Source organism: Sphingomonas sp. (genome assembly GCF_017304615.1).
Lineage (GTDB): Bacteria > Pseudomonadota > Alphaproteobacteria > Sphingomonadales > Sphingomonadaceae > Sphingomonas.
The window spans coordinates 337791-438574 of record NZ_JAFKLZ010000003.1 but is presented as its reverse complement, the minus strand read 5'-3'; the positions used below and the strand labels follow the sequence as shown (position 1 = coordinate 438574).

The 100784-nt window shown below is 65.5% G+C and carries 107 protein-coding genes and 1 rRNA gene (1 of these 108 only partly in view); 41 read left to right on the top strand and 67 right to left on the bottom strand.

The features are described from left to right. Window positions 1-402 (bottom strand): 16S ribosomal RNA (locus tag J0J06_RS14855); the annotation flags it as partial. A gap of 479 nt (window positions 403-881) precedes the next feature. Between J0J06_RS14855 and J0J06_RS14850 the strand changes: the two genes are divergently transcribed. Further along, complete coding sequence (locus tag J0J06_RS14850) at window positions 882-2354, top strand: lipopolysaccharide biosynthesis protein (protein WP_294043354.1); 1473 nt, start codon at window positions 882-884, stop codon at window positions 2352-2354. Here the strand turns inward: J0J06_RS14850 and J0J06_RS14845 are convergent. Next, a complete protein-coding gene (locus tag J0J06_RS14845; RefSeq protein ID WP_294043352.1) occupies window positions 2351-2779 on the bottom strand; it encodes a CBS domain-containing protein in 429 nt (142 codons plus the stop codon). The genes J0J06_RS14850 and J0J06_RS14845 overlap by 4 nt on opposite strands. Before the next feature lie 60 nt (window positions 2780-2839). On the opposite strand from J0J06_RS14845, the gene J0J06_RS14840 reads away from it, so the two are divergent. Then, complete coding sequence (locus J0J06_RS14840) at window positions 2840-3118, top strand: hypothetical protein (RefSeq protein WP_294043350.1); 279 nt, start codon at window positions 2840-2842, stop codon at window positions 3116-3118. Beyond that, window positions 3087-3530 carry a hypothetical protein gene (locus J0J06_RS14835; protein ID WP_294043348.1) on the top strand — a complete coding sequence of 148 codons (444 nt, stop codon included), beginning with the start codon at window positions 3087-3089 and terminating at the stop codon, window positions 3528-3530. The genes J0J06_RS14840 and J0J06_RS14835 overlap by 32 nt, the downstream gene beginning before the upstream one ends. Window positions 3531-3868: 338 nt before the next feature. Here J0J06_RS14835 and J0J06_RS14830 read toward each other — a convergent pair whose 3' ends face one another. The 4 genes from J0J06_RS14830 to hisS form a co-directional block, all read right to left on the bottom strand. Beyond that, window positions 3869-4642 carry a DUF4167 domain-containing protein gene (locus tag J0J06_RS14830; protein ID WP_294043399.1) on the bottom strand — a complete coding sequence of 258 codons (774 nt, stop codon included), beginning with the start codon at window positions 4640-4642 and terminating at the stop codon, window positions 3869-3871. Window positions 4643-4918: 276 nt separating this feature from the next. Continuing rightward, window positions 4919-5743 carry a peptide chain release factor N(5)-glutamine methyltransferase gene (gene prmC, locus J0J06_RS14825; RefSeq protein WP_294043346.1) on the bottom strand — a complete coding sequence of 275 codons (825 nt, stop codon included), beginning with the start codon at window positions 5741-5743 and terminating at the stop codon, window positions 4919-4921. Further along, window positions 5733-6815, bottom strand: coding sequence for a peptide chain release factor 1 (gene prfA / locus J0J06_RS14820; RefSeq protein WP_294043344.1), 1083 nt, complete (start codon window positions 6813-6815; stop codon window positions 5733-5735). Before prfA ends, prmC begins: the two co-directional genes overlap by 11 nt. Continuing rightward, window positions 6812-8137: a histidine--tRNA ligase gene (hisS, locus tag J0J06_RS14815; protein ID WP_294043342.1), complete on the bottom strand. Its 1326-nt coding sequence runs from the start codon at window positions 8135-8137 to the stop codon at window positions 6812-6814. Before hisS ends, prfA begins: the two co-directional genes overlap by 4 nt. Window positions 8138-8187: 50 nt before the next feature. Between hisS and J0J06_RS14810 the strand changes: the two genes are divergently transcribed. The 4 genes from J0J06_RS14810 (at window position 8188) to J0J06_RS14795 (ending at window position 12319) form a co-directional block, all read left to right on the top strand. After that, the gene (locus tag J0J06_RS14810) at window positions 8188-8832 is read left to right on the top strand and encodes a DUF1345 domain-containing protein (RefSeq protein WP_294043340.1); all 645 of its coding nucleotides are present in this window, start codon (window positions 8188-8190) and stop codon (window positions 8830-8832) included. Between the two features lie 69 nt (window positions 8833-8901). Further along, on the top strand, window positions 8902-10818 hold the full coding sequence (locus J0J06_RS14805) for a peptidase M61 (protein WP_294043338.1): 1917 nt from the start codon (window positions 8902-8904) through the stop codon (window positions 10816-10818). Window positions 10819-10866: 48 nt separating this feature from the next. After that, window positions 10867-11406: an inorganic diphosphatase gene (gene ppa / locus J0J06_RS14800; protein ID WP_294043336.1), complete on the top strand. Its 540-nt coding sequence runs from the start codon at window positions 10867-10869 to the stop codon at window positions 11404-11406. A gap of 73 nt (window positions 11407-11479) precedes the next feature. Then, complete coding sequence (locus J0J06_RS14795) at window positions 11480-12319, top strand: hypothetical protein (RefSeq protein WP_294043334.1); 840 nt, start codon at window positions 11480-11482, stop codon at window positions 12317-12319. Here the strand turns inward: J0J06_RS14795 and J0J06_RS14790 are convergent, their stop codons facing one another. The 6 genes from J0J06_RS14790 to ispG form a co-directional block, all read right to left on the bottom strand. Further along, window positions 12320-12676, bottom strand: a complete 357-nt coding sequence (locus J0J06_RS14790; RefSeq protein WP_294043332.1) for a TfoX/Sxy family protein — start codon at window positions 12674-12676, stop codon at window positions 12320-12322. After that, on the bottom strand, window positions 12676-13158 hold the full coding sequence (locus J0J06_RS14785; protein ID WP_294043330.1) for a GNAT family N-acetyltransferase: 483 nt from the start codon (window positions 13156-13158) through the stop codon (window positions 12676-12678). The genes J0J06_RS14790 and J0J06_RS14785 overlap by 1 nt, the downstream gene beginning before the upstream one ends. Next, a complete protein-coding gene (locus J0J06_RS14780; protein WP_294043328.1) occupies window positions 13155-14048 on the bottom strand; it encodes a DMT family transporter in 894 nt (297 codons plus the stop codon). Before J0J06_RS14780 ends, J0J06_RS14785 begins: the two co-directional genes overlap by 4 nt. An 87-nt stretch (window positions 14049-14135) precedes the next feature. Continuing rightward, window positions 14136-14615 (bottom strand): TIGR02281 family clan AA aspartic protease, encoded by a 480-nt coding sequence (locus tag J0J06_RS14775; protein WP_294043326.1) that lies wholly within the window; start codon window positions 14613-14615, stop codon window positions 14136-14138. Between the two features lie 60 nt (window positions 14616-14675). Continuing rightward, entirely contained in the window at window positions 14676-14918 is a 243-nt protein-coding gene (locus tag J0J06_RS14770; protein ID WP_294043324.1) for a hypothetical protein, read from the bottom strand. Then, the gene (gene ispG / locus J0J06_RS14765; protein ID WP_294043322.1) at window positions 14915-16030 is read right to left on the bottom strand and encodes a flavodoxin-dependent (E)-4-hydroxy-3-methylbut-2-enyl-diphosphate synthase; all 1116 of its coding nucleotides are present in this window, start codon (window positions 16028-16030) and stop codon (window positions 14915-14917) included. The genes J0J06_RS14770 and ispG overlap by 4 nt, the downstream gene beginning before the upstream one ends. A gap of 90 nt (window positions 16031-16120) precedes the next feature. On the opposite strand from ispG, the gene J0J06_RS14760 reads away from it, so the two are divergent. The 5 genes from J0J06_RS14760 (at window position 16121) to J0J06_RS14740 (ending at window position 21043) form a co-directional block, all read left to right on the top strand. Beyond that, window positions 16121-17308 carry an acyltransferase family protein gene (locus tag J0J06_RS14760; RefSeq protein ID WP_294043320.1) on the top strand — a complete coding sequence of 396 codons (1188 nt, stop codon included), beginning with the start codon at window positions 16121-16123 and terminating at the stop codon, window positions 17306-17308. 27 nt (window positions 17309-17335) lie between these two features. After that, window positions 17336-18565 (top strand): acyltransferase, encoded by a 1230-nt coding sequence (locus tag J0J06_RS14755; RefSeq protein WP_366931230.1) that lies wholly within the window; start codon window positions 17336-17338, stop codon window positions 18563-18565. Continuing rightward, the gene (locus J0J06_RS14750; RefSeq protein WP_294043318.1) at window positions 18486-19418 is read left to right on the top strand and encodes an isoaspartyl peptidase/L-asparaginase family protein; all 933 of its coding nucleotides are present in this window, start codon (window positions 18486-18488) and stop codon (window positions 19416-19418) included. Before J0J06_RS14755 ends, J0J06_RS14750 begins: the two co-directional genes overlap by 80 nt. Window positions 19419-19450: 32 nt before the next feature. Continuing rightward, a complete protein-coding gene (locus J0J06_RS14745; protein WP_294043316.1) occupies window positions 19451-20311 on the top strand; it encodes a S1/P1 nuclease in 861 nt (286 codons plus the stop codon). Window positions 20312-20395: 84 nt separating this feature from the next. Beyond that, window positions 20396-21043: a hypothetical protein gene (locus tag J0J06_RS14740; protein WP_294043314.1), complete on the top strand. Its 648-nt coding sequence runs from the start codon at window positions 20396-20398 to the stop codon at window positions 21041-21043. A 6-nt stretch (window positions 21044-21049) separates the two neighbouring features. Here J0J06_RS14740 and J0J06_RS14735 read toward each other — a convergent pair whose 3' ends face one another. From J0J06_RS14735 to ybgC, 10 genes are all read right to left on the bottom strand, one after another. Beyond that, window positions 21050-21301 carry a hypothetical protein gene (locus J0J06_RS14735; protein ID WP_294043312.1) on the bottom strand — a complete coding sequence of 84 codons (252 nt, stop codon included), beginning with the start codon at window positions 21299-21301 and terminating at the stop codon, window positions 21050-21052. Then, window positions 21298-22230, bottom strand: a complete 933-nt coding sequence (locus J0J06_RS14730) for an alpha/beta hydrolase (protein WP_294043310.1) — start codon at window positions 22228-22230, stop codon at window positions 21298-21300. The genes J0J06_RS14735 and J0J06_RS14730 overlap by 4 nt, the downstream gene beginning before the upstream one ends. After that, window positions 22227-22436 (bottom strand): toxin-antitoxin system HicB family antitoxin, encoded by a 210-nt coding sequence (locus J0J06_RS14725; RefSeq protein WP_294043307.1) that lies wholly within the window; start codon window positions 22434-22436, stop codon window positions 22227-22229. Before J0J06_RS14725 ends, J0J06_RS14730 begins: the two co-directional genes overlap by 4 nt. An 8-nt stretch (window positions 22437-22444) precedes the next feature. Beyond that, on the bottom strand, window positions 22445-23359 hold the full coding sequence (locus tag J0J06_RS14720; RefSeq protein WP_294043305.1) for an SPFH domain-containing protein: 915 nt from the start codon (window positions 23357-23359) through the stop codon (window positions 22445-22447). A 121-nt stretch (window positions 23360-23480) separates the two neighbouring features. Then, window positions 23481-23993 carry a peptidoglycan-associated lipoprotein Pal gene (pal, locus tag J0J06_RS14715; protein WP_294043303.1) on the bottom strand — a complete coding sequence of 171 codons (513 nt, stop codon included), beginning with the start codon at window positions 23991-23993 and terminating at the stop codon, window positions 23481-23483. 32 nt (window positions 23994-24025) lie between these two features. Continuing rightward, complete coding sequence (gene tolB, locus J0J06_RS14710; RefSeq protein ID WP_294043300.1) at window positions 24026-25381, bottom strand: Tol-Pal system beta propeller repeat protein TolB; 1356 nt, start codon at window positions 25379-25381, stop codon at window positions 24026-24028. Between the two features lie 5 nt (window positions 25382-25386). Beyond that, entirely contained in the window at window positions 25387-26283 is an 897-nt protein-coding gene (locus J0J06_RS14705; protein ID WP_294043298.1) for a cell envelope biogenesis protein TolA, read from the bottom strand. Then, complete coding sequence (gene tolR / locus J0J06_RS14700; protein WP_294043296.1) at window positions 26280-26720, bottom strand: protein TolR; 441 nt, start codon at window positions 26718-26720, stop codon at window positions 26280-26282. Before tolR ends, J0J06_RS14705 begins: the two co-directional genes overlap by 4 nt. A gap of 1 nt (window position 26721) precedes the next feature. Continuing rightward, on the bottom strand, window positions 26722-27414 hold the full coding sequence (gene tolQ, locus J0J06_RS14695; protein ID WP_294043294.1) for a protein TolQ: 693 nt from the start codon (window positions 27412-27414) through the stop codon (window positions 26722-26724). Window positions 27415-27421: 7 nt separating this feature from the next. Continuing rightward, window positions 27422-27880, bottom strand: coding sequence for a tol-pal system-associated acyl-CoA thioesterase (ybgC, locus tag J0J06_RS14690; RefSeq protein WP_294043292.1), 459 nt, complete (start codon window positions 27878-27880; stop codon window positions 27422-27424). Window positions 27881-27993: 113 nt separating this feature from the next. On the opposite strand from ybgC, the gene J0J06_RS14685 reads away from it, so the two are divergent. After that, window positions 27994-28440: a hypothetical protein gene (locus tag J0J06_RS14685; RefSeq protein ID WP_294043290.1), complete on the top strand. Its 447-nt coding sequence runs from the start codon at window positions 27994-27996 to the stop codon at window positions 28438-28440. Further along, a complete protein-coding gene (locus tag J0J06_RS14680) occupies window positions 28433-28639 on the top strand; it encodes a helix-turn-helix transcriptional regulator (protein WP_294043288.1) in 207 nt (68 codons plus the stop codon). Before J0J06_RS14685 ends, J0J06_RS14680 begins: the two co-directional genes overlap by 8 nt. Here the strand turns inward: J0J06_RS14680 and ruvB are convergent. From ruvB to J0J06_RS14630, 10 genes are all read right to left on the bottom strand, one after another. After that, window positions 28628-29650, bottom strand: a complete 1023-nt coding sequence (gene ruvB / locus J0J06_RS14675; protein ID WP_294043286.1) for a Holliday junction branch migration DNA helicase RuvB — start codon at window positions 29648-29650, stop codon at window positions 28628-28630. The genes J0J06_RS14680 and ruvB overlap by 12 nt on opposite strands. Then, entirely contained in the window at window positions 29647-30027 is a 381-nt protein-coding gene (locus J0J06_RS14670; protein WP_294043284.1) for a GFA family protein, read from the bottom strand. The genes ruvB and J0J06_RS14670 overlap by 4 nt, the downstream gene beginning before the upstream one ends. Window positions 30028-30125: 98 nt before the next feature. Further along, complete coding sequence (locus tag J0J06_RS14665; RefSeq protein ID WP_294043282.1) at window positions 30126-30905, bottom strand: choice-of-anchor A family protein; 780 nt, start codon at window positions 30903-30905, stop codon at window positions 30126-30128. Window positions 30906-31042: 137 nt separating this feature from the next. After that, entirely contained in the window at window positions 31043-31639 is a 597-nt protein-coding gene (ruvA, locus tag J0J06_RS14660) for a Holliday junction branch migration protein RuvA (protein WP_294043280.1), read from the bottom strand. A 43-nt stretch (window positions 31640-31682) separates the two neighbouring features. After that, window positions 31683-32168, bottom strand: coding sequence for a crossover junction endodeoxyribonuclease RuvC (gene ruvC / locus J0J06_RS14655; protein ID WP_294043395.1), 486 nt, complete (start codon window positions 32166-32168; stop codon window positions 31683-31685). Beyond that, the gene (locus tag J0J06_RS14650; protein WP_294043278.1) at window positions 32165-32908 is read right to left on the bottom strand and encodes a YebC/PmpR family DNA-binding transcriptional regulator; all 744 of its coding nucleotides are present in this window, start codon (window positions 32906-32908) and stop codon (window positions 32165-32167) included. The genes ruvC and J0J06_RS14650 overlap by 4 nt, the downstream gene beginning before the upstream one ends. Before the next feature lie 118 nt (window positions 32909-33026). Beyond that, entirely contained in the window at window positions 33027-34205 is a 1179-nt protein-coding gene (locus J0J06_RS14645; protein WP_294043276.1) for an aminoacetone oxidase family FAD-binding enzyme, read from the bottom strand. Further along, window positions 34202-34747 (bottom strand): DUF1003 domain-containing protein, encoded by a 546-nt coding sequence (locus J0J06_RS14640; RefSeq protein WP_294043274.1) that lies wholly within the window; start codon window positions 34745-34747, stop codon window positions 34202-34204. The genes J0J06_RS14645 and J0J06_RS14640 overlap by 4 nt, the downstream gene beginning before the upstream one ends. A gap of 40 nt (window positions 34748-34787) precedes the next feature. Next, window positions 34788-35027 carry a DUF2312 domain-containing protein gene (locus J0J06_RS14635; RefSeq protein WP_294043272.1) on the bottom strand — a complete coding sequence of 80 codons (240 nt, stop codon included), beginning with the start codon at window positions 35025-35027 and terminating at the stop codon, window positions 34788-34790. Window positions 35028-35087: 60 nt separating this feature from the next. Next, window positions 35088-35378, bottom strand: a complete 291-nt coding sequence (locus J0J06_RS14630; protein ID WP_294043270.1) for a DUF1244 domain-containing protein — start codon at window positions 35376-35378, stop codon at window positions 35088-35090. Between the two features lie 69 nt (window positions 35379-35447). Between J0J06_RS14630 and pyk the strand changes: the two genes are divergently transcribed. Then, window positions 35448-36902, top strand: coding sequence for a pyruvate kinase (gene pyk / locus J0J06_RS14625; protein WP_294043268.1), 1455 nt, complete (start codon window positions 35448-35450; stop codon window positions 36900-36902). On the opposite strand, the gene J0J06_RS14620 is transcribed toward pyk, so the two are convergent. Next, entirely contained in the window at window positions 36899-37513 is a 615-nt protein-coding gene (locus tag J0J06_RS14620; protein ID WP_294043266.1) for an HAD family phosphatase, read from the bottom strand. The genes pyk and J0J06_RS14620 overlap by 4 nt on opposite strands. Before the next feature lie 5 nt (window positions 37514-37518). Continuing rightward, window positions 37519-37644, bottom strand: a complete 126-nt coding sequence (gene ykgO / locus J0J06_RS14615; RefSeq protein WP_003046794.1) for a type B 50S ribosomal protein L36 — start codon at window positions 37642-37644, stop codon at window positions 37519-37521. Between the two features lie 157 nt (window positions 37645-37801). Between ykgO and J0J06_RS14610 the strand changes: the two genes are divergently transcribed. Then, window positions 37802-38392 carry a DUF4136 domain-containing protein gene (locus tag J0J06_RS14610; protein WP_294043264.1) on the top strand — a complete coding sequence of 197 codons (591 nt, stop codon included), beginning with the start codon at window positions 37802-37804 and terminating at the stop codon, window positions 38390-38392. Next, a complete protein-coding gene (locus tag J0J06_RS14605) occupies window positions 38389-39507 on the top strand; it encodes a M14-type cytosolic carboxypeptidase (protein ID WP_294043262.1) in 1119 nt (372 codons plus the stop codon). The genes J0J06_RS14610 and J0J06_RS14605 overlap by 4 nt, the downstream gene beginning before the upstream one ends. Window positions 39508-39528: 21 nt before the next feature. Here the strand turns inward: J0J06_RS14605 and J0J06_RS14600 are convergent, their stop codons facing one another. Then, a complete protein-coding gene (locus tag J0J06_RS14600; RefSeq protein ID WP_294043260.1) occupies window positions 39529-40260 on the bottom strand; it encodes a dienelactone hydrolase family protein in 732 nt (243 codons plus the stop codon). 128 nt (window positions 40261-40388) lie between these two features. On the opposite strand from J0J06_RS14600, the gene gpmA reads away from it, so the two are divergent. Together gpmA and J0J06_RS14590 are read left to right on the top strand one after the other, a co-directional pair. Next, window positions 40389-41075, top strand: a complete 687-nt coding sequence (gene gpmA / locus J0J06_RS14595; RefSeq protein WP_294043258.1) for a 2,3-diphosphoglycerate-dependent phosphoglycerate mutase — start codon at window positions 40389-40391, stop codon at window positions 41073-41075. Between the two features lie 62 nt (window positions 41076-41137). Continuing rightward, window positions 41138-41410: a DUF4242 domain-containing protein gene (locus J0J06_RS14590; RefSeq protein WP_294043256.1), complete on the top strand. Its 273-nt coding sequence runs from the start codon at window positions 41138-41140 to the stop codon at window positions 41408-41410. Window positions 41411-41414: 4 nt separating this feature from the next. Here the strand turns inward: J0J06_RS14590 and J0J06_RS14585 are convergent, their stop codons facing one another. Continuing rightward, window positions 41415-42377 carry an alpha/beta hydrolase gene (locus J0J06_RS14585; protein WP_294043254.1) on the bottom strand — a complete coding sequence of 321 codons (963 nt, stop codon included), beginning with the start codon at window positions 42375-42377 and terminating at the stop codon, window positions 41415-41417. Between the two features lie 126 nt (window positions 42378-42503). Between J0J06_RS14585 and J0J06_RS14580 the strand changes: the two genes are divergently transcribed. The 3 genes from J0J06_RS14580 to J0J06_RS14570 are packed head-to-tail and all read left to right on the top strand — an operon-like array spanning window position 42504 to window position 44536. Further along, window positions 42504-42947: a hypothetical protein gene (locus J0J06_RS14580; RefSeq protein ID WP_294043252.1), complete on the top strand. Its 444-nt coding sequence runs from the start codon at window positions 42504-42506 to the stop codon at window positions 42945-42947. A 42-nt stretch (window positions 42948-42989) separates the two neighbouring features. Then, a complete protein-coding gene (gene purE / locus J0J06_RS14575; RefSeq protein ID WP_294043250.1) occupies window positions 42990-43469 on the top strand; it encodes a 5-(carboxyamino)imidazole ribonucleotide mutase in 480 nt (159 codons plus the stop codon). Next, the gene (locus J0J06_RS14570) at window positions 43466-44536 is read left to right on the top strand and encodes a 5-(carboxyamino)imidazole ribonucleotide synthase (RefSeq protein ID WP_294043249.1); all 1071 of its coding nucleotides are present in this window, start codon (window positions 43466-43468) and stop codon (window positions 44534-44536) included. Before purE ends, J0J06_RS14570 begins: the two co-directional genes overlap by 4 nt. Window positions 44537-44596: 60 nt before the next feature. Here the strand turns inward: J0J06_RS14570 and J0J06_RS14565 are convergent, their stop codons facing one another. Both J0J06_RS14565 and J0J06_RS14560 read right to left on the bottom strand, forming a co-directional pair. After that, window positions 44597-44896, bottom strand: coding sequence for a hypothetical protein (locus J0J06_RS14565; RefSeq protein WP_294043248.1), 300 nt, complete (start codon window positions 44894-44896; stop codon window positions 44597-44599). A 20-nt stretch (window positions 44897-44916) separates the two neighbouring features. After that, complete coding sequence (locus J0J06_RS14560) at window positions 44917-47727, bottom strand: pitrilysin family protein (protein ID WP_294043247.1); 2811 nt, start codon at window positions 47725-47727, stop codon at window positions 44917-44919. 153 nt (window positions 47728-47880) lie between these two features. On the opposite strand from J0J06_RS14560, the gene clpB reads away from it, so the two are divergent. Next, window positions 47881-50460: an ATP-dependent chaperone ClpB gene (clpB, locus tag J0J06_RS14555; protein WP_294043246.1), complete on the top strand. Its 2580-nt coding sequence runs from the start codon at window positions 47881-47883 to the stop codon at window positions 50458-50460. Window positions 50461-50565: 105 nt separating this feature from the next. Here the strand turns inward: clpB and J0J06_RS14550 are convergent, their stop codons facing one another. From J0J06_RS14550 to xseA, 5 genes are all read right to left on the bottom strand, one after another. After that, window positions 50566-53646, bottom strand: coding sequence for a TonB-dependent receptor (locus J0J06_RS14550; RefSeq protein ID WP_294043245.1), 3081 nt, complete (start codon window positions 53644-53646; stop codon window positions 50566-50568). Window positions 53647-54155: 509 nt separating this feature from the next. Beyond that, window positions 54156-57212, bottom strand: coding sequence for a TonB-dependent siderophore receptor (locus J0J06_RS14545; protein ID WP_294043244.1), 3057 nt, complete (start codon window positions 57210-57212; stop codon window positions 54156-54158). A gap of 243 nt (window positions 57213-57455) precedes the next feature. Further along, window positions 57456-58367, bottom strand: a complete 912-nt coding sequence (locus tag J0J06_RS14540; RefSeq protein WP_294043243.1) for a M23 family metallopeptidase — start codon at window positions 58365-58367, stop codon at window positions 57456-57458. Next, entirely contained in the window at window positions 58364-58564 is a 201-nt protein-coding gene (locus tag J0J06_RS14535) for a DUF2093 domain-containing protein (RefSeq protein WP_294043242.1), read from the bottom strand. Before J0J06_RS14535 ends, J0J06_RS14540 begins: the two co-directional genes overlap by 4 nt. 15 nt (window positions 58565-58579) lie before the next feature. Then, window positions 58580-59953 (bottom strand): exodeoxyribonuclease VII large subunit, encoded by a 1374-nt coding sequence (xseA, locus tag J0J06_RS14530; RefSeq protein WP_294043241.1) that lies wholly within the window; start codon window positions 59951-59953, stop codon window positions 58580-58582. On the opposite strand from xseA, the gene purD reads away from it, so the two are divergent. The 4 genes from purD to J0J06_RS14510 all read left to right on the top strand — a co-directional run bounded on the left by purD (window position 59952) and on the right by J0J06_RS14510 (window position 64859). Then, the gene (purD, locus tag J0J06_RS14525) at window positions 59952-61214 is read left to right on the top strand and encodes a phosphoribosylamine--glycine ligase (protein ID WP_294043240.1); all 1263 of its coding nucleotides are present in this window, start codon (window positions 59952-59954) and stop codon (window positions 61212-61214) included. The genes xseA and purD overlap by 2 nt on opposite strands. 115 nt (window positions 61215-61329) lie before the next feature. Next, complete coding sequence (locus tag J0J06_RS14520; RefSeq protein ID WP_294043239.1) at window positions 61330-61977, top strand: OmpW family protein; 648 nt, start codon at window positions 61330-61332, stop codon at window positions 61975-61977. Window positions 61978-62256: 279 nt separating this feature from the next. Next, window positions 62257-64056, top strand: a complete 1800-nt coding sequence (locus J0J06_RS14515; protein WP_294043238.1) for a VWA domain-containing protein — start codon at window positions 62257-62259, stop codon at window positions 64054-64056. A gap of 77 nt (window positions 64057-64133) precedes the next feature. Further along, on the top strand, window positions 64134-64859 hold the full coding sequence (locus tag J0J06_RS14510; protein ID WP_294043237.1) for a hypothetical protein: 726 nt from the start codon (window positions 64134-64136) through the stop codon (window positions 64857-64859). On the opposite strand, the gene J0J06_RS14505 is transcribed toward J0J06_RS14510, so the two are convergent. The 3 genes from J0J06_RS14505 to J0J06_RS14495 form a co-directional block, all read right to left on the bottom strand. After that, a complete protein-coding gene (locus tag J0J06_RS14505) occupies window positions 64856-66154 on the bottom strand; it encodes a hemolysin family protein (RefSeq protein ID WP_294043236.1) in 1299 nt (432 codons plus the stop codon). The two genes, J0J06_RS14510 and J0J06_RS14505, sit on opposite strands and share 4 nt — an antisense overlap. A gap of 168 nt (window positions 66155-66322) precedes the next feature. Then, window positions 66323-66751 carry a nucleoside deaminase gene (locus J0J06_RS14500; protein WP_294043235.1) on the bottom strand — a complete coding sequence of 143 codons (429 nt, stop codon included), beginning with the start codon at window positions 66749-66751 and terminating at the stop codon, window positions 66323-66325. A gap of 23 nt (window positions 66752-66774) precedes the next feature. Then, window positions 66775-67017, bottom strand: a complete 243-nt coding sequence (locus J0J06_RS14495; protein WP_294043234.1) for a hypothetical protein — start codon at window positions 67015-67017, stop codon at window positions 66775-66777. Between the two features lie 152 nt (window positions 67018-67169). On the opposite strand from J0J06_RS14495, the gene rpmB reads away from it, so the two are divergent. Continuing rightward, entirely contained in the window at window positions 67170-67463 is a 294-nt protein-coding gene (gene rpmB / locus J0J06_RS14490) for a 50S ribosomal protein L28 (protein ID WP_294043233.1), read from the top strand. Between the two features lie 59 nt (window positions 67464-67522). Here rpmB and J0J06_RS14485 read toward each other — a convergent pair whose 3' ends face one another. Continuing rightward, complete coding sequence (locus tag J0J06_RS14485; RefSeq protein WP_294043232.1) at window positions 67523-68497, bottom strand: esterase-like activity of phytase family protein; 975 nt, start codon at window positions 68495-68497, stop codon at window positions 67523-67525. A gap of 160 nt (window positions 68498-68657) precedes the next feature. Between J0J06_RS14485 and J0J06_RS14480 the strand changes: the two genes are divergently transcribed. The 3 genes from J0J06_RS14480 (at window position 68658) to J0J06_RS14470 (ending at window position 70827) form a co-directional block, all read left to right on the top strand. Further along, complete coding sequence (locus J0J06_RS14480) at window positions 68658-69038, top strand: glycine zipper 2TM domain-containing protein (RefSeq protein WP_294043231.1); 381 nt, start codon at window positions 68658-68660, stop codon at window positions 69036-69038. A 138-nt stretch (window positions 69039-69176) separates the two neighbouring features. Beyond that, window positions 69177-69896 (top strand): TetR/AcrR family transcriptional regulator, encoded by a 720-nt coding sequence (locus J0J06_RS14475; protein ID WP_294043230.1) that lies wholly within the window; start codon window positions 69177-69179, stop codon window positions 69894-69896. 112 nt (window positions 69897-70008) lie between these two features. Next, window positions 70009-70827, top strand: a complete 819-nt coding sequence (locus tag J0J06_RS14470; RefSeq protein ID WP_294043228.1) for an alpha/beta hydrolase — start codon at window positions 70009-70011, stop codon at window positions 70825-70827. Window positions 70828-71086: 259 nt separating this feature from the next. On the opposite strand, the gene phbB is transcribed toward J0J06_RS14470, so the two are convergent. From phbB to J0J06_RS14450, 4 genes are all read right to left on the bottom strand, one after another. Further along, the gene (phbB, locus tag J0J06_RS14465; protein WP_294043226.1) at window positions 71087-71809 is read right to left on the bottom strand and encodes an acetoacetyl-CoA reductase; all 723 of its coding nucleotides are present in this window, start codon (window positions 71807-71809) and stop codon (window positions 71087-71089) included. A gap of 46 nt (window positions 71810-71855) precedes the next feature. Further along, window positions 71856-72863, bottom strand: coding sequence for a ferrochelatase (hemH, locus tag J0J06_RS14460; RefSeq protein ID WP_294043224.1), 1008 nt, complete (start codon window positions 72861-72863; stop codon window positions 71856-71858). After that, window positions 72860-75109, bottom strand: coding sequence for a molybdopterin cofactor-binding domain-containing protein (locus J0J06_RS14455; protein WP_294043222.1), 2250 nt, complete (start codon window positions 75107-75109; stop codon window positions 72860-72862). Before J0J06_RS14455 ends, hemH begins: the two co-directional genes overlap by 4 nt. A 133-nt stretch (window positions 75110-75242) precedes the next feature. Continuing rightward, window positions 75243-76922: a class I adenylate-forming enzyme family protein gene (locus tag J0J06_RS14450; RefSeq protein WP_294043393.1), complete on the bottom strand. Its 1680-nt coding sequence runs from the start codon at window positions 76920-76922 to the stop codon at window positions 75243-75245. Between the two features lie 65 nt (window positions 76923-76987). On the opposite strand from J0J06_RS14450, the gene lgt reads away from it, so the two are divergent. From lgt to pgeF, 4 genes are read left to right on the top strand one after another with little or no spacing between them, the layout of a single operon-like run. Then, window positions 76988-77869 (top strand): prolipoprotein diacylglyceryl transferase, encoded by an 882-nt coding sequence (gene lgt, locus J0J06_RS14445; protein WP_294043220.1) that lies wholly within the window; start codon window positions 76988-76990, stop codon window positions 77867-77869. A gap of 15 nt (window positions 77870-77884) precedes the next feature. Then, window positions 77885-78931: an SAM-dependent methyltransferase gene (locus J0J06_RS14440; protein WP_294043218.1), complete on the top strand. Its 1047-nt coding sequence runs from the start codon at window positions 77885-77887 to the stop codon at window positions 78929-78931. Further along, window positions 78928-79437 carry a GNAT family N-acetyltransferase gene (locus J0J06_RS14435; RefSeq protein ID WP_294043216.1) on the top strand — a complete coding sequence of 170 codons (510 nt, stop codon included), beginning with the start codon at window positions 78928-78930 and terminating at the stop codon, window positions 79435-79437. Before J0J06_RS14440 ends, J0J06_RS14435 begins: the two co-directional genes overlap by 4 nt. After that, the gene (gene pgeF, locus J0J06_RS14430; RefSeq protein WP_294043214.1) at window positions 79434-80198 is read left to right on the top strand and encodes a peptidoglycan editing factor PgeF; all 765 of its coding nucleotides are present in this window, start codon (window positions 79434-79436) and stop codon (window positions 80196-80198) included. The genes J0J06_RS14435 and pgeF overlap by 4 nt, the downstream gene beginning before the upstream one ends. Here pgeF and J0J06_RS14425 read toward each other — a convergent pair. Then, the gene (locus J0J06_RS14425; protein ID WP_294043212.1) at window positions 80195-81202 is read right to left on the bottom strand and encodes a glycosyltransferase family 2 protein; all 1008 of its coding nucleotides are present in this window, start codon (window positions 81200-81202) and stop codon (window positions 80195-80197) included. The two genes, pgeF and J0J06_RS14425, sit on opposite strands and share 4 nt — an antisense overlap. 121 nt (window positions 81203-81323) lie before the next feature. On the opposite strand from J0J06_RS14425, the gene J0J06_RS14420 reads away from it, so the two are divergent. Together J0J06_RS14420 and J0J06_RS14415 are read left to right on the top strand one after the other, a co-directional pair. Then, entirely contained in the window at window positions 81324-82640 is a 1317-nt protein-coding gene (locus tag J0J06_RS14420; protein ID WP_294043210.1) for a cystathionine gamma-synthase family protein, read from the top strand. Window positions 82641-82749: 109 nt separating this feature from the next. Further along, complete coding sequence (locus tag J0J06_RS14415; protein ID WP_294043208.1) at window positions 82750-83325, top strand: T6SS immunity protein Tdi1 domain-containing protein; 576 nt, start codon at window positions 82750-82752, stop codon at window positions 83323-83325. Window positions 83326-83401: 76 nt separating this feature from the next. On the opposite strand, the gene murA is transcribed toward J0J06_RS14415, so the two are convergent. Both murA and J0J06_RS14405 read right to left on the bottom strand, forming a co-directional pair. Next, entirely contained in the window at window positions 83402-84685 is a 1284-nt protein-coding gene (gene murA / locus J0J06_RS14410; RefSeq protein WP_294043206.1) for a UDP-N-acetylglucosamine 1-carboxyvinyltransferase, read from the bottom strand. Between the two features lie 78 nt (window positions 84686-84763). Beyond that, on the bottom strand, window positions 84764-87622 hold the full coding sequence (locus J0J06_RS14405; RefSeq protein ID WP_294043204.1) for a pitrilysin family protein: 2859 nt from the start codon (window positions 87620-87622) through the stop codon (window positions 84764-84766). Window positions 87623-87736: 114 nt separating this feature from the next. Here J0J06_RS14405 and J0J06_RS14400 point away from each other — a divergent pair, with 114 nt between their 5' ends. Then, a complete protein-coding gene (locus tag J0J06_RS14400) occupies window positions 87737-88477 on the top strand; it encodes a hypothetical protein (RefSeq protein WP_294043202.1) in 741 nt (246 codons plus the stop codon). A 169-nt stretch (window positions 88478-88646) separates the two neighbouring features. Here the strand turns inward: J0J06_RS14400 and J0J06_RS14395 are convergent, their stop codons facing one another. From J0J06_RS14395 to J0J06_RS14375, 5 genes are read right to left on the bottom strand one after another with little or no spacing between them, the layout of a single operon-like run. After that, the gene (locus J0J06_RS14395; protein ID WP_294043200.1) at window positions 88647-88844 is read right to left on the bottom strand and encodes a hypothetical protein; all 198 of its coding nucleotides are present in this window, start codon (window positions 88842-88844) and stop codon (window positions 88647-88649) included. Between the two features lie 3 nt (window positions 88845-88847). Beyond that, window positions 88848-89984 carry a tRNA guanosine(34) transglycosylase Tgt gene (gene tgt, locus J0J06_RS14390; RefSeq protein ID WP_294043198.1) on the bottom strand — a complete coding sequence of 379 codons (1137 nt, stop codon included), beginning with the start codon at window positions 89982-89984 and terminating at the stop codon, window positions 88848-88850. After that, complete coding sequence (locus J0J06_RS14385; protein ID WP_294043197.1) at window positions 89981-90805, bottom strand: nucleotidyltransferase domain-containing protein; 825 nt, start codon at window positions 90803-90805, stop codon at window positions 89981-89983. The genes tgt and J0J06_RS14385 overlap by 4 nt, the downstream gene beginning before the upstream one ends. 38 nt (window positions 90806-90843) lie before the next feature. Beyond that, window positions 90844-91479 (bottom strand): HAD hydrolase-like protein, encoded by a 636-nt coding sequence (locus tag J0J06_RS14380; RefSeq protein WP_294043195.1) that lies wholly within the window; start codon window positions 91477-91479, stop codon window positions 90844-90846. Continuing rightward, window positions 91476-91985 carry an EF-hand domain-containing protein gene (locus J0J06_RS14375; protein WP_294043193.1) on the bottom strand — a complete coding sequence of 170 codons (510 nt, stop codon included), beginning with the start codon at window positions 91983-91985 and terminating at the stop codon, window positions 91476-91478. The genes J0J06_RS14380 and J0J06_RS14375 overlap by 4 nt, the downstream gene beginning before the upstream one ends. 265 nt (window positions 91986-92250) lie before the next feature. On the opposite strand from J0J06_RS14375, the gene J0J06_RS14370 reads away from it, so the two are divergent. Continuing rightward, entirely contained in the window at window positions 92251-92898 is a 648-nt protein-coding gene (locus J0J06_RS14370) for a PEPxxWA-CTERM sorting domain-containing protein (protein WP_294043191.1), read from the top strand. A 42-nt stretch (window positions 92899-92940) separates the two neighbouring features. Here J0J06_RS14370 and queA read toward each other — a convergent pair whose 3' ends face one another. The 7 genes from queA to J0J06_RS14335 form a co-directional block, all read right to left on the bottom strand. Next, the gene (queA, locus tag J0J06_RS14365; RefSeq protein WP_294043189.1) at window positions 92941-93966 is read right to left on the bottom strand and encodes a tRNA preQ1(34) S-adenosylmethionine ribosyltransferase-isomerase QueA; all 1026 of its coding nucleotides are present in this window, start codon (window positions 93964-93966) and stop codon (window positions 92941-92943) included. A gap of 22 nt (window positions 93967-93988) precedes the next feature. Beyond that, window positions 93989-94681 carry a peptidylprolyl isomerase gene (locus J0J06_RS14360; protein WP_294043391.1) on the bottom strand — a complete coding sequence of 231 codons (693 nt, stop codon included), beginning with the start codon at window positions 94679-94681 and terminating at the stop codon, window positions 93989-93991. Window positions 94682-94848: 167 nt separating this feature from the next. After that, entirely contained in the window at window positions 94849-95358 is a 510-nt protein-coding gene (coaD, locus tag J0J06_RS14355) for a pantetheine-phosphate adenylyltransferase (protein WP_294043187.1), read from the bottom strand. Next, a complete protein-coding gene (locus J0J06_RS14350; RefSeq protein ID WP_294043185.1) occupies window positions 95355-95747 on the bottom strand; it encodes a hypothetical protein in 393 nt (130 codons plus the stop codon). Before J0J06_RS14350 ends, coaD begins: the two co-directional genes overlap by 4 nt. Then, window positions 95744-96655: a polyprenyl synthetase family protein gene (locus J0J06_RS14345; protein ID WP_294043183.1), complete on the bottom strand. Its 912-nt coding sequence runs from the start codon at window positions 96653-96655 to the stop codon at window positions 95744-95746. Before J0J06_RS14345 ends, J0J06_RS14350 begins: the two co-directional genes overlap by 4 nt. Window positions 96656-96658: 3 nt before the next feature. Then, window positions 96659-96904 carry an exodeoxyribonuclease VII small subunit gene (locus tag J0J06_RS14340; protein WP_294043181.1) on the bottom strand — a complete coding sequence of 82 codons (246 nt, stop codon included), beginning with the start codon at window positions 96902-96904 and terminating at the stop codon, window positions 96659-96661. Between the two features lie 57 nt (window positions 96905-96961). Next, window positions 96962-97219 carry a GlsB/YeaQ/YmgE family stress response membrane protein gene (locus J0J06_RS14335; protein WP_294043179.1) on the bottom strand — a complete coding sequence of 86 codons (258 nt, stop codon included), beginning with the start codon at window positions 97217-97219 and terminating at the stop codon, window positions 96962-96964. Between the two features lie 138 nt (window positions 97220-97357). On the opposite strand from J0J06_RS14335, the gene J0J06_RS14330 reads away from it, so the two are divergent. Next, window positions 97358-98716 (top strand): NAD-dependent succinate-semialdehyde dehydrogenase, encoded by a 1359-nt coding sequence (locus tag J0J06_RS14330; RefSeq protein ID WP_294043177.1) that lies wholly within the window; start codon window positions 97358-97360, stop codon window positions 98714-98716. Window positions 98717-98719: 3 nt separating this feature from the next. Here J0J06_RS14330 and J0J06_RS14325 read toward each other — a convergent pair whose 3' ends face one another. Further along, complete coding sequence (locus J0J06_RS14325) at window positions 98720-100429, bottom strand: hypothetical protein (RefSeq protein ID WP_294043176.1); 1710 nt, start codon at window positions 100427-100429, stop codon at window positions 98720-98722. Between the two features lie 105 nt (window positions 100430-100534). Here J0J06_RS14325 and J0J06_RS14320 point away from each other — a divergent pair, with 105 nt between their 5' ends. Then, window positions 100535-100784, top strand: partial view of an ATP-dependent Clp protease proteolytic subunit gene (locus tag J0J06_RS14320; RefSeq protein ID WP_294043175.1) — the start only. Its footprint extends 320 nt past the window's final position; 250 of the gene's 570 nt are visible here — the first part of the coding sequence; it begins with the start codon at window positions 100535-100537; its stop codon lies off the right edge, out of view.

Sequence of the window (100784 nt, the reverse complement as noted above, 5' to 3'; positions counted from 1 at the left end):
GCTTTACAACCCTAAGGCCTTCATCACTCACGCGGCATTGCTGGATCAGGCTTTCGCCCATTGTCCAATATTCCCCACTGCTGCCTCCCGTAGGAGTCTGGGCCGTGTCTCAGTCCCAGTGTGGCTGATCATCCTCTCAGACCAGCTAAGGATCGTCGCCTTGGTGAGCTTTTACCTCACCAACTAGCTAATCCTACGCGGGCTCATCCCTGGGCGATAAATCTTTGGTCTTACGACATCATTCGGTATTAGCAGTCATTTCTAACTGTTATTCCGAACCCAAGGGCAGATTCCCACGCGTTACGCACCCGTGCGCCACTAAGCCCGAAGGCTTCGTTCGACTTGCATGTGTTAGGCATGCCGCCAGCGTTCATTCTGAGCCATGATCAAACTCTCAAGTTTATGTTCCATCCCAGCGCCGGTGGAATAACCGACGTCAGAACAGGCATTTCAAGGAGCCGGTCTGCACAAAAACGAACACATGTCCGACCGAAGCCGGACAGGCGTTCATATTCCAATTACGTATGGATACGTGAAAAGGACTTGTGAGATCGGCTTGGCTTTTACCGAGCGTCGACGCCTTGAAAACGTCGAACCCGGGGCCGCCGCCCACATGTCCCTTCATCTTGAACTAACAATGTCAAAGAGCGCAAAAGACCGACGCCTTGGCTTACCCTCTTTTTGGAGGGCGACCACTGCGCCGAGATTTTGGTGACCGTAGCAGGCAGACCGTGTGGCCCGTCGCTGCGGTGGAGCTCATCTATGCGGGGCGACCCGGGCCGTCAACGCCTTTTTGCATTTTTATTTCAAACAGCCGCAAAAACCGCGGAAATCCGCGGTTTACGCGATGGTAGCAGGTTGCGGCGTATAGGCTCGGCACGATGGATACCGCCGCAACCCCCTCGAATCAGGGCGCAGAATCACTGACGTCCAAGGTCCGGAGCGCCGTAATCTGGCGCTCGGGTAGCCAGATTCTCGCGCAAATGGTGCAATGGGCGGCCACATTCCTCGTGATTCGGATTCTGTCGCCAGCCGATTACGGGCTGTTCGCGATGACCGGCGTGATTCTGGTCTTCCTCAACATGCTCAACGGCTACGGCCTGGCGAGTGGGCTGATCCAGCAGAAGGAGATCACCCGGCATCAGGTGCGGCAATTGTTCGGCATGCTGATCGCGCTCAACGTCACCCTGGGCGCGGCGCAGCTCCTGCTCGCGCCCGTCGCCGCGGCCTATTACCGCCACCCGGAAGTCGCGAATCTGCTGCGCGTCCAGGCGCTGCTCTATCTGACCACCCCTTTCATTGCGCTCCCCTACGCCTTGCTCAGCCGCGAGATGGATTTTTCGAAGCAGGCGCGAATCAACATCCTCGCCTCGATCGCCAGCGCCAGCGCGGCGTTGGGCGGCGCGCTCGCGGGTTGGGGGGTGTGGACCCTGGTGTTCGCGCCGATGGTGCTGTTCACCGTCCGCGCGGTCGGCATGACGATCGCCGCGCGGTCGCTTGTCTGGCCGAGCTTCGACTTTCGCGGCGCCGGCACGCTCGCGCGCTATGGCGGGGTGATGGCGGCGGGGCAGCTGTTCTGGTTCCTGCAGAGCCAGTGCGACGTTTTCATCGCCGGCCGCCATTTTTCCGCGCACGAACTCGGCATCTACACGACGAGCCTGTTCCTCACACAGATCTTCGTGTCGAAGTTCGTGCCGCCGCTCAACGAAGTCGCCTTCTCCGCCTATGCCCGCATCCAGCATGACGACGAAGCGGTCGCCCGCGCGTTCGTGCGCGCGACGCGAATCATCATGGTCGCCGCCCTGCCTTTCTATCTCGGCCTCGCCGCGACCGCCGAGCCGCTCGTCCTGACGATGCTCGGGCCGAAATGGGTGGAGGCCGCGCCGGTCGTCCACCTGCTCGCCTTCGCGATGCCGTTCATGACGATGCAGGTGCTGTTCTCCCCCGCATGCGACGCGCGCGGCAAGCCCAGCATCGGCATGAAGAACGGCGCTTTCGGCGCGTTCGTGCTGGCAGCGAGCTTCCTGGTCGGCGTGCAGTGGGGGGCGACGGGAATCGCGGCAGCGTGGATCGTGGCGTATCCAATCTATCTCGGCGTCAGCGCGTGGCGCTCGCTGCCGGTGATCGGTGCGCGGTTGCGCGACGTGGCTGCAGCGATCGCCCCGCCCCTGTTCGCTGCGATCGCGATGGCGCTGGTGGTGACGATCGTCGATCGCAGCCTGCCACCCCTGTCGCCCCTCCCCCGCCTCACGATCCTCGCGAGCATCGGCGCTGCGACCTACGGCCTGTGGCTCTTCACCTTCTCGCGCGACGTCATCCGCGAGATCGTCGAACTGATTCGACTGCGCCGCTAGGCGCTCTGGATATAGTCTCGCATCGCCTCGGCATCGGCCTCGATCCGATCGATGCGGTATTTGACCAGGTCGCCGATCGAGACGAACCCGACCAGCGCGCCGCCCTCGACCACCGGCAAGTGCCGGATTCGCCGCCGCGTCATCAGCGTCAGCGCGCCCAGCACCGCTTCGTCGCGCGCCACGGTGATCGCCGGCGCGGTCATTACCTCGCCGACTTGCCGGTCGAGCCCGGCTGCGCCCTGGTCCGCCAGGCAATGGATCACGTCGCGTTCCGAAAAGATTCCCGCGACCGCTCCGTCCTTCAGCACCGGCACCGCGCCGATCCGTCGCTCCGCGAGCAGCTTAACGGCGTCGGCGACCGTGGCGTCGGCGGCGATCGTCGTCACCTCCGCGCCCTTGCCCGACAGGATCGTTGCGATCGTCATGGCTCTCTCCTCACTTGCTTATGGGATTGAGGATTCCACTTTTCGCGCCAAATAGAAAGCATGGAGCAACCGTCCGGCCTCGATGACCCAGACTATGCCGCGTTCGCGTGGAAACGGTATCGCCGGATGCTGTTGTGGATGCTGCTCGCCGCGGCGATCGCGGTCGGCATCGCGCTGTATATACTCGACCAGATTTACGGCCCGCTGAGCTGGGTGGCGATCCTCGCCGCGATCGGCGGGTTCGGCGGCACGATCATGATGGCCGCCGCTTTGATGGGCCTGGCGTTCCTGAGTTCAGGGACGGGGCATGACGAGGATGTCGAGCGGTTCGATCGGTGAGTGGACCGAGCGGTCAGGTCAAACGTCCGCTATTGGGTGGTCAGCTGCCAGTAGGCAACATCGCTCGGACCGTGGCAAAACCAGCGTCACTCTCACCGGCCAGATCAATGGGCCTGCCATCGATCTCCGCGCTCCGCTCGTTCAAAAACTGGCGCGCGGCATTCCGGTCGTCGAACGCCTGAAATGCGAGCAAGGCAATCTGCGTCTGTCGCGCAAGGGCGCCTTCGCCCGGCCGATTGACGACCGATCGTCGGAACCGAAGACGGGTGACATTCTCGCTGCTTTGACCGGTCGCGAGGCGGGTGATGCCACTCATTCAGGCGACCAGACCAAACGGCGAAACAACTTGAAGGTCGTTCTGCAAGACGCGGATACGCTCCGCGTATTCGCGAGCCATGCCACGGTGCGATGAGCGCGCCGAAATGCAGGACGCGCCGTGTGCTCGCATAAGCGAAACTTGATGACGGTGAAGGAGGTAATTCAGATCCATTTTGCCCTCGCAAACTGTAAGCGAGAACATTCCGAACCCAGCCACCGGCGCTTACAAATAACCGTGCCGACGATGCACCGTAAGTAGGTGTGGTGAGCTCAAATTACAATGAAAGCAGATCAACGCGATTTCTCACAAGCGGCGCTCGTCGGCTAGACGAACGACCGCTCATGGGTCGCTAGCCGTCATATCCATCCGCCAAACGAAAAAGGGCGCCGGTTTCCCGACGCCCCCTTTTCTAACACATCAACCGACCGAATTTACTCCGCGGCGTCGACCTCGGCGCTCGGCGTGCGGCGCGGGCGGCCGCGGCGGGGCTTGGGGGCGGGTTCCTCGCCCTCGTCGCCGACGCTGATCCCGAGCGACGGTGGCAGCAAGGCCGCGTCGAAGGTCTCGCCCTCGTTCGCCGCGACCGGCTTGGCCTCGCGGCGCGGACGCAGGCCACGGCGCGGCGCGCGTTCTTCCTCGGCAGGCGCGGCCGCTTCGACGCGGTCGCCCTCGTCGCCGTCATTGGCGGCATAGCCGTTGCCGTTCGCGCGGTTGCCGCGATCCTCACGCGGTTCACGATTGCCACGGTCTTCGCGAGTTTCGCGGTCACCGCGATGGTTACGGTCCCGGTTACGATACTCGCGCTGACCGTCCTGCCCGCTATCATCGCGCGCCCGCTCACGACGCGGCTGTTCGGCGACGTCGGCGACGGCTTCGTTGCCCTCGTCCTCGAAGCCCTCATCCTCGTCGTCGAACGAGTCCTCGCGACCGCGACGCTGGTTCTGGCCCTGATTCTGCTCCTCGAAGCGGCTGCGGCTTTCGGCCAGGACGCGGAAATAGTGATCCGCGAACTGCAGATAATATTCGGCGTTTACGCGGTCGCCCTGGCGCTGCGCATCAGCGGCGAGGGTCTTGTATTTCTCGAGCAACTGGCTGGCATTGCCGCGCGCGCGGTTGTCGATCCGGTTACCCGAATTGGGGTTGCCGGCACCCTGGCGCTGTCCACCCCGGCCGCGACGGCGACCGGCCTGACGATTGTTATTGATCAAAGTCCTGTGGTCCTTGTGTCACAAACCAAACCCGGCCTTGCTCCCATACGGTGCAAACCAATGCATCCCGGAAGGATGCTGCCAACGCGCGCCTTCCGCGCCTGTCAGGACGCGAAGACCTGTCATGGCCACCGGACAAGCGGCCGAAGACGAAGGATTGGGCAATCTACCTATTCCAACGATGTCGTGGATGAGATCGTGTGCCCCTGCGCGCTCAATAGCGGCTACCGGGCGTTCTTCCAAGCGGAAATATGGGGTGCCGGTTGTCCCGCATCAAGGCGTGGCGACAAGGCAACGGTCGCGCCCCGCAAGGTCGTGGCGAAGGGCCACGTTCAGGCCTTCCGCTGACAGCAACGCGGTGACGGCCGCGGCCTGCGTCGCGCCGATCTCGATCGCCGCCATCCCCCCGGGCGCGATCAGTCGCGGGAGTTGCGCGGCGATGATGCCGTAGTCCTCGAGCCCGTCGCTCCCCGCAAATAAGGCGGCGGCGGGTTCGTGGTCACGGACTTCGGCCGGCAACGCTTCATCGGCCGCGATATAAGGCGGGTTGCACAGCACCAGGTCGAAGCGTTCCGCGATCCCGGAGGCCCAATCACCCCGGCGCAACAGGACGCGGTCCGCCATCCCGAGCGCCTCGGCATTCTTGTGCGCGTAGCTCAGCGCCTGTTCCGACCAATCCACCCCGACCCCGCGAGCTTCCGGCCACTCCGCCAGCGCCGCGAGCAGCAACGTCCCCGGTCCGGTGCCAAGGTCGATCACCATTGCGGGCGGGCGCCCGGTGAAATGCGCGACCGCCGCCTCGATCAGCGTTTCGCTATCGGGCCGAGGGATCAATACGCCGGGACCGACGGCAAGCGTGATACTCCAGAAATCGCGCCTGCCCGTGATGTAGGCGACCGGCTCATGCGCAAGACGTCGCTCGATCAGCGCGGCAAAGGTCGCGGGCGCCGGATCGTCCAGGTGACGCAACAGGAGTTGCTCGCGGCCAACGCCCAGCGCATGCGCCATCAACAGTTCGGCATCCAGGCGCGGCGTCTCCGAAAATCCCAGGCGCGTCGCGGCGGCGGCGAGCGCCTGCCGCACCGTCTCAACCCTCAAGGCTCGCCAGCCGCTCGGCCTCGTCCTCCGCGATCAGCGCGCCGATCAACTCGTCCATGTCGCCCTCCAGGATTTCGGGCAGGCGGTGGAGCGTCAGGTTGATGCGGTGGTCGGTCACGCGCCCCTGCGGGAAATTGTACGTCCGGATGCGTTCCGAGCGATCGCCCGACCCGACCATGGACTTGCGCGCGCCCGCCCGTTCGTTGTGCAGCCGCTCACGCTCCGCCTCGTACAGCCGCGTCCGCAACACCTTGAGCGCCTTGGCCTTGTTCTTGTGCTGCGACTTTTCATCCTGCTGGATCACCACCAGCCCCGAGGGAATGTGCACGATCCGCACCGCGCTGTCGGTGGTGTTGACCGACTGCCCGCCCGGCCCCGAAGAGCGGTAGATGTCGATGCGCAAATCCTTGGCTTCGTCGATCTGCACGTCGACTTCCTCGGCTTCGGGCATCACCGCGACGGTCGCGGCGGAGGTGTGGATGCGCCCGCCGCTTTCGGTCGCGGGCACGCGCTGGACGCGGTGCGCGCCGCTTTCGAACTTCAGCTTGGCGAACACGCCCTTGCCCTCGACCAAGGCGACGACTTCCTTATAGCCACCGACATCGGCGGCGGAGGCGGAGATCAATTCGACCCGCCAGCCCTGCGCCTCGGCATAGCGCTGATACATGCGGAACAGATCGCCCGCGAACAGTGCCGCCTCGTCGCCGCCCACCCCGGCGCGGATTTCGAGCATCGCCGCGCGTTCGTCGGCGGCATCGCGCGGGAGCAAGGCAAGCGCGAGGCCTCGCTCGGCCGCGGGGAGCTGCTCGCGGATCTCCTCGATTTCCTCGCGCGCCATCGCCTTCAGGTCACCGTCGGACGCGTCGTCCTCGGCCATGTGGCTGAGCGTCGCGAGTTCGGCGCGCAGCCGCCGCACCTCGCCCGCCGCCTTCGCGACCGGCTCGAGCTCGGCATATTCCTTCGACACCTGGACGAAACGCTCGCCCGACAGGTCACCAGTCGCCATCAGCGCGCCCAGCTCGTCCCGCCGCGCCTCGATCTGCGCGATCCGTTGGGGGGAGATCGAGGTCATTCTTTATGACCGAGCAGCAGGTCGCCGACATAGCTATCGCCGGGTTGAACGACATCGGTGTCCATCACCCACAGCAATGACAGCGGGACATTGCCAATCGAACCCAGAGACGCTTTCGCCTGCTTGCCCTCGACGAGGTTGCGGACCACGATCTTATTCTCTGTAAGCTCGTCATCACCGAGAATCAGAGCGTAGGTGGCACCGGCGTCGTTGGCCTTTGCCAGCCGCCGCTTCATGTTGCCCTTGAACGCCATATCCGTGCTGACGCCCGATCGACGGAGACTCGCGACCACGCCGATCGCGCGCACTTGGGCCGCATCGCCCATCGGAATCACGACAGCTTCGATCTGGCCGACCGCCGGCTCGTCCAGCAACATCGCCAGACGCTCGACCCCGGCCGCCCAGCCGACGCCTGGGGTGTGCGGCCCGCCGAGCGCTTCGATGAGGCCGTCATAACGCCCCCCCGCGAGCACGGTGCCCTGCGCGCCGAGCCGGTCGGTGACGAACTCGAACGCAGTGTGGCGGTAATAATCGAGCCCGCGCACCAGCCGCGCGTTGCGCGTCCATTTCACGCCCGCGGCATCCAGGCCCTTCGTCACCGCCTCGAAGAACGCGCCCGCCTCGCTCGTCAGGTGTGTGTCGATGTCGGGCGCCGCATCCGCGATCGGGCGATCACGCGGGTCCTTGCTGTCGAGGATGCGCATCGGGTTCTTGTTGAGCCGGACCAGGCTGTCCTCGCTCAGCTCGCCGCGATGCTTCTCGAAATGGCTGACCAGCGCCCCGCGCCAAGCGTCGCGCGTCTCCGCATCGCCCAGTGTGTTGAGCTGGAGCGTCACGCCATCCGCGATACCCAGTTCGTTGAGTAACTGGTCCGCAAACGCGAGGAGTTCGACGTCCGCCGCCGGTTCTGCCGCGCCGATCACCTCGGCGTCGATCTGGTGGAACTGGCGATAGCGTCCCTTTTGCGGGCGCTCGTATCGGAACACAGGCCCGCTCGTGACCAGCTTGAGCGGCGCATATTGCTGCCATCCCTCGGTCAGATACGCGCGGCAAATCCCCGCGGTGAATTCCGGCCGCAGCGTGATCGAATCGCCGCCACGATCCTCGAACGAATACATTTCCTTCGACACGACGTCGGTCGTCTCGCCGATCGAGCGCGCGAAGACCTGCGTGTCCTCGAACACCGGCAAGTCGACGCGCTGGAAGGCGTATAGCCGGCGCACCTTTTCGAACGCCTCGAGCACGCGCGCGAAGCGGCGCTGTTCGTCGCCGAAAATGTCCTGCGTTCCGCGGATTCTCTTGGGGGTTTCGATGCGCGCCATATTGGCGGCGCTCTCTAGTAGAGCATGCGGGCCTGCGCTAGCCTCTCGTCATGGCCATGAACCTGGGCAAGCGGATCGCCCCACCGCGCTTCCTGCTGTTCCTCGCGGTCCTGGTGATCGGCCTGATCGTCGCGATCCCGCCGCTCGGCTGGGGACGAGGCACGATGGCAGCGTTCGACGTCGCATCTGCCGTGTTCCTGATCGCGATCCTGCCACTGCTGCGCGGCGGCAACGCGAAGTCGATGCGCAAGGCCGCGCAGGACAACGACGCCAACCGCACCGGCCTGCTCGCGATCACCGGCGTCACGATGGTCGTCATCCTGGTGTCGGTCGCCAAGGAATTGCAGGCCAAGGATCAGCACGATCTTTGGTCGGTCGCTTTGGTCGTTGTGACCCTGATCCTCGCCTGGCTGTTCTCGAACATCATCTACGCGCTGCACTACGCGCATCTCTATTATTCGGATTGCGACGGCGACGGAAAGGATACCGGCGGCCTCGACATACCCGATTGCAAGGAGCCCGATTACTGGGACTTCATCTATTTCAGCTTCACGCTGGGCATGACGTTCCAGACCAGCGACATCGAAATCAATTCGCGCCGGATGCGGATGGTGACGCTCGGCCAATGTCTGGCGGCATTCGTCTTCAACCTGGGCATCCTCGCGTTCACCATCAACACCTTGGGCGGCGGCTGAGGGTGGACGCCGGTGTATCGCAGCCGTAGGACAGCGGGTCTGTCGCAACCCGCAAGAGGTTTCCTGCCCATGATCCGCCGCGCCGCGTTCGCTCTCCTTCTCGCCGCCACCGCCACCGTCGCCTATGGCCAGGCAAACAACTCGAAGCCGCAGCCGGTGCCTGTCGTCGACACGATCCCGGCGGCCGCAGACATGCCCTATCCGGGCACCATGACGATCGACATCGACGCGACCGACACCGCGCGCGGCATATACTCGATCAAGCAGACGATCCCCGTCGCCAAGACCGGCGATTTCGTGATCCTGTTCCCCAAATGGGTGCCGGGCGGCCACACGCCGCGCAACGAGATCGAGAAGATGGCGGGCCTGAAAGTCAGCGCCGGCGGCAGGGAGATTCCGTGGACGCGCGATCCGGTCGACGTCTACGCCTTCCACCTCAACATTCCGAAGGGCGTCAAGGCAATCGACGTCCGCTTCCAGTATCTGACCGCGACTCGCGCCGATCAGGGCCGCACCCTCGTCACCCCCAACATGATGAGTCTGCAGCCGATCGTGACCAGTTTCTATCCTGCGGGCTATTTCGTCCGGCAGATTCCGGTGAAGCTGACGGTGAAGTATCCGGAAGGCTGGAGCGCAGCGTCGGCTCTCAACGCCAAGGTAGCCGGATCGACCTACACCTACGAGCCGACCAACTACGAGATCCTGATCGATTCACCGATCGTCGCCGGGCGGTATTACAAGAAATGGGCGCTCAGCGATCGCGTCAACATGAACGTCTTCGCCGACAACCAGAAGGAATTGGACGCCGCGACGCCGGAGATGATCGCGGCCCACAAGCGCATGGTCGATCAGGCGGTGAAACTGTTCGGCGCGCAGCACTACGACCATTACGAATTCCTGGTCTCTATCTCGAACGAGCTGGGCGGGATCGGGCTGGAGCATCACCGGTCTACCGAAATCGGCACGCGGCTCGGCTATTTCACCGACTGGGCGACGAACCCGTCGGCGCGCAACGTCTTCCCGCACGAATACACGCACAGCTGGGACGGCAAGTTCCGCCGCGGCGCGGACTTGTGGACGCCCGATTACCGCTACCCGATGCGCGACAGCCTGCTCTGGGTCTATGAGGGCCAGACGCAATTCTGGGGCTATGTGCTCCAGGCGCGCAGCGGCCTCGTCAGCAAGCAGGACACGCTCGACCAGTACGCGATGATCGCCGCCAACCTCGACAACACGCCGGGGCGCAACTGGCGGCCGATGATCGACACCACCAACAGCCCGATCATGTCCAACCGCAAGCCGATGGGCTGGACCGACTATCAGCGCGGCGAGGAATATTACAACGAAGGCCTGCTGGTGTGGATGGAGGTCGATTCGATCCTGCGCGAGCAGTCGAAGGGGACCAAATCACTCGACGATTTCGCCAAGGCGTTCTTCGGGATCAACGACGGCGACTGGGGCGAAGTGACCTATACGTTCGACGATGTGGTCGCGACGCTCAACAGCATACAGCCCTATGACTGGCGCGGCCTGCTCACCAAGCGGCTGACCGAGACCGGCCAGCCGGCCCCGCTCGGCGGGTTCGAACGCAACGGCTACAAGCTCGTCTATACCGATCAACAGAGCCCCACCGGCCGCCAGGCCGAACGCTCGCGCCGAGTGGCCGATCTCAGTTATTCGCTGGGACTGACCGTGGGCGCCGACGGATCGCTGTCCTCGGTGCGCTGGGGCAGCCCCGCGTTCAACGCCGGATTGACGCTCGGCGACACGATCGTCGCGGTCAACGGCCTCGCCTATAACGACGACCGGCTACGCAACGCGGTGAGCGACGCGAAGGGTTCGACAGCGCCGATCGTGCTGCTGATCAAGGCCGGCGAGGAAGTGAAGAGCATCAGCATCGACTATCACGGGGGCTTGCGCTATCCGCACTTCGTCAAGACCGGCGCCGGAGAAACCGGGCTGGATCGGCTGCTGACCCCGCGCTGACGGGGCGGCCAGGAGAGGATGCCGCAAACATCCTTTTGAGGAAGAAACATGAATATCGACCTGATCCCGGTTGGCGACAACCCGCCGGAAAGCCTGAACGTCATCATCGAAGTGCCGACCGGCGGCGAACCGGTGAAGTATGAATTCGACAAGAAATCGGGCGCGTTATTCGTCGACCGCATCCTCCACACGCCGATGCGTTATCCGGCCAATTACGGCTTCGTGCCGCACACGCTGAGCCCGGACGGCGACCCGCTCGACGCGCTGGTGATCGCGCGCAGCCCGTTCGTTCCCGGCTGCGTGGTGCGCTCGCGGCCGATCGGGGTGCTCAACCTGGAAGACGAAGCGGGCGGCGACGAAAAGCTGATCTGCGTCCCCGTCGACACCACTTTCCCCTATTATTCGGACGTCGGCGAACGCCAGGACCTGCCCTCGATCGTGCTCCAGCAGATCGAGCATTTCTTCACCCACTATAAGGACCTGGAGGCGGAGAAATGGGTGCGCGTCGGCACCTGGGGCGACGCCGCCGACGCCCGGCGGATCGTATTGGAAGCGATCGAACGGGCGAAGGAGGCCAAGGCGGCATGACGGCGCGCGCCGCCTGACGAAGGCGATGGGACGAGTGGATTGCGCGAGCCGCGGTGCCGCGCGATGATACGCCATGCCGCCACACCTCTCCGTCGCCATTACCCCGGTTGTCGCGTTACTCCTCGCGCAGCCGGCGGGCGGCACCTATGAGTTGCGCCTAGAGCGCACCAGCGCCGAAAAGACTGCCGACGACAAGTCAACGAGTTCGTCGTTCGATCGCGATACGGTGCTGGAGCGCGTGGTTGCCGTGCGCGACGACGGTATCGAACTCGAATATGACAACCCCTCCGGATCGACCGACGACGACCGTGCGCGAAACTGGTTGTTGCCCTTCCGTGTGTTCCGTCCGCGCGCGGGGCCGACGCTGCTCCTCAACGCAGACGAACTCGCCTCTCGGGCCGATCCCTGGTTGAAGCGATTTAAGATGACGCGCGCGGCGTGCGGCCAATGGGGCTTTAGCTGGACGGCGTATAAGGTCGATTGCGACCCGCAATCGGCGCTGGCGATCGCCGAACGCTTCGACCTTTGGGGCGATGTCGGTGATGGTGTCCCGTATCGCTATCCGGGCACGCTGGCCGCGTCGCCGCTTCACCGCGTCGCGATAGGACCGGAAGGCTCCCGGTATACGGTGGACCTAGCGATCGACGCCGACGCCTATCGCCGGGAGCGCGCGGATGCCGATGTCGCCATCGGCACGATAATGCGGAAGCCTGTGACGCTGGCGGATGCCTTGCGACAGCGCGCAGCCATGACGGTGGTCGGCACGGTCAAGGTGGCGTTCGACACCGATGCCGCCGGCCGCGTCCGGCGCCGGACCGTAACCACCACGCTCGTGACCCGCGAACCGGGCGAGACCGAGCGGACCACGACTACGGTTGAAACGCTGGACCGCTTGCCCGCCCAAACGAAGTGATCAGCGTTTCTTCTTCGGCTTCTTCGCCGGCGCGCGCCGCCCCGCGTCCAGCCCGATCAGCCCCCAGCGGAGCAGTTCGTCGGGATCGTCATAGACATCGTCGGGCGCGCGGCGATAGTTCATCGACCCGCTCTTGCCGTTCATCTCGAAGGTGAAGCGCTCGCAGCCCGCGTCGTCCCACACCGCATCGCTTTCGGCGTCGGCCTTGAACCACAAGACGTCGTCATGACTGATGATCGCGAAGATCGTGCCGTCGACATACAGCGTCGCTCCGCCCATCATCGCGCGTTTGGTGACCGAGCCGATCGGCTCCATCGCTTCCGCCACCCAGTCGATCAGCCCCTGATCCGCCGCCATCAGCCGCGTCCGGCGAGTCTGGCCAGCGCGTCGCCGCTGACGCGTTGCACGGTCCACTCATCCATCGCCTCGGCGCCGATCGAGCGGTAAAAGCCGATCGCTGGCTCGTTCCAGTCGAGCACCCACCATTCGAACCGCGCGCAATCGCGGTCGAGGCAGATGCCCGCGAGATGCCGGAGCAGCGCCTTGCCCGCCCCCGATCCCCGCGCCTCCGGCGTGACATAGAGATCGTCGAGCCAGATCCCCTTACGCCCCGTCCAGGTCGAAAAGTTGTGGTAGAACACCGCGAATCCGACCGCCGCGCCGTCGACCTCCGCGATCAGCGCCTCGGCCATCGGTTTCTCGCCGAACAGCGCCTCGTGCATCATCGCCTCAGTGGTCACGACCGCATCCGGTTCGCGCTCGTAAGTTGCGAGCTCCTTCGCGAAATGCAGCACGGTCGCAGCATCGCCAGGCTTGGCGGGACGGATCGTCAGCGTCAAAACGCGGCCTCCACATTTTCGACGTCACGCTTGCGCGCGGCGACCAGGCAACCGGCGATAATCATCGCCGTCCCGGTCAGCGTATAGGGCGCGACCGGCTCATGAAAGACCACCCAGCCCCACAAGGCCGCCCAGATGAACCCGGTATATTCGGTCGGCGCCAGATAGTTCGCCTCGCCCCGCGCATAGGCCCAGGCAAGGATCAGCAGCGACACCGTCGCCAGCGCCGCCGCCAGTACGATCGCGGGGGCGTGCCGCATATCGGGCACCGCCGCAAAGAATGGCGCGAAACAGGCGAAGATCACGCCGACGATCACGCTCTGGAAGAACGCCACCTCGCTCGGTCCCGCGACTAGAGCCTGCTGCCGCATCAGCACGATGTTGTAGGCGTAGCACATCGCCGAGAGCAGCACCGCGATCGTGCCGCGAAACTGATCCGGCGACGGCGCGGTCGCGGCCTGGCCGAGCATGATGACGCCGACCCCGCCGAACGCGATCAGCGAGGCGATAACAGCGCGCGGCGGGATTCGCTCCTTGAGCACGAACGCCGCCCCGAACAGCGCCAGCAATGGGGCGATGAAGGCCAGCGCGATCGCCTGCGCCATCGGGATCTTGGCCAGCCCCCAGAAGAAGGTCACCGCCATCACCGCCGACACCGCGCCGCGGATCAAATGGACGCGCATTACCGGCCGCGACGGCCAGCCCTTGCGCGCCGGAAGATAGATCGCGCCGGTAAACACGATCCCCGCCATCGTGCGCCAGAACAGGGTGGTGAACGCGCCGATCTGGAGCGTCAGCACCTTCATCACGGCGTCCATCGACGAGAAGATCGCGATGCCGAGCACCGCGGCCGCGAAGACCAGAGCTTGGGACGGGGCGCGGCGGCTCATCCCGGCGCGATAGCGGGCGGCGATGCGCCCGTCACCCGCTCTCCTCCTTATGGAATCACAAGCTGGGCGAGTGGTCCGATGCCTGGACTATTTGAGGACCATCTTGTCGCCGACGATCGATATATCGACATGGCTGAGGTAGTTTTGGCCAAGCAGCGAGATGCCGAGCCCCTCGAGCACCAGCCCATGGATACCGCTGACTCGCTTGCCGTCGAGCACCACGTCGTTGAGGAACACTTGCTGTCCGCGCACCGCGCCGGACGCGCCACTCCCGACGACGTCGAACTGGCTGGGGTCGAACTTGACACCCGCGCGGCGGGCATCGTCCTGAGTCAAGGCGACGGTGGTCGCGCCGGTATCGACGACGAACTTGATCGGCTCGCCATTGACGTCGGCGACGGTGAAGAAGTGACCGTTATCCTCGCGTTCCAATACCGTCTCGCGCGGCTGATCGGCGGTCGCGACGGCGGCAAGCGCCGGTTGCGGCGCGGCCTTTGGCTTGGCGCCGGGCAGCAACAGGCCGACCAGGATGCCCATCATCGTGACGGCGAGGAGTGCGAATTTCATCGGCGCGCCGTAGCCGGCCACCACTTGCAGCCCGCTTTATCGGGATGCTTAACGCCCCGCTTACTGCTCGTCGTCGTGGCGCGTCAGCGTGCCCACGTCGAGTTCGTCGATTCGCAGCTTCTTGATCCGGGCGTCGCCGATCCACAGCCGCCCGACCGCGACCGCGCCGATCGCAACCGCGCCCGCCGCCAGCACACCCAGCGAGAAGAAGCCGACCGCCAGCGCACCGACGCTTTCGGCCCCCGTCGCCGCCGCGCCGGTCGCGACCGATTTGCGCTTGAGCGTCGGCAGGTCGGCTTTCACGCCGCCTGCGCCTGATCGCTCGCCTCGATCTCCGCCGCCTTGGCTTCGACCAGTTTAACGATGTGCTCGATCATGTCGGCGTCCTGGACATGGTGGTCGGTGACGCCCGACAGATAGACCATGTGCTTGCCATTGCCGCCGCCGGTGATGCCGATATCGGTCTCGCGCGCTTCGCCCGGCCCGTTGACCACGCAACCCAGCACCGAAAGCGACATCGGCGTGCGGATATGCTGGAGCCGTTCTTCCAGCGCCTGGACGGTGCGGATCACGTCGAAGCCCTGCCGCGCGCAGCTCGGGCACGACACGACGCGCACGCCACGATTGCGGATGCCGAGCGCCTTCAGGATCTCGAACCCGACGCGCACCTCGTCCTCGGGCTCGGCCGACAGCGAAACGCGGATCGTGTCGCCGATTCCGTACCAGAGCAGCGAGCCGATCCCGATCGACGACTTGACCGTCCCGCCGACGAACCCGCCCGCCTCGGTAATGCCCAGGTGCAGGGGGCAGTCGACCACTTCGGCGAGTTGCTGGTACGCGGCGACCGCGAGGAACAGGTCGCTCGCCTTCACCGCCACCTTGAATTCGTGGAAGTCGCGATCTTGCAGCAGCTTGATGTGATCAAGCGCGCTTTCGACCAACGCCTCCGGGCACGGCTCGCCATATTTTTCGAGCAGGTCTTTTTCCAGGCTCCCCGCATTGACCCCAATCCGGATCGCGCTGCCATTGGCCTTGGCGGCGTTGACCACTTCGTTCACGCGCTCCGCCGACCCGATATTGCCCGGATTGATGCGCAGGCACGCGGCGCCGGCATCCGCCGCCTCCAGCGCGCGCTTGTAGTGGAAATGGATGTCCGCGACGATCGGCACGCGCGCCGCGCGCACGATCTGACCGAGCGCGGCGGTGCTGTCGGTGTCGGGACACGACACGCGGATTATGTCGACGCCGGCATCCTCGCAACGGCGGATCTGGTCGATCGTCGCGCGGGGGTCGCTGGTTGGCGTGTTGGTCATCGTCTGCACGGTAACGGGCGCGCCACCGCCGACGGGGACGTTGCCGACCATGATCTGGCGGCTCTGACGGCGCGTGATGTCGCGCCAGGGACGGACTGACATAGCCGTGCCTATACGCCTGTCGCGCGTCACCGCCAAGGCAAGCGTCAACGATTTGGTGAGCCGCCCACGCTATTGATCCAGATCAGGATCATGATCAGCCCGACATCCTCCCGCCATTACGGCCTAGACTGGCTGCGCATCGGTGCGTTCGGGCTGCTGATCGTGTACCATGTCGCGATGGTCTTCTCGACCTGGGACTGGGTGATCAAGTCGCCGACGACCTATCCGCAGCTGATCGTTCCGCTCGCGTTGCTGACACCATGGCGGCTACCCCTGCTGTTCGGGGTGTCGGGCTATGCCAGCCGCAAGCTGTTCGACAAATCGGGCGCGCCGGGGCCGTTCGTCGCGTCGCGCAACCGGCGGCTGCTCATTCCCTGGGCGGTCGCGATGGTCGCGCTGATCCCGGCGGAGACGTGGGTGCGCGCGAAGATCGCCGGATATCCCGCCGGGCTGATCCACTATTGGCTGCGCGATTACTGGAACGTGACGCGGACCTATGGCCCGCCCTTTCCGAGTTGGGAACATCTCTGGTTCGTCGCTTATCTCTGGGCCTATACGATGGCGCTTGCCGGGCTGCTCGCGATGCGCAGGTGGAGCGCCGAGCGGTTCACGCTGGCGGGCAATTGGCTGGCGAAGGGAGCGCGGCTGGTCTGGGTACCGGTCGTCGCACTAGCTCTGGCTAAGCTTGCGGTGATGTTCGTGGTCCCCGAAAAACAGGGCCTGTTCACCGACTGGAACGCGCATTTTCTCTATTTCCCGATCTTCCTGTTCGGGTTCGCACTCGGAGGGAAGGGCACCGCACTATGGCCTGCGATCGCGCGGTCCCAACGCGTAGCGATCGTGCTAGCCATCGTATCAGGGCTGATTGTGACCTGGGTCGAACTCGATTATGCCGGGCGCCATATGCCGCCGCACGGCGTCATGATGCTCGATCGCGTGTCGCGCATCGCAATGGCGTGGAGCATGATCCTGATCCTGTTCCAGCTCGCCGATCGACATTTGAATCGCGATAATCGCTGGCGCGCGACGCTCGCGGAGGCGGTATTCCCGCTCTACATCGCGCACCATCCGGCGATCATTTTGCTGGCCTGGCTGACGCTGCCATGGGGCCTCGACCCGTTCGCCGAGTTCGTGTTGCTGCTCCTCGGCACATTCGGATTCTCCATCGGATTCTACGCGATCGGCCGCGAAGTCGCATGGCTGCGCCCGTTGGTCGGCTTAGCGCCGAGGCGGTCTCGGCCCGCGCCGGCCACCGCCATCCCGGCCTCGCAAGCCTAGCTATCCCACCCCGATCCATTACATGCCATGGCGATGGAACGGCATTACGGCATGGACTGGCTGCGCATCGGCGCGTTCGCGGTCCTGATTCTCTATCATACCGCAATGGTGTTCACGCCGTGGGGTTTCCACGTGAAGACCGCGCAGCCAGTGGACGGGCTGGCGGTGGCGATGTTGATCACCAATCCATGGCGGTTGATGCTGCTGTTCGTCGTCTCCGGCTATGCCAGCCGCGCGCTGTTCGCGAAGTCGGGCGGCGTCGGGCGATTCATGACCAGCCGCGCCAGCCGGTTACTGATCCCGCTGCTGTTCGGCGTCGTCGTGATGGTGCCGCCGCAAAGCTGGGTCGAACTGGTGACGCAGCACGGATATACGCGCGACTTCGGTTACTTCCTGCTCCACGATTATTTCGCTTTTGCCGCGATCGACGGCGTCGGACTGCCAACGTGGAACCATCTCTGGTTCGTCGGCTATCTGTTCACTTATACCGCCGCGCTGTCGCTGCTGCTTGTCTTGCCGCGCCCGGCAAGGCTTCAGGCGTGGTTCGACGCAGCGTTCGGTGGATGGCGCGCGCTGTTGATCCCGGCGGTCTATCTGGTCCTCAGCCAGGTCGTGTTCTTCCACCGCTGGAGCGACAGCCAGGATCTGATCCACGACGGCGTCGCGCATCTGGCTTATTTCCCCGCTTTCCTGTTCGGGTTCGGGCTTGCCCGGTCCAAGCCAGTGATGGCCGGGTTGGTGCGATGGTGGAAACCGGCGGCCGCGCTTGCGGTGGCGAGCTATGCGGTCGGCGCGGGGGTCGAACTTACCTATCCCGGCGACCTGTATCCACCGCAATGGCTCGGCGAAATCATGCTCGTCGCGCACCAGTTGCAAAGCTGGTCGGCGGTCGCGGCGCTGATCGGCCTCGCGGAACGCTATCTCAACCGCGATGCCGCCATCCGTCCCATGCTGACCGAAGCGGTGTTTCCCTTCTACCTGATCCATCAAACCGTGATCGTCCTTGGCGAATTCGCGCTGAAACCGCTCGGAATCGGCGCCGCGGCAGAGTTCGCGATCCTCGTCCCGGCGACGGTTGCCGGGTGCTGGGCCTTCTACCTGATCGGGCGCGAGATGAACTGGCTGCGTCCGCTGATCGGATTGCGGCGTCGCCCGGGCGGGGCTACCGCTCGCCGCCATGACCGACCCCTCCCCTCGCTGGTCGATAGTCGTGCACGGCGGCGCCGGCGCGATCGCCCGCAGCCAGACCTCGCCTGAAACCGACACTGCCTTACGCGCCGCACTGAACCGCGCGCTCGAGGCGGGGTCGGGGATATTGTCCCGCAGCGGCTCGTCACTCGACGCAGTCGAATCCGCTGTCCGCGTGCTGGAGGACGACCCCCACTTCAACGCCGGACGCGGCTCGGCCTTTACCTTCGAAGGCAAGACCGAACTCGACGCCGCGATCATGGATGGGAGCGACCTGCGCGCCGGTTCGGTAGCGGGCGTGACCGCAACCAGGAACCCGGTCACGCTCGCCCGCGCGGTGATGGAGAAGAGCGCGCACGTCCTGCTCGGCCGCGAGGGCGCGGACGCGTTCAGCCGCGAACACGGCATCGAGCAGGCTGACCCGGACTGGTTCGCGGTGCCCGAACGCCGCCGCCAGCTCGACGAATTGCTGGCGAATGGCGGCAAGTTCGACGTCGACATGAAATACGGCACGGTCGGCGCGGTCGCGCTTGACCAGGCGGGACATATCGCCGCCGCGACCTCGACCGGCGGCGTCACCGGCAAGCGTTGGGGCCGGATCGGCGATTCGCCGCTGATCGGCGCGGGCACCTATGCCGACGATCGCGGGGCGGCGGTCTCCTGCACCGGGGCGGGCGAATTCTTCATCCGCGAATCGGTCGCGTTCCAGATCAATGCGCGCGTGCGTTTCCTGGGCGAAAGCCTGCAACAGGCTGCCGACACCGTGATGGCCGAGGTGAAGGCGCTGGGCGGCACCGGCGGGGTGATCGTTACCGACGCGCAAGGCCACGCGGCGTGGAGCTTCAACACCGCCAGCCTCTATCGCGGCCGCGCCGGATCGGACGGCGATCGGATCGTCGCACTCTATGACGACGAGGATTGAGCGCCGCGTGACACGGGCGTAGGCGCGAGGCCATGAAGCGCCTCCTCCCCCTCCTCGCCGCGCTGACCGCGCTCGTCGTCGCATCGCCTGCCAGCGCCTATTGGGAATACGGGCATCAGACGATCGCGGAGATCGCCTGGGCCAATATCAAGCCAGTGACACGCACCCGCATTCTCGCGCTGCTGCGCCAGCAGAAACTGCTCGGCACGCCGCAATGCAAGGCGGGGACGATCGACGATGCCGCGGTGTGGGCGGACTGCATCAAGGGCATCAAGGACGCCGATGGCAAGCGCCCCTTCGATTACACCGGCCCCTGGCACTATCAGGACGTCAACATCTGCCAGCCGTTCGATTTGGTCGAACCCTGCAAGGACGGCAATTGCGTGTCGGCGCAGATCGTCCGCGACGCCAAGATCCTGGCCGACCGGCACGCGCCGACGGCTGATCGAGTCCGGGCGCTCGTGTTCCTGATCCACTTCGTCGGCGACCTGCACCAGCCGCTCCATGCGGGCGAAAAGGGCGACAAGGGCGGCAACGACGTGAAGGCCGATTACGGCACCTACACCGCCAGCCGGCTCAATCTGCATTCGATCTGGGACGGCTATCTCGCCGAACGCGCGATCTCGACCGGGCCAAGCCTGGTGCACCGCTATCCCGCCGCCGAGCGCGCACGTATCGCCGCGGGCAGCGTGACCGACTGGAGCCGCGAAAGCTGGCAAGTCGCGCGCGACGCGACCTACGCAACCGCGGTCGGCGGCGATCCATGCGGCCCGACGCCGACTCGGGCGAAGCTCGACAATGCGACGATCGAGCGGCTGGTCCCAACCGTGCGGCTGGAGGTGAAGCGCGGCGGGCTGCGGCTGGCTAAGATGCTCGACCGAGCGCTCGGCTGACACAAAGGTTAACGCGCTTGCCGTTAACCATGACGTCCGCTCTCATTGCCGGTTCCAGCACCCGAGTCGCGAGGAACTCCGGCCATGACCAATGCCGTCGTCTATCACCGCCCCGTCGCATCGTCGTTCGGCGAGCGGTTCGAAGCGACGATGACCAACCGACAGGTGGAGATCGGCTTCGGGTCGAAGCAGTTCCATTTCACCATGCGAAGCAGCCGTTTGCGCCGTTCGTCGCGCCCGATGGGGCATGCCGCCGAAGAGCGTGGCGGTTCGATGTGGTGGCGCGTGATGGGCCTTGTCGGCTGCGCATCGCTGGCGCTCGGCCTGTTGTTCGTTGCTGGCGGCATGCTGAAGGCATCTCCTCCAGCCGTCGACTATGCCGTGGTCATGCCGATCGACGCGAAAGCCATGCGGACCGCGCCGCGGGCCAAGGCGAAAGAACGGCAGATCGTCCGCACCAAAACAATCGCCACGCCAACACCTGCCCCGAATATCGTCGATGACTGGTCGGTCACTCCTGCGTCCGACGTTGAAGGGGTCGGCACGGGCATCGTCAGGCCGGACCCCGATGTCGCGACGCTCCCGACGATCAACGGCGAGCGCGCCGTGGCGGTCTATGGTCCGTCGCGCAGCGTCGACGGCAAGAGCTGCCGCGACGTCAGCGTGTTTGTGCGCGATATGGACGGCAAGGTGAGCGTTTCGCCGACGACCGAGTGCAAGACCGCGCGCTGATCGAGGCTATTCGTCGCCCCAGCGCCATTTCCAGCCGCCACGAGTATGTTGTGCGCTGACCAGGATCAGCGGCACGGTGGCGATCGCGAGGATCGCCACGAACACAGCGATATGGCGCGGCACAAACAGCGCCGCTGCCGCGATGCAGGCCGCGCTGTGGAGACCGATCGCCGCCCAGCCCTGCCACGCGATCGGCCTCCCGGCGCCGTAGCCGAAGCGTTTCGGCGCGAACCAGTCGTTCGGATCGCGCCGGGTCATTTTACGGCTCCCGCGATCGCATCCACCACGCCTGGCGCGATCGGCAGGGTGGGGTTGCCGTAACTGGCCCGGTTACTGGCGCGGTCATTAGCAGGCACGACCTTGAGGACGTGATTGACGCCGGGCAGCAAGACGATCCGCGCCTTGGGCTGCGCGGCCGCGATCACCTTTGCGTCCTCGTCGACCGATACCTGAAGGTCGTTGTCGCCCTGCACGATGATAATCGGGACGCGTGCCGAGGCAGCCAGCCTGGCCGGATCGAACCGGGCCAACTCCACCATATATTTCTGGACGGCCACGGGGAACATCATCGGCAGGGGCGGCGGCAGTGTCGCCGGATCGACCATCTTGCCCGCCTCGACCGCGTCGAGCATCGCCAGCGCCGCGGGCAGGATCGGCGCGTTCGCGGGATTGGCCTTGAACTGCGTACGCATCACCTGAACGATCGGACGGCCGGGGGCCGAAACCAGGATCACGCCACAGATTCCAGTCGCATCCTGCGCCGCCTGAAGCGCGACCAGCCCGCCTTCGCTATGGCCGACGATCCAGGCGCATTTGGCGCCTGCCCGCTTTGCGGCGAACTGTGCCCAGCCGCGTGCGTCGGCGGCGTACCCCTCGATTGTCGCCGCATTGGGATCGGCCACGGCCTTCGCGCTGCCGAACAAGCCACGCTTGTCGACACGGACGTTCGCGACGCCCCGCTCTGCCAGCGCCTCGGCGAGCAACTTGTAGGACTGCGCCTTGACCCCGAGCGGATTGTTGCCGTCGCGGTCGGTCGGCCCCGATCCGGGGATGATCACCACGACGGGTCCGCCGGACTTGCCTTCTGCAGGCTGATAGGTCCCGGCGAGCGGCCCCTGCGGCCCGGGAATTGTCACTTCTTCGCCCGCGGGCGCCGCCAACGCCATCATCATCGCCAGTCCAATCATTCCCGGTGACCTTCCTTCGGCGGCCGTCCGCGCTTGGCGCGCACCGGATCCGCCAGTTTTACCCCGCGCTTGGCCAGCGCCTCGCGCAACAGGCATTCGACCTGGGCATTGACGCTCCTAAGGTCGCTCGCCGCCGCCCGCTCGATCGCGGCGTAAAGGCCGGGATCGAGGCGCAGCGGGAACGCTTTCTTGGGAGGAGCCGCCACCGGATCGCCTACTGGTAGAGCGAACCCGTATTGACGACCGGCTGCGTATCGCGCTCGCCGCACAGCACCACCATCAGGTTGCTGACCATCGCCGCGCGACGCTCGTCGTCGAGTTCGACCACGCCTTTCTTGGATAGCTGGTCGAGCGCCATTTCGACCATTCCCACCGCGCCCTCGACCAACGTCTGACGCGCCGCGACCACGGCCTGCGCCTGTTGCCGGCGGAGCATCGCCCCAGCGATCTCCTGCGCGTAAGCCAGGTGCGTAAAGCCGCATTCGTCGACGGTGATCCCGGCCATCGCCAGTCGCGCGATCAGTTCCTGGCGAAGCTCGGCGCCGACCTGGTCGTGATTGCCGCGCAAGGTCACTTCCTGATGTTCGAAATCGTCATAGGGATAGCGCGACCCGATCGTGCGCACCGCCGCTTCGATCTGGACCATCACGAACGACTTGTAGTCATCGACGTCGAACAAGGCCTGCGCGGTGTCGGTGACGCGCCACACTACCTGCGCCGCGATCTCGATCGGGTTGCCGCGCAGGTCGTTGACCTTGATCTTGTCCGAAATGATGTTGTTGGCGCGAACCGACAACTTCTTCTTGCCGTACCACGGCACGATCCAGCGAAGGCCCGTGATGCGGTCGGTGCCCTTGTAGCTGCCGAACAACGTGATCGCCGCGGCCTGGTTGGGCTGGAGCATGTAAAAACCCGGCATGACGAACGCGAAGGTCAGCGCGCCAAGCAACAGTAGCGGCACGCCGACCGCCGCGTTGGGGTCGATCTGAGTCGCGCCGAACACCGCAACGACGATCGCGATCAGCATCACGAACAGCATCAGATAGCCGCTCGACGTCGATGCCGGCCGCTCCTGCGACAATGTCAGCGCGGCGTGGCGATCGATAGCGGACGAAGCAAGCGTGGCCATGGGGCCCTCCCGTTAATTATGATATCATATTTATATCGAAATAAGGCGAGTCGCAAGCGGAATCGAAAAGGGCGGCAGCGCCGTCGCGCCACCGCCCTCAACCATCTGACCTATCAAGTAATTATTGCAGCACGATCGTCACCGCGCGGCGGTTTTGCGCCCAGCTGGCTTCATCGGAGCCCAGAGCGATCGGGCGTTCCTTGCCGTAGCTGATCGTGGTGATCCGCGCCGGGTTGATGCCCTTCGCCGCGAGATAGTTCTTGGCGGCGTTGGCGCGGCGATCACCCAGCGCGAGATTGTATTCGCGCGTGCCGCGCTCGTCGGCATGGCCCTCGATCGTGATCCGGCGGTCGGACCATTTGAGCAACCACGTCGCTTGGGTGTCGAGGATCGAGCGCGAGGTCGCGTCGATATCGTACATGTCGAGCGCGAAGTGGATCGTGTCGCTCATCACCGAGCGCTGGAAGTCCTGCGCGCTGCCGGGAACGACGGTGTCGCCGGTATTGGCGCCGGCATTGGGATCGACCGGCATCTCGCCGGCGGTCGGTGGCAGGACCTTGGGCCGCTTGCTCGCGCATCCCGCGGTCGCCGCGAGCGCGGCGAGCAGGATCAGCTTCGTGGTGGTAGTGGCCATTGTCGGTTCCTCCTTCTTTGGCTTCATAAACATCAATCGCTGCGGATCGGTCCCCAGCTCGGGTCCGATCCGTCGAACGGGGTGGGCAGGCGGCGCTCATTGACCCCAGTCAGATCGACCGACCACAAATCCGCGACCCCCGATCCCCCCTCGGTCGAGCGGAAGAACATGATGACGCGACCGTTGGGCGCCCAGCTCGGCGCCTCGTCCTGCCAGCCGTCGGTCAGCATCTTCTCGCCGCCGCCGCTGGGCGACATGATCCCGACATGGAAGCCGCCGCCGATCTTGGTGAAGGCGATCAGGTCGCCGCGCGGGCTCCACGCCGGCGTCGCATAGCGGCCGTTCCCGAAGCTGATCCGCTGCTGGTTCGACCCGTCCGCGTTCATCACGTAGAGCTGCTGCGCGCCGGAGCGGTCGCTCTCGAACACGATCTTCGACCCGTCGGGCGAATAGCTGCCGCCGGTGTCGATCCCCGGCGACGTGGTCAGCCGCTGCCACTGCCCGCCGCCCGATGGAATGCGGTAGAGGTCGGTATTGCCGTTCTGCGCCATCGAAAACAGAATCCAGCGCCCATCCGGCGAAAAGCGCGGCGCGAACGCCAGGCTGACATCCGTCACAAGCTTGGTCTGACGGCCCGACGCGATGTCGTAGACATAGATCGTCGGCTTCTTGTCGAGATACGACAGATACGCGATCCGTGTCTGGTCACGCGACAGGGTCGGGGTCAGCACGATCGTCTGGCCGTTGGTCAGGAAGCGGCCGTTAAACCCGTCCTGATCCATCAGCGCGAGCCGCTTGACGCGCTTGCCCTTTGGCCCGGTCTCCGAAACATAGACGACGCGGCTGTCGAAATACGGTCCTTCGCCGGTCAGCCGCGTATAGACCATGTCGGCGCATTTGTGCGCGGCGCGGCGCCATTCGCCGAACGGCAGGACATAGCCTTGCCGCGCCAGCTCGCGCTGCTGCGCGGTGTCGTAGAGATAACAGCCGACCGTCAGCGTGCCGTTCCCGTTCGAGCGGACATAGCCCTGCACCAGCGCCGTCGCCCCCGCCGCGCTCCAGCCGGTATAGTTGGGCGAGGTCGCCTCCGCGAAGGGCACGTTGAGCAACTGTCCGGCGGGCAGCGGCTTGAACAGGCCCGAATTCTTGAGATCGCCGGTAATTACCTCGGCCAGCTGACGCCCAAGCGCGTCGGTCGGACCGGCCGGCGTCGAAACGACCTCGGAGGCCGGCATCGGCGGGATCGCGATCCCCATCGGCGCGGAAATGCCGCCCTCGACATCGACCACCAGCCCGCCGGGACTCGGCGTGGGCGTCGGGGCGGGAACGGTTTGGGCATAGGCAGCGGGCGCCAGCAAGGCCAGAGCTAGAAACGGAAGTCGGGTCATATCAATCATCCGGGCAGCTTGTAGCGAAGCAGGAAATTGCTCCACCCGTTGGGAACGTCATAAAGGTCTGGCGGCAATCCACGCAGCGGCTGGCAGCCCATGAAGGTCGCGATCGCACGGTCGTCTACCTGGCGCTGATAGCGGGCATTGTCGCCGTCGACGCCGTCATGCCCCTCGATTGTCGGGCGAGCCGCAAGCGTGCCGTCGCGGTTGATACGCAACCGGATCGTCACGCGGATACGTTCCGCGCCGGGGCCGGGATTGGTCTGGCGGTTGGCGCAGGGCTGAACCTGCTGCTTGATCTTCTGGCCGATGTCCATTGCGGCCTGCTGACTCATAACCGCCCCCTGCGGAGTCGTAGACTTCGAATTGTTCAGCGTCGTGCCTAGCCCGCTCATCACCCCGCCGAGCGACGAGCCGCGCGGGCGGTTGGCGGTTGCGCCGGGGGTCGCACCGCTCCCCTTGCCGACGATCTTCGCGAGGTTTGACGAGGGCGCGGGTCGAGCGGGAACCTTGGCGGGTTGTGGCTTGGGCGGCGCGGGCTTCCTGGGCTGTGGCTTTGCGACCTCCGCCGGCTTGGGCAGGGTCGGCGCAACAGGCTGTGGCTTGGGCGGCGCGGGTTCGGCGACTTCAGGCGCTGGTGCGGACGGCGCAGCATCCTCCGGCTTGCCGAGGTCGGGCGCTCGGCTCTGTGCCGGCGGCGTGAGGTTCTGGGGCGCGGCGGCGACCAGTCCGACGTCGTCGGCGATCGTCACGTCCATCGGAGCGGGCGGCGGCGGGGGCTTGGGCGGGCTGAGCAGCACAACGGACAGCCCGACAAGCAGCACGGCATGGAGCGCCGCCGACGCGCCGAATTCCAGCGCACGCTGGCGATCGAACGACGAGGCGGCGCTCGCCGTCACCGCGCCGTCTTCGAGTTGGAAACCAGCGACACGCGATTGAGTCCGGCACGGTTGAGGTCGCCCATCACCGCCATTACGCGCCCGTAATCGAGGCCCTTGTCGGCGCGCAGCAATACCTGGGGCGGCTTGCCCTCGGCGTCGCGCTTGGCCGCGATCGGCGACAGTGCATCGGGCAGCGCATCCTCGCTGACCTGTTTTTCGTCGAGATAGATCGTGCCGTCGCGCTCGATCGAGATCGACACCGGCTTCTTGTCCTGCTCCAGCGCCTTCGCCCGGCTATCGGGCAAATTGACCGGCACGCCCGCCGTCATCAGCGGCGCGGTGACCATGAAGATGATCAGCAGCACCAGCATCACGTCGACCAGCGGCGTGACGTTGATGTCCGCCATCGGCGCGCGCCGGCCCTTGCCGCGAGTAGAGGGGAGCGACATCGCCATCCTAGCGTTTCGCCTCCAACTGCCGGCTCAGCGTCGAATGAAAGCCTTCGGCGAAGCGATTCAACCGCGCCTCGATCTGGTTCACACCATGGCTGAAGCGGTTGTAGGCGATCAACGCGGGAATCGCCGCGAACAGCCCGATCGCGGTCGCGAACAACGCCTCGGCAATGCCCGGCCCGACCGTCACCAGCGACGTGTTCTGCAACGCCGCAATCCTTGTGAAGGTCGTCATGATTCCCCACACCGTGCCGAACAGCCCGACGAACGGTGCCGCCGACGCGACCGTGGCGAGAATGTTGAGCCGGTCGGCCAGCTTGTCGGTCTCGTTTGCGACCGCCGATGCCATCGCCGTCGCCAGCCGCTCGCGCACGCCATCGCGATCGACGATTCCGCCGGCGGTCGATCGGCGCCATTCGGTGACGCCGGCCGCGAACACCTTGGCGACGGCCAGATCGCTGTCGCCCTCGCGCTTGTAGAACGCGTCGATATCATCGGCCTTCCAGAAATCGCTCTCGAACTTGCCGATCGCCTTGCGCGCTTTAGACAGCCGGCCGGCCGACCCGATGATGATCGCCCAGGTCCAGATGCTCGCGATCAGCAAGCCGGCCATCACGATCTGCACAACAATGTCGGCGTGGAGCAGCAGCGCCAGCGGCGAGGTCGAGTTCGGCGAGAGGTCGAAACTCCAGTTCATTGCGTCGTCAGTCCCCGTTCCAGATCAGTTTCTCATATGCAGCCGCCCACTCGGCGGGCTGCCTTTTGGGCCGCCCGTCCGGGGCGACCAGCGCCGCCGTCACCTCCGCTTCAGCCAGTATTTCCGGTCCGCGCATGACTCTCTGATGAATAACCACGGCTGCCGCGCGCAAACGAGTCAGTCGCGAAACAACCACCAGCGCATCGTCGAGTTTCGCGGGAAGGCGGTATTTGATGGCAAGCTCGGAGACCGCATAGGCGCCGCCCCCCGCCTCCATCACGTATCGCTGATCGACGCCGACGAGGCGTAGCATGTCCGACCGCGCGCGTTCCATGAAGCGCAGGTAATTGGCATGATAGACCACGCCCGACAGATCGGTGTCCTCGAAATAGACGCGCACCGGGAATCGGTGCTCGCGTCCGTCGAAGCGTCCTTCGACGGGCTGATCGGTTGCGGCGGCCGTCATGGTTAAGTCCCTACCCGCTAGGGTCGGCGAGGCAAACCCCTGCGCCAAATTACTGCTTGCACTTTTGTAACTCAAAGGTTACATGTCACCTATAAGTTACAAATGGTGTGATAATGACCGATACCGAAACCGCCGACCGCTTGCTCCGTCGCCGCGCACGCATGATCCCCGCTATGGTGCTCATCTTTCTGGCGCAGCAGGCAAGCTATTTCAGCGGGACCCGCCTCGGCGAAGCCAACAGGCTAGTGGATCGCGTTGCGATCGGGGGCTGGCTGGCGCTGTCGGTCGTCCTCTTGCTCGCGCTCGCCACGGGTGGCTTCTGGCTGCGAAGCGCCAAGGTCCGGGCGCTTATGAACGACGAGAGCACCCGCGCCAACCGGGCAGAAGCATTCCGTTTCGGCTTCCTGCTCACTATGACAGGGGCGATCGCTCTCTACATCTTTTCGCTATTCGAGCCGATGGGCGCGCGCGAGACGATCCACGTGCTGATGACGGTCGGCATCGCGGCCGCCCTGTTGCGCTTTGGTATGCTCGAGCGGCGTGCGCTGAGGGATGCCTGACCTTCTAACCAACACGCTGCGCGACGAGCGCGCGCGGCTCGGCTGGACTCAGGCCGAGCTGGCCGAGCGCGTGGGCGTGAGCCGCAAAACGATCAACACCGTCGAGAATGGCGTGTTCGTGCCCTCGACCGTGCTCGCGCTCAAGCTGGCGGCGGCGATCGGCAAGCCGGTCGAGACGTTGTTCAGCCTAGTCGAATAATCCGTCCTGCGTCGTCGCTGGCGGGTTCAACCCGAGATGCTTCCAGCCGCCAGCGTTCAGGCACCGCCCGCGCGCCGTGCGGGCGACCAGGCCGAGCTGGATCAGATATGGTTCGATCACTTCTTCGATCGTGTCGCGCGGTTCGCTCAAGCCCGCGGCGAGCGTCTCGACCCCGACCGGTCCGCCTTTGTAGATGTCGGCGATCATCGTCAGATAGCGCCTATCCATCGCGTCGAGCCCGAGCTTGTCGACCTCGAGCCTTGTCAGCGCGGCGTCGGCGATCGGCGCATCGACCGTCGCGTGCCCAGCGACGTTGGCGAAATCGCGCACGCGGCGCAGCAGGCGCCCGGCGATGCGCGGCGTTCCCCGTGCCCGCCGCGCGATCTCCTGCGCGCCGTCGGAGGCGACATGCAGGTCGAGCAGGGTCGCCGCGCGGGTGACGACCTTTTCGAGCTCGTCGGTCGTGTAGAAATTGAGCCGCACCGGAATGCCGAACCGGTCGCGCAGCGGCGTGGTGAGCAGCCCCTGCCGCGTCGTCGCGCCGACGAGCGTGAAGCGCGGCAGGTCGATCCGCACGCTCCTGGCTGACGGCCCCTCGCCAATCATCAGATCCAGCGCGCGATCCTCCATCGCCGGATAGAGGACTTCCTCGACGGCGGGTTGTAGCCGGTGGATTTCGTCGATGAACAGCACATCGCCGTCCTCGAGATTGGTCAGCAGCGCGGCGAGATCGCCCGACTTGGCGATCACCGGGCCGGACGTCGCGCGAAACCCCACCCCCATCTCGCGCGCGATGATCTGCGCCAGCGTCGTCTTGCCAAGACCCGGCGGCCCGAAGAACAGCACGTGATCGAGCGCATCGCCCCGCGCTTTCGCCGCCGCTATGAACACCCGCAAATTCTCCCGCGCCGCCTTCTGCCCGACAAACTCGTCGAGCGATTTGGGACGCAGCGCGGCGTCGGCGTCGTCGGCGCGGCGGGCGGAGGTAAGAAGGCGGTTGTCGTCGGTCATTCGTAGTGCTCAATCCCGTCGCCCATGATCTCGACCCAGGCGTGCTTGCGGGCCTCATAGACGGAGTAATATGGCGACGGAAATTCGGGTTCGGCGAACGCGCCAATCGCTACCGCGACCATTTCGCGGAACGGGCGGGCGTGATAGAAGACGGTTGATCCGCATTCCGGGCAGAAACTGAACGTCGCCTCGCCGCGACTCCATTGCTTCGACTCGCCGTTCACCGTCGTCTGCTCGATCGGAAAGCGCGCCTGCGCCGCGAACGAACTGCCCGATCGCTTCTGGCAGTCGAGGCAATGGCACACCGACACACGCACCGGGTCGCCCTCGCACGCGATTGCGAGTTGGCCGCATTGGCAGGTGGCCCGGCGCGTCATCCCGACACGCCGCTGCGGATCGCAGAGTGGGCGGCCCCGTCAGAAATCGCGAAATGGCCAGCGGGGAGCGTCATGCGGCCCCTATGGCACAAGCCGGATCAGACCGCGAGCGCGGCGATCGCTCCCCGGCGCCGGCGGCGCAGCGCAGCGCCGACCATGCCAAACCCGACGATCATCATCGCCCAGCTTGCCGGTTCCGGCACCGCCGTCGTCGCGGCCAGCCCGGTAAAGGCATGCCCGCCGATCGTACTGCCTTCCGAATGGAAACCATCGACGATCACCGATCCAGCGACCGATCCGCCGCGCAGCGTCAGGAAGGCATCGGGCGCCAGCACGGTGCCGCCGACATTCCAGCCGTTCATCGTGATCGAGCTGGCGTCCACAAAGTTAAACAGCACGTTTTCGGCAGCCAGGCCGCCGAAATTCAGGTTGATGAAGTTCGAATAATCCCCACCGCCTACGATATTGACGATCGCTCCGCTACCCAGCCCGGAAAAGCTCAGCGCGTAAAGCTGCGACCAGCGCGCGCCGTCGATCGTGAAGACGTTGATGCCGCTGGTCGATCCGACCAAAGTCGCGGCGTTCGGCGTGTATTGCCCCGACGTGAGCGTGCCGGTCGCGGTCAGCCCAGCGAAATAGGCGGACAGCGTGTGAGCATCGGCGGTCAACGCGTTGTTCGACGCGACGCGGCTAGTGAAATTGCCGCCGCCCGATCCGTTGGCGTTGGTGAAGCTGCCCGAGGCGATGTCGCCGTACGAACCGCCGGAAATATACGCGCTGCCCGCCGCATAGACGTCATAGTCGATCAGCGTCGCCGCGGATGCCGGCTGAACCACCGCCGCGGCCAGTGCCGCAACCGCCACAAGGAACGATTTCATGTCACAAAAACTCGCAAACCTGCCCAGCTACTCGGGCCGCGCGCCCCTACGCATCGCAGCGAGTTGACGCAAGCGTAAACGCCTGTCGTCAACGTGTTGTGGCAATATGATACAGGTTGGCAAACCGTTCACTAATATCAGGGGCGAGCTGCCTTCCGCAACGCAAGCCGCACCAGCGCATCCAGCCCAGCACCTGCGCCCAGTTCCTCCTCCGCCGCGCCGACCGCGGCATTGGCTTCGGCGGGGCGGAAGCCGAGGTTGAGCAACGCCGATACCGCGTCCTGCGCCGCGCCGCTTGCCGCTGCGACCGGGGTGACGGTGCCGGGGATGACGCCGCCGACCTTGTCCTTCAATTCCCGGACGATTCGCTCGGCGAGCTTGGGACCGACGCCGTTGGCGCGGGCGACCATCGCCTTGTCCTGGCTCGCCACCGCGCGGGCAAGGTCGGCCGGATCGAGCACCGACAGGATTGCCAGCGCGACCCGTGCGCCGACGCCCTGCACTCCGGTCAGCATGACGAACGCGTCGCGCTCGTCCGGCCGGGCGAAGCCGACCAGCCGGATCGAATCCTCCGACACCAGCATCTCGGTGAACAGGGTCGCCGCTTCGCCGACCGGACCGATCGCGGCGAGCGTCTTCGCCGACGCGCCGACCAGATAGCCGACCCCGCCGACATCGATCACCGCGTGGTCGATGCCGGTCGCTTCCAGGCGGCCTCTCAGGTGCGCGATCATCGCGGGGACATATGCGGAACACTCGCCCCTTGGGAAGCGAAAATCAGCCGAGCCGCCGCGCCGACGCCAGATGATGCGCGTGGCAGATCGCCACCGCGAGCGCGTCGGCCGCGTCCGCGCCGACGATCTTGATACCGGGGAGCAGGCGCGCGACCATGGCGTGGACTTGCGGTTTTTCGGCATTACCGACCCCGACCACCGCTTTCTTGACCAGCCGCGCGGCATATTCGCCCGGCTCGATCCCCGCGCGCGCCACCGACAGCAGCACGACGCCGCGCGCCTGGCCGAGCTTGAGCGTCGATTGCGGGTTCATGTTGACGAACACCTCCTCGATCGCGGCGGCGTCCGGCGCGTGATCGGCGATCAGCGCGGCGAGCTGGCTGTCGAGGTGCGACAGGCGCCGCGCGAGGCTTTGCTTCGCATCGGTCTTGAGCTGACCGTTGGCGACATGCGACAGCCGGTTGCCCTCGGCGCGGATCAGTCCCCAGCCGGTGGTGCCGAGCCCGGGGTCGAGACCCAGGATGATCAGCCCAATTTCTCCATCACCGCGTCGGACACTTCGTAATTGCCCCACACGGTCTGGACGTCGTCGTCGTCGTCCAGCGCGTCGATCAGCTTGAACAGCGTCCCCGCGTCGCCCTCATCGACCTCGACCATCGTCTGCGGGCGCCAGGCGAGCTTCGCGCCTTCGGCCTCGCCGAGCACCGGTTCAAGCGCCTTGGCGACTTCGTGCAGGCTGCCCTGTTCGGTCCAGATTTCGTGACCCTCGTCGCTCGACGACACGTCCTCCGCGCCCGCCTCGAGCGCCGCCTCGAACACCGTATCCGCGTCGCCGGCCGTCACCGGATAGTTGATCAGGCCCATCCGATCGAAGCCATGGCTGACCGATCCCGGCGCGCCGAGATTGCCGCCGTTCTTGGAGATCGCTGTGCGCACGTTGGTGACGGTGCGGTTGCGATTGTCGGTCAGCGTTTCGATGATCAGGCTGACGCCGCCGGGGCCGAACGCCTCGTAGCGGATTTCCTCGAAATTGTCGCCCTCGCCCTTGGTCGCCTTGTCGATCGAGCGCTGGATATTGTCCTTGGGCATCGACTGCGCCTTGGCGGCGTTGACCGCCGCGCGGAGGCGCGGGTTCATGTCGGGATCGGGCAAACCCATCTTAGCCGCGACGGTGATTTCGCGGCTCAGCTTGGAGAACAGGTTGGAGCGCTTCTTGTCCTGCGCGCCCTTGCGATACATGATGTTCTTGAACTTGGAATGGCCTGCCATTGGGTCCTCGTTAGACTTTGGCGGCGTCTCTATCTCAACCCGTGTTCCTGCGAAAGCAGGAACCCAGAGCCACGAACGACACGGCTTGTGGCCCTGGGCTCCTGCTTTCGCAGGAGTACTAGAGGGCTTTTCCGCAAGCCACCGCGCTCGCCCACGCCCACTGGAAGTTATAGCCACCCAACCAGCCGGTCACGTCGACGCATTCGCCGATGAAGTGGAGGCCGGGGACCGCTTTCGCCTCGAACGTCTGTTGCGACAGCGCGTCGGTCGCGACGCCGCCGATCGTGACTTCGGCCTTCATGAAGCCTTCGGTGCCGTTGGGATGGAACGGCCACGCCGCGAGCCGCGCTTCCGCCTCGGCCAACGCCTTGTCGGTCAGGTCGGCGAGGTTGCCATTGAGTCCGATGCGGTCGGCCAGTGCTTCCGCCAGACGCCCCGACAACCCCTGGCCGAGTACCGATTGCACGCCCATGCGCGGGTGGAGGCGCTTCTGCTCGACCAGCCAGCCATCGGGCCGGTCGGGGGTGAAGTCGATCGTGACGGCCTCGCCATGCCGCCAATAGGATGATGCTTGCAAGATCGCCGGCCCCGACAGCCCGCGATGGGTGAACAGCGCCGCCTCGCGAAAGCTGCCCTTGCCGGCACGTGCGATCACCTCCGACGATACGCCCGACAAGGTCTTGAACAGCGCCTCGTCCCCGCCGAGCGTCAACGGTACCAACGCTGGGCGCGGCTCGACAACCTTGAGGCCGAAGCGCCGCGCGACGTCATAGGCAAAGCCGGTCGCGCCCATCTGCGGGATCGACGGGCCGCCCGTGGCGATCACCAGCCTCGGCGCGACCGCGGTTTCGCGGCCGAACCGCACGCTGAAGCGCCCGTCAGCATGATCGATCTCATCGACCGGACGCCCCAAAGACCAATCCACCCCGCCGCCAGCGCATTCGTTGCGCAGCATTGTCACGATCTGCCGCGCCGATCCGTCGCAGAACAATTGCCCGAGCGTCTTTTCGTGCCAGGCGATGCCGTAACCATCGACCAGCGCCAGGAAGTCCGCGGGGGTGTAGCGCGCGAGCGCCGATCGCGCGAAGTGCGGGTTGGCCGAGAGGAACCGGTCAGGCGCGGTGTGGACGTTGGTGAAATTGCACCGCCCGCCGCCCGAAATCAGGATTTTCTTGCCCGGCTCGTCGGCATGGTCGGCGATCAGCACGCGGTTGCCGTTCCGCCCGGCGACCGCCGCCGCCATCATCCCGGCCGCCCCCGCGCCGAGGACGATCGCGTCGTAGGGGTGCTCGCTCACGCGGCGGTGCGGTCGCCCGGCGCGCCCGCCAGCCGGTCGATCTTCGCCTCCAGTTGGTCGAGCCGGTCGACGATCAAGTTGTCGAACTTGTGATGCAGTCGCAGAATATCGAGTTCGGCGCGCAGGTTGGTCTCATAGTCCAGGCTGGCGGCGACGCGGTCCTTCGCGGCCTGACGGTTCTGGCTCATCATGATGATCGGCGCCTGCACCGCGGCCAATGTCGACAGCATCAGGTTGAGGAAGATGTAGGGGTAGGGATCGAACTGCAGTCCGAAATATTTCAGCACGTCCGAATTGAGCAGCATCCACCCGAGCAGCACCGCGGTGAACGCGATGATGAAGCCCCACGATCCGCCGACCGCGGCGACACGATCGGACAGATGATCGCCGAACGTCGCGCGTTCGTCGGCGACGTCCGCCGCGTCGCGCGTCGTCGGCGTGCCGAGCACGATGTCCTCGAGGACGTTGCGCTCTTCCTCGTCGAGCGCCGCGTCTTCCTTGCCGAGCAGGTGACGGGCAAGGTCAGTCTGAGTGGGGATCATCGATCTGACCTTTCCGCAATATCATCGGCGGGCGTGCCGTTCAGGCAAGGCCTAGCGCCGCCTTGTAGGTGTCGAGCAGCGCCTCCGCCTCGTCGCGGTGATGCTTCTCCATCTTCCGCAACCGCACGATCGCGCGCATCGTCTTGACGTCGTAGCCGTTCGACTTCGCTTCGGCATAGACGTCCTTGATGTCGTCGGCGATGGCCTTCTTCTCTTCCTCCAGCCGCTCAATGCGTTCGATGAACAGGCGAAGCTGGTCGGCGGCGATGATGTCGCTCATTGGAGTCCCTTGATTGGATTTTCGTTGAAGCGCGCGCGATGCCCGAACGCATCCGATTCGTCACGCATTCTTCGCGACGCTTTCTTCCATTCGCCGCAATTGGTCGGGGCTGACGGCGGTCTGGTGCGCCTTTTTCCAGTCGTCATAGGGCATGCCATAGACCGCCTCGCGTCCTGCCGCCTTGTCGATCCCGGCGGCCTCCGCCACCCAGTCGCCGAGGCAGTTGCGGCAGAATCCGGCGAGCCCCATCAGGTCGACATTCTGCGCGTCGCTGCGGTGGCGCAGGTGCATCACCAGCCGGCGAAACGCCTCGGCGGCAGCGGCGTCGTCGATCGTGTCGAGCGTATCCATTCGTATGCTCCAAGGTTGATCGCGCCGAGATAGGGGGTAGAGGCAGAGGCGCACAAGCAAGAGGATTGCATGACCAAGGCCATAGCCCCGCGCTCCCGCAAGGTTCGCGTGCTCGCGACGCTCGGCCCGGCGAGCAACACGGCCGACATGATCGCCAAATTGTTCGAAGCGGGCGCCGACGCGTTCCGCGTCAACATGAGCCATGGCGACCAGGTGTCGAAGGTCGCGGTGATCGAGGCGATCCGGGGCCTCGAAAAGAAATATGGCCGCCCGACCACGATCCTCGCCGATCTGCAGGGGCCGAAGCTGCGCGTCGGCAAGTTCGAGGGCGGCAAGGTCGAACTCAAGACCGATAGTGTGTTCGTCCTCGACCGCGACAAGACGCCGGGCGACGCGACCCGCGTCGAGCTGCCACACCGCGAGATTTTCGCGGCGATGGAATCGGGCGCGCGGTTGCTGCTCGACGACGGGAAATTGGTGCTGCGCGTGCTTGAGCATGACGACAATAAGATCGTCACCAATGTCGAGGTCGGCGGGCCGCTGTCCAACAATAAGGGTCTGAACGTCCCCGACGTCGTCGTGCCGATGGCGGCGCTGACCGAAAAGGATCGCAGCGACCTGACCTTCGCGGTCGATCAGGGAGTCGACTGGATTGCGCTCAGTTTCGTCCAGCGTCCGGATGACCTGTGGGAAGCGCGCAAGCTGATCGGCGGCAAGGCGGCGTTGCTGGCGAAAATCGAGAAGCCCGCCGCGATCGAGCGGTTGGACGAGATCATCGAGGCGTGCGACGGCGTCATGGTCGCGCGCGGCGATCTGGGCGTCGAACTGCCGCCGCAGACCGTGCCGCCGCTGCAGAAGCGGATCGTCGAAACCGCGCGTCGTCAGGGCAAGCCGGTCGTCGTCGCGACGCAGATGCTCGAATCGATGATCGAAAGCCCCTCGCCCACCCGCGCCGAAGTCTCCGACGTCGCGACCGCCATCTATGACGGCGCCGACGCGATCATGCTGTCGGCGGAAAGCGCCGCGGGCAAATGGCCGATCGAATCGGTCGCGATGATGAACGCGATCGGCGAGGCCGTGGAGCGCGACCCGATGCACGGCGACCGCATCCACTTCACCGTGATCCAGTCGGACGCGACGACTGCCGACGCGCTGTCGGAAGCGGCGAAGAATATCGCCAGGACGGTCGATGCCGCGGCGATCGTGTGCTTCACCTCGTCGGGGTCGACGGCCCGTCGAATCGCCCGTGAGCGGCCCGCCGTGCCGATCATGGTGCTGACCCCGAAGGTGGAAACCGCTCGGCGATCCGGGTTGCTGTGGGGCGCGTACGCCGTTCACACCAAGGACGTCGATTCGTTCGAAGAGATGGTCGCCAAGGCCAAGCGCATGGTGTTGCGCCATCATCTGGCGAAGGCGGGCGACCGCGTGATCGTGATGGCGGGCGTGCCGTTCAAGACCCCGGGGTCGACCAACGTTATCCACGTCGTCCGCATCGTCGGCGACGAGTTGAAGGGGTATAATTAGACGGCGAATCCCAACCTGCGCAGATCGATGCGCAACTGCGGTTCGCCGGCGAACAACAGCCCGTGGATACCGACCGCGTTCGCACCCTCCACGTTTGCGGCGTTGTCGTCGACGAACACCGCTTCCTCCGCCCGCACCCCGAACCGGTCGAGCGCGAGGCGGTAGATCGCCGCTTCGGGCTTCACCAGTTTCTCGTCCCCCGACACCACCACGTCGCGGAATGGTGCGAAAAACTCGGCTTCGCGCGCTCGGAACGGCGGCCAGAACTCGCTGGAAAAATTGGTGATCGCGAACAGCGGCACGCCCGCCGCATCGAGATCGGCGACGAGTTGCGCCATGCCGGGCATCGCCGGCCCGATCGTTTCGTTGAAGCGTGGGTGGAGCGCGCGGATCGCGTCCGCATGGTGCGGGTACTTCGCGATCAACTCCGCCGACGTCTCGGCGAAAGGACGCCCGGCATCGTGCTGGAAATGCCAAGCCGGCGTGACGACGTCGCGCAGGAACGCATCGAGCGCCTCACCCTCGGGGATGAGGCGCTCGTAGAGGAACCTCAGGTTCCAGTCGAACAGGACGCGGCCGACGTCGAAAATGACCGACGTCGGCTGAGTCACCGGGTTCAGCCCTGGCGGGCCTTGAAGCGGCGGTTGGTCTTGTTGATGACGTAGGTGCGGCCGCGACGACGGATCACGCGGTTATCCCGGTGACGGTCCTTGAGCGACTTCAGTGAATTGCGGATCTTCATGATCGATTCGCTTTGCTTATCTTGACGGTGAAACTGGAAGCGGCGCGCCTAGAGAAAGGGGTCGGCGAAGTCAACCCGCCGTGCCTATAAAGGGACCGGCGAAACGGAGTCGGCGACGGCACGTTTTGCGCGAGTGCAACGAGTAAGGAAACGGACGATGCGCAGGGCGGTGTTGTTGGTGGCGTTGGCGGCGGCGGGATGCGCGAGCGCGCCGCCGGTCTTTCCGACCGAAGTGACTCGGTTCCGCGCCGATGAAGTGCCGCGCGGCACGATCAGCCTGGTGCCGGAGGACGGGACCAATGACGGCCCCTCGTTCCAGGCCTATGCCGCCGCGGTCGGCGACGCGTTGACCGCGCAGGGCTACACCGTCGCGGCGCCGGGCGCGGACTCGGTCTTAGTGGCGCGAATCGGGTTCCAGAGCGATACGCGGTCGGTGCGCGGACCCGCCCCGTTCACGCTCGGGCTGGGCGTCGGCGGCGGCAGCTACGGCCGTGGCGGCGGCGTCGATGCCGGCGTCAGCGGCGGCATCCCGATCGGCAAGGGCGAATTGCGCGACGACACCGCCGCGACTCTCTCGGTCCGCATCAACCGTCGCGCCGGCGACCTCGGCGTGTGGGAGGGCAAGGCGCAGACCCGTCTGATCCGCCGCACCGGGACCGGCGAGGCGAACGCCATACCGGCAAAGCTCGCCAAGGCGTTGTTCACGGGGTTCCCCGGCGAATCGGGACGCACTATCACGGTCAAATGACTGACACCCCCCTCGCCATCACCAGCGCCTTCGACGGCGGCAACATCAAGCTGATCGCCATCGAGGGAGACCGCGTCGATCTCGAAATCGTCAAGGACAAGGATTCCGATTTCTACCAGTGGTTCTCGTTCCGGCTGGCCAATGCCGCCGGGCGCAAGCTGACGTTCCGCATCCTCAACGCTGGCGGTTCGGCCTATCCGTTCGGGTGGCCGGGCTACAAGACGCGCGCCTCGACCGATCGCGTCGCGTGGCGGCAGATCGAAACGCGCTACGAGAACGGCGTGCTGGAGTTCGACTGGCACAGCGATGTGCAGTTGGCCTGGTTCGCCTATTTCGCGCCCTACACGATGGAGCAGCACGAGGCGCTGATCACGAAGTATGCGGCGATGCCGGGCGTGACGCATCGCGAGCTCGGCCATACGCTCGACGGCCGCGCGATGGATTTGCTGACGATCGGCTCGGGCGACAAGCCGGCCTGGCTTTACGCCCGCCAGCACCCCGGCGAGAGCATGGCCGAATGGTGGATGGAGGGCGCGCTCGAATGGCTCACCAGCCCGGCGGCCGACGCGCTCAAGGCCAAGTGCACCTTCCACGTCGTGCCCAACATGAACCCCGACGGCACGTTCCGCGGGCATCTGCGCACGAACGCCTTAGGGGTGAACCTCAACCGCGAATGGCACACGCCGAGCATGGAGCGCAGCCCCGAGGTCAAGCTCGTCCGCGACGCGATGGACGCGACCGGGTGCAAGCTGGCGATGGACGTGCACGGTGACGAAGCGATCCCGGCCAACTTCCTGGCGGGGTTCGAGGGCATCCCGAGCTGGACCGACGAACTAGGAGAGAAATTCTACGATTTCGGTCGCCGGCTGGCCGCGCGCACGCCGGAATTCCAGACCGAACAAGGCTACGAGAAATCGGCACCCGGTAAGGCGAACCTGACGATGTCGACCAACCAGCTCGCCGAACGCTACGGCGCGGTTGCGATGACGCTGGAAATGCCGTTCAAGGACCACGATCCGAACCCCGACGCCGAGTTCGGCTGGTCGCCGGAACGGAGCAAACGGCTGGCGGTTGCGATGCTTGAGACGGTCGAAGAGGTGATCGACGGAATCTAATCCTCCCCTGCAAGGGGCGGACTAGCCGAACAGTTCGCCCACAAAGGCCCGCCCCGCTTCCCAGCTCCGGTTGTCGGCGCGTTCCTCATACGCCACGCCCGGTCGCACGACCGGTTGGCCCTTACGGTCTTTGTCCGTGAACGCATGGCCCGCTGTGCCGTAGGCGTGGATCTGCCAGTCGGCGTGGCCCTCGCTCAATTCCTTGCCGAGCGCGACCATCACGTCGGGCGGGGCGATCGGATCTTCCCAGCCGTGGCACACCAGCACCTTGGCCGCGATCGGCGAGACATTGTCCCAATCGGGCCGGTCGTACACGCCGTGGAAACTGACCACGCCGAGCACGTCCATCCCGGCGCGCGCCATGTCGAGCGCGCACTTCCCACCGAAGCAATAGCCATAGACCGCGGTCTTCGCCGGATCGACGAACGCGAACCCCTTGAGCGTGTCGAGAGACGCCTTGAGCCTATCGCGGAGCAACCCGCGGTCGGCGTTGAGCTCGTTCATGTACTGCGCCGGGTTTTCCGACTGGAAATTCGTGCGCTTGCCCTGGCCATAGACGTCGGCGACGAAGCCCACATAACCGAGCTTGGCCAGGTTCTCCGCCGTGACGCTGTCCGATTCCTTCGCGCCCAGCACATTGGGGATTACCATCACCCCGGGGCGCGCCGCCTCGACCTCGTCGTCATAGGCGAACACGCCTTCGAACGGGCCACCGGGACCGTCGTACACCATGGTCTGCCGCACGATCGCCATGACTCGCTCTCCCGAAATTGCGCGCCTCCTCTATCCGCTCGCCCTGAGCTTGTCGAAGGGCGGGTTGCATCGTTACAGCGCCCCGCAACACGGGCTTCGACAAGCTCAGCCCGAACGGAGGTTTCCAGATGCCCACCCTCGTCCTGATCCGCCACGGCCAGTCGGCGTGGAACTTGGAGAATCGCTTCACCGGATGGTGGGACGTCGACGTGACCGAAAAGGGCGCGGCGGAGGCGAAGGCGGCGGGCGAGTTGATGGCGGTGAAGGGCCTGGATTTCGACCAATGCTTCACCTCGCTGCAGACGCGGGCGATCAAGACGCTCAACATCGCGCTGGAGGCAATGGGGCGGTTGTGGCTGCCGGTCGAGAAGGACTGGCGGCTCAACGAGCGGCATTATGGCGGGCTGACCGGCCTCGACAAGGCGGAGACCGCGGCGAAGCATGGCGACGACCAGGTGCGCATCTGGCGGCGCAGCTTCGACATTCCGCCGCCCGCGATGGAGCCGGGCGGGCCGTTCGACCTGACCAACGACCGCCGCTATGCCGGCATCGCGATCCCGGCGACCGAGAGCCTGAAGGACACGATCGCGCGCGTGCTGCCCTATTGGGAGGGCCGCATCGCCCCCGCGCTGAAGGACGGCCAACGGGTGTTGATCTCAGCCCACGGCAATTCGCTCCGCGCGCTGGTCAAGCACCTGTCGAACATCCCCGAGGAAGAGATTACCAGCCTCGAAATCCCGACTGGGCAGCCGATCGTGTACGAACTGGACGATGCGCTGAACGCGACCGATCGTTACTACCTCAGCGAGCGGTGACGCTTCCGTCCTAGACCGACTCATCGCACAGGCGCGCCCTGACGGGCCGAAGGAGAGTCGACATGCCGCAATTCGTGATCGAACGGGACATGCCGGGAATCGGCGGGGCAAGCGCCGCCGATTTGAAGGGCGCATCGCAGACGTCGTGCAGCGTTCTTCGCGACCTCGGCCCCGAAATTCAGTGGGTCCACAGCTACGTCACCGACGACAAGATCTATTGCATCTATCGCGCGCCGTCGGCGGACCTGATCCGGCAGCACGCCGAGACAGCGGGCTTCCCCGCCAATTCGGTCGCGGAAGTGCGCAACGTGATCGACCCGACCACGGCAGAGTAACTCGTCAGGCGTGTTGCTCGATCAGCGCCGCGATCGCTTCAGGGTTGTCGGCAACGACATAGTGCTCCGCATCCGGCACGGTCACGCGTTTCACGCTCACGAAGCCGCTATCCTCGAGCGCCTTGACGATGCGATCGGCCAAGCCGGCAAAAGGTGAACCCTCGCCGGTCCCATAGACCAACGGCACATCGTTCAGCCCATTTGTCTCGCGTCCGAAAGCCGCATTGTCGCCGAACGCGCGGAACATCTCGCACGCCGCGTGGAATTGCGCGGCCGAAGCATAAGCCTTCAGCGCTTCGCCCATTTCGGCGGCGCTATGCCGACCCATCCGCAGGAAATAGCTGAGGAACGCATCCTGACGCCCGCCCGCGACCAATGTTTCGGGCAGGTCGGGCGTCTGGAGAAAACCGATATGCCATGCCTTCGACCCGCTGACCGCATCGTCCCAGCCGTCCAGCCCCGGCACGGCGACGTCGAGGATCATCGCCCCGCGCGGGTCCTTCGGATAGAGCCGGGCATAGGCACGCGCCACCATCCCGCCGATGTCGTGGCCGACCACATAGGGCCGATCGAGCTTGAGCACCCGCGTCAGTTCGTGGACGTCCGCCGCCATCGTAGCGGCGTCGAACTTCGCCGATCCGGCGGTCGACTGGCCGATCCCGCGCAAGTCCGGGGCGACGACGGTATAGCGCTTCGCCAGGCGTGCCATGATCGGCCGCCACTCGCTCCAGTCCTGCGGGAAACCGTGGAGCAGGATCAGCGCCGGGCCGCGTCCGGCCCTGGCGAAATGCAGCACCGCGCCGTGAACCCGCGCGGTCCCGAACGACAGCCCCTTGTCGCGCCGCCGCCGATCGACTCGGGCGCGCATGGCGCGGGCGATCGCGACGCCCGACCCCGCCACGGCGACCGCCGCAGCCAGCCCCAGCAGCGCCCGGTTGCGCGTCTCGGTCGATTTCTCCTGGGTCATGGCGCGACGATAGCCATGGCGGCGGCATCATGCCAGCGGATGGAACCGTTACGCCCCCGTATTCGTTCGCCAGCCACCATGAAAAATCTCTTCCGCCCCGCTTGTGTCGCCCTGATCGGCATTGCCATGACCCTGCCCGCTATGGCCACTGCCCAGGACGAACCGAAGAAACCCTCCGACATCGACGAAGCGGGCAAGATCGTGTCACAGCCCGCGCGCGACGTCGGCGTGGTCAAGACCAAGATTCCGCCGGTTCTCGAACTCGCCGCAGAAGGGCCCTACACGCTGCAGGGTCTGGGCACGTGTAGGGCGATGGCGGCGAAACTCGGCGACCTCGATCAGGTGCTCGGCCCGGATTTCGACGATGGCCCGAAAAAGGGCGAGAGCATCGCAAAAATGGGCGGCAAGGCGGTGGTCAACTCGCTGATCCCGTTCCGCGGAGTCGTGCGCGAAATCAGCGGTGCGGCGGCGGCGGACCGGCGGCTGGCTGCGGCGACCGACGCCGGAATCGCGCAACGCGGCTTCCTCCGCGGCGTCTACAAGACGCGAGGTTGCCGGCCGGGCCGATAAGCGCCGGTTGCCCTGACGGCGCGTGAAGGCTAACGCGCCGCGATGGAACCCTTGGTCGGCATCATCATGGGCAGCACCTCCGACTGGGAGACGATGCGCCATGCCGCCGATGCGCTGACCGAACTTGGCGTGCCGCACGAAACCAAGGTGGTGTCGGCGCACCGCACGCCGCAGCGGCTCTACGATTATGCGACCAGCGCGGCCGATCGTGGCCTGAAGGTGATCATCGCGGGCGCGGGCGGCGCGGCGCACTTGCCGGGCATGGCGGCGTCGATGACGCATCTGCCGGTGCTCGGCGTACCTGTCGAGTCGAAGGCGCTGAAGGGCGCCGACAGTCTCTATTCGATCGTCCAGATGCCGGGCGGCGTCCCGGTGGGGACGCTGGCGATCGGCAAGCCCGGGGCGATCAACGCCGGACTGCTGGCGGCGGCGATCCTCGCGACCTCAGACGCCGCGCTCGCCGAGCGGCTCAAGGCGTGGCGCGCGAAGCAGACCGACAGCGTCGCGACCGATCCGGAATGAAGACGCTCCCGCCCGGTTCCACCATCGGCATCCTGGGCGGCGGGCAACTCGGCCGCATGCTCGCGAGTGCCGCCGGCCAACTTGGCTATCGCACGCACATCCTAGCGCCGGACGCGGAGAGCGTTGCCGCGCAGGCCGCCTCCAGCTTCACCCGCGCGGACTATCACAGCCGCATCGTGCTCGACGAAATGGCGGCGCACTGCGACGTCGTGACCTACGAGTTCGAGAATATCGCGATCGACCCGGTCGACTATCTCTCGACCAAGGTGCCGGTCCATCCCGCCCCCGCCGCGCTCGCCATCGCGCAGGATCGTGCGAGCGAGAAAGCGTTCGTCGACGGGATCGGCGGTCGCACCGCGCCGTGGCGGCGGGTGGAGAACTTGGCTGAACTGGAAGCCGCCCTCGCCGCGATCGGCACGCCGGCGATCCTGAAGACGCTGAGGCTCGGCTATGACGGTAAGGGCCAGGTGCGGATCGCAGCAGCGGACGAGGCCGAGGCGGCGTGGTACGCGATCGGCCAGCGCCCGGCGATCCTCGAAGGCTTTGTCGATTTCACCCACGAATTCTCGATCATCCTCGCGCGCGGCGCCGACGGGGCGATGGTCAGCTATCCGCCCGCGTGGAACCGGCACGTCGACGGCATCCTCGCCACCTCGTCGCTCCCCGCCCCGCCGGAGATCGCCGCGCAATGGGGCATTGCCGCCGCGCTGACCGGGCGGATCGCCGATGCGTTGGATTATGTTGGCGTGCTTACGTGCGAGTTCTTCGCGACCGCCGAGGGCCCGGTGCTCAACGAAATGGCGCCGCGGGTCCACAATTCGGGGCATTGGACGATTGAGGGCGCGGTCGCTTCGCAATTCGAGAACCATGTCCGCGCGATCTGCGGGCTGCCGCTCGGTGACACCGCGCTGACCGCACCGGCCGTCGAGATGGAAAACCTGATCGGCGACGCTGCAAACCGCTGGGCGGAAATACTCGCTGAGCCCGGCGCGCATTTGCACCTTTACGGCAAGGGCAACGTCCGGCCGGGCCGCAAGATGGGCCATGTCACGCGGCTGAAGCGCTGACGCGAAAAAGGCCCGCTTCCTCTTGGGAAACGAGCCTCCTTCTACCTCGCGCGATTCTGCTTAGCCGACGCGCGTGCCGGACAACGGAAACGAACCGAACGCGCCCGCCGTCACCGTGCCGGTGATCGTGTCGCCGTCGACCGTCGCTTCGTTGGTCAGCGTCATCGGCATCGGCACCGTGATCGCCACCGTCCAGGTCAGCTTGTTGCCGTCCACCTTGCCGTCGGTGATCTCGGTCGAACCCATCGCGCCAGCCTGAGTGCCGGTCCATGTATCGCCATCGCTCTTGACCGTCAGCGTCGCCTTCTGGTCGCCCATCGGCGACTTCACGACCGTTTCATACGTGCCGTCGACTGCCATCTCTTCTCTCCCGAATTTCTCTAGCGCGCGCCGAGCGACGCGGCGGGAACGACCTCGACAGGCAACCCGACCTTGTCAAGCTGCGCGCGCACCGTCTTGGCGTCCCCCACCACCACCCACACGACCTTTTTCGGGTCGAGCGCCGTCGAAATGACGCTACGGAGTTGCGGCAAAGTGAGTGCGCGATACCGCGCCGCGATGGTCGCGTAATAATCGTCGGGGCGCTTGTACAAAATATTCGTCTGCATTGCGCCGAGCACCGCTCGCGATGTTTCGAACCCGCCGGGGAGCGAGCGAATCGCCCCCGCGATCGCGCGGTCATATTCGACCTGAGTCATCGGCTTGTCGCCAACGTAACCAGAGAGGTCGCCCATCGCCGCGACGATCGAATCGCCCGTGCGGTCAGCCTGAACCCCCGCCGAGATGATATAGGGCGTCGCGCCGACCGCGCGCTGGAAACCGCCCCGCGCGCCGTACGACCAATGCTTTTCTTCGCGCAGGTCCATGTTGATGCGGCCCAGGAAGCCACCGCCCAGTCCGTCATTGGCGGTGATTACGGGCAGCAATTCGTCGGTGCCGACCAGCCCGGTCGGGATCAAACCGACGATCACCGACTGCGGCGAATCGGGACGATCAACCAACACGATCTTGGGCGCGGCGGGGGCGATCGCGGTCAAGTCGCCCTTGGTTCCCGCGACGCCGTCCATCGTCCAGTTGCCAAGCTTCGCATCGAGCGCCGCCTTGACCTCGGCCAGCGGGCGGTCGCTGACGACGAACAAGGTCGCCTTGTCCGGCCGCAGCCAAGCCTGCCGAAATGCGATCAGATCGTCGCGGGTCAGCTTGGCCACTGCCTTGCTGTCGCCGCCGCCGAACAACTTGGCGTAGGGCGATTGCGGCCCGAACGCCAACGGCATCACCGCGCGAAACGCCAGCGCATTGGGGTCGGTCAGTTCGGCGGCGATGCCGGTCAGTTGTTGGTTCTTGATCCGCTCGACCTCGCCAGCCGCGAAGGCCGGATTGCGCAGCACGTCGGCAAACAAGGCGACGCCCGGGACGAGGTTGGCGCTCGGCACGTCGAGTGCGAAGGTGGTGCGGTCGAGGGACGATCCGCTGCCGATGTCGGCGCCCAGCCGGTCCCGTGCCTCGGCATATTGCTTAGCGTCGAGGCTGGTCGTGCCGGCGCTCATGGCGTTGAGCGTCAGCAACTGCGTGCCCAGAGCGGTCGGCACGTCGGCCGCGACACCGGCGTCGAAGCTGACCGCCACGCGAGTCACCGGGGTCGCGCTGCGCTGGGCATAGACCAGCGTCATGCCATTCGACAGCGTTGCGCGCTCGATCTTCGGGAAAGCGAGATCGGCGATCGTCCCCGACGCCGGAACGCCGCCGCGCGTTCCCCTGGGCGGCGTATCGGCCGCTGGCGCGACCGGCTTGGGGGCCGCGACCGCCGCTTCCTCATAGGCATCGCGCGGCCCCGACACGATGTCGAGTGCGTAGACCGGGCGGCTCAGCCACTTGGCAGTGATCGACTTGACCTTGGCCGGGGTTTCGGCGGCGAGTTCCGCCATCTCTTTTTTGTAGAAGCCGGGATCGTTCTGGTAGAGCGCGCCCGACGCCAGCGCGACCGCCTTGCCGCCGAACCCGCCGACGGCTTCCAGCCCCTTCATCCGGCTGCTGATGCTGGTCACCTGATAGCGTTGCAGTTCGTCCACGGTCGGGCCGCTGGCGATGAACTCGGCGAGGAGGGCGTCGAGCCGCTTCGCGACCACCGCCGCATCGACGCCGGGACGCACGTCGACATTGATCTCGAAGATGCCGACCTGTGCGAACGTCTGGTTGCTCGCACGCACGCGCACCGCCAGCCGTTCCTTGCGGACCAGCACGTCATAGAGCCGCGAACTCGCGCCGCCGCCCAGCGCGTCGGCAGCGACATCGAGCGCGACATTATCGGGATTGTCGCCGCCCGCGACCGCCCATGACCGAGTGAGCCGCGTGGTCGCGACGCGATCCTTCATCACCTCATATTTCGCGGCGGCCAGGGTCGGAACAGTCACCGCGGGCAGCTTGGTCACCGGGCCGGCCGGGATGCCGCCGAAATACTTCTCCACCAGCGTCTTCGCGGTGGCCACGTCTATGTCGCCGGCGAGCACCAGCACTGCATTGTTCGGGCCATAATGCTCCCTGAACCAGCCCTTCACGTCGTCGAGACTGGCGGAATCGAGGTCGGCCATCGAGCCGATCGTGCTGTGCTCGTACGGGTGCCCCTTGGGAAACAGGCCGGAGAGCTGCTTGTAGTCGAACAAGCCATAAGGCTCGTTGTCGCCCTGGCGCTTCTCGTTCTGGACGACGCCCCGCTGCTCATCGAGCACGCTTTGGGTGATCGCCCCCGTCAGATAGCCCATCCGGTCGCTTTCGAGGAACAAGGCGCGTTCGAGCGCTGGGCGCGGCACGGTTTCGAAATAATTGGTTCGGTCGAAATAGGTCGTCCCGTTGAAATCGGTCGCGCCCACTTCCTTCAGCGGCACGAAGAAATCGCCCGGCGCATTCTCGCTGCCGTTGAACATCAAATGTTCGAACAGATGCGCGAAGCCGGTCTTGCCCGCCGGCTCCATCTTCGACCCGACATTATACCACACGCTAACCGCGACGATCGGCGCCTTGCGATCGGTGTGGACGATCACGCGCAGGCCGTTCTTGAGCGTGAACTGCGCGTAGGGAATATCGACCGACTTCGCGAGGACACTGACCGGCGCGGCGGTCTGCGAAACGGCGATGGTCGGGAGGGCGAGCCCGAGCGCGGCGGCGCTCGTCAGCGCGAGGAACTTGAGTTTCATGAAGAGGCCCCTGGAATTCGGATGACCCGAAGCTAGGATAGCCCATCGGCGGCTGGCAAGCGGCTTGTCTTTGATTTCGGTCTATTCGAGCTCGCGGGGTTGTGTTGCCATTCTGCAACACTATCTCGGCGCCAAAGGACGACAGGGACAGATATGAACCTCGAAAAATTCACCGACCGCGCCAAGGGCTTCCTGCAATCGGCGCTGACCGTCGCGATCCGCAACAACAACCAACAGATCGCGCCCGAGCACTTGTTGAAGGCGCTGCTCGAGGACGAGCAGGGCCTGGCCGCTGGCCTGATCCAGCAGGCGGGCGGCGACCCCAAGAAGGCCGTCAGCGAGACCGACCTCGCGATCGCGAAGATTCCGGCCGTGTCCGGATCGGGCGCACAGAACCAGCCCGGCCTCAACAACGACAGCGTGCGCGTGCTCGACCAGGCCGAGGAGATCGCCAAGAAGGCGGGCGACAGCTTCGTCACGGTCGAGCGGCTGCTTGTCGCGCTGGCGCTTTCGCTCAACACCGCGGCGGGCAAGGCGATCAAGGCGTCAGGGGCGACCCCCGAGGGTCTCAACGCCGCGATCAAGCAGTTGCGCGGTGGACGCACCGCCGACACGGCCGGTGCCGAAGACCGCTACGATGCGCTCAAGAAATTCGCCCGCGACCTGACCGAGGTCGCCCGGGAGGGGAAACTCGACCCCGTGATTGGCCGCGACGAGGAAATCCGCCGCACGATCCAGATCCTCGCGCGCCGCACCAAGAACAACCCTGCCCTCATCGGTGAACCCGGCGTCGGCAAGACCGCGATCGCCGAAGGACTCGCGATCCGCATTGCCAATGGCGATGTGCCCGACACGCTCAAGGATCGGCGGCTGATGTCGCTCGACCTCGGCGCGCTGATCGCTGGCGCCAAGTATCGCGGCGAGTTCGAGGAGCGGCTGAAGGGCGTGCTCGACGAGGTCAAGGCGGCCGAGGGCGACATCATCCTGTTCATCGACGAGATGCACCAGCTGATCGGCGCCGGGAAAACCGAGGGCGCGATGGACGCGTCCAACCTGCTCAAGCCGGCGCTCGCGCGCGGCGAGCTGCATTGCGTCGGCGCGACCACGCTCGACGAATATCGCAAATATGTCGAGAAGGACCCGGCGCTGCAGCGCCGCTTCCAGCCGGTGTTCGTCGGCGAGCCGACGGTCGAGGACACGGTCTCGATCCTGCGCGGGCTCAAGGAGAAATACGAGCTGCATCACGGCGTGCGGATCACCGACGCGGCGCTGGTCGCGGCGGCGACGCTGTCGAACCGCTATATCACCGACCGCTTCCTGCCCGACAAGGCGATCGACCTGATGGACGAGGCGGCGTCGCGGATCCGCATGGAGGTCGAGTCGAAGCCCGAGGAGATCGAGACGCTCGACCGGCGCATCATCCAGCTCAAGATCGAGCGCGAAGCGTTGAAGAAGGAAAGCGACGTCGCGTCGAAGGACCGGCTCGCGACCCTCGAAGGCGACCTCGCCAATCTCGAGGAGCAATCCGGCGAGCTGACCAGCCGCTGGCAGGCGGAGAAGGACAAGATCGGCGCCGAGGCGAAGCTCAAGGAGCAACTCGACGCCGCGCGGATCGCGCTCGACCAGGCGCAGCGATCAGGCGACCTCGCCAGGGCAGGCGAGCTGTCGTACGGCACGATCCCCGCGCTCGAAAAGCAGCTCGCCGACGCCGGGGGCGCGACCAAGGGCGCGATGCTGCGCGAGGAAGTCACCGCCGAGGATATCGCCGGCGTGGTCAGCCGCTGGACCGGCATCCCCGTCGACCGGATGATGGAGGGCGAGCGCGAGAAATTGCTCCACATGGAGGAGGAACTCGGCAAGCGCGTGATCGGCCAGGCCGAGGCGGTGCGCGCCGTGTCGACCGCGGTGCGCCGCGCGCGTGCCGGGTTGCAGGACCCCAACCGGCCGCTCGGATCGTTCCTGTTCCTCGGCCCGACGGGCGTCGGCAAGACCGAGTTGACCAAGGCGCTCGCCGAATTCCTGTTCGACGATTCTTCGGCGATGGTCCGCATCGATATGAGCGAATTCATGGAGAAGCATTCGGTCGCGCGGCTGATCGGCGCGCCTCCGGGCTATGTCGGTTACGAGGAGGGCGGCGTTCTAACCGAAGCGGTTCGCCCTCGTCCGTATCAAGTCGTATTGTTCGATGAGGTCGAAAAGGCGCATGGCGACGTGTTCAACGTCCTGCTCCAGGTGCTCGACGACGGACGGCTGACCGACGGTCAGGGCCGCACGGTCGATTTCACTAATACGATCATCGTGCTGACATCGAACCTCGGCTCACAGTTCCTGACGAGCCTGGGCGACGGCGAGGATGTCGCGAGCGTCGAACCGCAGGTGATGGAGATCGTCCGCGCGCACTTCCGCCCGGAATTCCTCAACCGGCTCGACGAGATCGTGCTGTTCCACCGGCTCGGTCAGTCGGAAATGGCGCCGATCGTCGACATCCAGGTCGCGCGCGTCGCCAAATTGCTGGCAGACCGCAAGATCGCGATCGACCTGACGCCCGCCGCGCGCGACTGGCTCGGTCGCGTTGGGTACGACCCTGTCTATGGCGCGCGCCCGTTGAAGCGCGCGGTCCAGCGTTACCTGCAGGACCCGCTCGCCGACTTGATCCTGCGCGGCGACGTAAAGGATGGGCAGACCGTCGCGGTCGACGAGGGCGACGGGAAGCTCAGCCTCAGCGTTGCCTGACCAAGCGGCCCCGCCCAGACGCCGTTGAAGACCAGATCGAAGCACGCAAAAAAGGGGCCGCTCCACGAGGGAGCGGCCCCAATTTTTTGCGCTTTTGAAGTCGGCTTAGAAGCTGAACTTCGCACCGGCCTTGAACATGCGACCGTAGATCGCAGTGCCACCCTGAACGGCGTTGTAGTAGTTCGCGCCATAGGTGACCGGATCGATCGGCGGCATCTTGTCGAGCAGGTTGATCACGTTCACGTAGAACGTGAACTTGTCAGCGACCTTGAACTGCGCGTTCATGTCGACCGTGATCAGCGCCTTCACGCGGCAAGGAACCGTACCGTCGCTCAGGCCACAATCCTTGTAGCCCGTGCCCTGGTCCATCGCCGACAGATCGTAACCACCGAAGTAATTGACTGTGCCGCTAACCGCGATGTCACCGAAGTCGAGCGTGTTCAACCAGCTGCCGTGCCACTTCGGCGTGCCCGACCCCGCGGTCAGGTTGAAGTTGCCCAGCGTGCCGTCGTAGCGCTCCGTCCCGCCGCCCGCAGCCGACAGGTCGGCCTTAAGCAGGAAGATGTAGCTCGCTTCCGCCGAGCTGCTCCACTTGACGCCGCCGAAATCGAAGTTGGCGTCGACAGTCATGTCGAGGCCCGACGTCAGAAGCTTAGTCGCGTTGATCAACTGAGACTGAACGAAGGCAACGCGTGGCTTCGCATTCGGGAAGTTGGGATCCGGCGCGTCCGCAATCACGGTGTAGCCCGCCGGAATTGCCGTGCCGTTGTAGTAAGCCAGCAGTGCCGGCGCATTCGACGGCTGCGTGATCACCCCAGTCTTCTGAATGTTGTAATAGTCGACCGTGAACTCGATGTTCTTGACCGGCGCGAACTTTACGCCGCCCGTGAAGCTACGCGACTTTTCCGGCTGCAGGTTCGGGCTGGCCAACGTGGTCTGACCGTAAGAACCGCTGCGGATGTAGGTCGGGCACGCATTAAACGTCGCGACCGTGCAGCCATACTGCGCAAGATAAGTGTTGTTGAACAGCGAGGAGTTGTTGGTGACGTAACCGGTCGTCGGCAGAGCGTTCGCTTCGCCGAACGACGGGATACGGAAGCCCTTCGAGTAGGTTCCGCGGAGCGTCAACTGCTTGATCGGGGTGAACTTGATACCGACCTTCGGCGAGAACGCGTCCTGACCCGACGAGTAGTTGTCGTAACGACCCGATAGGTTGATGTCGACCATATCGAGGATCGGCGCATCCAACTCGGCGAACGCCGAATAGATGTAGCGGCTGCCCTTGGTGCCGAACGCGTTGAGCGTGAAATAACGCTGCGTCGGACCATTGGCGTCGCTGTTCCCGCTGGGCGCATCGACTGCTTCGTAACGAACCGAACCGCCGAAGCCGAGCTGCAGAGGGCCGCCCGGCAGCGTCATCAGCGTGGTGCTGACACTACCCTGCAACTGATACTGATCCGACGTCGAGAACGTGTTGTTCACGGGGGTCAGGTAATCAAGCACCGCCTGCGAGTTCGCACCCGGATTGACGAAGTTGTAGCTGCCGTCGGCAATCACATTCAACAAGTTCTGGATGTAGACGTAGCCATCGTTGCGACGCAGCAGGTCGTCATGCATCGCCGTGGCGGCGACGTCGAACGACCAACCGTCGAACAAGTCACCCTTTACACCCAGAGCGATACGATACGCCTTGTTGCGGGTATAGTTCTCGGTCACGCTGCCCGGGTTAATGTCTCGTCCGACGAGGCGCGCAACCTGACCAGCCGCTGCAAACGGATTGTTCGGGTTGAGCTTCGCGCCGGCCGTCGTCGCGGTGCAGTTCGCGAACTGCACAACACCATTGACCATGACAGCTTGCGCACCGCCAACGCGCGGGCAGACATAGACCGGCAACGTCAGGATGCCCGAACCAGCGGCACGGGTCGCGTTTGCGTCAGCGGTGCTGAACTGCGGATAGAAAATGCCAGTCGGGGCCGCGGCGCGCATGCTGGCGGGGAACCCGCGATATTCGACTTCCGACTGCAGATAGTTCACCTCTGCATACGCTTCGAGCGAGCTGCCGAGCTTCGCCGTGATGCGGCCCGACACACCGAAGCGCTTCACGTTCGGCGAGATGACGCCGTACAGCTTGGTATAGTCGTATTGACAGACCGTTGTCGGCGAGTTCGGATTGGCCGCTGCCTGCGCCGCCGTCAGCGTATAGGGCGTACCGACGCCGCAATCCGTCGACAGATTGCGGTTCGGACCCTGCGCCGTTGTGTTGGTCGCGTCATACGGCCGAACGATGAAGTTCGCTGCGGTGCTGAGGGCGAAGCTGCCATCGGAAGCGACGCCATTGACGACACCGTTCGGACCGCAGGTACCCTGATAGCACAGCGCGCGGTGATCGTCCGTGTTGTACGGGAAGCCGCGGTCGCGGTTATAGAGCGCCTTTTGCTTGTAGTAGAAGCCGCTGATGTACGCGTTGAAGCCCTGCTCATCGAGATCGCCGACGCCGGCGGTCAGGTTGAGACGATAGGTCGGCGCATCGCCGCGCTCGGTCACGCCGCCTTCGACGCGGCCCGAAACGCCCTTGAACTCGCGCTTGGTGATGATGTTGACCACGCCCGCGATCGCGTCGGCGCCGTAGGTCGACGACGCGCCGTCACGCAGCACTTCGATACGGTCGACGATGTCGTCCGGGATCGTGTTGAGGTCGACGAAGTTACGCGAGCCGTCGTCGGCCAGCGGATAGTAAGCGGCACGCAGGCCGTCGAACAGCACCAGCGTCGAGTTGGTCGACAGGCCGCGCAGCGACACGGCCGAGGCGCCTGCCGCGAACGCGCCGTTCGCCGAGAAGCTATTGGTCAGCGCCGGGCCGTTGTTCGACGCAAGCGACTGCAGCGCGTCCTGAACGGTCGAGATGCCGCGACGGTCGAGGTTCTCGGCTGTGATGGTCGACACCGGCGACGGCGTATCGTTCGCGCCCTTGAACAGGGTGCCGGTGATGACGATGTCGTTGCCCTGCGACTGCTGATCATCGGTCTGGGTGTTCGGGGCACCAGTCGACGGCGTCGGGGTAGCGGCCTGAGCGAACGCCGGCGTCGCAAATGTGGCCGAAGCGATAGCGCCGGCGCCGAGTAGCGTCAGCGCGCGGATCGCCGCGCCGTTGCGCAGCGAGCGCGAAAATGTCGAAGTCTTGGTCACGTTGAGCGTTTCCCTCGCTTTACCCGACGGATCGCCTCCCAGCGATCTGAACGGGCAGTTTTATACCCGCTGGCAGACGCAGTGCTGCTAACGGGCTGTGCGTCCGGAAATGCGGCCAGGATTGCACGCTGTAAAGCGTCAGCAATACGGACCTTGCCTTATTCGAGGCGATTGTAGCCAAAAGGCAACAGTAATATGACGTTCGAAACACGACCGAACGTGGCTAGGACCGACCCATTGCGTGGCGCACCGCTTCGGTCTTCGGCCCCATAACGGGCGCCCCACCAACCTTCACGACCGTCACGCAATAGATCGCCGATCATCGTGAATAACATACTTGCCCGGGAAGCTGCCGCAGCCGACGACCAGGCTGGCGCTGGGTAAATACCGATTTGTGACGATGCGGTACCGTCGGCGTCCTGGGGTATCCCACACCTCCGCGCTCGGATTCGAATTACAGCAATGATGATCTCCGGCGCGAAGATTCCGCGCCGGAGACCCGAGATAGATCAAAACTTAAAGTTCGCTCCCGCGCTGAACTTGCGGCCGACGAGGCCAGCATAATGCCAAGTCGTCAGGAAGTTCGGCGCACTCGCATAGGCCGCCGGCGCGACCGGCGCGCGCGCGTTAAGCACGTTGCCTACGTTGAAGTAGAACGTGAACTTGTCGTTGACCTTCACCGACGCGTTCAAATCGACGTTGATGAAAGAGTTGATGTAGCAGAAGGCGCTGTAGCCCGGAGCCGAGGCCGGGACTCGGTAGAGATTGGCCGAGCAATCCGTCACCAGGCTGCCCTGGTCGGTGCCGATCTCCTTGATCCGGCCGACATAATAGGCCGTCGCGTTCAGCGAGAAATTGTCGATCTCGAGCGTATTCTGCCAGTTGCCGCGAATGCGAGGGGTGCCGTTGCCTGACGACAGGTCGTACGGCCCAAGCGTTCCCGCAAACTTCTGGATACCCGCCGCGGTATCTCGGTCATAGCGGATGACATAAGTCGCCTCGACACGGCTCGTGAACTTGACGCCACCGATCGGCGCGGTCAGCGTCGCGGAGAAATCGAGACCCTCGGTCGTGTCCGAGTTCACGTTCACGAACGGCGCATTGACGATCAGCACGCGAGGCAGCGCGTTCGGGAAGAGCGGATCCACACCGTCGACCAGATTGCACGAATAGCCCGCGCCAACCGCTGCAACCGCCGCGCAACCCGCTGCGGACGCCGCAGCCGCCGACGGATAGGCATTGGCGGCAACCGAGTAATAGGCGCTGATAGCCGCACCAGCGAGCGGTCCATTGGCGACCAGATCCGTCTTCTTCACGTTGTAATAGTCAATCGTGGCGCTGAACCAGCGAGCGGGCTGGAAGATCGCCCCAGCGGTGAAGCTGCGTGACTTTTCCGGCTTCAGGTTCGGGTTCCCGGCGAAGCCGCGACCGACCGAATAGGAGAAGTTGTACGGATTGCCGCCGGTGACGCAGGCGCCGTTATTGTTGGAGCCGCCATGCTGGGCGCAGAAAGCACCCGGAGGATTGGTGGTGACGAAGCCGGCATACTGGCTGCGCGGACCAGCCTCAGCAAAGGTCGGCGCACGGAAGCCTTGCGAATACGTGCCACGAAGCGCCAGCTCGGGAATCGGCTCGAACTTGATGCCAACCTTTGGTGAGAAGCGGCCATAGCCTTCCGAATATTTGTCGTACCGGCCCGACACGTTGACATCGAGCACCTTCAGGATCGGCGCATCGACCTCGAAATAGCCGGCCCAGACCGTGTGCTTACCGAACGCCGACGACGTGGTCAGGCCATAGGTGTCCAGCGCCGCGTTCTGGTTGTTGTTGGTGAGCGTTTCCCGGCGCACCTGGCCGCCGATCGCGAACTGCAACGGCCCACCCGGCAAATCGAACAGCTTTTTTGAGATCGACGCATCGAGCGAGAACATCGACGAGTCGGACGGCGTGACCTTGTCCGGCGCCAGCGCGGCGCGGACCGCCGCGCTGTTGAGCTGCGGATTGACGAAATTGTACGAACCCGTGTTGATCGCGGTCGCCAGCGCAGCGATGTTGATCAGGCCGTGCTGCTTGAGCGTCAGATTGTCCTTGGCGTAGACACTCTCGACGCGCCACTTCCAATCGTCGCCGAAGCTGCCATTGAGCCCCGCGCTGAAGCGATAGACGTCGTTGGTGCGCTCGCTCCCTCCGGGAATGTCGCTGAACAGGTAATAAATTCGCGCAGCGCCATTGCCCGGATCATTGGCGAAGGCGGCCGCATAGGGGTTGTTCGGGTTGAGCGTGCGGCCCGCCGTCGCGGGGTTCGCGCAGTTCACGCCCGACGGACAAATCCATACCGGCAGCACGATGCCCGGATTGCTCGTCGCCACCAACGGGCTGCCGCCGAACGGCTGAGTCTGGCGAATGGCCGATGGGAAGGCGCTGGTGATGTTGACATAGCTGCGGCTGAAACTGCCCGTAACGTAGCCCTCGATGTCGTTAGACAGGCGGACGCTGAGGCGGCCATTGACCGAGTACCGCTCCTGAAGGGGCTGAATTTGCCGGTACAGGTCGGTCAAATCATAAGGACAACCGACGCCGCGCGCCGAACCCGTGCTGACCGTGTAAGTCGGGCGGGCGCAATTGGCGATGCCGAGCGCGGTGTAAGTCGCGTAGGTCTGACCCGCATCGTTGAATACCGTGGTTCCGCCGGTAAGCGGATTGTTGAGGTTGCCCTGCGTGGTGCGGACGACATAGGCCGTCGGCGTATTGACCGTCAGCGACTGGTCGGCGGAATTGTTGTCGTTGCCGCCGATCGGCGTCAGATCCTGCGTGTTGTACGGGAAGCCGCGACTGTTGTTCGAGATGCGACCGTCACGCTGATATTCGCCGTTGAGATAGACGTTCCATCCCTGGGATTCGTAATCGCCGATGCCGGCGGTCAGGCTGGCGCGGTAACGCGAGCCATCGCCCTTTTCGGTGACACCGCCTTCAACGTTGCCCGCCAGACCGGTAAAGGTTTTTTTGAGGATCAGGTTGACCACGCCGCCGATCGCGTCCGCGCCGTAGGTCGACGATGCGCCGTCCTTAAGCACTTCGATGCGGTCGATCAGGCTAAACGGAACCGAGTTCAGGTCGACATAAGCGTTGTGACCGTCGTCGTTGATCGGGAAGTTGGTCGAACGGAGGCCGTCGATCAGCACGAGAGTCGAGGAAACACCGAGTCCACGCAGCGACACCGCGGAACCGCCCGCCGAGAACCCCGTCTGGAAGCCTGTGCCGATCGAGCCGGCACTGTCGGCCGAGATCGAGCGGATCGCCTCCGCCGCGCTGGTGATGCCCGCGCGCGCCAGGTTCTCTGAGGTCAATATCGTGACCGGAGACGGCGTTTCCTTGTCGGCGCGGCTCAACAGCGAACCGGTGATGACGATATCGGGCTGCGACTGGTCGTCGGTGGTTGCCTGGCCGCCAGAAGCAGGTGCCGGTGCGGTCTGAGCGAACGCGGGCGTTGCGACCATCGCCAGCAGACCCAGCGGCGCGGCGGTAGCGAGCAGACGCAGCTTCGGCGTCGAACGAAAGAATGCCATGGTGGTTATTATCCCCAACACTGGGCCGTGCGGGACCCGGACCCCCCGAGCGCCAGCCGAACCCAAAAAAAGACGGTCGCAAGCCCTCCAGCCGAACCGTTCTTCTTTCGTTGCGGAGCCGGTGCGCCAAGTAAAGTGAATGATTGCTCACGGCAGACGATTGCCGACCGCCAGTAACACGTTTGCCACAAAGGGGCAGAAATGGTGCCTTATCTGACTAGTACAGCCGTACTTGAGACAGTGTCATTGCCCTACCATCATCGGACCGGCAGCCAGCAGAGGGTCGATCTTCGCGCCCCACCACCGCATGCTCCAGTGGAGGTGCGCACCGGTGACTCGGCCCGTCGCGCCCGAATAAGCGATGACCGCACCGCGCCGCACAACTTGGCCCGGCGTCACCAGAATCCGCGACAAATGCATGAACGCACTCTCCACGCCCATACCGTGCGCGACGATCAGCAGATTGCCTTCGAGCAGGAACGGATGATCCGACGCCAGCGTCACCACGCCATCCGCTGGGGCGAGCACCGGCGCGCCCTGCGGCACGGCGATATCGATGCCCGAATGATACGCCCCGGGCGCGCCGTTCCGGTAAATGCGCTGCGATCCGAACAGCGTGGAAATGCGTCCCGTCGCCGGCCACAGGAATGGCTGGCGCCAGCCGTCGCTCTCCACCGGGACTTTGCGCGCGGTGTTGATCTGCGCGAGTTCGCCCGGCCGGATACGGTCGAAATCGGCGGGCGGGATCGGATATTTGGGCAAGCCCGACAACCGTGAGACCGCCCATTCGCGAGTGCCGATGTTGAGCGTGCGAGAGACGGTCGCCCCGTCCGCGCGGGTGGCCTTCAGGGTCGCGACCGGGCCGGCATCGCGATCGAACGCGATGACGAACGCGCCGTCAGGCGCGACCGGCACCGTCGCGCCGTCCAACTCGAGCGCTTCTGTGCCCGCGGGCGCCTTTCCAATCACCAGCCCGCCCTGGGTCAGGTTGCCCTTGAGCACGAAATCGCCAAGCGGCGCTGGCGTTGCCTTGGTCGTTGGAGGCGGCGGGGCGACAACGACGGGTGGCGACGCCGGCGGCGCCTCGGCCTCCACGCAACTCCCGGCGGCGATCAGCGTGGCGATCCCCGCCACCCATCGCCGCGCACGCTTCATGCTTTCGTTTCGGCCTCGAGCGCGAGGGCGGCGTTGGCGTAGGCTTCTTGGCGTGCGACGCTCCAATAGCGCAAATCGTCGAGGTCGATCGCAGCCCCCGAAATCGCGCAGGTCACATGGCTGCCAGGCGTCAGCACGCGAAACCCGTTCGCCATGTAATGAAGCCGCGCCGGCCGGTCGGTGTTGGACATCAGCATCTGCAGGCCTTCATCTCACAATAGCGTCGGTTGGTCAGGTGAAGCCTTAGCATAAGTCTTGGGCGGCGTCCCCTCAACCCGTGCGGCGACCTCGCCGTCCCCGAACCGGACGGTGATCGCCCCCGCCTTGCGCGCCGCCCCCCCCGAACTGAGCACGCCGCCCGCGCGATCCATGACGAGCGCATAGCCGCGATCGAGTACGTGCGTCGGGTTGAGCGCCTCGATCAGCTTGAACGTCTGGTCGAGACGTTGCCGCGCCGCCGCAATGCGCTGGGTCAGGAGCGCGGGCCGCAACGCCCCAGCGGTCCGGTCGAGCGTCCCCCGCGCCGTCGTCACGCGCCGTTCGAGCGCGCGGTCGAGCCGCTGTCCGGCATCGTCGGCGCGCTGGCGCTGCGGCCCGAGCAACGCGTCGCGCTTGGGCAGTAGCCGCGCCTGCGCCTCAACGCGCTCGCGCCCACGCTCGACATAACGCCGCGCGCACCGCTCGGCCCGCTGCGCATAGGCGTCGAGGCTCAGCCGCAGGTCGGCCAACACTGGCACCGCCAGCTCCGCCGCCGCGGTTGGCGTCGGCGCACGCAGATCGGCGGCGTGGTCGCACAGTGAGGTGTCGGTCTCATGCCCGACCGCGGAGATGATCGGGATCGAACAGGCCGCGACCGCCCGCACGACAACCTCCTCATTGAACGCCCATAGATCCTCGATCGACCCGCCGCCGCGCGCGACGATGACAAGGTCGGGGCGCGGCACCGCGCCGCCGGGAACGATCGAATCGAAGCCCCGGACGGCCGCAGCGACCTCGTCCGCCGCCCCCGCGCCCTGCACTTTGACCGGCCAGACGATAACGCGCGTCGGGCAGCGATCGGCCAGGCGATGGAGAATATCGCGGATCACCGCCCCGGTCGGCGACGTCACGACCCCAATCGTGCGCGGCATGAACGGCAGGCGTTTCTTGCGCGTTTGGTCGAACAACCCTTCCGCGCCCAGTTGCGCCTTGAGCTTTTCGAACAGCGCCATCAGCGCGCCCTCGCCCGCCAACTCCATCCGGTCGATCACGATCTGGTATTTGGAGCGCCCCGGATAGGTGGTGAGCTTGCCCGACGCGATCACCTCGATCCCGTCCTGCGCGGCGAAGGGCAGCAAAGCCGCCTGCCCCTTCCACATCACGCCGTCGATCACCGCCTGGTCGTCCTTCAGACTCAGATAGCAATGCCCCGACGCCGCGCGCTTCCACCCCGAAATCTCACCGCGCAGCCGCACGCGGCCGAATTCGCCCTCGACCATCCGCTTGAGGCGGCCCGACAGTTCGGACACGGTTTCCGCCGCCGCATTGTCGCCCGGCATGGCCTCGGCTACCAGCCGCGGCGAATCTTCAAGGAATGGGTCTGACATGAACGTCCTGCTGATCGGATCGGGTGGACGCGAACATGGCCTCGCGTGGAAGCTCGCGCAATCGCCCGCGCTCACGAAACTCTACGCCGCGCCGGGCAATCCGGGGATCGCGGAGGAAGCGGAGGTCGTCGCGCTCGACGTGAACGACCACGCGGCGGTGGCCGGCTTCTGCCGCTCGCACGACATCGGCCTGGTCGTGGTCGGCCCGGAAGCGCCGCTCGTGGCCGGCATCGCCGACGACCTGCGTGCCGCTGGCTTCGCGGTGTTCGGGCCGAGCAAGGCTGCCGCACAGCTCGAAGGGTCGAAGGCGTTTACCAAGGCCGTGTGCGACCGGGCAAACATCCCTACGGCCCGCTATCGCGCCGTCCATTCGTTCGACGAGGCGCGGTCGGCGCTCGACGAATTCGGCGCACCGGTGGTGGTCAAGGCCGACGGTCTTGCCGCCGGCAAGGGCGTGACCGTCGCGACGACGATGGCCGAAGCGGAAGGCGCGATCGAGAATCTGTTCGCCGAAAGCGGCGCGAGCGCGGTGATCGAGGAATTCCTGACCGGCGAGGAAGTCAGCCTGTTCGCCCTGACCGACGGCACGACGATCGTTTCCTTCGGCTCGGCGCAGGATCACAAGCGCGTCGGCGACGGCGACACCGGCCCCAATACCGGCGGCATGGGCGCGTACAGCCCGGCGCGCGTTCTCTCCCCCGCGCTCGAACGCCATGCGCTGACCGAGATCGTCGCGCCGACCGTCTCAACGCTGGCGGCAGAAGGCATGCCCTATTCGGGCGTGCTCTACGCCGGGCTGATCCTGACCGCGGACGGCCCGAAACTGATCGAATACAATGCCCGCTTCGGCGACCCCGAATGCCAGGTGCTGATGATGCGGCTGGACAACGACTTGCTACCACTGATGCTGGCGGTGTCGGAAGGGAAACTGGCGGACGCCCCAGCCCCGGTGTTCCGCGACGAGGTCGCGCTGACCGTAGTGATGGCCGCCAACGGCTATCCCGGCACGCCCGAGACCGGCGGCGTGATCCACGGCACCGCGGACGTGGCTCCCGCGAAAGTCTTCCAGGCCGGTACGAAATTGGCGGAAGGCCAGCTCGTCGCGTCGGGTGGCCGCGTCCTCGCCGTCACTGCGACCGGTCCGACCGTCAGCGCCGCCCAAGCCGCCGCCTATCGGGCAGTCGATGCGATCGACTTCCCCACCGGCTTCTGCCGCCGCGACATCGGAGCGCGCGAGATCGCGCGGGAGAAAGCGGACTAGCGATCCTGCGACCGCCCCCCAAACCCCGGCTACGCATCCTCCCCATGGGGACATCTACCTAAAGCGTTTCGCCGGAGCCTCCCCTAGCGCGGTGCCGCTCAACTGGGAGGCAAGTATGAAGAAGCCATTTGTGATCGCCATCCTCGCGGCAGGCGTCGCCGCGACGCCGGCCTTGGCCAAGGACGGGGATTTCATCGTGCGCGCCCGGGCGATCATCGTCGCCCCCAACGAGAAATCGACCGCGATCTCCGGCCTGCCCGGCAGCGACCTGGGCGTCGGCTACAGCGTGATGCCCGAAGTCGATTTCACCTATATGGCGACCAAGAATATCGGCGCCGAGATCATCGTGGCGACGACCAAGCACGACGTCACCGGTCGCGGATCGGTTTCCGCGCTGGGCAAGGTGGCCGATACCTGGGTTCTGCCGCCCACGCTGACGCTGCAATACCATTTCGCGCCCGACGCGAAGGTGCGGCCCTATGTCGGCGCGGGGATCAATTACTCGGTCTTCTATTCGAGCAAGGCGACCCCGTCGCTCAATGGCGCGCTCGGCGCGACGACCGTGAAGCTCAGCGACAGCGTCGGCTACGCGCTGCAGACCGGCGTCGACATTGATCTGACCAAAAAGGTCTTTCTTAACCTGGACATCAAATACATCGACATGCGGACCACCGCCCGGCTGACCAGCGGCGGCATCGTCCGCACCGCCAAGGTGAATATCGATCCCATCGTGGCCGGTATCGGCATCGGCTTCCGGTTCTGACCGTTCCTGCGCTCGGCCGCCGGATTCGGTGGTCGGGTCCCGGGTTCGATATATTCGCAAACTCATCCTCGAAACTACCCCGATGTCCCAACGGCCGGTCATGACGCCGCCGGGACACCCCCCACCTGTTGCACGAGAAGCAGCCGGACGGTTTCGACGCCGCTCGTCACAACTTCAAATGTAATGTTGTAACATTCTGTTCGGCTGACGTTCAGAAAGCCGGTGCAACAAATGTGACGCGGCCGGAACGTAACCGGCCGTCAGACGAGGGGATTTATCATGCAGTCCAAGCCTGCCCTGCTGACGGGACTCAGCGCCCTGCTTTTGACCTCCGCCGCCGCACCCGTGCCGCTCGCCGCGCAGCGCGCCGTCGTGCCGCCGCCTGACACCTATTCGCCGGTCCGCTGCCGCGTCGGCCAGCCCGAATACAATTATGCTCCCCCGCCGGTCGCCCCGCAGCCGCGCCGCGGCGGCAAGACCAAGGCCGACCGTAGCGCGGATTCGATCGTCGTCACCGGGTCGCTATCAAAGCGGCAGGAGCGGTCGCGCGCCGGGGCCGTACCGTCGTACGCGCCGCCCGCCCCTGCTGCTCCGCCACCGCCGCCTGTCATGGCGATGCCGGCCCCAAGCGGGGCCTACAACAACTATGCCGCACCCTATGGCAGCAAGGCGAACACCGAACGCTATGACGGGAAAGCGGTCGCGTCGATCCAGGCCGTCGCCGCCGCCCCCGTCTCGACCTTCTCGGTCGACGTTGACACCGGATCCTACGCCAATGTCCGCCGCTTCCTGAACGACGGCAACGTGCCGCCGCCCGACGCGGTCAGGACCGAGGAGATGATCAACTATTTCCGCTACGATTATCCGCGCCCGTCCGACCGCACCCAGCCGTTCAGCGTGACCACCGACGTCGCCAAGACGCCGTGGAACCCGAACACGCGGCTGCTGCGGATCGGCCTGCGGGGCTATGACGTCGCGACCAACGACCGTCCGCGCGCGAACCTGGTGTTCCTGGTCGACGTGTCGGGATCGATGAACGAGCCCGACAAACTGCCGCTCGTCAAATCGGCGCTGACGACGTTGGCCGACCGCCTGCGTCCCAACGACAAGGTTTCGATCGTGGTCTATGCCGGCAATGCCGGGATCGTGCTCGAGCCGACCGCCGACAAACGCTACGTCAAGGCCGCGCTCGATTGCCTCCAGGCGGGCGGGTCGACCGCAGGCGGCGCCGGTATAAAGCTCGCCTACGACACCGCGCGCGCCAATTTCGTGCCGGGCGGAATCAACCGCATCTTCCTGGCGACCGACGGCGACTTCAATATCGGGATCAGCGACAACAAAACACTGGAGGAAATGGTCAAGGCGCAGCGCGACGACGGCATCACGCTGACGACGCTCGGCTTCGGCCAGGGCAATTACAACGAGGCGATGATGGAAAGGATCGCCGACGTTGGAAACGGCAACTACGCCTATATCGACAGCGAGCGCGAGGCCGAGAAGGTGCTCGACGACGAATTGTCCGCAACGATGGTGACGATCGCCCGGGACGTGAAGGTCCAGGTCGAATTCAACCCCGCCGCGGTCAAGGAATACCGCCTGATCGGCTACGAGAACCGCGCGCTGGCCGAGGAGGATTTCAACAACGACGCGGTCGATGCCGGCGACATGGGCGCGGGTCATCAGGTGACGGCATTGTATGAGATCGTCCCGGCGAACGGCGCCGGCTGGCTGCCCGACCGGCGCTATCCCGCCAATGCGCGGCCCGGCCGCCCCGCCCCGGTCGGCGGAAACGAGCTGGCGTTCGTCAAGCTGCGCTACAAGCTGCCCGAAGGCGGCGCGTCGCGGCTGATCAGCCGCACCGTCCCCGCCTCGCTGATGGCGAGCGCGGCCTACCCGAGCGGCGACATGGCGTTCGTCACGGCGGTCGCCGCATTCGGGCAGAAGTTGCGTGGCGATAAATATCTCGGCGCCTATCGCTACGCCGACATCGCGCGGCTGGCGGGATCGCCCAACGGCTATTGGCGGCAGGAGTTCGTCAAGCTGACGAGCCTGGCCGGATCTCGCGGAGCCGCCGACTGATCCCGAATGCGGCTCCACTGGCGTATCGCTCGTCACTCTCATAGGGTGGCGGGCGATATGCTTTTGGGGATTGTCGAATGACGCCGACTTCGATGGGCTGGACGATCGGCTTGCTGATCCTGCTGGGCGTGATCGCCGTGCTGGTGATCGCGGGCATCATCTATGGTCGCCGCCAGGCCGCGATCCGCCACCGCGCCGAGGAAGCTGCCGAGGAGCGCGCGGCGGAAGCCGGCGTGGACCCGACCCCAGCCGCGGAGCCGGCCGTACTGGACGCGTACGCCGAACCGGTTGCGGAGGAACCCGATCCCGAACCACCGGTAAAGGCCGAGCCGGTGCCGGACCCCACGCCACCTCCTGTGCCCGCGCCAAGACCCGCACCGGTAGCGCCGCCGGAGCCTGTACCCGCTCCGCCCTCGCCAGCGCCGGAACCTGAACCGGCACCCACGGAAGCCGCGCAGCCGACGCCCGAACCGGTCCCGAACCCAGTACCAGTCCCCACACCGACGATGGCCGCACCGCCGCCTCCCTCGGCGGCACCCGAGCCCGCCCCGAACCTCGCCGGTGCGCTGGCGCTGACGACCATCAAGGGCTTGGGACCGAAGGTCGCGGCAATGCTCGCCGAACGGGGCATCACGCAGGTCGATCAACTCGCCGCGTTGACGCCGGCACAGGCCAGCGACCTCGACATTCAGCTCGGCGTGTTCACCGGCCGCATGGCGCGCGATCGCTGGATCGACCAAGCCAGGCTGCTCTCAAGCGGCGACACCGCCGCCTACGAAGCGGAGTTCGGGAAGCTCGGCTAGCCGCGCTCACGGCTGACCAGCAACTTATCGATCCGCCGCCCGTCGAGGTCGACCACCTCGAACGTCCAGCCCTGTTCTGTGATGCTCTCGCCTTCGGCGGGCAAGCGCCGGAACGCGGCCAGCGCGAACCCCGCGGCGGTCGCGTAATCGCGGTCGTCGGGCAGCTGGAGGTCGAGCTTTTCCGCGAGAAGATCAGCCGACGCCGACCCCGCGACCAGATACGACCCGTCGTCGCGATGGACGAAATCGGGGGCCTCGTCGGGGTCGCTGTCCGACGCGAAATCGCCCGCGATCGCGGCGAGCAGGTCTGCCGGGGTCACGATCCCTTCGAAGTGTCCATATTCGTCGTGGATCAACGCCATCGGCACGTCGGCGCGGCGCAGGCGGACGAGCGCGTCCATCGCATCGAGCTGGTCGATGATGACCGGCGCGGCGCGCATCAGCAGCTTGAGGTCGAGCGGCTCTCCCTTGATCGCCGCCGCGACGATGTCGCGCGCCTGAACGACGCCGATCACCGAATCGACCGATCCTTCGGCCACCGGCAACCGCGTGTGCGGCGATGCCACCAGCTTCTCGCGAATGCCTTCGGGGTCGAGCCCGACGTCGAGCCATTCGACCTCCGTGCGCGGCGTCATCACCTCGCGCACCGGGCGGTCGGCGAGCCGCACGACGCCGGAGATGATCGAGCGTTCATGCTCCTCGATCACGCCCGATTTCGATGCTTCGGCGACGATCAGGTGGAGTTCCTCCGCCGTGACCTGGTCCTCGCTCTCGCGCCGCATGCCAAGCAGCCAGAATATACCCTTACTGGTCGAATCGAGCAGCCACACGACTGGCGCCGCCGCCCTCGACAGCCACGTCATCGGGGTCGCGACGATCGCCGCGATCGGCTCGGGCGACCGCAGCGCGATCTGCTTGGGCACCAGTTCGCCGATGATCAGCGAGACGAAGGTCGTGACCCCAATCACCAGCACGAAGCCCAATGTCTGCGCGGTTTCGTGGCGCAACCCCAGCGGCTCGAGCCGGTCGCCGGTCGGCCCGCCCAGCGCCTCGCCCGAATAGGCGCCCGACAGGATCGCGATCAGCGTGATGCCGACCTGCACCGTCGACAGGAACTTGCCGGGATCGGCCGACAGGGCAAGCGCAGCCCGCGCGCCCCGGCTGCCGGTCCGCGCCAGCGCCTCCAGCCGCGCCTTGCGCGACGAGGCGATGGCGAGTTCGGACATCGCGAACACGCCGTTCACCGCGACGAGCACGAGGATGATGACGACGTCGATCCAGGGATAGGGTGCCATGATGGTGGCGACAGCCTATACGGGCGGACGGCGTAGGCGCAACATTTCCAACTTCGTCACCCCCGCGAATGCGGGGCCCCAGCTCCTAAGCGATCAGCTAAATACGACCGAAGTGATCGCGGACAGTGCGGGAAATGGGTCCCGCTTGCGCGGGGAACACGCTAGTTTTTAACGTCGGCCCGCGAAGAACTCGCGCAGAAGCCCCGCCGCCTCGCTCTCCCCAATCCCACCATAGACGTCCGGCCGATGATGGATCGTCGGTTGCGCGAACAGCGCGGGTCCGTGTTCGACCGCGCCGCCCTTGGGATCGCTCGCGCCGTAATAGAGCCGCGCGATGCGGGCATGGACGATCGCACCGGCACACATCGCGCACGGTTCCAACGTCACCCACAGGTCGCAGTCGCTCAGCCGGTCGTCGCCGATCGCCTCGGCGGCGCGCCGAATCGCCAGCATCTCGGCATGCGCGGTGGGGTCGTGAAGACTGCGCGGCGCGTTGGCGGCGGTCGCGATAATCTGCCCGTCGAGCACCACCACCGCGCCGACTGGGACTTCACCTCGGGCAGCGGCGGCGGCAGCCGCGTCGAGCGCGGCGCGCATCGGGGCGGGCAGTTGGAACCCGCTTATCGCGCGGCCGCCGTATTGGCCGGCGCGGGTTCGCCGGGTTTGTTGATCGTCACCTTCGGCACTTCGATTGTCTTGTTCTCCGTCCCCACCGATACGGTGGGCGTGTCAACCTTGATCGTGGGCGCGGTCGCGTTGACCGACAGCGACCCGGGCGATCCCGAAATGGGGAACCAGCCGGTCGAAATCGCGATGATCGCCACGACCAGGATGATTGCTATGAGGCCCAACAGAAACCGCATCGTCTTTCTCCGTTAAATCGAATCGCTGTCGTAATAAACCATCGTCGGGCGACGCGGTTGCACAGTATGGAGCGAATCTGTTGACCCGGCGGCCACATGACGCTATCCGCGCCACCTTTCCGGGCAACCGCCCGAAACTCAGGATTGATAGCATGTCGCGCATTTGCGAGCTGACCGGCAAGGGCCGGCAGGTGGGCAACAACGTTTCCCACGCCAACAACAAGACCAAGCGGACGTTCCTGCCCAACCTGCAGAACGTGACGTTGATGTCGGACGCGCTGGGCACATCGGTGAAGCTGCGGGTGTCGACCCACGGCCTGCGCTCGGTCGAGCATAATGGCGGTCTCGACAACTGGCTGGTGAAGACCAGCGACGACGATCTGTCGCTGCGCGCCCGCCGCCTGAAGCGCGACATCAAGAAGAAGCTGAGCGCCGCCGCGGCATAAGCCGATTCGGTTGCCAAGCTTGAAAGCCCGCTTTCCGCAAGGAAAGCGGGCTTTTCGCGTTACAGGTCGATTCGGAACTTCATCAGCAAGGTGCGCTGCAGGAACAATTGGTTGTCGTCGCTGACCATCCACAGGATCGTCGTGCCACCTTCTCGCGTGATCGCCAGCCCTTCGTAATTGTCGACCGTCAGCGGCGCATCGAATCGCGCGACCTCGCGTCCAACCAGAACTTGTCCCGCCTTCACCCCACGCGGGTCGATCAGCGTCAGCACGGCGCTCCAGCGGAACGGCAGCGAAAAGCGGCGATTGAGCACCAGCACGCGCCCGTCGGGCAGTTCGGTCGCGTCACTGGGATCGTAACCCGCGGGGGGCTGGTACGATGCGACCATCGCACTATCGGGTTTCGCAACCGGATCGCCCGGAAACAGCAAGAGGTCGCGGACCGGGCGATCCCGCCAGTCAGTCTCCGCGATCACGAGAAAACGACCGTCGTGGAGCCTCACGAGCGATTCGGCCCCACCGTTCGACTCCCAGTGCGCCATGGCCGGGATAAATGCGCCATTAGCGGGCTTGGTCAGACCCGGCCCATATCGCCATATTTCGTTGTACGCTTCGAAGCCCACCCAAACCGCGCCGCTCACCGGATCGACCGCCATCGATTCGCTGTCGCGCTCGTGTTTTTGCCAGCCCGTCCGGGGCCCTGCGGGCAAGTCGCCGAATTCGGGCTCGCTCAACCGGAACGCCGCATCCATGCGGAACCGCACGATGTCGCCATAGTCGCTCAGTAGCGTAAACCTGTCGCCCGCGACGCTCAGCGAGGAAAAGCCGCCGAACGCCAGGTCGCGGCTCGTCAACACAACCCCACCCAGATAGGTCAGCGCCCCAACCTGCCGCCGCGCGGGATCGGCAGCGTCGAGCGGCACGCGGGTCGCTTCGACATTTGGATGATCGCCCAAAATCGGGCGGCGATCCTTCCGGCTCGCCGTCAGGTTCAGCAGGACGAACAGGACGACAAGAATTCGGAGCAGCCGCATCGCCGCCTCTCATAACGACGTCTCCGGCGCGCGCGAGGGGCAACAGCCTTAACGGCGGATAACGGGCGCATTCAGCATCCACTCAAAGCGAATCGGCCAAAAGCCTCTCATCGAGGGCAATCGCCTTCGACTGTTTTGAGAGACGGTAAGGAGACGAACCATGTTGAAGAAACTGAGCATCGTCGGCGCCGCGCTCGCGATGACCGCCACGGCGGTTATTCCCGCCGCGCCCGCCATGGCGCAGAGCCGCTACGACCGTGGCTATCGCGACGGCAACTATAACGGTTACGGCTATAACAACGGCTACGACAACCGCCGGACCTATCGCGGTTACGACCGGAACTACCGCAACTATCGCACACCGCGAGAGTGCAAGACGGAGCGCGGCACCGTGATCGGCGCGATCGCCGGCGGCCTGCTCGGCAACGTCATCGCCGGGGGCGGCGACCGCTTGCTCGGTACCGTGATCGGTGGTGCCGGCGGCGCACTGGCCGGGCGTGAAGTCGCGAAGTCGGGGCAACCCGGTTACTGCCGCAGATAAGAGTTTCTCCCGAGTTGCTTATCGGGAGAGATAGTCCCTCGCGTAGCGTTTGAGGGCGGAGACCGGTCCCGAAAGGGGCCGGTCTCTTGTTGTGCGGGGGGCGCACTCAAAAGCCCGGAAATCGCCACGTCGGCGGCGATGCGCACAACGCAGCGGCCGGATCGCCGGGGACGACCGGGAGCCGATCCCCAACGTCTTTTGCCGCGGCGGCACCAGAACGCAAAAAACTGCTTGAAAATAACAATACGACCGGTCATTTATCCATTCATGCCTAGACCAGCCAATCTTGAAACGCGATCGCGCCTCCTCGAAAAGGGAGGGGAACTCATCAGCAACCTGGGTTTCAATGCCACGGGCGTGCAGGAGATCACGGCCGCAGCCGGGGTCCCCAAGGGGTCGTTCTACAACTATTTCGAGAGCAAGGAGGCGTTCGCTCTCGCGATCCTTAACGAATATTGTGAGTCGATGATGGCGGCCTACGGCCCCATCCTCGACCAGCGCGACACGCCGCCCCTGCTGCGTATTGCGCGGTATTTCGAGGGCATTGCCGAATTCCACGCGCGCCGCGATTACGCAGCTGGCTGTCTGATCGGCAACATGGCGCTGGAGGTCACGCCGACGAGCGACTTGGTGCGGGCGAGGCTGTCGGCGATCTATCGCGACCTGACCACCGCTCTCGCGGATTGTCTGCGTGAAGCCCAGGTGAAGGGTGATCTGGCTCCCGCGAAAGATCCGGCCCGGCTGGCCGACGCTCTGATCGATACGTTCGAAGGCGCAGTCATGCGCGCCAAGGTCGAACGCAGCCGGGCGCCCTTCGACAGTTTCGAACGCTACGTTTTACCGTCGCTCCTAACCTAACTCTTTTGCCTCGTTAATAGACGACCGGTCATATTAATTGCTGCATCACCGCTGGAACGCCGCGCCAGCGAGCGATGACTCTCATCCGCGGCAAATCGTGAAGGACCGAACAATGCCTACGATCACAACAAAAGACGGCGTCAACATCTACTACAAGGATTGGGGATCGGGTCAGCCGATCGTGTTCAGCCATGGTTGGCCGCTGTCCGCAGACGACTGGGACGCTCAGATGCTGTTCTTCCTCAAGCATGGCTATCGCGTGATCGCTCACGACCGGCGCGGCCACGGCCGGTCCGACCAACCCAGCACCGGCAACGACATGGACACTTGGGTTGCCGATCTCGCCGCCCTGACCGAGCACCTCGATCTGCGCGACGCGATCCATATCGGCCATTCGACCGGGGGCGGTGAGGTGGCCCGCTATGTCGCTCGCCATCAGGAGCGCGTCGCGAAAGCGGTGCTGGTCGCTTCGCTGACGCCGAACATGTATCGCAGCGCGGACAATCCGGCCGGCCAACCGCCCGAGTGGTTCGAGGCGATCCGGTCAGGCGTATTGGGCAACCGGTCGGAGTTCTACCGTTTCGTGCCCGAAAATCCGTTCTACGGATACAATCTCGAGGGCGCGCAGCCGTCGGAGGCGGTGGTTGCCAACTGGTGGCGCCAGGGCATGGCCGGCGGGGCGCTCGCCCACCTCGTGACTGTCGATTCCTGGCTCGAGGACTATAGCGACGACCTCAAGAAGATCACCGTGCCGGTGCTGGTGATGCATGGTGAGGCGGATCAAGTCGTGCCGTTCGCCAGTTCGGTGCCGCGGGCGGTCGAACTGCTCAAGAACGGGTCGCTCAAGACGTATCCCGGCTATCCGCACGGCATGCTGACCACGCATGCAGATGTCCTCAACCCCGACCTGCTCGCGTTCATCAGGTCCTGATGTGAACCCACATCCAACATCGCGATAGTGGACCTCTAAGAGTGTGCGCTCCCGAGGGTTTGAGTTTCGCCGTAGTGACGAAACAACGAACACGAAGCTCAAACCCTCCTAAATAGGCGTTGGCCAAGCCGGCTGGGCAACGCCGCCCCCCTCAGGGTTCGTCACACTTTCAAGTGATCGGCCGTAGTATTTTGACCTTTGAGCATGAGCCTAGGCGCTCTTGCGAGAGCTTTCACCTGACCTTCCGAGAGGTAACTGCTCAATACATATGCTGCCCGCCGTTGATGCTGAGCGTTGAGCCCGTCACGAACCCGGCATCCTCAGCGACCAGGAACGCCACACCGCGCGCGATTTCCTGGGCCTGGCCCAGCCGCCCGACCGGAATCTTGGCGACGATCTTCGCCAGCACGTCGGCCGGCACCGCGGCCACCATATCGGTGTCGATATAACCCGGCGCGATCGCATTAACCGTGATGCCGAACCGCGCGCCTTCCTGCGCCAGCGCCTTGGTGAAGCCATGGATGCCCGATTTCGCGGCGGCGTAATTGACCTGACCGTATTGCCCGGCCTGGCCGTTGATCGACCCGATATTGACGATCCGGCCCCAGCCACGTTCCTTCATGCCCGGGAACACCGCCTTCGCCATCGTGAAGCAACCACCCAGGTTGGTGTCGATCACCTCGTTCCACGCTTGCTTGTCCATCCTGAGCAAGGTGCCGTCGCGCGTGATGCCGGCATTGTTGACGACGACGTCGACCGGGCCGAGTTCCTCCTCGACCTGCTTCACACCAGCGTGCGCGGCGTCGAAATCGCCGACGTCCCACTTATAGGCCTTGATCCCGGTGCGGTCGCTGAAGGCCTTCGCGCGTTCGTCATTGCCGGCATAGTTCGCCGCGACGGTCATCCCCATGTCCTTGAGCGCCAGGCTGATCGCCTCGCCGATACCGCGGGTGCCACCGGTCACGATCGCTACGCGTGCCATATCCATCTCCTTGCTGTGCCCGCGATTCGGGTCGTTCAGGTTACGCCTATTGGGCGGCGATCCACCCGGCAAGTTCCCGCGACAGGATTGTCGTCAGCATCGCGATGCTTTCGGCGCTGTCGTTGAGGCAAGGCAGATAGGCGAAGTCGGTGCCGCCCGCCTCAACGAACGTCTCGCGCCCGCGGATCGCGAGTTCCTCAAGCGTTTCGAGACAATCGGCGGAGAAGCCAGGCGCGATGATCGCGATGCGTTTCACGCCCTGTCCTGGTAACGCAGCGAGCGTTGTATCGGTCGCTGGCTCGAGCCATTTCGCCCGACCGAACCGCGATTGGAATGTAACGATCGTATCTTTTCCGAGCGCCTCACCCAATAACCGCGCGGTCTTCTGGCAATGGCAATGATACGGGTCGCCAAGGTCGAGCGTGCGTTCCGGCATGCCGTGGAAACTGGCGATCAGCGCGTCCGGCTCGAAGTCGAGGCGCGCCAGCGACGCCCTTACCGACGACGCCAGCGCCTCGATATAGGCCGGGTCGTCGTGATAGGGCGGCAACGTCCGCACTGCCGGTTGCCAGCGCATCGTTGCCAGCGCTGCGAACGCCTTGTCATTGGCGGTCGCGGTCGTCGCGGCGCAATATTGCGGATAGAGCGGCGCGATCAGGATGCGGTCGCATCCTGCCGCCGCCATCGCCGCCAACCGATCGTCAATCGCCGGATTGCCGTACCGCATCGCCCAGTCGACCAGCACGTTCGGCCCGAACGCATCCCTTAACGCCCCGGCCTGCGCTCGCGTGATCGCGGCGAGCGGCGAACCGTCCTCGCGCCAGACGAGGCTGTAGGCGTGCGCCGACTTCTTGGGCCGCGTGTTCAGCACGACGCCGCGCAGGATCGGTTGCCACAGCAACGGAGAAATCTCGACCACGCGCCGGTCGGACAGGAATTCAGCGAGGTAGCGCCGCACCGCCTTGGGACTGGCGTCGTCCGGCGTGCCCAGGTTGACGAGCAACACCCCGACCTTGCGCGGCGGGATCGCGGGGTGATTGGCAGGGGGCGTCACGCTTCCCCCACCTTAAGCGGTAAGCTGCGGATGCGGAACCCCGTCGCCGATTGCAGCGCGTTGGCGATGGCTGGCGCGACCGGCGGGACCGCGATTTCGCTCACGCCGCCGGGATCGGCCTCGCTCGGGATCAGTTCGACCGTGATATCGGGCACGTCAGCCAGTCGCGGCAGATCGAGTCCGCCCAGGCCCAAGGTCTCCGCCCAGCCGCCTTTGTAGCGCGTCGATCCACCCAGCGCCGCCGCCATCCCGAAGACTAGACCGCCCTCGATATTCTGGCGCACCACATCGGGATTGATCATCCGCCCGCAATCGACCGCCGCGACGATGCGGTCGACGCCGATCGACTGATCCTCGTCGATATGCGCCTCCGCGAACACCGCTATATGGCTGCCGCGAAAGCTGTGGCAGGCGATCCCCTGGCCGCTGCCGGGCACCCCGCCTTCCCAGCCGCCGAGCGCCGCGACGGTCGTCAGGCACCGCGCCAGCCGCGCATCGCCGCCGCCCAACATCCCGACGCGGAACGACATCGCCTCCGTCCCCGCCATGTGCGCGAGTTCGTCGATGAAGCATTCAGTGAAGAAGCAGGTGTAGCTGTGCGCCCCCGACCGCCAGTGTCCTGTCGGCAAATCGATCTCCGCCGGGTGATGATCGACGGCGTAGGACGGGATCGAATAGAACGGCGTCGCGCCCGCCGTCGCATAGCCGTCGCCCCCGCCAGCGAGCGTCAGCGCCGCGGACGCCGTCCGGTCGTCGGCAAGCAGCCGCTCCGCCAGTTCGCGGCCTGTCGCGGGTGTCGCGATCTTCGCCAGCCAGCCGGTGATCCGCCCCTGATTGTCGAGCCGCCCCGCCATCCGGGCGAGCGCCGGCGCACGAACGCGGTCCTGCTGAATGTCCTCCGCACGGCTCCACATCACTTGCACCGGCCGCTTGAGGTCGCGCGCCAGCACCGCCGCCTGCATTGCCGCGTCGTGCTCCAGATTGATTCCGAACCCGCCGCCGATCGGCATCGGGTGGATCACGACCGCATGGTCCGCGACGCCCGTCGCCGCTGCCACCGCCGCGCGGGTCAGGCCGGGGGCGAGCGTTGGCGCCCACACCTCCACGCTGCCGTCGGTCCAGACCGCGGTCGCCGCGCGCGTTTCGACGGGTGCATGGAGCGCGGGGTCGGCTCGATAGGTGGCGGTGACGATGCTCGCGCCCTTGAACGCCGCGCCGACGTCACCCGCCGATGCGACGCGCACGCCCAGCCCCTTGAGCGCTTCGTCGAGCGCGCGGCGGATCGTGGCGGTCGACCTCGGCGTACCGGTGATGCGAAAGCGCGGATGGATCGCTTCTATCGCGCGGTTCGCCGCCCACCAGTCGTTCGCGATCGCCGCGACCCAGCGATCCTTGGTGACGATCGACAGCACGCCGCGGATCTTGCTGGCGGCGCTGGTATCGCAACTGACGAATTCGGCCTCGGGCGTCGGCGCGCCGCGGATCGCCGCGAACACCATGCCGGGCAAGCGCACGTCGCCCGCGAAATTGACCGACCCGTCGACCTTCGCCGGGCTGTCGAGCCGCGGCAGCGACAATCCGGTCAGCCGCCCGGTCTCGCCGCCGCGCAGGGGTAATGGATCGGGGAGGCTGCCCCCCGCCGCCTCCGCCGCCAACTCGCCGAACCGCAGCTTGTCCTTGCCATGCACGACGAACCCCGCCGCCGTCCCGCACGACCGCCAATCGGTACCCCAGCGGGCGGCCGCCGCCTTCTGCAGCAGCACGCGGGCCGCCGCGCCGGCCTGGCGCAAATCCCCTTCGAACTGGCGGACCGAGGTCGACCCGGCGGTCAGCATCAGCGCGCTCGACGTGACATGGCCCTCGCGCAAGCCTTTCGGCAGGCGATCGAACGCGCCCGCGAACAATTCGTCGGCGGCCATCGGATTGGCATAGAGCGGATTGAGCGGCGCCGGTTCGACCGCGATCGTCCGCCAATCGGCGCCAAGTTCGTCGGCGACGATCTGCGGCAGCGTGGTCCACACGCCCTGCCCGTGCTCGGCCTGCGGCACCGCGACGGAGACATGGCCGTCCTCGCCGATCTTGAGCCAGGCATTGAAGACATGCTCGCCGTTCGCCGCCGTCAGGTTCGCAGCATATTGCCGCGGCCACACCGCCCAGGCGACGAACAACCCGACCCCCGCCCCGCCGCCGATGAGGAGGTTACGGCGCGTGAGGTGGGGTTTGGCGGGGGGCTTTACCGAGGACATCGAGCCATGTGTGTATCGTGCGGCTGTCGCGCCGTCACGCCCCCCGGGCGCTCCGGCGAAGGCCGGAGCGTTGGCGGTGGACGGCTCGCTCCTAACCCAGCGCTCCGGCCTTCGCCGGAGCACTACGACAGCTTCAGCCCATCGCCCGATACCTGGCCCGCAACCCGACCTTGTCGATCTTCTCCGTCCCCAGCCTTGGCAGCGGATCGCGCGCGATCCAGATGCGCGCGGGCACCTTGAACGCGGCGATATGGTGGCGGAGAAAATCCTGCAGCTCACCCTCGGTGCAATCGTCGCCGGGGTGGAAATGGACCACCGCCCCCGGCACCTCGCCGAACCGTTCGTCGGCCAGCCCGAACACCGCCGCCTCGGCGACCAGGGGATGTTCGTAGATCGCCGCCTCGACTTCCTGGCAGGAAATGTTTTCGCCGCCACGGATGATGATGTCCTTCTTGCGGTCGACGATGAACAGATAGCCGTCCTCGTCGAGATAGCCGATGTCGCCGGTCAGGAAATATCCGTCCTTGCTGAACGCCGCGGCGGTCGCGTCGGGCCGTTGCCAATATTCGCGGAAGTTGCAGATCGATCGGATCGCGATCTCGCCGCGCTCGCCCTGCGGCACCTTGTTGCCGCTTCCGTCGAGGATCGCGAGGTCGACCAAGGGCGGCGAGGCGCGCCCGGTCGAATTGGGCTTGGCGAGGTAATTGTCGCGCCAGTTGCCGCAGCCGACGCCGTTGGTCTCGGTCAGGCCATAGCCGATCAGCGGCGCGCCGCCGCCCATCTCTTCGTTGATCCGCCGCACGTGATCGACGGGGCGCGGCGCGCCGCCGGCGGCGAAATCGGTAACGGTCGACAGATCGTATTTGGCGCGGTCGGGATGCGTCAGGATTTCGAAGCTCATCAGCGGCACGCCGACGAAATAGCTGATCTTCTCCGCCTCAATCAGCCGCATTGCCTCCAGCGCATCCCATTTGGGCATCAGCACCAGCTTGCGCCCCATCGCGAACGACTGGAGCATCACCGGCACTTCGGCGGTGACATGGAACAGCGGCACGTTGAGCAGGGTCGAGGGCTGGCCCTCGGGCGGCTTGCCATCCTCGGTCGCGAGGCCGAGCATTACCAGCGCCTGCGCCAGGTAGTTGAGCACCGCCTGCATCACCGCGCGATGATCGCTGAGCGCGCCCTTCGACTGGCCAGTGGAGCCGCTGGTAAACAGGATTGTCGCGAGGTCGTCGGGGCCGAGTTGGGGCAGATCGGCGGGTGTGTCGGACGCGACGGGCGCCAGCGCCTGCGCGAGCGGCTGGACGTCATCGACCACCACCACGCGCGCGGTCAGCCCCGCGACCTCGGCGAGCCGCTTGCCGCGCGGCGGGTCGGCGAACACGATGCTGCACTCGACCTCAGCCAGCGCCCCGGCGAATTCCTCCGGCTGCCACCAGCCGTTGAGCAGCACCGCGACCCCGCCTGCAATCAGCGTGCCCATGTAGAGCGCGATCCACGACGGCGAATTGCGCATCGCGATACCGACCCGGTCGCCGCGCGCCAGCCCCCCCGCGACCAGCGCGTTCGCCACGCGCAGCGCCTGATCGTGGACCTCGCCGAACGTCAGGCGTTCGCCGCCCGATACCAGGAACGTCACATCCTTATGCGCGGCGCAATAATGCGCGAAATAATGCGCCAGGCTGGGCGGTGCGGCCGCAATCGCCGGATAGGTGCGCCCGTCGACCGTCACGTCGGTCAGCGCCATCGGCCCACCCTGGCCGATCAGCCGCCCGATCCCCGCATCCATCCGTCCGTCGAGTACGCTCGGCATCATTCTCTCCGCTTGGTCTTGCCAGTTTGTGCCCTTATGGAGGCGCGAAACCCCGGGGAAAAGCCTTGATCCTGCATGCACTGACCGCGATCGATTTCAACGACCTGCACTTGTCCAAGGTGTTGCTCCCGATCTGGATCGGCAGCCGCCACATCTTCGACATCAAATGGTATTCGATCGCCTATATCGCGGGCATCGTCGTCGGCTGGATCTACCTGATGCGGCTGCTGCGCGCGCCGGGCGCGCCGATGGCGAGCCGTCATGCCGAGGATCTGGTGTTCTACGCGACGCTCGGCATCATCCTGGGCGGGCGGATCGGTTATGTCGCCTTCTACGATCCCAAGCTGTTCACGTCGCTGAACTTCTTCATGCTGTGGGAAGGCGGCATGTCGTTCCATGGCGGGGTGATCGGCACGACGCTGGGCATCATCCTGTTCGCGCGGCGGCACAAGCTCGACTGGCTGCGGATCCACGATTACGTCGCGTGCTGTGCGCCGTTCGGGCTGTTCTTCGGCCGCCTCGCCAATTTCGTGAACGGGGAATTGTGGGGCCGACCCGCCGATCCCAACTTGCCCTGGGCTGTCATCTTTCACGGCACGCCGAACGACGTCGCGCGCCACCCGAGCCAGCTCTACGAAGCGGGTCTGGAGGGCATCGTGCTGTTCGCGATTCTGTGGTTCGCCTTCTGGAAGACCAAGGCACGGTATCAGCCGGGCAAGCTGGTGGGGTTGTTCGTCCTTTTCTACGGCCTGTTCCGCTATTTCGTCGAATTCTTCCGGGAACCCGACAGCCAATATATGGACAGCCCGATCCTGGGCGTCGCCGGCATGCACATGGGGCAATTGCTCTGCATCCCGATGATCGTCCTTGGCATTTACCTGATCTGGACCGCGAAGGGCCGCCGCACCCGCGTGACGCCGATCGCCGGGGACGAAGCGGTGGCGTGAGATGAGCGCCGACAAATGACCGACGGCTCGCTGCCCGACCGGCTGGCGCGGGCGATCACGATGGCGGGACCGATCCCGCTGTCGCAATATATCGCCGCCGCCAACGCCGAATATTACGGATCGCGCGATCCGCTGGGGTCGGCAGGCGACTTCACCACCGCGCCCGAGATCAGCCAGATGTTCGGCGAATTGATCGGGCTGTGGGCAGCGGACCTGTGGCAACGCGCCGGGTCGCCCGCGGTCGCTTGGGTCGAGCTCGGCCCGGGCCGCGGCACGCTGACCGCCGATGCGTTGCGCGCGATGGCGACAGTGGGCCTGACGCCGCCGGTTCATTTCGTGGAGACAAGCGCCGCGTTGCGCCAGCGCCAGAAGGCGGCGGTGCATGACGCACTATGGCATGACGATGTGTCCACCTTGCCCGACGACCGCCCGCTGATCGTCGTCGCCAACGAATTCTTCGACGCGCTGCCGATCCGCCAACTGGTCCGCGCTGGCGATGCATGGCGCGAGCGGCTGGTGGCGTGCCAGGATCTCATGTTCCTGCCGATCGCGGGGAAGCAAGTCCCGGACGGAGTCATCCCCGAAGCCCTGCGTGACGCCGCGCCGGGATCGGTGATCGAGACCTCCCCCGCCTCGGTCGCGATCGCGCGTGAGGTTGCGCAGCGGCTGGTAAAGCAGGGTGGCGCCGCGCTGGTCATCGACTATGGCTATGAAGGCCCCGCGATCGGCGACACGTTGCAGGCGATGACCGGCCACAAATTCGCCAACCCGTTCGAGGATCCCGGCAATCGCGACCTCACCGCGCATGTCGATTTCGCGACGCTGGGCGCGGCGACAGCGGTCGAGGGCGCGCGTGTCGTCGGCCCCGTCGGCCAAGGCGCTTTCCTGACCGCGCTTGGCATCGAACCGCGCGCCGCCGCGCTCGCCAGGGCCACGCCCGACCGCGCCGACGCGCTCGCCGCCGACCGCGCTCGGCTGTGCGACCCCGGCCAGATGGGCGACTTGTTCAAGGCGATGGCCTGGACCTCGCCCCAATGGCCCGAACCGGCGGGGTTCGAATGATCAAGTATCGCGACGCCACGCCCGCCGATGGCGCCGAACTCGCGCACGTCGCGCGGCGCAGTTTCACCGAGACGTTCGGCAATCTCTATCGCCAGGAAGACCTCGCCACGTTCCTCGATCAGGCATTTGGCGCTACAGGCCTGCCCTCGCAATTGACCGACCCGGCCTATGCCGTCCGCCTCGCGATCCATGACGATGCCATCATCGGCTTCTGCAAGGTCGGGCCGGTCGCCTTCCCCGGCGAGTGGCCGGAAACCGCGATCGAATTGCATCAGCTCTACATCCTCGGCCCGTGGCAGGGCGAAGGCGTCGCCCCGGTGCTGATGGATTGGGCGCTCGCCACGGCGCGCGAGCTGGGCGCGACCGAGGTAATCCTGTCGGTCTATGTCGACAATCACCGCGCCCGGCGCTTCTACGAACGCTACGGCTTTGTCGAGATCGGCAAATACGCGTTCATGGTCGGCGACCAGCCCGACGACGACCGCCTGATGAGGCTGACGCTATGACCGTCGAAGTGAATCGCGCCCGTGCGCTGGGCGACGTGCCGCACGGCTTTCTCGGGCGGCGCGGCGGCGTGTCGACCGGACTCTATGCCGGCCTCAACGTCGGCACCGGGTCGGACGACGATCCCGCGATCATCGCCGAGAATCGCCGGCTCGCTCGCGACGCGGTGCTGCCCGGCGCGATCCTGCTCAATCCCTATCAGGTCCATTCGGCAGACTGCGTCACCGTCACCGCGGCATGGGACGAGAGCCTGCGCCCGCACGCCGATGCGGTTGTGACCGACCGGCCAGGCATTGCGCTCGGCATCCTGACCGCCGACTGCGCGCCGGTGCTGCTCGCCGATCCGCAGGCCGGGGTCGTCGGCGCGGCGCATGCCGGGTGGAAGGGCGCGATCGGCGGCGTAACCGACACCACTCTGCTGGCGATGGAAGCGCTCGGCGCGCAACGGACCTGCATCCGCGCCGCGATCGGTCCGTGCATCGCGCGCGCCAGTTACGAAGTCGACGCCGCCTTCCAGCACCGCTTCGAAACGGACGATCCCGAGAACGAACGCTTCTTCGCACCCGGCCGCCCGGACCACGCCCAGTTCGACCTCGAAGCCTATGTCGCGCACCGCCTTGCCGCCGCCGGGGTCCGCACGGTCGAGGCGATGGGACTGGATACCTATCCGGCGGAGGACCGCTTCTACAGCTTCCGCCGCGCGACGCATCGCGGCGAACCGGGTTACGGCCGCCAGATCTCGATCATCGGATTGCCCGGCTAGGCCGCCAGCATCGCGAGCTGCGCGCGCACGAGATCGAGATTGTGTCGCGCCAGGTGACTGCCGCGGCCGGGAACCGATCCTTCCAGGTCCGGCCGCTCGCCGATCGCCAGGCACCGCTCCCACGACGCGCAGGCGTGTGGCAGCCAGTGGCCGACCGCATTCGCCGGATCCGCCATCGCGCAATCGAGCAGCACGTCGCCCAACACGAAATGGAAATCGGGCGAGCGCGCCCATGCGCCGCGATGCTCCTCGGCGAACGCGATCGCTTCGTCGAGCTGTCCACTCTTGGCGAGCGCGTGAAGCTGACCGACCATGAGGTCGTGCCGCCAGTTGGCGTCGGCGAGCGTCAGCGACAGCGCGGTGGCGAAATGCCCGCTAGCGGCCCGCTCGTCGCCGCGCATCTGCGCGTCCTTGCCGAGCTGGTAGTGGATATAGGGATCGTCCGGCTGATCGCTCAGCTCGGCGAGCAACAGCGGCCGGTTGCGTTCCCGCTTTCGCGCCAGTTGCGCATCCGCATAGCCGTCATGCCCGATCGTCAGGTCGATGTCTGCGCGCGACAGGTCTGACGCGACTTGCTCATGCACGCGCCCGGCGAAATGCACGCCACGCGGCAGCAATCGTGTGATCCGGTTGCGAGTCGCATTACCCGCAGCACCATCGCTGACGATTGTCACGCGCCCGAGCCTGCGCGGCCCGGCACACCATGCGCGCAAAGCCTCCCCGCCGCGTTCGATCCATTCGTCGGCGTCGATCACCAGGTTCCAGTCGGCGTCCGACAAAGCCAGCGCGGCGTTGCGCGCTTCGGCAAAGCTATCGGGCCAGGCCATCTCCGACACCTCCGCCCCGCACCGCCGCGCAATAGCGATCGTGTCGTCCCGCGACCCGGTATCGAGCACCACTATCCGGTCGACCCACGGCCGTACACTGTCGAGGCAACGTGCGATGCACCGCGCTTCGTCGCGGACGATCAGCACGGCGGCGAGCGAGGGGCGAGGGTCGGCCATTGCCAGTCGGCCTGGACCTTCGCGGTGAAGATCGCGTTAACCATCCTGCCCGTCGCGTCGCGAGATCGTTTCACTTGCAACTTTATTGCGTCTATGCGTTCAGGCTCTCGAGGAGATCAAAATGCCCAAGCAGCCGACCGAAGCCGACCTGACCGCCGTCGCGGCCACCGCGCCCAAGGCCCATGTCGATTCCATCGGGGGCCGCAAGCTGAAGCCGTCGACCCAGATGATGGGCCACGGCTATGACCCGATGCTGTCGGAGGGTTCGCTGAAGCCGCCGATCTTTCTCACCTCCACCTTCGTCTTCCCCAACGCCGCCGCGGGCAAGCGCCATTTCGAGGGCGTGACGGGCAAGCGTCCGGGCGGCGCCGACGGCCTGGTCTATTCGCGCTTCAACGGCCCGAACCAGGAAATCCTGGAGGACCGGCTGGGCATCTGGGAAAATGCCGAGGACGCGTTGGCCTTTTCGTCGGGCATGTCGGCGATCGCCACCCTGTTCCTGTCGATGGTCAAGCCGGGCGACACGATTGTCCATTCTGGGCCGCTGTACGCCGCGACGGAAACGTTGATCGCGCGCATCCTCGGGCGGTTCGGCGTCCACTGGCTCGATTTCCCGGCGGGTGCGACGCGCGAGGAAATCGACGCGGTGCTGTCAAAGGCCGCGTCGGGCAATGTCGCGATGATCTATCTCGAAAGCCCGGCCAACCCGACCAACGCTTTGGTCGATGTCGAGGCCGTGCGCGCGAGCCGCGACGCGATCTTCACCGCCGCGAACAAGCCGCCGATCGCGATCGACAACACCTTCCTCGGGCCGCTGTGGCACAAGCCGCTCGATCACGGCGCCGACATCGTCGTCTATTCGCTGACCAAATATGCCGGCGGGCATAGCGATCTCGTCGCGGGCGGCGTGCTCGGCACAAAGGAGCACATCAACACGATCCGCCTGATGCGCAACACGATCGGCACGATCTGCGATCCCAATACGGCGTGGATGCTGCTCCGCTCACTCGAGACGCTCGAACTGCGGATGAGCCGCGCGGGCGAGAATGCGGAGAAGGTCTGCGAATTCCTGCGCGACCACCCGAAGGTCGATCGCGTCGGCTATCTCGGCTTTCTCAAGGACGGCAAGGACAAGCGCCAGGCCGACATCTACGCCCGCCATTGCAGCGGCGCGGGATCGACTTTCTCGCTCTACCTGAAAGGCGGTGAGAAGGAGGCGTTCGCCTTCCTCGACGCGCTCAAGATCGCCAAGCTCGCGGTCAGCCTGGGCGGCACCGAAACGTTGGCGTCGCACCCGGCCGGTATGACCCACCTGTCGGTACCGGAAGCACGCAAGCAGGCGCTGGGCATCACCGACAATCTGGTGCGCATCTCGATCGGGGTCGAGGACGCCGACGACCTGATCGCGGACTTTGAGGCGGCATTGGACGCGATCTGAGCAAACGGCGGGTAACGACCCACTTGCGGACGTTTGGGACCGGCCCCTGACTTCTTGATTGCGGACATTCGCGGACTTGGTAGACCCAATTCATTTCGGGAGGACGGCCATGTTCGATTGGCTGAAAACGAGGGCGGCTAAGCAATCGCCTGAACCGAGGGACGCAGCCGCCGCTTCACCGCGAGTATTGCTGGACGGCGCGTATCGCTTGCATCGGACGGAAGACATAGCGCGCTATACTGCTCTTGCGGCTGCCGCTTTTCCCACTTTTGCCAAACGGATTACCTGCTTTGGTTCAAGCTGGCTTGGCTGTCAGTTTGCCACTGACGAGGCGAGGATCACGCGCGGGGAGCGGCAGATTCTCCTTCTCGAACCGGGGACCGGAGAAGCCCTTGAGATACCCGCTGGGTTAGACACGTTTCACACTGGCGAACTGGTCGAGCAGCCTGACGCCGTTGCGGCGTATGGCTTCTTCAACACTTGGCGGTCCGCCGGAGGCGAAACTCCTCGCTATGATCAGTGCGTCGGCTATCGCAAACCGCTGTTTTTGGGCGGAGAGGACGAAATCTCAAATCTCGAACTGTCAGATTTCGAAGTATACTGGCACATCTCTGCGCAAATTATCGAAAAGGTCCGGGGATTGCCGACCGGAACGCGGATCAACAATATCTCTATCGATGTCTGAGCCACGCGTTGACCGCTTTGAGCGGATCGAAACTGGAAAGCCGCAAGTCCGCTTTCCACCCAATTACAGCCTCGCCTCAACCATCCCCCACGCGCTCTATATCCGCCCCGACCGCCTGCAACTTCTCCTCCAGCCGCTCGTAACCGCGGTCGAGGTGATAGACGCGGTTCACCTGCGTCTCACCGTCGGCGACCAGCCCGGCGATGATCAGGCTCATCGACGCGCGCAGGTCGGTCGCCATCACCGGCGCGCCGACCAGCCGGTCGACCCCGCGCACCACGGCGGTGCGCCCGCGCACCTGGATGTCGGCGCCCATCCGCGCCAGTTCGGGAACGTGCATGTAGCGGTTTTCGAAGATCGTTTCGGTCAGCACGCTCGCGCCGTCGGCCTTGCACAGCATCGCCATGAACTGCGCCTGCATGTCGGTCGCGAAGCCGGGGAAGGGCGCGGTCGACAGCGTCAGCGGCTTGAGCTTGCCGTCCGACGCGACACGCATGTTGCCACCCTTTTCCTCGACCGTGACGCCGGCATCGACCAAAGCCGCGATCGTCGCGCGCATGTCGTCGCCCTTGACCCCGACGAGTTCGACGTCGCCGCCGGTGATGGCGGCGGCGCAGGCATAGCTGCCCGCCTCGATCCGGTCGGGCATCACGCGATAGGTCGCGCCGTGGAGGCGATCGACCCCCTCGATCTCCAGCGTCTCGGTGCCCACGCCAGACATCTGCGCGCCCATCGCGAGCAGCAGGTTGCACAGGTCGACGATCTCCGGCTCGCGCGCGGCATTCTCGATCACGGTCGGCCCCTTGGCGAGCACCGCCGCCATCACCGCATTCTCGGTCGCGCCGACCGACACGATCGGGAAGGTCACGCGCCCGCCGGGTAAGCGCCCGCCGGGCGCGGTCGCCTTCACATAACCGGCGGCGATCTCGATCTGCGCGCCCATCGCCTCGAGCGCCTTCAGGTGAAGGTCGATCGGGCGGTTGCCGATCGAACAGCCGCCGGGCAGCGACACCGTCGCCTCGCCGGCCCGCGCGACCAGCGGCCCGAGCACCAGGATCGACGCGCGCATCTTGCGGACGATGTCGTAGGGCGCCTCGGTCGAGGTCAGCCGCCCCGCGCGCATCGTCATCACCCGCCCGAAATCGCTCGGCCGCGCACCCTCGATCTCGGTCGATGCGCCGAGCTGGTTGAGCAGATGCCCGAAACTGTCGACGTCGGCGAGCCGCGGCAGGTTGCGCAGCGTCACCGGCTCCTCGGTCAACAGCGCGCACGGCATCAGCGTCAGCGCCGAATTCTTGGCCCCGGAAATCGGCAGCTTGCCGGACAGGCGATTGCCGCCGCGAATGAGGATACGGTCCATGGCGCAGTATCTATCGCCCTCGCACGCCCGCGCAAGCGGCGGCGCACGCAAACCGGCGCGCCGCCGCTCGCTTGCCCGTCATTTCAGCGTGGGGCTGTCCAGATTGAGCTTGTCTGCGGGGATCACCTCGACGTTTGGATATTGCTTCCGCAAGTCGCCGAGGAACAGCTTGGCGTCACCGACCACGATGACGCTCGCGCCCGACGGATCGAGCAACCGCTGTGAGATGCGCTGCACCGCCGCCGCGTCGATGCCGTCGATCTTCGGGGTGAACGCCTTCAACTCGTCGAGCGGCACGTTCTCTATCACGTAATCGCCCAATATGTTGGCGATCCCCCCGGTGGTTTCGGTGTCGCGGCCGAAATCGCCGATCAGCACCGCTTTGCGCGACGCCAGTTCGGCCGCCGGCACCGGCGCCGCCCCCATCCCGCGCATCGTGTCGACGATCAGCCCGACGACCTCCGGCGCGGAGGGGTTCTTGGTCTGGGTATTGGCGGCGACGTACCCCGGCTGACGCCGCGCCGCGAGGCCGCTGCCCGCGCCATAGGCCAGCCCGCGCTTGATGCGGATTTCCTGGTTGAGCCGCGATGAGAAGCCGACGCCCAACGTCGCGTTGGCGACGCTGGCGGCGTAGAAATCGGGGTCGCTGCGCGCGATCCCCGGTCGCGCGATCACGACGCCCGCCTGCCCGGCGTCGGGCATATCGACAACGATGATGCGGGGCGTCGCGGCAGCCGCGGCTTTCGCGGCATCAGGAGACGCGCTCGAACCACCCTGGTTCTGCCAGCTTCCGAAATTCCTTTCGACAAGCGCCTTGGCCGCCGCCGGCGTGATGTCGCCGACCAGGATCAAGGTCGTGCCGCCCGGATTCCACGTCCGGGCATAGGCCGCCTGCACATCCGCGCGCGTAATCGCCTTGAGCGAAAGCGGCGTCCCCGCAAGCGCATGGCCATAGGGACTCGTCCCCATCACCGCCTTCGCCGCGACAAGGCTCGCGAGCTTCGCCGGATCCTTAAGCTGGACCTGCACGCCGTCGATCGTCTGCGCGCGGCTGCGCTCCAGTTCGTCGGCGGCGAATACGGGGTTGCGCGTCACGTCGGCGAGCACCGCCAGCGCGGGCGCGATCTGGTCGGATTTGACCTCCAGCGACACCTCCGCCGAATCCCAGCCCACGCCCGACGAGATCGACCCGCCCAGCTTTTCCACCTCGGTCGCGATCTGCGTCGCAGACCGGGTTTTCGTTCCCTTCGTCATCAGGTCGGCGGTCAGGTTGTTGAGACCCGCGCGGCCCGCTGGATCGGCCGCACCACCGCCATTCGCGACGATCGACGCGGTGATCAGCGGCAGATCGTGCTTCTCCACCACGATCAGCGACATGCCGTTGGCGAGCTTCATCGTCACCGGCGCGGGGAGTGCGGCAACCACCGGCTTGGCGGGATCGGGCGGCAGCACGCGGTCGGCGTCGCTCGCTGGCGTCACGACCGCCACGTCGCCCGGCACCTTCAGCTCGGCGACCTCCACCGTCTTCGGGACGCCGATCACATCGCCCTTCGCGCCGTTCGCCATTTCGGCGGGCATGTAGCGGATCGCCGCCGAGCGAGTGTCGGTCAGGTAGCGGCGCGCCACGCGCTGGATGTCGGTCGGCGTCACGCGCGCGATTGCGGCGAGTTGCTTGTCCGCCGCCGCGGGATCGCCGTCGATGATGACCGAGCGCGCGATGGTCGACGCCTTGCCATCGGCGGTCTCACGGCTCTGGATCGTCGCGGTCAGCAACTGGTTCTTCGCCCGCGCCAGCTCGGCAGCCGTCACCAGCCCGTCGCGTACCCGCGCAATCTCGCCGCGCAATGCCTTCTCGCCCAGCGCCACGTCCTTGCCGTCCGCCATCGTCGCGACGACGACGAACGCGCCGGTCCCCTGCTTGCTGTCGAGGAAGGTGTTGGCCGACTGCGCGAGCTGGTCGCGATAGACGAGGTCCTGGTACAGCCGCGACGAATCCCCGCGCGACAGGATCGCGTCGAGCAACGTCAGGGCCGGAATGTCGGCGTCGTTGTCGGGCGGGATCGGATAGCTGATCAGCACCGCGGGCAGCGGCGTGTTGGGTTCATAGACTACGTAATTCTCGGCCTTGGTCCGCACCGGCTCGGCCACGGTCACGCGCGGGATCGGGCGGTCGGGCTTCTTGATCCCCGCGAAATATTGATCGACCCATTTGTCCAGCTCGGCCGGGTCGAAATTCCCCGCCACCACCAACACCGCATTGTCGGGCCGGTAATAGGTGGCGTGGAACGCGCGCACGTCGTCGATCGTCGCCGCCTCGAGATTGTCGAGGCTGCCGATCCCCGGCCGCGCGTACGGATGCACCTTGTAGCTGATCTCGGGATAATAGATCGAATAGAGCTTGCCATAGGGCGTCGCGAGCGTGCGGAAGCGCAGTTCCTCCTTCACCACGTCGCGTTCGGAAGCGTAACTGACCGGCTCGACCACCAGGCTCGCCATGCGGTCCGCCTCCGCGAACAGCAGCCGCTGGAGGTGGTTGGCCGGGACCGTCTCGTAATAATTGGTGTAATCGTCGTTGGTCGACGCGTTGTTGTATCCACCGACATCCTCGGTCAGCCGGTCGAAATTCTCCGACTTCAAGTTGCGCGTCGCCTTGAACATCAGATGCTCGAACATGTGCGCGAACCCGGATTTGCCCTTCGGATCGTCCTTCGACCCGACATCGTACCAGACCTGCACCGACACGTTCGCGGTCTTGGTATCGCGGATGGCGTAAACGCGGAGACCATTGGCAAGCGTGCGCGTGGTATAGGCGATCGGCTTGACCGCCGCGGCGGGCGCAGCGGCCGCGGGACGCGGCGCGGCCTTTTTCGGAGCGGCGACGGCGGTCAGGGGAAGCAGGGCAACGCCCATCAACAGGGCGGCACGGGTCAGACGCATTCGGGTCTCCGAGAGGGAGTGGGGATTGCGGTGTTGTGTCGCGGTAAGACGGTGGGTGTCAATCGGGGAGTGAGCGGTGGCTATCGACCCAATAGGGGATGTTCGGCAGTCTTGATGCCCGTCACGAAAGCGGACAAGATCACACTTCATCCGATGGCCGTGGAGTGCATAATGCGGGCGAAGTTTATTGCCTCGATCCTGCTTTTATCCAGCATGTTTGCCCCGCCAGCCTGGGGGCAAGCGACGACGCGCAGCTGCGCGACCACCGAGGACGCCGGTCCGGCCTGTTTGCTGGCACGAAAGGAACTACCTGCCTTACCGACTGGCCAGCTCTTCTGGCATTTGGAAACGTTTAAGACGAGGGGCGCCGCTGAATTAGCGGCTAGTCCAACCAGCACGGTCGTCGAGGCTTTCGGGTCGGTCTGGCTGTTCACCATCGAAAGAGCCGAATGGCGATCCAAGGGGGGCAGGCCCGTCACTGTAATCGGACCTCTCCCCATCGAGCCGGCCTCAACCTATTCTGCCGAATATCTCCGGTCGGTCTTCCAGCCCGGAACGACGGCTCCGCTACACGTGCACTCTGGCCCAGAAGCCTTTTTTGCGGTGGATGGCGACACGTGTCTTGAGACGCCGGAAGGAGTTCGGATCGGTCGAGGGCCGGGCAATAAGTTACTGATCAAGGGCGGCCCACCGATGTTACTGATGGCAATCGGAACGGTGCCGCGGCGAGGCTTCGCCTTGATACTCCACGATGCCAATCGACCGCCGACAACGCTGACCCAATCGTGGCGCCCGACTGGACTTTGCGAACGACAATTCTCAAAAGATCTGGGTCTGAAGCAGACTGGCAAATAAAGACCCAATAACAAACACGCTGGTAAAGCTGGATTGCGGCCAACAGATTTGCGTAGCCTTTGAAATGACCCTGCGACGTTCGCGTGAATTTTCGACGCTGCTAAAACGCGCGTAGCGAGATCCTGGTCTGCCCTTGGGACAGCTCACTATCCGCTTGGCTGGACGCTCCTCAGCCCTTCTTCTTGTTCCGGTTGGCGTAGATCACCGCCGCCGCCACCGCCGCCGATCCGATCCCGGCGCCGATCGCGGCCATGCCCCATTTGCTCAGCTTGGCGGGTTCGGGCGTGTTCTCGGCGGCGATCTGGCGCGCCTTGGCCTCGCGCGCGGCGGCCATGATTTCGTTTTCTTCGGTAGTTTGGTCGGTCACGCCTTACTCTCCTTGGGGCCTTCCGTAGCGCGCCCGGAATCGCACCGCAAATGCGTTGATCTCACCCGCCGCGATCGCCGCGCGCAAGTCCGCCATCAACGCCTGATAGAAGTAAAGGTTGTGCTCGGTCATCAGCATCGCGCCGAGAATCTCGCCCGCGCGGACCAGGTGGTGGAGATACGCCCGCTCCCACGTCGCGCAGACCGGACAATCGCATTCGGGGTCGATCGGCCCGCGATCCTCCGCAAACTTGGCGTTCCTGATATTGATCGGGCCAGTCCGCGTGAACGCCTGCCCCGTCCGCCCCGACCGCGTCGGCAGCACGCAATCGAACATGTCGACCCCGCGCTCGACCGCGCCGACGATGTCGTCGGGCTTGCCGACGCCCATCAGGTAGCGCGGCTTGTCGGCGGGCAATTGCCCCGGCGCGAAGTCGAGGCAACCGAACATCGCCGCCTGCCCCTCGCCCACCGCGAGCCCGCCGATCGCATAGCCATCGAAGCCGATCTCGGTCAGCGCCGCCGCGCTCTGCCCGCGCAGTTCCTCGTCGAGCGCGCCCTGCTGGATGCCGAACTGCGCCGCATTGTGGGCATGCTCGCCACCACCGAGGAAGGCTTCCCGCGAGCGCTTGGCCCAGCGCATCGACCGCGCCATCGCCGCCGCCTGTACCTCCCGGGACGAGGTCGTCGGCACCAGTTCGTCGAACGCCATCACGATGTCGGATCCGAGCAAGCGCTGGATCTCCATCGACCGTTCGGGGCTCATCAGATGCCGCGTGCCGTCGAGATGGCTCTTGAACTCGACGCCATTCTCATCGCGCTTGGTCAGCTCGCTCAGGCTCATCACCTGATAGCCGCCGCTGTCGGTCAGGATCGGACGGTCCCAGCCCATGAATGCATGCAACCCGCCCAGCCGCGCGACGCGCTCCGCGGTCGGGCGCAGCATCAAGTGATAGGTGTTGCCGAGGATGATGTCCGCGCCCGACGCGCGCACGTCCGCTGGCTTCATCGCCTTGACGGTCGCGGCGGTGCCGACCGGCATGAAGGCGGGCGTGCGGATGACTCCGCGCTTCATCGCGATCTCGCCGGTCCGCGCACGGCCGTCGGTAGCGTGGATGGTGAACTGGAAACGGGGATTCATTCGGGAGCCAGTTCGTCCACAAGGTCAAGAAAGAGCCGGTCGGCGAGTTTGCCGCGTTCTTCGAGCGAAATCGGACCGGGGGTCTCGGAAGACGGTTCCTCCACCAGTCCGGCCTCGATGTAACGTCCGATCGCGGGCGGCAATATGCTCGTCCCAAGTTCGTTCGTCACCAGCTTGCGCGCCAGCAATTCAGCGATCTCCGAGCGGCAATCGTCAGGGATGTCGATGGCCTCGATCAACAATTGAAACACCATCGGTGCCGCTGGTTCCCCCGGATGGCGATCAAGCCACGCCATCGCTGCGATCGGACGCAATACGTAGAACAGTTTTTTCAGCGATGCCGATCCATCATCCTGGAAGACACGTGACCACTGTGTCTTAGCGAGGCTCCAGTAATGCCGCCGCACCGCCGCCGGATCGGTCACTGAGCGCGCCAGTGCGAGCAGCCGATTCGCCACGTCGGTACGAAAGCGATAGCGGATCGGCGATTGCAACCACTCGATCGCTACCGCATTGCCCTTGACAATCAGCTTAATCAGTTTGCCGAGATCCCAGCCATTGACGTCGAATATTGTGTCGAGCGGCGTCTCGATCACGTCGCGTGGCGTCCAGAGCGACGCGTAGTCGTCGCGCCGCCGTACGAACACGAAGCGGCAGTCATAGTCGCTGTCTGGCGAGGGAAAGCCCCAAGCGCGGCTGCCGCTTTCAATCGCGATCGGGACGCACACGCGCTCGTCACGTTCGACCGCGGCAAGGCGCGTATCGATTTCCGCCACAACGGCCGGGTCGAAATCGCCGGGAAGGGAACGTTCGAGCAACATGGCGGCGCTCTAGCCGCGGGAGAGCCTGGCTGTCGACCTCAGGCAAGATAGGCGACGATTTCCTCCGGTGTCGCGAACGCCTTGTCCGGCCCCATCGCGATCAAGGTATCCGGATTGGCGTAACCCCACAGCGCCGCGCCGGCGCCAACCCCCACCGCGCGTGCGGCGTCGATGTCGCGCGTCTCGTCACCGATCGCCAGGATGGCGGCGGGCGGCAGGCCGCTTGTCCTGATGACGCGACGGAACTTCGCGACCTTGCCGAATAGGCCGGAGCCGCAGAAATAGGCTTCGAACCGCGCCGCGTCAGGGCCGAGCACCGCGCGGACATTGGTCTCGGCGTTCGACGAGCACAGCACCATGCGAATGCCAGCCTCGGCGAGCGACTGGAGCATGGCGCGGACGCCGTCGAACGTCCGTATCTCGCTCGCGCTATCGCGGAACCGCGCGCGGACGTGGCGCGCGATCAACGGCAGCCGCCAGCCGGGAATGCGCAGGTGCTGGATCACTTCGCGGGTCGGGCGGCGGCGCAGCGTCTCGATCTCGGCGCGCTCGACGCGGCGGAACCGGAAGCGATCGGCGAGATCGTCGAGGATCGAGATGAACCAGTCGCCGCTGTCGCTCAGCGTGCCGTCGAAGTCGAAGATTACGAGCTTGTAGGGATGCGCCGCGGTCACGGCTTGCCCTTCTTGCGCTTCTCGAAGCCGGGATTGATCACGGCGCGGATCGTCAGCAATTCGGCGCGCGTCAGATAACCGTCCTTGTCCTTGTCGAGCCGCGCGAAGATCTGGTCGAACTTGGCGTCGAGCTCCGCCAGCGTGATCTGGTTGTCGCCATCGGCGTCGGTCTCGAACGGGCTGGGCAACGCATTGCGGTCGCCTAGCCATTTCTCCGCCCAGTCGGCGAACGCGATATAGCCGAGCTTGCCGCTGTTCCCGGGATCGAACGCGGCGAAACTCTTCGCCAGACAGCGGTGCATTTCGTCGCGGCTGGTCCGCCCGTCGCCGTCCGTGTCGCACGCCGCGATCATCATCGCCACCGGCTCGACCACCAGGCTCGGCGGAGTCGGGCCGACCGGCGGCGGCCCCTTGCTGCCGAGCGGAATGGGCACGCGATTATTGTCGGTCTGCGCCGCGGCAGGCATGGCGAGCAACGCGAGAACGAGGGCGATAACGGCGCGCATGATATTCCTTTCGCGGGCAGCAACAGCGACGCATCGCCATGGCTGTGGAAGCGCGATAGCCGGTTCGATCGAAACCGCGTAGATTTTTTACACGCAATCCGACGCCCCGGCTCATCCAATCGACATCGCCGCTTTCTGTCCCGTTTCGTGCCACTCCCCGGTTCCGGGGATACCGGCGACCGCCGCGACGTGAGATTTGGCAACGGTCTGATCGAACCTCAAAACCCGTCGCCCCGCCGACGCCGATTGTACAGGGAGCATTTTCATGAAGCTTTGGCAGCACACCGGACTTATCGCGATTGCGCTTGGCGGCATCTCGCTCGCCGCGGCTCCAGCGAACGCCCAGACCATCGTCGCCGACGCGGTGAATGACGGCATCGTCCCGGACTATGCGCACTGGGGCCTGAACAACATGGGTTGGTATTATACGCCGACGACGAGCTATTTGCTGACCGGCATCGGGACCAGGTTCGCCGAAGTCGATGGCCGGACCGTCACGGAATATATCTATTCCGGCACGGTCGGCCATCTCACGCTGCTGTCGTCGGGCAGCTTCACGGCAAGCACCAACTTCGTTACCCCGGTCTTCACCCCCGTCGCCCTGGTGTCGGGAACGCAATACTTTATCGGCTTCGACAATCTTGCCGGCCTGGGATCCAGTATTACCGACGCGAGCGGCTCCAGCGATCGCCTGGGCCGGTTCTATGCTGGGTTCGGTGCGACGGGAAATCCAGCCTATGAAACCTTCGCCGCGCAGTCGACCGGGCGGCCGATCCTCCAGTTCTACACCAGTGCCGCGGCGGCTGGCGTCCCAGAACCTGCGACCTGGGCACTGATGCTGCTTGGCTTCGGTGCGCTGGGCGGGGTGCTGCGAAGTCGGCCGAACATGGCGACGCGCGTCAGATTCGCCTGACGTTCGGCGCCAGAATGAACGGGGGCGCACGGTTCCGCGACGTCACGGCAGCAACAGCGACGCGTCCCCGTAGGAATAGAAGCGGTAGCCATCCTCGATGGCATGGGCGTACGCCGCTTGCATGACGTCGAGCTCCATCAGCGCGCTCACAAGCATGAACAGCGTCGAGCGCGGCAGGTGGAAATTGGTCATCAGCCCGTCGATCCCGCGGATCGGCACGCCCGGTGTAATGAAGATCGCGGTGTCGCCCTCGAACGGCTGGACGCGACCGTCCGGGTCGCACGCGCTTTCGATCAGGCGGAGGCTGGTGGTGCCGACCGCGATCACGCGCCCGCCGGCGGCGCGCGCGGCGTTGATGCGATCGGCCGTGGCGGCGTCGATCCGGCCCCATTCGGCGTGCATCCGGTGGTCGTCGGTGTCGTCGGCCTTCACCGGCAGGAAGGTGCCCGCGCCGACATGGAGCGTCAGCGTGACGTGGCCGACTCCCGCCTTGCCGAGCGCCGCCATGAGGCCGGGCGTGAAGTGCAATGCGGCGGTCGGGGCGGCGACCGCGCCGGGTTCGTCGGCGAACATCGTCTGGTAATCGTCGGCGTCGCGCGCGTCGGTGGCGCGCTTCGACGCGATATAGGGTGGCAGCGGCATTCGCCCGCAGCGGTCGAGCAGCAGTTCGACCGGCTCCTCCCCGGCAAAGTCCAGCGCGAAGCTGCCGTCCTCGGCGCGGTCGGACGCGATCGCGGTGACGCCTTCCCCGAAGTCGATCGTGTCGCCGTCGCGCAACCGCTTCGCGTTGCGCACGAACGCCCGCCAGCGCCGGGGACCTTCGCGCTTGTGCAGCGTCGCGCCAATCTTCGCATCACCCCGCCGTCCCTCGAGCTGTGCGGGGATCACACGGGTATCGTTGAACACCAGCAGGTCGCCGGCGCGAAGTTCGCCGGGCAAGTCGCTCACGACCCGATCATGCATCGCGTCGCCCCGGACCACGAGCATCCGCGCCGCATCGCGCGGAGTCGCCGGGCGCAGCGCGATCCGCTCGGGCGGCAAGTCGAAATCGAACAGGTCGACGTTCACGCCAACCTCCAGGTTTTCCGGCTTACTTCTTCGCGGCTGGCTTTTTCGCCGCGGGCTTGGGCGCGACCGGCTTCGCCGCCGGAGCCGGCGTCGGCGCGGGCGCCAGAGCAGCGGGCGGAGGAGGCGGGGGCGGCGGCGCATACGGCGGCGGGTTGTCGGCGGCGATGTAAGCGTGAACGATCGTCGAGGGGTTCGCCGGCGGCTCGCCGCGTTCGACGGAATCGACATATTCCATCCCCGAAATCACGCGCCCGAACACGGTGTATTTCTTGTCGAGTGCCAGCTTGGGATCGAACACGATGAAGAACTGGCTGTTCGCCGAATTCTCCGCCTTCTTCTTCTCCTCGGCGGGGGCGTCGGGCGCGGCGCCCTCGCGCGCAGCCGATACCGCGCCGCGCACGTGCGGCAGGTAGTTGAACTCGGCCGGGAGATCCGGAAGCGTCGAACCGCCGGTGCCGTCGCCCTTCGGATCGCCGGTCTGCGCCATGAAGCCGTCGATCACGCGATGGAATTTCAACCCATCATAGAAATGCTGGCGCGTCAGCATCTTTACCCGCTCGACCATCTTCGGCGCGACATCCGGGCGCAACCAGATCACCACGCGACCGCCGGTCGACAAGTCGAGATAGAGCAAGTTTTCCTTGTCGGTCATCGGCGGCGGCGCGAGCCGTTCGGTCACCGGGGTCGCGACAACCGGCTTCTTCTTGGCCGCCATCGCCGGGTTGCCCGTGACCGCGAGGCACATCGTCGCGATCAGGCCGAGAATGAAACGCATGGAGACTCCGAAGGAAAAACAGCTTTGACGGTGCGCTTAAAGCAAATCACCCGGCGCGCCAATGCGGAGATGATATGGCGGATTTGCGGCAGGCCGAACGGCGCCCTTTAGCGATTCCGGCTTCCCTGTTCCGCGACTCGCGCCACCACCTCGTCGCGGATGGTCGGCGGCACGAACTTGGCGATGTCGCCGCCATAGAGCGCGATTTCCTTGACCAGCCGGCTGGCGATCGGTTGCAGCGCGACATCGGCCATCAGGAACACCGTCTCGACGTGGTGGTTGAGCTGACGGTTCATGCCGGTGAGTTGATACTCATATTCGAAATCGGTGACGCCGCGGATGCCGCGAATGACGATCGACGCACCCTGCGCTTCGGCAAAATCCATCAGCAGCGAATTGAACCCGACCACTTCGATGTCGCCATGGCCGATCGCGGCCACTTCGCGCCGGACCATGTCCATCCGCTCGTCATCGCTGAACATCGGCGACTTGGCGGCGTTGGTCGTGACCCCGATGATCAGCCGGTCGACCAGCTTCGCACCACGCCGGATGATGTCCATATGCCCCAGCGTGATCGGATCGAACGTGCCGGGATAGACGCCGATGCGTGTCGTCATTCGATTATCTCCTGCCAGAGCATCGTTCCGTCGCGTCTGAAGGTAAAGAGATTGAGGTGTGGTCCCTGAAAGGTAACGTCGTGATCTCCAACGAGCCGATCCCGGCCCGGAATGTTCCAGCCACCGACTCCTTCGGCATAATAGACGTTGCGCGATCCCCGGTGCTTCAGTGCTTCACGAACCGATCGCACGCAGTCCGGAGCGGCGGTTGTAAGAGACACAATGCCGTCGCCGCGAATACTGCGATCATCGTCCTGCAGACTGAAAACGGCATCACCGCATTTCGCTTCGGGCAAATAACTCATCAAGCTGGCACGTACTGCAGGCTGATCATAAACGCCGCAGCCAGCCAACGCGGTTATACCAAAAGCGACGACCGCAAGTTTCAACTTTCGCGCGCCAGCACGAACCGCGCGATGTCGCGCAGCAAATCCGCCTCGGCGCCGAACCCGCGGAGGTGTTCGACCGCCTGATCGACCAGCATCGCCGCCTGTTCCTTCGCGCGATTGACCCCGAGCAGCGACACGAAGGTCTCCTTCCCCGCTCCGGCGTCCTTGCGCAGTTTCTTGCCCGCTTTGTCTTCGTCGCCTTCGACGTCGAGTAAGTCGTCGGCGATCTGGAAGGCGAGGCCGATGTCGCGGGCATAGCCACGCAACCCCATCCGCCCCTCAGGCGGAACGCGGCCCAGGATCGCGCCGGCCTCCACCGAGCACGCGATCAGCGCGCCGGTCTTCATCGCTTGAAGCCGCGTGACGGTCGCCAGGTCGAAGCGCGCCTTCTCCGCCTCCAGGTCCATCATCTGCCCCCCGGCCATGCCGTTGGGGCCCGATGCGCGCCCCAGATCGCCCACCAGTTCGGCGCGGACGAACGGGTCGGCATGCGTCGCCGGATCGGCGAGCCATTCGAACGCGAGCGCGTGCAGACAATCGCCCGCCAGCACCGCGGTCGCTTCGCCGAACGCCTTGTGCACCGTCGCCTTGCCGCGGCGGACATCGTCATCGTCCATCGCCGGGAGATCGTCATGGATCAGCGAGTAGACATGGATCGCCTCGATCGCGACGCCGGCGCGGAATGCGCAATCACGATCGACGCCGAACAAATTGCTCGTCGCGAACACCAGCAGCGGCCGGAGCCTTTTGCCGCCGCCGATCGCGGCATGGCGCATCGCGCGATACAGATTTGCGCGCGGATCGTCAGGGATGGCCAGCAGCGTATCGAAGCGGCGATCGACCTCCTCCCCGACCTCCGCCAGCGCGGCCTTAAGCGACACTGAGGCGACCATCGGCGAGCTACTCATCCATCAGCTATTGGCGTTATCGAACGGCGCAACGCCGACGGGGCGTCCCTCCGCATCAAGCCGGATCGCCTCGATCCGCGCTTGCGCAGCGTCGAGCCGCGCGCTGCACTGCTGGCGCAACCGCGTGCCCTCCTCATACAGGTCGAGCGCCTCGCCCAGCTTGGCGTCGCCCGTTTCCAGCTTGTGGACGATTTCTTCGAGGCGGCGGAGCGCGTCCTCGAACGACAGGTCGGCGATCGGCGTATCCATGACGCCACGCTATGCGGCAGCGGACCGGCGGGAGCAACCGCCGATCCGCCCGCATGATCACATGATGTGCAACACGCGCGCCAGGAAGATCAGCGCCATCGCGCCAAGCACCGACGCGATGAAGCCCGCGGGGTGGAACGGCTTGCCGCGCGCGCCCGGCGTCATCGCCTGGACCACCATTCCGGCCAGCCACGACCCGGCGATGCCCAACAGGATGCTCCAGAACCAGTTCAGCGGAACCTGGCCCGGATAGAAGAACCGGGCGAGGATACCGACGATCAACCCGACAAAGGCCATCCAGATGAAAGCGAACATGGCGACTCTCCCACAATCAACTCTTGCCGGGAGGATCATGGCACGCCCGTTTCGCTTGCACAATGATTGTCCCGCTGCGAGTTGAACCCGGCGCGCACCGGCGCGTTCCGTCCGCGGTCGAAAAAGCCAGGAGGCGTCATGTTCACCAGCATAAATCCCGCCACCGGCCAGCCCGGGCAGAGCTACGCCGAACTGACCGATGCGCAGGTCGAGGCTCGGTTGGCCAAGGCGCAAGCCACCTTTCTCGACTGGCGCGAAAGCGACCTCACGACCCGCACGACGTTGCTGCGGCACATCGCCGAAGCGTTCGAAGACGATAAGGATCGTCTGGCGCGGATCGCGACCGAAGAGATGGGCAAGACGTTCAAGTCCGCGACGGCCGAGGTCCTGAAATGCGCGTCCGCGTTCCGCTACTACGCCAAGCACGGCGTCAAGCTGCTGGCGCCGACCGAGGTCGAGACGCCGGTCGGCCATGCGACCGCGCGCTGGCTGCCGATGGGGCCAGTGCTGGCGGTGATGCCGTGGAACTTTCCCTATTGGCAAGTGATCCGCTTCGCCGCGCCGACGATCATGGCGGGCAATGTCGGGCTGTTGAAACACGCGTCGTCGGTTCAGGGTTGCGCCGCCGCGATCGAGGCGACCATCTTGAAGGCCGGCGCGCCCGAGGGACTATTCCAGAACCTGCCGATCAAATCGTCGAAGGTGGCGGACCTGGTCGCCGACGACCGCATCGTCGCGGTGACGCTGACCGGCAGCGAAGGTGCTGGTGCGAAGGTCGCGGAGGCCGCGGGCCGCGCGCTGAAGAAGGTCGTGCTGGAACTCGGCGGGTCGGACCCGTTCGTCGTCATGCCGTCCGCCGACATCGATCTCGCCGCCAAGACCGCGGTCACCGCGCGGACCCAGAATACGGGACAGTCGTGCATTTGCGCCAAGCGGATGATCGTCCACGAAGCGGTCTATGACGCGTTCATGGAAAAGTTTTCGGCCGGGATGAAGGCGGTCAGGACCGGCGACCCGATGGACCCGGCGACCGACATGGGGCCGCTATCGTCGGAAGAGCAGCGCGACACCGTGCTCGGCCAGGTCGCCAAATTCCGCGACGCGGGCGCGACATTGCTGTTCGGTGCGGAGAAACTCGATCTGCCCGGTGCCTATCTAACCCCCGGCGTGCTGGTCGACGTCGATCCCGAGGCCGAGGTCGCGAAGGAGGAAATCTTCGGGCCCGTCGCGATGGTGTTCAAGGTTGCCGACATCGACGAAGCGATCGCGCTGGCCAACGACTCGCCGTTTGGGCTCGGCTCGTCGGTCTGGACGACCGACCCGGACGAACAGGAACGCTTCGCCCGCGACATCGCCGCGGGCATGACCGCGATCAACCGCATGCTCGCCTCCACGCCCGAAGCCCCGTTCGGCGGCGTGAAGCGCTCCGGCCACGGACGCGAGTTGGGCCCATGGGGCCTGCACGAATTCATGAACCTGAAATCGGTGATCGGCTGAGGCCTAGCGACCCGAGGCAGGCGCGCCCATCGCTGACCCGAACTCTCGCAGCGCGACGGTCCGTTCGGGCGAATCGTACGCACCGTCGATCACGATCCTGATCAGCCGCCGCGCGGCGTCGGCTTGCTGCTGGCGAAGCAATTCCTCGGCCAGATAGAGGCGCGGTGCGGGCGCGGCGGGGACCAGACGGACCACGCCCGCCATGCCCGCCATCGCCGTGTCGGGCACGCGTTCGCCGGCCAGCGCGTAGCTCTGGAATTGCGCGATCAACGCCAGCGGCGAGTCACCGTCGATCGCCAGCGCACGCTTGATCGCGTCACGGGCCAGCGCAAGCCGGGCCGCTCGATACGGCGCCTCACCGTTCACCGCGCGGTCGGTCAGCGCGACGCCCCGCCACGCCAGCGCCCGGACATTGTCCGGCGACGCGGCCAGCACGCGATCGGCATCGGCGACGCACGCCGCCGGCTGGCCCGCGCGGCACTCCGCCTCGGCCAACAGCAACGTCGCATCCGGATTGAAGGGCAGCTTGCCGATCGTCTCGCGCAGTTGCGCGATCCAGCCGTCGCGCCGCGCCGCGCCATCCGCATCGGTCGCCGCCAGCTGCGTGTCGAGCTGGAGCCGCGCGAGCACCGTCGCCGCGCCGCCCGGCGACAGGATGGAGACGGTCGGTTCGGCGCCGATCGGCTGCGCCGGGGCGGTTCGCGCATACGACTTGTCGCGATCGACATAGTCGAACAAGTCTTGGTTGAGCCGCTTCATGTCGCCGAACACTGCGGCCGCCTCCGCCATCGGCTTGCCGGCGGCGATCGCGGCCATGTACGCCTGATACTGGCGATACCGGTCGGGCTTCAGCGCCGAAAACACGAAATAATGCGTCAGCAGCCACGCTTGGTAGGGGTTCCATCCCGCCTTGCCCGGCACGCCGGTCAGGTAGCGGCCGGACAGCACGTCGGCGACGTCGAGCCGGACGTAGGAGCGCAGCACCTGGCGATAGTTTTCAGGCGGCGCGGCATAATCGACTGCGCCATTCCCGCGCACCGTCAGCGTCGAGAACAAAGCCCCGATCCCATCGAGATACCAGCGCGGATAGACGGCCGGCGCATAGGTCAGCAGGAAATGGCGCGCGTACGCGCCGTACAGCCGTTGCTCCCAGGTGCGGATCGCGGGGGTGTAATAGATCGCCGCGCGGCCGATCGGCGGATCGCATTCCATCGCCCCGTCCGCCAGCGCATCGGTGCAATCGAGATCCTGTGCGCGGCTGGTGTTGAGATCCGCCGTGCGATCGCTGCGCGCCACCGCCAGCACCGCGCCATCGGCGCGCGGATCGTAATAGGCCTGGTCATCGAAGACCTGTAGATACGGTCCCTCGGTCGACCGCAGGTCGGCGAGCCGCATCGCACGCAGATCGGCCGCGGAATCGACCAGCGTCACTTGCAGCTTCACCGTGACGTCGCTTTCGTCCCCACGACGATAGAGGCGCGACATCAGGTGATACAGCCGTTCGATATTCTTGGCGACGCGGGTCAGTTCGGCGTCGCTGCCCTGGCTGAACACGATCACATGATCGGATTCGGCGCGCTTCCAGGTGATCGCCTGCTTCTTCTTGGTGATGTCGCTGGTGACGACGATGTCACTGCCCGGGGTCTTTTGCGCCAGAGCCGGCGTCGCCAGGCAGAACGCCGAAGCTGTCAGGAACCATCGGCCAAGCGGCATACAACACCCCGTGAATCGCGACCCGCCGTCGATAGCAAGAAATCATCTCTGACCGCCACAGCCTTTCGGACGGAACTTACCGGCATCCTGTCGGTTCGCCGCGCCATGACCGACACAACAGCACACAAATACCCCCTGCTCGCCACCCCGCACGTTCGCCTCCACGGCACGGTCGACGATGCGATGTACGACAGCTTCTGCAATCAGCTAGCGGCGTGCCCGAAGGACGGGATGCTGGTGGTAACGATCACCACGCTGGGCGGCGACCCGGAGGTCGCCCGTGCGATGGGCGACGACATCCGGCTGATCCGCGAGTTCCAGGGGCGCGACATCCTGTTTCTCGGCAAGGTCGCGG

Excerpts from the sequence above, each read along its gene's own strand:
- J0J06_RS14850 (WP_294043354.1), top strand. The coding sequence starts at position 882 with ATGGATACCGCCGCAACCCCCTCGAATCAGGGCGCAGAATCACTGACG.
- J0J06_RS14845 (WP_294043352.1), bottom strand. The coding sequence starts at position 2,779 with ATGACGATCGCAACGATCCTGTCGGGCAAGGGCGCGGAGGTGACGACG.
- J0J06_RS14840 (WP_294043350.1), top strand. The coding sequence starts at position 2,840 with ATGGAGCAACCGTCCGGCCTCGATGACCCAGACTATGCCGCGTTCGCG.
- J0J06_RS14835 (WP_294043348.1), top strand. The coding sequence starts at position 3,087 with ATGACGAGGATGTCGAGCGGTTCGATCGGTGAGTGGACCGAGCGGTCA.
- prfA (WP_294043344.1), bottom strand. The coding sequence starts at position 6,815 with ATGACCTCGATCTCCCCCCAACGGATCGCGCAGATCGAGGCGCGGCGG.
- hisS (WP_294043342.1), bottom strand. The coding sequence starts at position 8,137 with ATGGCGCGCATCGAAACCCCCAAGAGAATCCGCGGAACGCAGGACATT.
- J0J06_RS14810 (WP_294043340.1), top strand. The coding sequence starts at position 8,188 with ATGGCCATGAACCTGGGCAAGCGGATCGCCCCACCGCGCTTCCTGCTG.
- J0J06_RS14805 (WP_294043338.1), top strand. The coding sequence starts at position 8,902 with ATGATCCGCCGCGCCGCGTTCGCTCTCCTTCTCGCCGCCACCGCCACC.
- ppa (WP_294043336.1), top strand. The coding sequence starts at position 10,867 with ATGAATATCGACCTGATCCCGGTTGGCGACAACCCGCCGGAAAGCCTG.
- J0J06_RS14795 (WP_294043334.1), top strand. The coding sequence starts at position 11,480 with ATGCCGCCACACCTCTCCGTCGCCATTACCCCGGTTGTCGCGTTACTC.
- J0J06_RS14790 (WP_294043332.1), bottom strand. The coding sequence starts at position 12,676 with ATGGCGGCGGATCAGGGGCTGATCGACTGGGTGGCGGAAGCGATGGAG.
- J0J06_RS14780 (WP_294043328.1), bottom strand. The coding sequence starts at position 14,048 with ATGAGCCGCCGCGCCCCGTCCCAAGCTCTGGTCTTCGCGGCCGCGGTG.
- J0J06_RS14775 (WP_294043326.1), bottom strand. The coding sequence starts at position 14,615 with ATGAAATTCGCACTCCTCGCCGTCACGATGATGGGCATCCTGGTCGGC.
- ispG (WP_294043322.1), bottom strand. The coding sequence starts at position 16,030 with ATGTCAGTCCGTCCCTGGCGCGACATCACGCGCCGTCAGAGCCGCCAG.
- J0J06_RS14760 (WP_294043320.1), top strand. The coding sequence starts at position 16,121 with ATGATCAGCCCGACATCCTCCCGCCATTACGGCCTAGACTGGCTGCGC.
- J0J06_RS14755 (WP_366931230.1), top strand. The coding sequence starts at position 17,336 with ATGGCGATGGAACGGCATTACGGCATGGACTGGCTGCGCATCGGCGCG.
- J0J06_RS14750 (WP_294043318.1), top strand. The coding sequence starts at position 18,486 with ATGACCGACCCCTCCCCTCGCTGGTCGATAGTCGTGCACGGCGGCGCC.
- J0J06_RS14745 (WP_294043316.1), top strand. The coding sequence starts at position 19,451 with ATGAAGCGCCTCCTCCCCCTCCTCGCCGCGCTGACCGCGCTCGTCGTC.
- J0J06_RS14740 (WP_294043314.1), top strand. The coding sequence starts at position 20,396 with ATGACCAATGCCGTCGTCTATCACCGCCCCGTCGCATCGTCGTTCGGC.
- J0J06_RS14735 (WP_294043312.1), bottom strand. The coding sequence starts at position 21,301 with ATGACCCGGCGCGATCCGAACGACTGGTTCGCGCCGAAACGCTTCGGC.
- J0J06_RS14730 (WP_294043310.1), bottom strand. The coding sequence starts at position 22,230 with ATGATTGGACTGGCGATGATGATGGCGTTGGCGGCGCCCGCGGGCGAA.
- J0J06_RS14720 (WP_294043305.1), bottom strand. The coding sequence starts at position 23,359 with ATGGCCACGCTTGCTTCGTCCGCTATCGATCGCCACGCCGCGCTGACA.
- pal (WP_294043303.1), bottom strand. The coding sequence starts at position 23,993 with ATGGCCACTACCACCACGAAGCTGATCCTGCTCGCCGCGCTCGCGGCG.
- tolB (WP_294043300.1), bottom strand. The coding sequence starts at position 25,381 with ATGACCCGACTTCCGTTTCTAGCTCTGGCCTTGCTGGCGCCCGCTGCC.
- tolR (WP_294043296.1), bottom strand. The coding sequence starts at position 26,720 with ATGGCGATGTCGCTCCCCTCTACTCGCGGCAAGGGCCGGCGCGCGCCG.
- tolQ (WP_294043294.1), bottom strand. The coding sequence starts at position 27,414 with ATGAACTGGAGTTTCGACCTCTCGCCGAACTCGACCTCGCCGCTGGCG.
- ybgC (WP_294043292.1), bottom strand. The coding sequence starts at position 27,880 with ATGACGGCCGCCGCAACCGATCAGCCCGTCGAAGGACGCTTCGACGGA.
- J0J06_RS14685 (WP_294043290.1), top strand. The coding sequence starts at position 27,994 with ATGACCGATACCGAAACCGCCGACCGCTTGCTCCGTCGCCGCGCACGC.
- J0J06_RS14680 (WP_294043288.1), top strand. The coding sequence starts at position 28,433 with ATGCCTGACCTTCTAACCAACACGCTGCGCGACGAGCGCGCGCGGCTC.
- ruvB (WP_294043286.1), bottom strand. The coding sequence starts at position 29,650 with ATGACCGACGACAACCGCCTTCTTACCTCCGCCCGCCGCGCCGACGAC.
- J0J06_RS14670 (WP_294043284.1), bottom strand. The coding sequence starts at position 30,027 with ATGACGCGCCGGGCCACCTGCCAATGCGGCCAACTCGCAATCGCGTGC.
- J0J06_RS14665 (WP_294043282.1), bottom strand. The coding sequence starts at position 30,905 with ATGAAATCGTTCCTTGTGGCGGTTGCGGCACTGGCCGCGGCGGTGGTT.
- ruvA (WP_294043280.1), bottom strand. The coding sequence starts at position 31,639 with ATGATCGCGCACCTGAGAGGCCGCCTGGAAGCGACCGGCATCGACCAC.
- J0J06_RS14650 (WP_294043278.1), bottom strand. The coding sequence starts at position 32,908 with ATGGCAGGCCATTCCAAGTTCAAGAACATCATGTATCGCAAGGGCGCG.
- J0J06_RS14640 (WP_294043274.1), bottom strand. The coding sequence starts at position 34,747 with ATGATCCCCACTCAGACTGACCTTGCCCGTCACCTGCTCGGCAAGGAA.
- J0J06_RS14635 (WP_294043272.1), bottom strand. The coding sequence starts at position 35,027 with ATGAGCGACATCATCGCCGCCGACCAGCTTCGCCTGTTCATCGAACGC.
- J0J06_RS14630 (WP_294043270.1), bottom strand. The coding sequence starts at position 35,378 with ATGGATACGCTCGACACGATCGACGACGCCGCTGCCGCCGAGGCGTTT.
- pyk (WP_294043268.1), top strand. The coding sequence starts at position 35,448 with ATGACCAAGGCCATAGCCCCGCGCTCCCGCAAGGTTCGCGTGCTCGCG.
- ykgO (WP_003046794.1), bottom strand. The coding sequence starts at position 37,644 with ATGAAGATCCGCAATTCACTGAAGTCGCTCAAGGACCGTCACCGGGAT.
- J0J06_RS14610 (WP_294043264.1), top strand. The coding sequence starts at position 37,802 with ATGCGCAGGGCGGTGTTGTTGGTGGCGTTGGCGGCGGCGGGATGCGCG.
- J0J06_RS14605 (WP_294043262.1), top strand. The coding sequence starts at position 38,389 with ATGACTGACACCCCCCTCGCCATCACCAGCGCCTTCGACGGCGGCAAC.
- J0J06_RS14600 (WP_294043260.1), bottom strand. The coding sequence starts at position 40,260 with ATGGCGATCGTGCGGCAGACCATGGTGTACGACGGTCCCGGTGGCCCG.
- gpmA (WP_294043258.1), top strand. The coding sequence starts at position 40,389 with ATGCCCACCCTCGTCCTGATCCGCCACGGCCAGTCGGCGTGGAACTTG.
- J0J06_RS14590 (WP_294043256.1), top strand. The coding sequence starts at position 41,138 with ATGCCGCAATTCGTGATCGAACGGGACATGCCGGGAATCGGCGGGGCA.
- J0J06_RS14585 (WP_294043254.1), bottom strand. The coding sequence starts at position 42,377 with ATGACCCAGGAGAAATCGACCGAGACGCGCAACCGGGCGCTGCTGGGG.
- J0J06_RS14580 (WP_294043252.1), top strand. The coding sequence starts at position 42,504 with ATGACCCTGCCCGCTATGGCCACTGCCCAGGACGAACCGAAGAAACCC.
- purE (WP_294043250.1), top strand. The coding sequence starts at position 42,990 with ATGGAACCCTTGGTCGGCATCATCATGGGCAGCACCTCCGACTGGGAG.
- J0J06_RS14570 (WP_294043249.1), top strand. The coding sequence starts at position 43,466 with ATGAAGACGCTCCCGCCCGGTTCCACCATCGGCATCCTGGGCGGCGGG.
- J0J06_RS14565 (WP_294043248.1), bottom strand. The coding sequence starts at position 44,896 with ATGGCAGTCGACGGCACGTATGAAACGGTCGTGAAGTCGCCGATGGGC.
- J0J06_RS14560 (WP_294043247.1), bottom strand. The coding sequence starts at position 47,727 with ATGAAACTCAAGTTCCTCGCGCTGACGAGCGCCGCCGCGCTCGGGCTC.
- clpB (WP_294043246.1), top strand. The coding sequence starts at position 47,881 with ATGAACCTCGAAAAATTCACCGACCGCGCCAAGGGCTTCCTGCAATCG.
- J0J06_RS14545 (WP_294043244.1), bottom strand. The coding sequence starts at position 57,212 with ATGGCATTCTTTCGTTCGACGCCGAAGCTGCGTCTGCTCGCTACCGCC.
- J0J06_RS14540 (WP_294043243.1), bottom strand. The coding sequence starts at position 58,367 with ATGAAGCGTGCGCGGCGATGGGTGGCGGGGATCGCCACGCTGATCGCC.
- J0J06_RS14535 (WP_294043242.1), bottom strand. The coding sequence starts at position 58,564 with ATGCTGATGTCCAACACCGACCGGCCGGCGCGGCTTCATTACATGGCG.
- purD (WP_294043240.1), top strand. The coding sequence starts at position 59,952 with ATGAACGTCCTGCTGATCGGATCGGGTGGACGCGAACATGGCCTCGCG.
- xseA (WP_294043241.1), bottom strand. The coding sequence starts at position 59,953 with ATGTCAGACCCATTCCTTGAAGATTCGCCGCGGCTGGTAGCCGAGGCC.
- J0J06_RS14520 (WP_294043239.1), top strand. The coding sequence starts at position 61,330 with ATGAAGAAGCCATTTGTGATCGCCATCCTCGCGGCAGGCGTCGCCGCG.
- J0J06_RS14515 (WP_294043238.1), top strand. The coding sequence starts at position 62,257 with ATGCAGTCCAAGCCTGCCCTGCTGACGGGACTCAGCGCCCTGCTTTTG.
- J0J06_RS14510 (WP_294043237.1), top strand. The coding sequence starts at position 64,134 with ATGACGCCGACTTCGATGGGCTGGACGATCGGCTTGCTGATCCTGCTG.
- J0J06_RS14505 (WP_294043236.1), bottom strand. The coding sequence starts at position 66,154 with ATGGCACCCTATCCCTGGATCGACGTCGTCATCATCCTCGTGCTCGTC.
- J0J06_RS14500 (WP_294043235.1), bottom strand. The coding sequence starts at position 66,751 with ATGCGCGCCGCGCTCGACGCGGCTGCCGCCGCCGCTGCCCGAGGTGAA.
- J0J06_RS14495 (WP_294043234.1), bottom strand. The coding sequence starts at position 67,017 with ATGCGGTTTCTGTTGGGCCTCATAGCAATCATCCTGGTCGTGGCGATC.
- rpmB (WP_294043233.1), top strand. The coding sequence starts at position 67,170 with ATGTCGCGCATTTGCGAGCTGACCGGCAAGGGCCGGCAGGTGGGCAAC.
- J0J06_RS14485 (WP_294043232.1), bottom strand. The coding sequence starts at position 68,497 with ATGCGGCTGCTCCGAATTCTTGTCGTCCTGTTCGTCCTGCTGAACCTG.
- J0J06_RS14480 (WP_294043231.1), top strand. The coding sequence starts at position 68,658 with ATGTTGAAGAAACTGAGCATCGTCGGCGCCGCGCTCGCGATGACCGCC.
- J0J06_RS14475 (WP_294043230.1), top strand. The coding sequence starts at position 69,177 with ATGCGCACAACGCAGCGGCCGGATCGCCGGGGACGACCGGGAGCCGAT.
- J0J06_RS14470 (WP_294043228.1), top strand. The coding sequence starts at position 70,009 with ATGCCTACGATCACAACAAAAGACGGCGTCAACATCTACTACAAGGAT.
- phbB (WP_294043226.1), bottom strand. The coding sequence starts at position 71,809 with ATGGCACGCGTAGCGATCGTGACCGGTGGCACCCGCGGTATCGGCGAG.
- J0J06_RS14455 (WP_294043222.1), bottom strand. The coding sequence starts at position 75,109 with ATGTCCTCGGTAAAGCCCCCCGCCAAACCCCACCTCACGCGCCGTAAC.
- J0J06_RS14450 (WP_294043393.1), bottom strand. The coding sequence starts at position 76,922 with ATGCCGAGCGTACTCGACGGACGGATGGATGCGGGGATCGGGCGGCTG.
- J0J06_RS14440 (WP_294043218.1), top strand. The coding sequence starts at position 77,885 with ATGACCGACGGCTCGCTGCCCGACCGGCTGGCGCGGGCGATCACGATG.
- J0J06_RS14435 (WP_294043216.1), top strand. The coding sequence starts at position 78,928 with ATGATCAAGTATCGCGACGCCACGCCCGCCGATGGCGCCGAACTCGCG.
- pgeF (WP_294043214.1), top strand. The coding sequence starts at position 79,434 with ATGACCGTCGAAGTGAATCGCGCCCGTGCGCTGGGCGACGTGCCGCAC.
- J0J06_RS14425 (WP_294043212.1), bottom strand. The coding sequence starts at position 81,202 with ATGGCCGACCCTCGCCCCTCGCTCGCCGCCGTGCTGATCGTCCGCGAC.
- J0J06_RS14420 (WP_294043210.1), top strand. The coding sequence starts at position 81,324 with ATGCCCAAGCAGCCGACCGAAGCCGACCTGACCGCCGTCGCGGCCACC.
- J0J06_RS14415 (WP_294043208.1), top strand. The coding sequence starts at position 82,750 with ATGTTCGATTGGCTGAAAACGAGGGCGGCTAAGCAATCGCCTGAACCG.
- murA (WP_294043206.1), bottom strand. The coding sequence starts at position 84,685 with ATGGACCGTATCCTCATTCGCGGCGGCAATCGCCTGTCCGGCAAGCTG.
- J0J06_RS14405 (WP_294043204.1), bottom strand. The coding sequence starts at position 87,622 with ATGCGTCTGACCCGTGCCGCCCTGTTGATGGGCGTTGCCCTGCTTCCC.
- J0J06_RS14400 (WP_294043202.1), top strand. The coding sequence starts at position 87,737 with ATGCCCGTCACGAAAGCGGACAAGATCACACTTCATCCGATGGCCGTG.
- tgt (WP_294043198.1), bottom strand. The coding sequence starts at position 89,984 with ATGAATCCCCGTTTCCAGTTCACCATCCACGCTACCGACGGCCGTGCG.
- J0J06_RS14385 (WP_294043197.1), bottom strand. The coding sequence starts at position 90,805 with ATGTTGCTCGAACGTTCCCTTCCCGGCGATTTCGACCCGGCCGTTGTG.
- J0J06_RS14375 (WP_294043193.1), bottom strand. The coding sequence starts at position 91,985 with ATGCGCGCCGTTATCGCCCTCGTTCTCGCGTTGCTCGCCATGCCTGCC.
- J0J06_RS14370 (WP_294043191.1), top strand. The coding sequence starts at position 92,251 with ATGAAGCTTTGGCAGCACACCGGACTTATCGCGATTGCGCTTGGCGGC.
- J0J06_RS14360 (WP_294043391.1), bottom strand. The coding sequence starts at position 94,681 with ATGGCGGCCAAGAAGAAGCCGGTTGTCGCGACCCCGGTGACCGAACGG.
- coaD (WP_294043187.1), bottom strand. The coding sequence starts at position 95,358 with ATGACGACACGCATCGGCGTCTATCCCGGCACGTTCGATCCGATCACG.
- J0J06_RS14345 (WP_294043183.1), bottom strand. The coding sequence starts at position 96,655 with ATGAGTAGCTCGCCGATGGTCGCCTCAGTGTCGCTTAAGGCCGCGCTG.
- J0J06_RS14340 (WP_294043181.1), bottom strand. The coding sequence starts at position 96,904 with ATGGATACGCCGATCGCCGACCTGTCGTTCGAGGACGCGCTCCGCCGC.
- J0J06_RS14335 (WP_294043179.1), bottom strand. The coding sequence starts at position 97,219 with ATGTTCGCTTTCATCTGGATGGCCTTTGTCGGGTTGATCGTCGGTATC.
- J0J06_RS14330 (WP_294043177.1), top strand. The coding sequence starts at position 97,358 with ATGTTCACCAGCATAAATCCCGCCACCGGCCAGCCCGGGCAGAGCTAC.
- J0J06_RS14325 (WP_294043176.1), bottom strand. The coding sequence starts at position 100,429 with ATGCCGCTTGGCCGATGGTTCCTGACAGCTTCGGCGTTCTGCCTGGCG.